Here is a 115,343-nt window from a genome sequence, read left to right as displayed (position 1 = left end):
AACAAGTAGGCAAGCATTTGAGAAAGCTTACCGCCATTGTCAACTCTTGACGTCCGTATCTTGCCTGGACGAACTAACTAATGTTCTATCCAGACCTAAATTCGCTAAATATATTACTCCATTCGAGGCCAGCCTATTTATCAACCGCTATACATTAGCCGCACATAGTATTACAATCACTGAAAGCATTACGGATTGTCGAGACGCAAAAGATAACAAATTTCTTGAAGTTGCTATTTGTGGACATGCTTCATACATAATAAGTGGCGATACCGACTTACTTGATTTAAATCCTTACAAAAGCATCCCAATTATTACTTCGAGAGAATTTCTGGACTTACCTTTATCATGAGATTATTCATGATCTCTTGACCAAAATTCCATGTCCATCATCCGCAAATCCAGTAATCCCGACGAAATCCACGTTTACGACAAGGCCTACTGGTAGGCAAAAACACCGCAGGAGCGGCTGGCCGCGGCCCTGAAACTTATCCGGCGGGCAAAAGCGATTTATTATGCCAACCCCAACAATCCACCGTTAGGCGATGGAAAACAAGTATTTAAATCCAATAAGCCTATAGAGCGTCCTAAATGGCATCAAATTCGGCCATAGGACTCGTTCGATGTGGAAACTTACCTCCAATAGAACAAACTACGCTCCTATCTTCCGCAGGCCGCACTGCCGGTGCAGCCTAAGCTGACAAACAGCTCGGAGCGGATTTTCCAGCCCGATTCAGTTTTTTTCCACATCGCCAGGTAAACCCCCGTAAACGTCTGAATGCCGTCGGAGCGCTGAAACCGGCTTGTCCAGTGGCCATGTTCAGCTGCGAGTGCGCCCGATGTGTTGACCTGCACATTGTCTGGATCGCGGACGTAACCCAGAAAAGCGGCATCCTGAAAGTTGGACGCAACCGACGCCAGCACCGACCCCCGCCCCGACAGGTGGGTACCGCTCCCCCGAGTCACCTCCACGTCGGGCAGCATCGACTGGCCATAGGCAACCAGATCGCGGGCCTGAACCGCCCGGTTCGACTGCGCCCGTAAATTTCGTATCTGAGCAGCATCGGATCCCTCGCCAGATTTAAAGTGAGTTGCCGAGCCAGGCGGAAGCAGCCAACAGCTCATGGCCCATAACGAAGCAAGTAACGATTTCATAGACAAAAGCAGTTACGGTCGTACAGCTTTACACGTTCTCTTGTACTGGTGGCCAGCCGCCTGCGATGCATGTTCTGCACAAAAGCATCAGGCGCTGGTTTATAAAAGGCCAGGAGAGAGAATAAATTGAAACGGTGAAAAGAAAAGAGTGGTAGTTGTTTTCCATTCATTGATGAGTAAGGTAAGTTATCAATAAAATCCGGCGGAGCCGTTCAAGTGTTAACCCTATACTTCCATCGAAGACAGATCAGGCGGTCGATTTCCGGACAGTTTATGGCTATAAAAGTAGGCGCCCCCGCCAAATTACCGCTAATCATGTCTAAAAAACACAAACTTCCCCTCTTTCGGTACGTTTTGCCGGTTTACCCGCCCGGAACAGGGCTCTAATTTCCTGTTGCGCAACAATAGTAAGTTGATCGAACATCGCTCTTTTAGGTATATGACCCTGCTTAGGTTAGTCCGAAGATACCGATCCGCTCTTAATCGTATTTAAATCCATGAATCTGAATCGCCGAGAATTTCTCCAACAACTGGGCTTTGGTGCCGCCGGTCTGACGGTCGCCACTACCCTACCCACGCTGGGCTGGACACTGCCCACCAAAACGATAAAATTGCCCCGAAGCCTGCCCGAAGCCCAGGGGGTGGCCCCCGTTGGCCTGCTGAACTTCATCAAAACTGTGGAAGACAGTAAGCTTAATGTACACAGCATGATGGTCGTTCGGCACGGGCAGGTGGTAGCCGAGGGCTGGTGGGCCCCTTATGCCCCTCAACTCAAACACACGCTGTATTCACTCAGCAAGAGTTTCACCTCGACGGCGGTCGGTCTGGCCGTTGCCGAAAAGCGGTTGACCGTCGATGATAAGGTCGTTTCGTTTTTTCCGAACGACGCGCCGGCTACGGTCAGTAAGAACCTGGCCGCCATGCGCGTGAAGGATTTACTGACCATGTCGACCGGTCACGATAAAGACACCACGCCGGCGCTCCGGAACGGCACCGATAGCAGTTGGGTCAAGGCGTTTCTGGCCCAACCCGTCGAGCATGAGCCCGGCACGTTCTTTGTCTACAATAGCGGGGCGACGTACATGCTCTCGGCCATTGTTCAGAAACTTACCGGCCAGACCGTGCTGGAGTACCTGAAGCCCCGGCTTTTTGGGCCGCTGGGCATTGAAGGCGAAGACTGGGAAGTATCTCCGCAGGGCATCAATACCGGCGGCTGGGGCCTACGGCTGAAGACGGAGGATATTGCCAAATTTGGGCAACTCCTTCTTCAGAAAGGGGTCTGGAATGGCAAACGACTGGTCAGCGAAGCCTGGATTGCCGACGCGACCCGCGCCGAAGTTCAGTCGAAGGGCGGCAAAGGCGATGCCAGCGTGAACGACTGGATACAGGGTTACGGCTACCAGTTCTGGCGCTGTCGCAACGACGCGTACCGGGGCGATGGAGCGTATGGTCAGTACTGCATCGTTCTCCCTAAAGAAGACGCCGTTATCGCTATTACCTCCGAAACGGGGGATATGCAGGCCGTTCTGAACGCCGTCTGGGACAACATACTCCCAGCGCTTCGGCGTGTAGGGCTACCCGCCGATCGGGCCGAGCAAGGTATTCTGACCAAAAAAATGGCCAGTTTGACCCTTCCGCCCACGACCTCCAAAGCAGAAACGTCTGTAGCGAGCCAGATCAGCGGAAAAACGTATGCGGTAGCCGACAACCCGATGCACGTAAAAGAGGTTTCGCTCACCTTCGGCAAGGATGGCAGTATTTTCAAACTACAGGACGACAAAGGTAGCCATCAGGTGCTGTGTGGTGGTAGCCGCTGGGTCGACAGCACAACGACGTTTGCCGTAGCCCCGCTAATGCTGACACCAACGCCCGTTCCCGGCGATCAAACCCGAAAAGTAGCGGCCAGTGGCAGCTGGCAGGACCCGAATACTTTTGTGATGCTGTGGCGGTTTATCGAAACGGCGCACTACGATATGGTTACCTGTCGCTTCGGATCGGATGGCGTTCAGGTCGAGTTTCAGAGCAGTCTGAGCATTTTGGGCAAAACCAAAGACAAACGCCCGGTGCTGGAAGGTAAAGTGATGGCGTAGATTTTAATCAGAAGTGGTCAGTAAGTAGTCATTGGTCGCAAAACAAGTTATGCGATCAATGACTACTTACTGACCACTTCTGACTTTCTGCTATAACAACTTATCTAAGGTGATCGGCAGATCACGAACCCGTTTGCCGGTAGCGTGGTAAATGGCGTTGGCAATCGCAGCGGGCATCCCCACAATACCGATTTCGCCCACCCCTTTTATACCCAGCGGATTCACGATAGTATCGTGTTCTTCCACAAAAATAACGTCGAGGTCATGAATGTCGGCGTTGACGGATACGTGATATTCAGCCAGGTTATGGTTCATGAACCGACCGAAGGTATGATCCAGGACGCTTTCTTCGTGAAGCGCTTTGCTGATGCCCCACACCATACCGCCCAAAATCTGACTGCGAGCGGTCTTAGGATTTAAAATACGGCCAGCGGCAATGGCGCTCACGGCCCGGGTCACTTTCACCGTTCCCAGCTCTTCATCGACCATTACCTCGACAAATACGGCCGAATGGGTGCTGCGGGTATAATCTTTCTGTTTCAATACATTCGGTAACGCTCCCGACGTTTCGCGAACCGCTTTTCCGCCGTTCTGATCGACAAGCGTCAACAACGATACAGCAACCGACGGGTCTTGTTTCAGGCGCAGGTGCTTATCCGCAAATTCGATATCCTCCCATTTGGCGCTTTTAAATGGCGAACCGGGCATTTTTTTCGCCAGTTTCAGCAACGATTTTCCTACTTCCTGACAGGCAGCCTGCACTGCCGACCCGACTGTGGCCGCTGTCCAGGAACCGCCCGAAATGGGAGCGATCGGAAAATCAGTGTCACCCAGTTTAAAAATCACGTCCTCCATGGGCATGCCGAGCGTATCGGCGGCAATCTGCGTCATGATGGTGTAGGTACCCGTTCCGATATCGGCCGTAGCACTACTCACCCACAACTTGCCGTTTACCAGCAGGGCTGCTTCCGCGCGGGCCGCCATCTGGTTGGCATCCCAGATGCCAACAGCCATCCCCCAGCCGATCAGGTTATGGTCTTGGCGCATCGACCGGGGCGCAAAACTGCGCTTCGACCAGCCAAATCGCTCGGCCCCCTGCCGGAAGCACTCGCGAAGCTCCTTACTGGAATACGGCCGTTTTTCATTGTGATCCAGTTCCGTATAATTCTTCAGCCGTAGTTCGAGCGGGTCCATCCCCAGTTCATAGGCCAGCTCATCTACAGCAACTTCGAGGGCCGACATACCCGTTACCCCGCCGGGTGCGCGCATGTCCAGGGGTGTAAACACATCCAGCGGCACCAGTTTGTACTCCATTTTGGTATTCTCGGGTGGATACAGCATGCCCCCCCAGTTAACGACCACCTCGGTATAGTCCTCGAACTGAGACGTTTCGCCGTAGGCATCGTGGTAAAGCGCATCCATAGCCCCATCGGGAGAGGCCCCCAGCGCCACGTTCTGCACCGTAACCGGGCGATGCCCGAAGGTGAACATCTGCTGGCGCGTCAGGGTTACGCGCACCGACCGTTTTAGCTCCAGAGCGGCCATAGTAGCCATAAATAGCTGATACTGTGGTCGCAAGCCAGACCCGAAGCCCCCTCCCATATAAGGTGAAACTACCCGCAGGTTTTTGAAAGGGATATCGAATACCTGCGATACGTACAGAATGCTGTTGGTTACCCCCTGGGTCTTGTCGTAAATGGTCAGTTTAGGCGCTTTCCTGCCCGGCTCATAGACCACCGTACTGGCAAACAACTCCATGGGATTATGGTGCTCAGCCGCGTGTACGTATCGACTGTTCACTTGAGCGGAAGCATTTTTGTAAGCCTCCTCAAAGTCGCCACGAGGTTTGGGTGGCGGTGGTTTCAACAGGCTGGCGAGGCCACTTTTGGGATCCCGTGCTTTGTGCAGGTTCTCTTCCAGATTGGTTTCGAATGTATCTTCCTGATAGTCGATTCGAACCAGCGAGGCTGCATAGCGGGCTACTTCAAAGGTTTCTGCGACAACCAGAGCAACCGGCTGACCACTGTATTTGACCGTTTCATCCTGCAGAGGCCGAAACGGCGAACCTGGCGGTGCGTCCTGATCTTTGTATTTGATATCGAACCAGGGGAGTTTTGGCCGATTTTGATGCGTAAATACCTGCAGAACGCCATCCAGACGCAAAGCGTCGCTGGCGTCGATATGAGTGATTTTCCCCTTTGCAATAGCACTCGATACGACATACCCGTAGGTCAGACCGGGCACATTGAATTCGGCAGCATATTTGGCTTTTCCCGTTACTTTTTCCCGGCCGTCGACGCGGCTGATGGGTTTTCCGATGGCGTTGCTCATGCGGTTGGTTCGAGTTTAGCGGCCTGGCCCAATGCCCGTACGATAGCACGTCTGGCCAGTTCGATTTTAAATGTATTATGTCCGTAGCCCTGCGCCCCAGCCAACAGGATTTCGGCAGCAGCCTGAAAGGCCTCTTTCGTAGCAGGCTTTCCAACCAGCACGGCTTCGGCTTCCGGCTTGCGCCAGGGTTTATGTGCCACACCCCCCAGCACGATCCGAGCGTCGGTGATGGTGTTGCCTTCCAGCTCCAGCGCAGCCGCCACCGATACCAGCGCGAAGGCGTAGGAGGCCCGGTCGCGCAATTTTAGGTAGGCGTGGTTTTTCGAAAAGCCTTTCGAGGGCAGATCGATCGCCGTGATCAGTTCGTCGGCTTCGAGCGTGTTGTCCAGGTGGGGCGTGTCGCCGGGCAACTTATGGAAGTCGGCAAAGGGAATGGCGCGCTCACCATTTTTTCCCGTTACGCGCACAACCGCTTCGAGGGCCGCCAGCGCCACGCACATGTCCGATGGATGGGTAGCGATGCACTGCGGTTCGGTCAGCTCTCCTTCGTTATTCGGATAGCGTGTCCCCAGAATAGCGTGAATTCGGTTGAACCCGTTAATGGCCGAACAGCCCGATCCTGGTTCGCGCTTGTTGCAGGGCGTTGCTAGATCATAAAAATAATAACAGCGGGTGCGTTGCATCAGGTTTCCGCCATCGGTGGCCATATTGCGCAATTGGGGCGAGGCTCCCGCCAGGATAGCCTGCGATAGTAGCGGATAACGCTCCACCACCCGTTCGTCGTAGGCGGTATCGGCATTAGTCATCAGGGCGCCCAACCGCAAGCCCCCTTCCAGGGTTTCGGAGATGGTAGCCATGGGCAAGCGGGTAATATCGATCAGTCGCGTGGGGCGCTCCACGTTTTCCTTCATCAGATCAAGGATATTCGTGCCCCCCGCAATGAATCTGGCCGACGCATCAGTGGCCCGCTCGTCGACAGCCATATCGACCGCATCGGCCCGGGTGTAAGTGAAACTGTTCATACGGATTGCTGGTTCATGACCTCTTCAATGGCATCATCGATGTTGGTGTAGGCTCCACAGCGGCAGATATTCCCGCTCATCAGTTCGCGGATGTCGGCTCTGTTTTTAGCGTGACCTTCGGTCAGCAAGCCAACTGCCGAGCAAATCTGGCCGGGTGTGCAGTACCCGCACTGAAACGCATCGTAGTCGATAAACGCCTGTTGCAGCGGGTGCAGGCCGTCGGCAGCATCGGTGTGCGTCTGCGCCAGCCCTTCGATGGTCGTAATGGATTTTCCTTCCTGCATGATGGCCAGCGTCAGGCAGGAGTTGATACGCTTGCCATCGACCAATACCGTGCAGGCTCCACACTGACCGTGGTCGCAGCCTTTTTTGGTACCGGTCAGGTCCATGTATTCGCGCAGGGCATCGAGCAGACTGGTCCAGGGAGCCAGTTGAAGTTGTTTTTCAACGCCGTTGATGGTCAGGTTAACCGGGTGGACAGGCGGCAGAGAAGGTGGCCGCTGTTCCAGCGGTGGTGCTTTACTAGTCAGAGTCATAACGTTCCGGAATAGGTATATGTATTACGGAACTGTCAGCCAGTAAGGTTGTTTGAAAATAGCTCAGCAGCAGCGAGCTCAGCATGTCGATGCAGAAAGCCGACGAGGCTGAGCGCTACGCTTTCAATAGATTATACTTCTTTTTTTCGCGGTAAGAAGCGTACCATTCCTGCCCATCGTCGCCGTTACTGGTTCGTTTATCCCACAGGATATACCCACCTTTCGGACCAACCCGGTAGCCCAGATGCGCGGGAAGCCTGGGATGGATTTCTTTCTGATAAGCAGACGGCTGATCAAATGGATCACTGCTGTTCAGTTGTCTGCGTTGAATCATGGCCATTCAAATCGGAGTCGTTTCTCAACGGCTACGGCCACTATAAGCCGAACGCTGATACGTCCATAACGTCATGATTTTCTGAAAGTTTGCCTCTAGTGCAAAAGCAGGCTAATTTAGAAATGGACTAGCTGTAGGTTAGTTTCCGGCGCCGGGTTTAAGCTCCGATTCTTTGGCAGACATGCCTAAAGCCAGGCTGTAGCACAAGCTGCGGCCCAGCTTCAGGCATATCTGCCCTACCCCTAAGCCATATGAAACACACGTTGCAGCGGCACAGCCACCGGTGAGCTGTCGGGGTTTGTTTCCATCAGATCAGCCATATACGCCCACCAGCGTTTCATGACGGGCTGGCCCGGTAACGCACTGGCCGTATGACCGGTAATCCGTTTCTGAACCGCAAACAGGGTGCCGGTTGCACGATCCAGATAAATCGAGTAGTCGCGGATACCGGCTTCGGTCAGAGCCGCCGATAATTCCGGCCAGATCTCATCGTGGCGACGTTGGTATTCGGCCTCGAAGCCGGGCTTCAATTTCATTGTAAAGGCAATTTCTTCCATTGGTCAGGGGTAAGGGATTCCAGGAAAATTTCAGCAACGGCAAACGTACTATTTATTTCATTTTCCACAACTCCACTCCAGCCAGCAGGAAGCACCCCAGGCCGTAGTCTTCGAAGTCGGGCTTGCTGTCGTAAGTGACAGGCTGTCCGTCTTTGGGTTCTTTACCGGTTCCCTGCACGTAGCCTAAAAACCCGTTCGCGTGCACCGACTCGGTAGCCATGGCGTTCCAGGCTTTCGCAACGACGGGCCGGTAGATTTTTCCGTCGAGCAGCCCGTGATTGATACCCCAGGCCATTCCGTAAACAAACAGCGCGGTGCCCGACAGCTCTTTCCCACCAAAATGGGCCGAGTCGTGTAAACTGACGTTCCAGTACCCATCCGGGCGCTGCAGCGTAACGAGCGCCTGCATCATTTCGCGGTATGTTTTTTCATATTCATTCCGGTGCGGAGCGTCTTTCGGCAGAATGTCCAGCACCCGTACCAGCGCAGCCACGACCCAACCGTTCCCCCGCGACCAGTAGCAGTCCTGTCCATTCGGCTCGGCGTAGGGTGGCACAAAATCTTTATCCCGCCACCACAGATGATCTTCAGAATTATACAGTCCATTGCCCCCGTGTTTGTTTTTCGAGTAAGCGTAGAGCTGGTACATCTTCTCGAAGTAGGCCGGGTCTTTGTACAGTACCCCTAACTGCGCGAAAACGGGCATGGCCATTTGCAGCGCGTCGATCCAGTTCCAGTCGTCAGCTTTATCACTCAGCAGCATCGCATCGACGGATGCCTTGATTGCCTGAATGCGCTCGGGCTTCGGGTCGATGCGATACAGATCGAGGTAGGTCTGACCACAGCACTGATCGTCGGCGTTGCGCGTAGCCGGTCCGCTTCGGAGGCTCCAGTGGTGCTTTTCGCCCCACGCTACCGCATAGTCGTAGTAGGCCTTCCTGTTATCGATTTTGTAGAGAGCCATCAAGCCTTCGTAATACACGGCTCGGGTCCAGATGTTGCTGGGCCGGGTTTTATTGGTCACGATTTCCTGGCCGGGATCGGGCCAGGTCGTCATGAAATATGCGTTGGCTAGCGTCATTTTGGCCAGAATAGCTTTCTTATCAGGTAGTTTTTGCGCGTGCGCGGTCACTCCAACGACGCTGAACAGAAGCAAAAGATGCTTAACGAGTGGGTGAGTACGCATCGTTCAGAAGGTATATTGACTGTCAGGCAAGTAGAATTGCCTCGATTTAACCTTGTTTTAACCAAAGTTCACCGGCTTCCTTTTCTCCTGTTTCGTTGGTTGGTCTGGCTTACCCAAACGGCCCAAGCGATTTCATTCAGGCAGGGGGTTCCAGAAGGAAGGACTGGGAAGGTGACTTAACCATAACAAGATAAATTTGTAAAAAAGAACGAAACGTGGCCGTAATCTGGGGTGTTGTCTTGCATGCGCTGGGAGGGTTTGCCTCCGGCAGTTTTTATTTGCCGTATAAGCGGGTTCGGGGTTGGGCCTGGGAAAGCTACTGGCTCGTCGGTGGGCTGTTCTCCTGGATAGCCGCCCCCCTGATCTTAGGAACGCTGACGGTGAAAGACCTCTTCGGCGTATTGGACCAGACACCTAGCGAAACCTTGTGGTGGACGTATTTCTGGGGCGTTTTGTGGGGCTTTGGCGGGCTTACTTTCGGGCTGGCCATGCGTTACCTGGGGCTGTCGCTGGGCATGGCCGTCACACTGGGGTTGTGCGCCGTTTTCGGAACGCTGGTGCCGCCCATCTGGCAGGGTGAATTTGTCAAACTGATCAGCACCACATCAGGTCGGGTTATCATTCTGGGGCTAGGCGTGTGCGTGGTGGGTATCGCGGTCTGCGGGCTGGCCGGTATCATGAAAGAACGGTCGCTGTCGGATGCACAGAAAAAAGCGACAATTGAAGAATTCGATCTTCGGAAAGGGCTGCTGGTGGCCGTTTTTTCGGGGGTAATGAGCGCCTGTATGTCGTTTGGGCTGACAGCTGGTCAGTCGATTGCCGAACGAGCCGTGGCCCACGGAACGGACCCCCTCTACATGAACAATGCCCCCCTGGTCATTATTCTGCTCGGCGGTTTGACGACCAACGCCATCTGGACCATTTTCCTCAACATCCGCAATCGGACCTATACCGACTATACCAACATTTCTACTCCGGTTGTTGCCAACATCATTTTCTGCGCGCTAGCAGGGTTTACGTGGTATTTCCAGTTCTTTTTCTACGGCATGGGCGACAGCAAAATGGGCGACTACCGGTTTTCTGGCTGGACTCTGCACATGGCCTTTATCATTGCCTTCAGCAGCTTCTGGGGGCTTTATCTGCACGAATGGAAAGGGGCTAATGAAGCAACCATGCGTACTATTTCAGCGGGTATTTTGCTGGTCATCCTGTCGACGGTTGTCGTCGGCGTCGGCAATTACCTGGCTGCCTGAAGAACCTATTTACGGAATCGAAAAGTAAAATAAAAAGTCTGGCCACGAACGTTCATGGCCAGACTTTTTATTTTTTATCCATCACCTGCAGCGAGCTATCGTTGATTTCAAACGATTTTTTCTTCAGTAAATTGAGCACTTCGGCGCCCGCCAGCAGCACCGGACCGTAGCCATGCGCTGCGTAAACGTTGATGGGGCGGTGGTAATAAAACGCCGGATCGAAACCCATGCCGGTGCCGACGCAGGTCCCCTCGACCTGCCCCTTAGGCGTAACTTTGGTCGAAACGGCATTCCAGGCCAGCAGCGCCATCGGAGCATAGGCTTTGGCATCGAGCCAGCCCCGGTCGACGGCCCGGGCAATCGCATACGTGTAAATTGCCGTAGCGGAAGTTTCCAGATACGAGTCGCTCCGGTCCAGCAGTTGATGCCAGAACCCACTTCCCGACTGGCAGGCAGCCAGCCCCTGCGCATGCGCCCGTAACAGTTCCAGAATGGCGCCACGTCCGGGATGGTTTTCGGGCAACACATCCAGCAGTTCGACATTGGTCATAATGGCCCAGCCGTTGGCCCGCGCCCAGTGAAACTGCGGATGGACACTCATGCCTTCGACCCACCCATGCATATAGAGACCCTTGTCTTTGTTGAACATCCGCTTCGAGAACAATTGCACCTGTTTGACCGCTTCGTCGAAATATTTCGGGTCGTTGGTCAGCTTACCCATCTGCGCCAGTGCCGGTACGCTCATAAACAGATCATCGAGCCAGAGCGTATTGGGTTGCGGTCGATTGCGCGCCAGGGTCCCGTCGGCCAGGCGGTATTCTTTCGTCAGGATGTAGTTCATATAAGCATCGATCTGTGGGCGAAGATCGGCTTTTACGCCACCGGCGCGCACGGCTTTGATCATGGCCGCACACATGGCTCCGGCGTCATCCAGTGCGTGCGGAGCCAGCATCGGTCGCAGCGACGTATTGGCGTGCGGATCGGCGCTGACCTGCTCCCGAAAATACGGCCGGAGCGAATTCAGGAAAGCCAGTCGTTTGTTGGTGTAGTCGGCAAATCGGGCGTCGCCGGTGGCTTCGCTGGCTAGTAACATGCCCGCGTACGTAACGCCCCATTCGTAACTGGTCAGGCGAAAATCGCCGGGTTTGATGACGGCATTTGGATTGAATTTACCTAGATCTGTAATTGGTTGCCCGCTCTGTTTATCGATTACCTGTGCCGGAGTCGACTCGTTTAGATAGGTATATACCCGGTCCAGCACATTCGTCACGTCGGCGGCTTTCGGTGGCCCGTACGGCACCGGATAATCGGGCTGCAATAGATGTAGTGGCGTGGTGGAGTCGTTGGCTTTGGGAGCGGGCGTTTGTGCCAGAGCTACCGAACACGCAAAAACAACACCTGCGAAAGTCAGGGGGGTAGATGTAGCGAATTTTATCATAGCGGGTCAGAGCATTAAAGCCGGTAACGGCAGGCTTGCTTTCAGCAACAAAAGTAGAAGAAAGCAGGAGATTCCCGGCGCCCCCAACGCCTAACTCAGACAGAACGATTCTGGCGTCGGCTAAGAAGCCCATCGATCGACTTGACGGCCGCTAAAACAGCTCGCGCGCAATTTTCATGATATTATCTGCCTTTCCCATGGTGTAGAAATGCAACACGGGTGCTCCAGCCGCCACCAGCTCGCGACACTGCTGAATGCACCACTCCACTCCTACCTGCCGGGCCTGCTGGTCATTTTCGCAGGCTTCCACCGCTTTCACCAGATCCTCAGGCATGTCCAGATGAAAAAGGCGAGGCAGCACTTCAAGCTGCTTACGAGTACTCAATGGTTTCAGACCCGGAATAATCGGGACCGTAATGCCCACCTGCCGACACCGATCGACAAAATCGAGGTATTTTCGGTTATCGAAAAACATCTGAGTGACAAGGTAATCTGCTCCTTTATCGACCTTCTGTTTCAGGTAATGAAGATCCGAATCGTGGTCGATGGCTTCAAAATGTTTTTCGGGGTAAGCGGCCACGCCGATGCAAAAATTACTAGGGGCCAGGGGTGTATCTTCCTCGTGCAAATACATTCCGCGGTTCATGTTAGCCACCTGCTCGACGAGTTCACTGGCGTAGGAGTAGCCATTCTCCTTCGGTTTGAAGGTTGTGAAGGGTTTGGCTGGATCACCCCGGAGCACCAGTGCGTTGTCGATACCCAGGTAATGCAGATCGATCAGGAAATCTTCCGTTTCTTCGCGGGTGAAACCTCCACAGAGTACGTGTGGTACCGGATCGACGCCGAACCGGTGCATGATGGCCGCGCAGATGCCGACGGTACCGGGTCGTTTACGGGTCACTATTTTCTGAATCGTCCCGTTGGGCAGCGGTCGTTCGATGTATTCTTCGCGATGGTAGGTTACGTCGATGAACGGTGGTTTGAACTCCAGCAATGGCTCAATATTGTCGAGCAGATTCTTCAAATTGTCGCCCTTGATCGGCGGAATTACTTCAATCGAAAAAATGGGTTTGCCGGTGGCAGCTTTAATGTGATCGGTAATTTTTGTCATCAGTCGGATAAGCACTTGCCAATACAATACGTCGGGTAGGGACGACCCATCAGCGGGAAAACATTGCGAGTCGCAGGTAAATTCCATTCGCCGAACCGCTGCTCCACGGCTGCACGTCGAGTCGGTGGCCTAGTTTACTTCGGTTCTTCACTTCGTGTAATTTCGGAATTCCCCACCCGACCAGCGACCCAAACGCAGCTCCGGCAATCAGATCCGTCGGGTAATGTTTACCCCCCTCATACCGCAGCACGGCCGTAGCTGACGCCAGCCCCAACGATCCGATCCAGATAACCGGTTTCAAGCGCGAATGCGGAAAATAATGCCGGAACACCTCGCCCGTAAAAACGGCGGTGGCAAAAGCACTGGTCGCATGGCCCGAAAAAAAAGACTGGCGGGCGTCGCGTTCGAGCTTATCTTCCAGAGGAGCCACCGGGTTATAGACAAAAGGCCGGGTTCGCTGGGTAACAGCCTTGACGGTCCGCTCGATACCGTTGGCCAGCAGGATGGTTTCGAGGTACATGATCCCGGCGGTTTTAAAATCCTGCCGGATGGTCTGGGTGCCCAGGGCGAGCGCACCAGCCAGAGCTACGTTGCCCACCAGCGTCACGTCACTCAGCTGCCCCGCTTTTATGGACCAGTGTTTCGTAGCCGACCGATCGAACGAATTGATGTCAGCCGAATTTAACCCCGCAATCTCGCTAACCGTAAGCGGATCGATGGTTTGCTGCAGCAGCACCGACGCCCCGTAACTTACAGCACCGACGCCAAACGTCGTGAGTTCACGCCCGGTCTTTAGCTCATAAGGCGACTGCGCAAATGCGGGGTGAATGTATAATGTACAATGGATAATGAATAATGTAATTAATTTCATCGGCTGACTACGCACCTTGAGAAGATTTGAGACTGGTTCAGTCATTCTACAATCTACAATCTACATTGTTCATTATTCACCTAGCTAACCCGCACGACCTCGGGTGTATCGGCCAGATACACCAGCCGTCCTTCGACTTCAGGATAACCCATTTCCCGGTACAGGTTCGTAAAATACCGCAGCGCATCGACCGGCGAATAATTCGTTGTCGTCTCCGGGTCTGCTACCGACTCATACTGCACCAGGATAATCGTACCATCGGAGCGGTGTACGACCCGGTGTGGTGCTCCGTGCATGCGCTTTCGGCTCAGAATGCTCCGATCGGTGTCGATCCGTAAGGCGGGATCGAACAGCATAGCCAGGGCCGGATGTTCGACAATGGCCAGCAAATTTTGTTTTAGTGCCTCGTACTCGGCATTGCGGACCAATCCTTCACCAATGAGCTGCCGGAGTGCTTTATCGATGCTTTCGGGGCCCCTGATCAGGCTCAGGGCGGCACAGAGCTTTCGGTCGCGCTCGCGGGTGCGCTCAAACGTAGCTACGTCGAACACCCGGTCGGCCTGCCGACGCAGTTGCAAATCCTGATTGCGGTGGCCGCTGACGATCTCGTCTAGCCGGATTTCATCCTGGCTTTCATCCGGCCGCCGATGCACAAACGAATCGGCGCACAGGCTGATCAGGTACGTCGACTGGCCCTCCTGCCATGCACAGCCGCAGGCACGCGCGACCTCGCTATCGCGCAGAAACGCATGCAGCCAGTGGCTGACGGTATTGGGTTGCCCTTTCTCGAATTCCTTGGCCTCACTGATGACGTACAGCCGGTCGGTTGGGCGCGTGAAGGCAACGTAGAGCAGGTTCATGTTTTCCAGAAACGTCCGCGTCAGTTCCTCCTCATACTGAGCGGCAATGGGTCCGGGCGTAGTGCGCAGTTTATGCGTCGTATTCGCCGGAGCGGACGACAGTCGGACCAGTTGACCAGGGCCCGATTCATGCGTTAGCTTATCGGTCCGAACCGGGCTTAGATCCAGCCAGATCGTGCTGTCGCTGATCGGCTCGACTTTCCAGTTGGCAAAGGGAATGATAACGACCGGATACTCGAGCCCTTTCGATTTGTGAATGGTCTGAATGCTTATTGCGTTCGTAGAAGCTCCTTCGACAGAAATTTTCTGCCGCACGCCTTCCCAATACAGCAGGAAGTCGCTTAGGTGCCCGCTTCGTTTCTGATTGAACGCCAGCACTTCGTCCAGGAAGCGGAAGAGAAACGGGTTGTGCTCGGCTAGGCGAAACAACCCAAACTGGGCGGTAAGTCGCTCGGCCAATTCATATGGATTGAGCTGTCCCAGCGCATACGGATCGAGCGGATATCCTTCTGCGGCCAGGTATTCGTATACCGACGTACTGTCTTGCTCGGCCACTGTATGCAGCTTTTCCGTCAATCGATCGTCTGGAAAAATACCCTGTACGACCCGATGGAATAAATACAGCAGTTCATAGCGCAGCATCCGGTGGTCGGGCCGCTGGAGCACCTGCATGACCGTGACGATCCATTTGACCGGATCGGAGAATTCCAGCGACAGCGAATCGGCCGACACCAGCGGAATCTGCCGGGCATTCAGCTCGTTGGCCAGAACGCGGGCATGGGCTTTTTTGCGGCACAGAATGGCAATATCACCGTACTGATACCCATCGGTCAGGGCTTTCTCCAGGTGTTTCAGGGTGGTGTCGAGCATCACGGCCGTCAGGTCTTTTCCTTCCAGCTCCGATTTCTGAACGAAATCGATCTGCACGTGCCCTTCCGCATGGGCATCAGGCTGCGCTTTCTGGTGAAACTGCCGCTCGGCGTCGAACACATCGGTTACTTTCGGATGCTGATACTCAAACTTGCGGGCCGTGAATTCAAAAAAATCGTTGTTGAACCGAACGATGGGCTCTGCACTGCGCCAGTTGGTATCCAGGCGCTCGTCCACCAGTTGCCCATCGAGCCGGTCAATCCGGTCGGCAGTCCAGGACGTAGGATCATGCGCTACTTTCAGACTGTCCAGATCTTTCCGGTGCAGAGCAACGATCTGGTCCATATCGCCCCCCCGGAAGCGGTAAATGGCCTGTTTGCCATCGCCTACGGCCAGGTTGAAATGACCGGCTCCGAGGGCATTTTCAATCAGTGGCAGGAGGTTGGCAAATTGCAGCCGGGAGGTGTCCTGAAATTCGTCGATCAGAATATGATTGTATTTGGTACCCAGCCGTTCGTACAGAAACGGTACGGGTTCGGAAGCGACGATGCTCAGGATTTTTTTGTTAAATTCGGAGATGTGCACCCGGCCATCTTTCCGTAGCAGCTCATCGAACTCGACCCGCATTTGTTTCAGCAGGGCCAGTTTCTGCAGGTGTGGCAGCAGGCAATCGAACAGCGCCACCTGCCGACCGTGTTCTTCACGGATTGTACCGATCTGGCTAATGCAATCGCTCAGTTCGTCGGTCATGCCGTCGATAAGCGACTGCACCGGTAAGGGTGTCTTTTTCCCGTACCATTCACCTTTGTTGAGCGCGTTACTGACGCGCGTTCCGGCTTCTTTACCAGCATTGCCTTCGGCAACGGTTCGCAGATAGCCCCCCACCCCGGCGGCCCCGTAGCTAAAATCGGCTTCGTCCAAACCCACTTCCGTGATTCGTTTCCAAGCCCGCTGACCCTGGCCAACGATATCGGCTTCGACCTGTTGGTTATAGGCTATCAATTGCGCCCGAATGGCCCGAATGGCACCCGGCGACAGTTCCTGAGCAGCATTGACCGAGTTATAGAACTGGTCGGACGTCAGATTCCGGCCGAATTCCTTCAGTAATTCGGGGAGTTGATTCCAGCTTTTGCCTTCGTTGGCCGTATGGGCGTAGTACTCGCTGAGGATAGTCGTAATCTCCTCCATTTCCTCCGTGCCGGCCTTTTCGATAAGGTTATCGATTGCCAGTTCGAGCACTTCGTCGGTTTCCAGCTCGACTTCGAACGAATACGGCAGGCCCAGCTCGTCGGTGAACGCCATCACGACGCGCTGGGTGAACGAGTCGATGGTAGTTACGCTAAAATCGGCGTAGCGGTGCAGAATAGTCCGGAATACGGAAGCCGCTTTCTGGCGTAGCTCGTCTTTGGCAATGGCAAACGCTTCGGTACCGGGTAGTACTCCATATAACTCACCGACCAGTTCATTGAGCAGCGACAGTTCTTCGGTCCCCGCTATGTCGGCCAGCCGATGCAGAATCCGGTTCTTCATTTCGTTGGCGGCCGCGTTCGTAAACGTTACCGCCAGAATATGCCGGAAATAGTCATCTTTCGCATCGGGGCGCAACGCCAGCTTGAGGTACTCTTTCGTGAGCGTGTACGTCTTTCCCGAGCCGGCCGAAGAACTATAAATTTTAAACATGGTAGTCGTCCATCGTCGTTACGTCAATAATTCTCAGTCGTCTCCTTCCCCACGAACGATGATTGGTAATGACTAGTGCCTAAAAATTATACCGCAATCCAAGACCTGTGTTGAGACTCAGGAAAAACGGCGCCTGAAGCAGCTCGACATAGGCTCCCGTTTCCAGAAAAAAGGAATACGGTTTGCTGGGCGGAAAAAACTCCAGTCCACCAACGCCCGATCCACCCAGCGACAGCGCATTTTCGTACTCGCCGTTCAAGCGGGGCGGGTAATATTTGCGGTTGTTGATCTGTCCTCCAAACCCGTAATAAGCCCGAATGCTTTCGCTTTTCGTGAGGGCCGTATGCCACAGAAAATGCCCCTGTACGGTTAAGCCAACCGTTTTGTATTCGCCCGAACGATAGCTCCGCTTTGTTCCATAGAGCGCACCGTACGTGCCGATGTTCAGGTCGAAAGCGTGGTTATTTCCGAAATATTTGCGAACATTTACCCCCGATGGCTCACCAAGCCGGAAACCTACCGACCAGTTATTGTACTGGGCCGAAGCCGTTTGAGGGATTACGACCCAGCTCACCAGAGCTACGATGACGACAAGAAGCGATTTTCTCATAAATACGATATCAATTTCAGGCATTCGACAGCAACTCCGGACGGGTCGCCGATTCACCCGTTCCGAGCGGCAATTCCTCCGGTACCGGACCGCTGCTCAGGTGCCGGAGTACGTCCAGCAGTCGATTGTTCTCGTCCGCCGTACCGACCGAAATCCGCAGACAGCCGTCACAAAGTTTAACCTTCGAGCGGTCCCGAACGATTACCTGCTGTTCGATCAACTGCTCGAATACCCGTTTCGCATCGGCAAACTTCACCAGCAGAAAGTTGGCATCAGACGGATAAACGAGTTGGACCGACGGCAAAGAACGGAGATTTTGCGCCAATTTCTGACGCTCCAGTAGCATTTCCGTCACCATTCGATCTTTTTCGGCCTCGTGGTTGAGGGCTTCCAGCGCCAGTGCCTGCGTCGGTGCCGAGATGTTATACGGCGGTTTGATCTTGTTCAGGATCTGAATCAACTCTACCGATGCGAAGCACATACCGAGTCTCAGGGCCGCCAGCCCCCAGGCTTTCGAGAATGTCTGCAGGACAACCAGGTTGGGGTACTTAGGTAACTCGCGGGTCCAGGAAGGCGCATCAGCAAAGTCGATGTAGGCTTCATCGACAATGACCAGCGACTGGTCAGCCGCTTCCAAGATAGCGCGAACACCCTCGGCCTGCAGCAGGTTTCCCGACGGATTATTGGGCGAACAAATCCAGATCAGCTTCGTGTGGGCGTTGATGGCGGCCAGCACCGCTGGTATATCGATCTGAAAATCGGGGGTCAGTGGCACTTTGACGATCTCGACATCGTTGACAGCCGCCGACACTTCGTACATGCCGTAGGTTGGCGGCATAATCAGGATGTTGTCTTTGCCGGGTACGCAGGTGGCCCGCACCAGCAAATCGATCGGCTCGTCGGAGCCATTGCCCAGAAAAATCTGCTCCGGACGAACGCCTTTTATAGGTGCCAGCCGCTGCTTGATGGCGAACTGATGCGGATCGGGATACCGGTTATAAGCGCCCTCGTCGGTTGTTGAGCCAATGGGGTTTTCATTCGCGTCCAGGAAAACGCCGATCTTTCCGGTATACTCATCGCGGGCGGAGGAGTAAGGCGTTAGCGAGAGAATATGCGGACGGAGAAGGTTGTTGAGATTGAACATACTAGTTAACTAAAAAGTCGCCCATCGAATGAGAAGGGTTCAATATCTACTAGAGTTAGTCGGGAAAATAACTCATGCTTGGGGTTGACAATGTAATTATATTCGGCCTTGACAATGACAGATGGAACGCGCAATAAGAGTGAAGTCCTGCTTTTCAGCCAGCTATCTCCCAGTTGGCGTGTGTATTGCTGATCATCACGCCAGTTGCTCTTCGTATGCTGTATGTCCACTGTTTGTACAAACGTATCATCGGGCAGGTATAAAACCGCTACTTTGTACTCATCTTCGGGTGGCAGATCGGACAGATACACCAGTGATTCGACCATGGCTAGTGATCGGCTCTGAGCCGTGTATAGCGCAAATTGACCGGCTGAATTCCAGCGCCCACCCCGTTCATAGGCCCCTTTTCCACTTAAGTCAGAAATATATTTACTTCGGGTAATTCGGAATAATTCCATCAGGAGAATACACCGTGTTCGATCCGCCCGAGAATATCATCTACTGTATTGATCCCTACCTCATTATGCAGAATATCAATAGGTTTCTTATTGTGAAGCCCTAAATTTGGCCGATATAACCACGATCGGAAATAATCTGGCCCCAGTGCATCAACTCCGTGGGCAAATAAGTCGGCGAGCATAAATAGACGACCCGTTACAACCTCACTCAGTCGATCCTCTTCGGCATAGCGATGCAAATTTCGAGCTGTGACTGGCAGTAATCGAATGAGTTCACGAACGTCTATTCCATACATATCCGCCAGGTGTTTGATGGTCGCTTTCGGAATACCTTCGGCCACAACATCGACTAGCTCTATCTCATTCTTAAACGGACGACCAATTATGGCCGGTCCACCCAGGTTCTTATAAGCTAAGGCAGCATTCATATAACCAGGAAATTTTTCAACAAATATATAGACATTTTTCCAAAAGTTACGATAAAAGCTAACTGGTCATTAAGCTCTATTTCGGCTCAGGCGTAGGTCGCCACCGAAACGACTGATCATCGATAGCGCGCATGGTGCAGAGAACCCCGTTCAGATGATCGTATTCGTGCTGGATTAATTCGGCCAGCTTCCAGTCTGTTACGTTCCAGGTATGCGGTTGCCAGTGTTCGTCGCGATAGAGAAGGGTTAGGCTACGGTGGCGTTGGACGCGCACCAGCAGGTTTGGGAAGCTCATACAATCATCCCATAGTTCGCCCACCGTATCGCTCAGATCCATCAGTTCCGGATTGATGATCACCCGTGGCCGATCGACGTTCAGATAAATCAGCCGTTTCATAATCCCCAGTTGGGGCGCAGCGATCCCCCGCCCGAACTGGTAGTTAGCCCGAATTTCTTCCATCACCTGATGCAGGTCGGCTACCCAGCCTGCAACCAGAGGCAGTTCTGACTCTAATACGGGTTCGCAGGTTTCATACAGACGGGGGTCGCCCAGTAGCAGCAGGTCAGCGAGGTGTTTCATGGAGTTAGAATATCGGCCAGCGCAATAACCCGCAAGCCATCGACATCGGAAAAGTCAGCGACATTATTCGTCAGAACAGGTTGATTGTACGGCAGGCCGGTAGCCGCAATGATCGAATCACCGATGGACCGTTTGCGCTGCTGGCGCAGGCGAATGGCTTCTGTGATGACAGAGTCAGACAAGGGAAGTAGTTTTACGCTGGTGAAATACGTCTCAAACAGACGCTTGTCTTTCAGCGACAACCTGCTAAATCCCAGTACCTCCAGGGTGGAGATCAGTGAGACATGAACTATCGACTGATTGACCTGTAAATACCGGGCCAGAGCGATATATGCTGGCTGAACGGAATAAATAATAATGTTACTGTCTACTATCATTCTTCCCGACCGTCAAGTACACGATCCCAGCTACGAACTTCGCGTTGCCATTCAGATGGATCACCAAATGATTCTCCTGCTCCACCCGACCGAATAGTATTTTCTAGTACTTCAGACAGGGATAGCCTGGCGGGAATTGTTTTTTTTTCAATTAGCCGACCGTTCAGCTTGGGAAGTAACGAAAGCAATATGGCTTCGTCTTCCTCAGAATCCATCTCAATAACCAACTGACTCATAGCTATTTTACTTGGTTTAGTAGCAAGATAACAAAATCAGGCCGGATTTGTCTCCGCCAGACTGGCCAGCCGTAAACTCACCGCCCGCTTGTGCGCGTCGAGCGATTCGGCTTCGGCCATGGCCTCTACCACGGGACCAAGGTTATGCAAGCCTTCGGGCGTGATGTGCTGCACGGTAATTTTCTTCACGAAACTATCCAGCGACACCCCGCTGTACGCCCGTGCGAAGCCGTTGGTTGGTAAGGTGTGGTTGGTTCCCGACGCATAATCGCCCGCCGATTCGGGGGTATAGTTTCCGAGGAAAATAGAACCCGCATTGATGATCTGCTCCGCTACGGCTTCGGCGTTTTCTATGCTCAGAATCAGGTGTTCGGCGGCATAGGCATTCAACAGATCGATGGCGTCAGCCTGGGTTTCGACCAGAATCATCTTACTATTTTCCAGCGCTTTGGCGGCCAGTGCCTGCCGGGGTAGTCTGCCCAGTTGCGTTGTGAGTGTAATGTTTACGCTGCTGATCAGCTTTTTACTGGTCGATACCAGCAGCACCTGGCTATCGGCGCCGTGTTCGGCCTGCGAGAGCAGATCGGCCGCAACAAAAGCGGGAACAGCCGAGTCATCGGCATAAACAGCCACTTCGCTCGGTCCAGCGGGCATGTCGATCGCGATCCCTTCTTTGGCTACCAGCATTTTGGCCGCGGTCACGTACTGATTCCCCGGCCCAAAAATTTTGTAGACCTGCGGCACGGACTCGGTTCCGTAAGCCATGGCCGCAATGGCCTGTGCTCCACCTAGCCGGAAAACCCTGGTTACGCCAACCAGTTTGGCCGCAAAATAGATCGCGGGGTTATTACTCGGCGTACAGAGCACGATATCGCGGCAACCGGCCAGTTGCGCCGGAATGCCCAGCATCAGTACGGTACTGAAAAGCGGAGCCGTACCGCCCGGAATATACAGACCTACCTTCTCGATCCCAACGCTTTTGCGCCAGCACGTTACCCCCGGCATGGTTTCAATTTTTTCAACGGGTTGCCGCTGCCGTTCATGAAACAACCGAATGTTCTGATACGCCTGCCGGATGGCAGCCTTCAATTCATCCGATAGCTGAGATTCGGCGGCATCCAGTTCGGTCAGGCTAACGCTCAACTGGTCAGCGCTCAGCTCGACGTTATCGAATTTTTTAGCCAGTTCGATCAGAGCCGCATCGCCGTTGGTTCTGACCTGCGCCAATATCGGAGCCACAGCCGCTTCAATCTGCTGCGTCGATTGCACCGGCCGCGCCAGCAGAGCAGGCCACTCAGCGCGTTGGGGGAAAGGGATAATGTTCATTATTTGTCGGTGGACGATTTGTGGCGGGGGAAGGAACCCGCGATCTGATTAAAATCGCGGGTTGCCACCTGCGCTACTCGTTAATTAATAGATCATTTTTTCAATCGGAATAACCAGGATTCCTTCGGCACCGGCGGCCCGGATGGCTTCGATGTTTTCCCAGAATTCGTTTTCGTTCAGCACCGAATGCACCGAACTCCAGCCTTCCGTTGCCAGGGGCGTAACAGTCGGGCTTTTCATACCCGGCAGCAAGGCCGTAATCTGATCGAGCGCATGATTTGGGGCGTTCAGCACAATGTATTTGTTGTTTTTAGCGGCCTGTACCGCCTTGATCCGAAACAACAGTTTATCGACCAACGCCTGTTTGTCCTCGTCCAGTTCGGGGCGAGCAATCAGAATGGCTTCGGAGCGAAAAATGGTTTCCACTTCTTTTAATCCGTTGCTCAGGAGCGTACTGCCGGAGCTAACGATATCGCAGACCGCTTCGGCCAGCCCAATGCTCGGTGCAATCTCGACCGATCCGCTGATTTCGTGAATATTCGCCCGAACGCCCTGGTCGGCCAGGTAGTTTCCCAGCAGATTTGGGTACGAGGTCGCGATGTTTTTTCCATCCAGGTGCTGAATGCCCGTCCAGTCGGTACCGCGGGGCACAGCAATGGACAACCGACATTTGGAAAAACCCAGCTTATGAATGGTTTGCACCGGGCGACCCGTTTCGACCGCGACGTTTTCACCGACGATACCCAGATCGGCAACACCATCTTCGACATAACCGGGAATGTCGTCGTCGCGCAGGAAGAGGAATTCAGCGGGAAAGTTCGACGAAACCGACTTGAGTTTACCGGTGCCGTAGTCGAAGCGAATGCCACATTCTTTAAACAGTTGGTAGGAGTCTTCGCTCAGTCGCCCGGATTTTTGTAAAGCAATGCGTAATACGGAGGCCATTAAGAGATGTATGATATAAGATGTATGATGTACGGTACTGGATATACATCACGTACTGTATTGATTTTCAGACAGGCACTTATCCGTCTAAAGCAGACGGCCAGTAGCTCTGTAAAATAGAGGGCAAAATTACAGGAAAACGGGAATACAACGACGTATCGGCGCAGATGCTCAGCAGCCGGAAGGATGGTGCCGATGTCGAAAAGGAGAATGCGTAGCCCGTTGGGAAATCATGACGCAAAGCTAAGGATAAAATTCGACAGGATTGCCCAGGCCGATCGATCCCTGACAAAAAAGCGGATTTCACTAAACCGCATTTTATATCACCCACCTGGCGCCACGTTGGATGAAGCACCTGCGCTGATAAGAAGCGGCCACCGCCAGCGCCGACCATGGGTCGGTTCAGAGAGGTTTCAGGCCGTGAAGCCTGTTGGCAAAAATAGCCATTCCATCGAACCTTCCGTATCTTTGCGTATGCTTTTAGAACAGAAACAACCTACTATGACAAGGCCGGAACCAGGCCGCACCACATTGCCCGTCATGGAAGCGTTCTATACGCTTCAGGGCGAGGGTGCCCATACGGGTCGGGCGGCTTATTTTATCCGACTGGGCGGCTGCGATGTCGGCTGTCACTGGTGCGACGTCAAGGAATCCTGGGATGCGGATGCCCATCCCAAACTACCGATTGAAGCCATCGTGGAGGGCGCACTGCAGTACCCCGGTCGTATGGCGGTCATTACCGGCGGAGAGCCCCTCATGCACGACCTTACAGAACTGACAGCGGCTTTGCAGCAGGCGGGTTTCCAAACGAATATCGAAACATCGGGGGTATGTCAGGCCGTTACGGGCGCTTGGGACTGGATTTGTTTTTCGCCAAAAAAATTTAAAAAGCCCAATCCGGCTATCTTCGACAAAGCCGACGAGCTAAAAGTCATTATCTACAATTCGTCTGATTTCGCCTTTGCGGAATCGTTTGTGCCTCATCTGCGCCCTGACTGTAAACTCTTTTTGCAAACAGAATGGGGTCGGTCCAATGAAATGCTACCCCGCATCGTTGATTACGTAAAGGCTAATCCGCAATGGCAAATCTCGTTGCAGACACACAAATACATGGATATTCCGTAAGCATCGGGCAGAGGGTCTGGGGCAGAGGGTTGGCCCGATTCGGTCTGGCTCTGTCTTTTTTCATTCTCGCCCTATGCCCTACGCCCTATGCTCAAACCAAAAAAGCGCAGGAACTCTACGCCCAGTCGATCAGGCTGTTTGGCGAACGAAAAGCCGGAGAGGCCATTCCGTTTATGGAACAGGCCATCAAACAGGACCCTGCGTTTACGGATGCGTACCTGAAGCTGGGGCAGTTATATGAATTTACGAAACGGTATGATCCGGCCATAGCCGCCTACCGAAACGCCATCCAGCTGCAGCCCGACAGCCCGACCTCAGGTAGTGCCTACCAGGCGCTGAGTACCATTCTGCTGCGGTTAGGGCGCTACGGTGAAGCCCTCCCCTACCTCGAAAAGTTTCAATCGCTCTTTGCGCCCCAGTCGGCCCAGGCCAAACGCATCGCCCGACAGTTGGCAACTGCCCGCTTCGGTCAGGAAGCGCTCCAGCATCCGCAGACCGTCGATCCAAAACCGTTATCATCGGTATTGCAAACGACTCCATCGCAGTATTTTCCGGTGCTGACCGCCGATGAGCAGACGCTGGTATTTACGGCACTGAAACCCGAAGGCGACGAAGACCTGATGACCGCTACCTTCAACGGCGAAACCTGGTCGCCCCCGGTTTCGCTGGCCCCGACCATCAACACCCCGGAAAATGAAGGAACTGCCAGCCTCTCAGCCGACGGGCGGACGATCGTTTTCACGGCCTGCCAGGGTCGTAAAGGTTTCGGTAGCTGCGATTTATACATGAGCCGCAAAACCGGCAGCGACTGGTCATCACCCGAAAACCTGGGTCCGACGATCAATTCCCGCTATTACGAATCACAACCGGCGCTGTCGGCCGACGGGCGGCAACTGTATTTTGTCTCCGACCGGCCCGGCGGCAAAGGCCTACGCGACATCTGGCGCAGTGAATTCGGCCCCGACGGGAACTGGACCGACCCCGTCAACCTGGGTGAGCCAATCAATACGGCGTTTAATGAAGCATCGCCGTTTATTCACCCGAACGGCCTGAGTCTGTTTTTCGCGTCGGAAGGACACGTGGGCATGGGTGGCTACGATCTGTTCGTGACGGACAGCAAAGATTCTGGCTGGTCAATGCCGACGAATCTGGGCTATCCGATCAATACTTCCGAAGACCAGGCGTCGTTGTTTGTGTCGGCCAACGGAAAGCATGCGTACTACTCGTACGAGGAACAGAAAGAAGGCGTTTCGCAGAAGTCGCGGCTGTATACCTTCGATTTGCCCGAATCGCTCCGGGAGCGGGTCAAACCCGTCAGCTATCTGAAGGGAATCGTGGCCGATGCCAAAACAAAAAAACCACTGGCCGCTACCGTCGAACTGATCGATCTGAAAACTAACCAGACCATTTCGAAAGTACAGGCCGATACGCAGACGGGTATGTATACCGCCGTGCTGCCCAGCGGTGGCGAATATGCCCTATACGTCAGCGTACCGGGTTATTTGTTTAAAAGTTTATCGTTCGATTTCACCCAAAAAACCAAGGGCGAAGGCATTTCTCTGAGCGTGCCGCTTGAACCCGTTGCTGCCGGTTCGTCGGCCAACGAAACCCTGAACAATCTGTTCTTCGAAACCGGGCGCTATGATCTGGCCGAGAAATCACGCACCGAGCTGGACCGACTGGCGGCTTTTTTACAGGCTAATCCGGCGGTAAAGGTGGAGATTTCGGGTCATACCGACGACAAGGGCGATGCGGCTGTCAACCAGACGCTTTCCCAGAAACGAGCGCAATCGGTGGTGAGTTACCTGACCAAAGCAGGCATCAGTCCGGCCCGGATACGAGCCATTGGTTACGGCAAAACCCGGCCTATCGCCCCTAACACAACCGAAGAGAACCGACAACTCAACCGGCGAATCGAGTGGAAGGTGCTGTAGAGCCAAGGGGTTGGGGCAGAGTGGAAAGGGTTAAGAGGAGAGCGATACCCAGCCCCATGCCCTTTCCCACTTGCCCCAACCCCACGTATTCTTTGCATTCTGCGGGATTTTTTTCAATTTTGTGTATGTTGTCTAACTACTCCGGCTGTTCAGGCGCGGAGTCGTTTTTAGCTTCAAGACAACCCCATTCCATTTGCAATGACTTCTGAACACGTTAAGTGCTTGATTATAGGCTCTGGCCCCGCTGGATATACAGCTGCTATCTACGCATCCCGAGCCAACCTGAATCCCGTTCTCTACCAGGGTTCACAACCCGGCGGTCAGCTTACGATCACGAATGAAGTAGATAATTTTCCGGGATATCCCGACGGCGTTCAGGGTCCGCAGATGATGCAGGATCTGGAAGCACAGGCTCGCCGGTTCGGCACCGATATCCGGTACGGGCTGGTAACTCAGGTAGTTTTTGTCGATCAGCCGGGGCCGGGCAATCCACACCGGGCCATCATCGATGACAAACACCTGGTCACTGCAGACTCGATTATTATTTCGACGGGTGCTACGGCCAAATGGCTCGGCCTGCCTTCCGAAATGCGACTCAACGGCCGGGGTGTGTCGGCCTGTGCGGTTTGCGATGGATTCTTTTTCCGGGGGCAGGACGTTGTGGTGGTAGGTGCGGGCGACACCGCAGCCGAAGAAGCCAGCTATCTGGCCAACCTTTGCCGCAAAGTGTATATGCTGGTTCGGCGCGACGAAATGCGGGCCTCCAAGTTCATGCAGAAACGCGTCAGTACAGCGCATAATATCGAGATCCTGTATAACACCGAAACGGAAGAAGTGCTGGGCGACGAAGACGTGACGGGCGTTCGGGTAAAAAACAGTGTGACGGGCGAAGAGCGTGTGCTGGACGTGACGGGTTTCTTTGTGGCGATTGGCCACAAGCCGAATACCGAAATTTTCCGGGAATTCCTTGATCTGGACGGTCATGGCTACATCCAGACGGAGAAAGGAAGTACGCGAACCAATATTGCTGGTGTGTTTGCCTGCGGAGACGCCCAGGATAACATCTACCGTCAGGCCATCACAGCCGCTGGAACGGGGTGTATGGCGGCTCTCGATGCCGAGCGTTATTTAGTCACGCTGGAAATGCAGGACGAAGAACTTATTCATTAACAAAATCCAGTCGATGGTCGATGATCGATGGCCGCTCAGTTATCTGACGACTATCGATCATCGACCATCGACTCATCTATTTCCGATGAGTAAAACCGCTACACGATGGTTCATGGCCATTGGGTGCCTATGTCTGTCGCTAACGCTTCAGGCGCAGGAGCGCGGGCGATTCAAAAATAATCTGCGGATTACGCCCAAGAATGACCCGGCATCAAACGCCCCGGTCGTCGATCAGCCGCAAAAAGCGGACGACCAGTTTGAACAGGAAAAGACACAACTTCGCTTCAACAGCCAGTTCGAACCGAAGAAAGAACTAAACCCGGTAGTCAGTGAAGACACCAGCCAGCTCGACCAGGGCGAAACCAGTGTCGTGGAAGTTATCGACTCGGTGCTGGTGGGAAACGAGTGGGTAAAAATTGCGGATTACTACGCCGTCTGGGATTCCCGAACTATTGATCCTTACAATATCAATCCGCTGGAGTTCAGCGAGGCCATCGACATCAAGCTGTACGATCCACCCGCCAACCGCTACTGGTCGGCACCGTTGAATGAAGGCAAGATGACGTCTAACTTCGGTTACCGCTGGGGACGCTGGCATACTGGTACTGACCTCGATCTGGAAACCGGCGATCCGGTTTATGCTGCTTTCGATGGTATCGTTCGCGTTGTTGGCTGGGATGGCAATGGCTACGGCCGTTATGTTCTGGTCCGGCACTACAACGGGCTGGAAACCTTATACGGCCACATGTCGAAACAGACGGTCGAGACGGGCCAGTTAGTAAAAGCCGGCGATCAACTCGGCTTAGGCGGCAGTACGGGGCGAAGTTCGGGGCCGCACTTGCATTTCGAAACCCGTTATGAGGGCAATCCATTCAGCCCGCTCAATATCTACTCGTTTCCCGAAAACACCATCAACGCCGATCACTTTCTCCTGACGGCTTCGGTCTGGGATTACCTGCGGGGCGGGAGTAGTCACTCCGGGTCGGATCTTAGCTTCAAGCCCCGCTTTAAACGGACTGTGCTGCATCGGGTTCGGTCGGGTGAAACACTGACCTCTATTGCCGATCGCTATGGGATGTCGGTTTCGACTCTAAAACGCAAAAATCACATTTCCGGCTCGCGGCTTCGCCCTGGTCAGAAACTGCGGGTGCACTAACTGGAGTTTACTATCGAAACTAATCGACGCGGTACAGAGAGCCTTTCAGCACACGTCATAAACCCGCATCACATAAAAAAGAAACCTGGCTGCCATAGCCAGGTTTCTTTTTTATGTGATGCCTCATCTACTTTTCTACTTTTCGCCCTCAGGTAAGAACAGTCTAGCGTTTCCAGGTAGACTGTTCTTACTTTTTCTGCCTCTTCACAAACCGATTATATCTACGTTATAGCTACTTACCCGAGCCGGTTCATTTTCTTCTGTCTAGTGCTTTCTCCGTACAGAAAAAGCCGCTACAAGTTAACAGCGTATCGATCACTCATAAACTTTAGTAAATAGAGCAATCGTACACCGGTTACTTATTGGGCTATTTATATATTTTCCGTAATCGATAAGGCTATACTTTAACAGACTAATACCGCGTATTCATAAAGTAAAAAATGGCCGCAACTTTTTGGGTGATTTCGTCCGGCAAAATGGTGATTTCAGACAAAACCGATTGACTGGCTACTGACCCACTAGTCTTAAAGCGGTTAAGTGGGTTACTAAATACCTGGCAAGGGTTTTCAAATGAGGTCGCAATTCCTGTCAGACATTTTACCGGCAGTTCCAGCAACTGGTTGCTAAGAGCTGACCGTCTTCATCAATCGTTTTAAACGTATAGATTCTTATGAAATTCACCGGAACGCTTGACAGCCAACAGTGAACTTGCCTGACGATACGTCTATTGACTGCGATCGGTGGTGAGGCATTTTGAGCACTTAATAAGGCTGGTTTAAGCTTTACTCAATACTTATCATGAAACGTCCAAAAGACATCTTCGAACTCGTCCTAGCCTTCGCCATCGTAGGTAGTTTGTGGTATTTTAGTAATGACCTGACACGGTTCGTTATCAGAAAGCTGCACGCAGAAGCCTATCCTCTTGCTTACACTGTTATCGACTATTCGATCCTGCTTCTTTCTTTCTTCGGTTTTTTGATTGCTAAAAATGCCAATACCATTCATACGGTCAGGATTATGATCGTTCAGACCGCTATCATCTTTATTCTTGCGGAGCTACTACAGGTGATCATCCGCTGAATGCCCGTAATGCAACAAATCACCCACTCGCATCTAAAAAGTGAAACCCTGACTTCTGGCCAGGGTTTCACTTTTTAGACTAGACTAAGTTATTTCTGCTCATATTTGTCTTTATAAGTCTTGTATAGTCGTTTGTGTCGGTCATCCAGATTCACCTTACGGCCCTGAATAAAGGCGTGTTCGATAATGTTGGTGCGCATGTCCAGCGCATCGCCCGCCGAAACGAACAAAGTAGCCTGCTTTCCCTTTTCGAGGGTACCGACCAGGTTATCAATTCCCAGAATTTTGGCGGTGTTCGCCGTTACCATTTTCAGGGCTTCCTCACGATCACTGACGCCAAAGCCAGCGGCCGTCCCGGCCAGAAATGGCAGGTTTCGTGTCCGCCACCACTCATCGGCATAACTAAGCCCAACCAGTATACCCGCTTTTTGCAGAATGCCCGGCATACGATATGGCAAGTCCACGTCTTCGTCTTCGCGGTTAGGCAACCGGTGCAGCCCACTCAGAATGACCGGAATATTATTTTCCTTCAGAAACGTAACGGCCCGGTTGGCTTCCTCACCCCCAACGATCACAATTTTCGGCACCCCCATCAATTTGGCAAAGGTGACGGCCTCGATAATATCTTTGCCGTAATCGGCCCGAATGTACAGGTTTTGCTTGCCCGAAAATAGCCCCCGCATTGCTTCCAGCTTCAGGTTCATCGGCTTTGGATTCGATAGAGCTGCATAGGCTTTGGCATCCGCAAACGTCGCCCGCAACGCTTCGATGGCCGGCGCCCGTTTCTCGTTTTTGCGGACCACGGTTGTAAAATCTTCAAAATTGAAGTCACGGGCCAGATAAGTAGGCCAGTTGAGCCAGATGCCATCGTCTTTTTTCAGAGCGGCATCTTCCCAGTTCCAGCCATCGGCCATCATCACGCTCGAACTTCCCGAAACCGTTCCGCCCTGCGGCATGGCCTGCGTTAGCAGCACACCGTTATTTCGGATCGTCGGAATGATTTCCGAGTCGGTATTGTAGGCAATCAGAGCCCGGATGTTCGGATTCAGAATACCGATTTCCTGTTTGTCGACCGTAGCCCGTACGGAGCCGATTTCCTGTAAACCAACCGTCGATGCGGGGGAAATGATACCGGGATAGACGTGTTTACCCGACACGTCGATCGTTTCAACGTCGGTCAGGTTCAGCCGGACGATCGTTCCATCGACAACGTTCGTGATCACCCCGTTGCTGAACAGCACCACGCCATTAGGAATGACCTGCCCATTTCCGACATGGACCGTGCCGCCCATGAGCGCAATGGTTTTGGTCTGTGGCCGAGCCGGGGCCGGGTTCTGGCCATACGACGTGAGCACGGCCAGGGTAAGTATGGGTACTAAAAATCGTTTCATGTTTTTTCGTCGATACGGAAAAATGATTGGACCGTGGTTACTGTTATTTCTGCGCGTCGGCATGTTCTTCGCCTTCGGCCAGTATCCCTTCTACGTCTTCGCAGTGCCACATGCGTGACCGCCGGAACGTTGGTTTCACCGTGGAAGCACCACCCGCTTTAGCCGTCAGCATTTTCTGGATCAGGCGGGCTTTTTCGGCCAGCATCGCGTCCCGTTTGGCATCCTCATCCTTTAGGCTGAAATAAACAGCGCCGTCGATCATCGTAATTTCAGGCCGGGCATAAATTGCCAATGGATTGGTATTCCAGAGCACCAGATCGGCATCTTTGCCTGCTTTGATACTGCCCATGTGGCTATCCAGATGCAGCAGTTTTGCGGGGTTCAGCGTTACCATCTTCCAGGCATCTTCTTCACTCATACCGCCGTACTCGACCGTCTTGGCGGCTTCCTGATTCAACCGGCGGGCCATTTCGGCATCATCGGAGTTGATGGATACCGTTACGCCCTGCCGCTGCATAAGCGCTGCGTTGTAGGGAATGGCATCGTGTACTTCCATTTTGTACGCCCACCAGTCGGCAAACGACGAGCCGCCCGCGCCATGCTTTGCCATCTTATCCGCCAGTTTGTACCCTTCGAGAATGTGCGTAAACGTATTCACTTTAAAGCCCAGCGAATCTGCTACTTTCAGCAGCATGTTTATTTCCGACTGCACATAGGAGTGGCACGTAATGAAGCGTTTGTGCGCCAGAATTTCGGCCAGTGCATCGAGTTCGATGTCCCGGCGGGGTGCTATCGTGGTGGCTTTTTCTTTCGCACTCAGCTTGTTGTAGGCCGTCCAGCTTTGTGCGTATTCCTTAGCCCGTGTGAAATGGTCCATGTAGACCTGCTCAACACCCATACGCGACTGCGGAAAGCGCGTCAGCACGTTTGGGTTTGGGTAGTTGGCTTGTTTTACGTTTTCCCCAAGGGCAAACTTGATAAACCCGTCGGCCCCTTTGATCAGCATGCCGTCCGGCGACTCACCCCATTTCAACTTCACAATAGCCGACTGACCGCCAATGGCGTTTGCCGAACCATGCAGCAGTTGCGACGTAGTAACCCCACCCGCCAGCTGACGATAAATGTTGATATCTTCCGGATTGATGACGTCGGCCATCCGCACCTCCGCTGAACTCGACTGCCCCCCTTCGTTGACCGACAAAAGCGCAATGTGCGAGTGTTCATCGATAATGCCGTTGGTCAGGTGTTTACCCGTTCCATCGACTACCTTGATATCCGCCGGAACCGGGAGGCTCTTGCCAACTTTAGAAATCTTACCACCCGTTACCAATACATCTGCGCCAGTTAGAATTCCTTCCTTTTCGTTGGTCCAGACGGTGGCATTGCGGATCAGGATGGTTTCGGGCTTAGGCTTCTGCGCATTCCCCATACCCACGAACGGGTAAGTAACGGCCAGTGCGGTATTGCTCACCGGAGTCGTTGCGGTCGAGCTGGCTGCGGTTGTTGATACCGCTGACGTCGATCCGGGGGCGTCACCCGCCCGAACGGCCGTCCAGGTAATATGCTTCCCATCGGGCGTTTCGCCATCGCCTTTGATGGTCGTACCGGTGCGGTAACCTGTCAGACGCGTCGTACCCGGCTTTTTCTTATCCAGTTGGACCTGAATTGAAACCAGATTGCCCGAAACGGCAACTTTAGGCGTTAGTTTGACCGTATCGGCCACAATCTGGTAATCGGGTTTATCAAGCGTTTTCCCCGTAATGTTCAGTTTCAGGTTCGATTGTGTCCCAACCGTCAGGTTCCAGGTACCGCGCAGGTCGGCGTTGTTTTTATTCGTGACAATGTACTGTTTGCCCTGCATCCAGTTTTCGAAAATCACGTTGTCGGCACTGAACAGGTTACCGGAGGTGATCAGAAAATTGGCCAGCCGTCCTTTTTGCAGCGTACCAATCTGTCCCTCCGCCCGAATCAGGCGGGCGGGTACGGTGGTCAGGGCCTCCAAAGCTTTTTGTTCCGATAGTCCATTTTCGATGGCTTTGCGCAGGTTTGGCCAGAAATCGGCCTTGTTGCGGAGCCCGGCCGACGTGAGGGCGAACGGAATATTCGCAGCCGCCAGCCGTCCGGCGTTCAGCGGGGCCATTTCCCAGTGCTTAAGTTCGGCCAGAGATACGTTGTCGGCATCCCAGGCATCTTCCACATCGTAAGGCTGTGGAAAATTAAGCGGTACGATCAGTGAAGCGCCTGTAGCTTTTATATCGTCGATCCGCTGGTACTCGTCTCCCGAGGTGCGAATAATGTACTGAACACCAAACTCGTCCCCAATTTTATCAGCGCGAAGGATGCCTAGTTTGTCGTTGGCTTCAAAAATAGCAGGCAGTGGCTGAATACGGTTCAATGCTTCCAGCGACATATTCGCCTGTTCTTTACTACCAGCGCGTTTGTACCAGTCGGCATCGTACAGCGCCTGCCGCAGTAGGGCTACCGTACCCATCATCGAGTTCGGATACTGCTGCCCCGAACTCCCTTTGCTGAAGGAATAATGCGCCGTCGCATTAGGCTTGAGAACGACCGTATTTTCACGGTCGTCGGCCAGGGTTACCAGCGCCCCCGTGCCCCGTGCAATGCCGTCGTGCTGATGGGTCAGGACCGTGGCAAAACCGAGCTTGCGCAGTTCATCTGCTTTGGTTGGATTCGCTTTAAAAATCAGACTGGCATCGTTTTCGGGCTGAATAGCCTGGTTCCAGTAGTATGCTCCTTTTTTATTCGATTCGTACTGCGGAACCCCTCCCCGACCACCGCCGGGCCCGCCGGAGCGGATTAGCTCGGGCATGCCGTAATCGGCATCGATATCGATCAGGGCGGGATAGATCCGCTTTCCTTTCAGGTCGGCGACGACCGCTCCGGCAGGCACACTAACGGAGGTGCCGACCGCTTCAACTCGCCCGTCGCGGATCAGCAGGGTAGCGTTCTGCAGGGTGGTCTGCGGGTCAACGACAATAGTTGCATTCGTGAAGGCATACAAGCCCGGTCGTTCATCGTAGACCCCATTCCGCGGGAAGGTAGTCTGAGCCACAGCCGAATAAGCCAGTGCTACCGTGAACAGTCCAGTCAGGAAATGTTTTAGCATATAAGTGATTGGTTGATGAGTTGGGTTAAAGGCCAAAAATACGGAAATCAGCGCGCTCGCTGGTAGTTTATCCAAAGAAGATTCTGATAATTCATTTTATTTTAATAATTTATTTTACTTCAGAAAGTAATCGTCTTAAGAAAGGTAATCCTGCGGGTATCAGCCGCTTTCCGATACCAGCGCTCATTTTTCAGGATACGCCTTCGTCTCCCCCTTTTATTGACCAATATTCGGCAACTGGCACAACGTGAAGGGTCAATTTCTTTTCTTAATTAATCGTTAGTAAACTGTGGGGCTCAGTGCTGCAACAATTCAATGAATTTTAGTGTATTAGTTATCGTATGCATCTGGTAATGTTCGGGTCTGCTCTTCTCGATTTCATGGTTTTTACTCCACTGATTTGCTCCAGTTGTCTCCTATGAAATCTGCGGTCAGGTCGTTGATAGGACTGTTACTGGCAAGTCTACCGGGGTTGGTCAGCCAGGCAGCGCAGATGCCACTAAGCGATACGCTGGGGGGGCTGGTGGCTCCAGCGACGACAAGGCCCGCCGTTCGGCAGCAGGATATCGCAGATGTAATCAAACGCTGGTGCCCACGGCTACCGATTACGCTGCACGATTCGGCAACGCTGCAGGAAGGGAAGCGTTTCCTGCTGATAATTCCGCAGGTTGGCTATACATTACAGACCCGCGGGCTGGCTGCCGTACTGGTCAACGCTGCTTTTCGCAACCCACTGGCCAACATGTCGTCGGTTATGGGGCAGCTTTCGTACACGCAGAATCATCAGGTTATTTTTACCTCGAATTCGGCAATCTGGATGGCCGGAAACCGCTTTCTGTGGACCCACGACTGGCGCATTATGCACTACCCACAGGCAACGTACGGGCTGGGTATGTACACCACGACCGACCGGGTCATCAACATGGATTATGCGTATCTGCGGCTCTACCAGAGCCTGTTACGCCGTATGGCCCCTAACCTGTACGTCGGCCTTGGTTACCATTTAGACCTCCACTGGAACATCGAGAGTTACGCCCGCAACCGCGAGCTGACGCGCATTTCCCGGTATCCATACGGAGTGGAGGGGCGTTCGGTATCGTCGGGACCAACGCTACAACTGCTCTACGATAACCGGCAAAATGCCATAAACCCTATGGGAGGCCTGTATATCAATGCCGTACTGCGGGCGAACCAGAAATTCTTAGGCAGTGACGATACATATCAGTCACTTTTGCTGGAAGCACGCAAGTACATTCATTTCCCTTTCGAATCGGACAATATTCTGGCGCTGTGGTCTTATAATTCGCTGACCCTGAACGGGAACCCACCCTTTCTGGACCTACCCAGTACAGGCTGGGATAGCAACGGAAACGTCGGACGTGGTTTTATTCAGGGGCGCTTTCGGGGAAAAAATCTGCTGTACGCCGAAACGGAATACCGATTTCTTATTACCAATAACCGCCTGTTGGGCGGGGTCGTTTTTGCCAACGCCCAGACGGTAACCGAGCCCGAGCAGAACAGCGGGCAGTTTGAGAAAGTGGTTCCAGCCGTCGGTGCCGGCCTGCGCATCAAAATGAACAAAATCTCCCGCGCCAATCTCTCCATCGACTACGGTTTCGGCTTCGATGGCTCCAAGGGTTTATTCTTCAACCTCGGCGAGGTATTTTAAGTAACCTAATGTACTGCCTGGCTAATCTATCGGCTGGCTAAGGAGCACCCTAACATGTGTCTGGGTACAAGCTGTATTTTTCATACACCCCGAATAGAGAAATCTACAAATTTATCAATACAATTAATTTTATCATATTTCAATCAAAGTACGTTAAATCGCTATCTGGGATACCTAAAAAATACGTTGCATTTTAGTTAACCGCAACTTTTAATAAATATCAATCCTATGAAAACGTACTCAGTTTATTTACTTATTTTCTTGCAATGTGTAGCTACGATCGGAAAAGCACAAATAGTTGTAAAAGCAACTTTATCGCTTGTCATCAATACTGTGCCTTCTATAGATGATCCGCAGGAAACCTATCAGGAAGAGGCTATATTAATTGAGCTAAAAAATATTTCTGAACAACCATTAATCATTTTTCACAATAAGCTTGTACAAGATCATGTCAGCATTTCTATTGATAGCATCGACAAAAATATTTTTATTAGTAAACAAGTAAAGTCAAAAAGGGGCTCAAGACCTAATTTCAATGGACTGTATCAAAAGTTAATCGATACCAATGCCGGAAACCGGCAGTTATTTAAAGAAATTCCTATTTCAGCATTAAAAGATTTAGGAATCATGATTGGAGATACGTTAGAAAACGGAATAGCTTATGGCCTTATATTATATCCGCAACAGACATTTCGCGATTTAAAGTACTTTAGAAAAGAACTCGGTCTACCAGGAAATTATTTATACAAATACTCTCCTCTTCAGGTAGAATCAAAGAGTAAGCCTAAGCCATTAACTTTTATTCTTGACGGGAAAAGCTACAGAGTTGTACTCGCTTCAGAGATAGTGTCTAATGAATTTAAGTTAACTACATTTAAGGATTGAGATTAGATTTCTTGTCTTTTCCCTGGTCTTCGCAATGATATTCCATCTATACTAAATTAACTATCCGGCTCTAAAAAATAACCAGTTCAGGCTAAAGCCAAAACATCCGCACGAGTCAAATTAAATAGAATATCGTGAAACGCTTTTACTCAAAATTAATACAGTACTTCTATGTAGTTCAGTTAGTTTACCCACTAACTATGGATGTATCACAAGATCCACGTTATAGCAAAGGTTCTTACTCCTTCGTTCGAGAAAGAGGCTCACCATTTCAAGCTCGAATTAAAGGAAAACTTATTGACAAGCAGACAAAAGAAAGTCTAAAAATTGCAATAGTAAAAATTAATGACCAGCAGATAAAAGCGGATACTAGCGGATATTATACCGTAGTAGTAAAACCAGGCAGTTACATCGTAACAGGACTCTGTTACCCGTACTGTGTAGTTAGAACCAAACGATTCAACCTTAAAACAGGTGATATGGTAACTATAAACTTTCAGTTGCTTATTGACGAAACTCCACTTATCAACTAAACACCTCTGAGTCAGTTCCGTTTTGGCCACAACCCACACTGTCGACTCCCTGACAAACCACCGGTAGCCAAAGCTGTAGCGAGGTTCGGAAGAAATAAGCAAAGGCATATGTGCTTAGCTGATCAATCACTCGCCCGCCGGCGCTGAAACCGGAGACTGGCCCCGATCGGTTGACCGGTCCTCTCCACGTGGCCCACGCCGACGTTTTTTCCGGCGCTTGGGTTTATCAGTCGATGGTTCGCCTGTCTCATTGGTTTCTACCGCTTTTGCCGACGCGTCAACAGTAGCTTCAGTTGTCGGAGCTGTTCGTTCCGGGCGGGGTTTGTCGGCACGGCGTTCCCGTTTGCCTTCCTGATGTTCGCCAGTGGGAGCGCTCTCATTACCCGACCGGCGCTTTCCTTCATCCCGACGGCCACCGCGTTTGTTACGCCCCACCGATCCCTTGCCGCGCAGACCGCTGAACCGCTTCGGATCGAACACGGGCGATTTGCCCATGCCCAGCTCTTCGGTGATGGATTGTTTTTCGACCTCCCGTTCGATAAGTCGCTCGATATTGACGATACGGTTCTGATCCTGGTCGCTAATGAAGGTAATGGCCGTGCCGGTCGTGGCCGCGCGGGCTGTACGGCCTATCCGGTGCACATAATCTTCGGCATCACGCGGGATATCGTAGTTGACAACGTGCGTGAGGTTGTCGATATCGATGCCCCGCGACAGCACGTCGGTAGCGACCAGAATCGGGAAGGTTTTGTTCTTGAAATCACGAAGTACTATTTCCCGATCATCCTGATCCAGGTCGGAACTAATGCCACGTGCTTCGTAGCCAAGCTTACTCAACGCCCGCACAATACCGTTCACCTCCGATTTCCGCGAGGTAAACAACACCATGCTCTGCACGGGCGTAGGGCTGTTCTTGATCAGATGCGCCAGCAGAGGCAGTTTCTGGTTGTCGTAAGCCAGATAAAATTGCTGATCGATACCAGCTGCCGGTTTGGATACGGCCAGTCGGATTTCTTCCGGTTCGGTTAGAATCCGTTTCGAAAACTCGCGTATTTTAGCCGGCATCGTTGCCGAAAACAGCAGGGTCTGGCGCTTGGTCGGCAGCTTGGTTACAATGTTCAGGATATCGTCGGAAAAGCCCATGTCGAGCATTTTATCGGCTTCGTCGAGCACCAGATAATCAATCTTATCGAAGTTGACGTAACCCAGTTGCATATGAGCGATGAGCCGTCCAGGCGTAGCAATGATGATATCGGCGCCAGTTTCGAGCGCTTTACGTTGTTTGTCCCAATCGTCGCCCTTGCCACCACCGTAAATGGCAATGCTGTTGGCTTCGACGAAATAGCCGAACCCTTCAACCTGCTCGTCGATCTGCTTGGCCAGTTCACGCGTTGGCACCAGAATGAGCGTACTGGTATGATCGTGGTTAGCGTGCGAAATCCGGTCGAGCAGCGGAATGAGATAGGCGGCCGTTTTACCGGTACCCGTCTGCGCGCTGGCAATGAGGTCGCGCCCGTCGAGGATTTTGGGAATGGCCATCTCCTGAATGGGAGTAGCCTTTAGGTAGTTCATGGCGTCCACACCGGCCAGCAGGTCGTCGTGGAGATTAAATTCCTGAAATGTCAAGGTACAGCTGAATGATGGTGAAAAACCGCTGACCTTTTCTTCCCGGTCAGCAAACCGTCAGGATAATTTACTATCCTAACGATGATCCGATTCATTTAAGACAAATATAATGAAAAAGCGGTACATAGTTATTATTATCAGCGCCTAATTGACTGAGCCCATTTTCTCCACAAATTCGCACCCCCGGAGCAGCGACCCGTTCGTCGGTCCCTATTCATCAGAAACCTGCCTGTTCAGAACCAAACGGCGGTCAGCCTAAACAGCTTCTATCGGCCCACACCGCTAAACCTTCCCCACAAATAGCCGTTACACCTGAGAACAGACTAACTCAGCATCGTATGAACATTGCGCTTTTGTCGGGAGCGATCCTGCTCATTGGTTCGGCGGCACGGGCCCAGTCGACTCCTTCGGCCAGGCTGGAAACAGTTGCCGAATTTGGCCGGCATCAACCCATTGGCCTGGGTGTTTCGCAGCAGAATCGCCTATTCGTTACCTTCCCGAAGAATGCCGAAAATTATGATTACGGCCTGGTCGAGCTGGTGAGCCGTTCTGACGGCACTAAAGAACGAATTCCTTACCCCAGCGCCGTCTGGAACCAGTGGGATTCGCTGAAACCACGGGATCGATTCATGAATGTTCAGGCGCTGTTTGTCGATCAGACCAATAGGCTCTGGGTGCTGGACCCGGCTAATCCAGCCGGACAGAAAGCCATTCCGGAAGGCATCAAGCTTCTAAAAATAAATTTGCAGACCAATCAGGTCGAACGGATTTATCGGTTCGAGGATTTACCCCGTGAACGCACTGGCCTCAATGACGTTCAGGTCGATACACAACGGCAGATCGCTTATCTGTCCGATCCTGGCCGGGCGGCTATTGTGGTTCTGGATCTGGCGTCGGGCAAGAGCCGGACCGTACTGGAAAATACGCCCTTCACGAAGGCCGATGCGGCTTTTATCCTTACCATCGATGGCAAAGGGGTGCGTGATAGCCAGGGTAACCCGTTCAGAAGCAACGTAAACGGTATTGCCCTGACCCACGACTTTACTTACCTTTATTTCCGACCTATCACGCAAACCAAACTTTTTCGCATAGCCACCCGATACCTAGCCGATCCGGCGGTATCGGCTACCGAAGTTGCCTCACACGTCGAGGTCATGGGCGAAACGGGTGTCTCACACGGCATGATTGCCGATAAAGCCGGAAACGTGTATCTGACCGATTCACCAGATAAAGCAATCCGCTATTTTAGCCCCGACCGCCAGCTAAAATGGCTCGTACAAGATAACCGGCTACTTTGGCCCGACAGCTTCGGTATTGGCTCAGACGGGTATCTGTATGTAACAGCGGCCCAGATTCAACGCACCAGGCGATACAATGCCGGCGAAGATAAAATAGAATATCCGTTCCGGTTGTATCGGGTGAAGCTGCCGAAGTGAGTTTACTCGATCAGGCGAAACAGGCGGTTCCAGCGAATTTTGTGCCATGCATCAGCCGGAACCGGATCGAGCGACATCCACACGAATACGGCTTTCCCAATAATGTGATCTTCCGGCACAAACCCCCAGTAGCGCGAATCCTCGGAGTTGTGGCGATTATCACCCATCATAAAATAGTAGTCTTGCTTAAACGTATACGAGCTTATGGGCCGACCGTCGATCTGGATGCTGGTGGGGGTCATCACAACGTTTTCGTTGGCTTCATAGCGCTCGATCACCGGCCCGTATAAGGCAATCGTTTGCTTATTGACAGAAATCGTCGCGCCTTTCTTCGGTACGGTGAGCGGCCCAAAATTGTCCTGATTCCAGGCAAAGGCCGCGCTACCGTATATACGCGGATCAGCCTGACCTGGCTGCTCGGTCATGGATTCTATGCCTTTGACCCAGTCGAATTCCTTGAATTTGGTGATTACATCGGCGGTGGTGTTGACCCGATAACCGACCAATACCGGTGTTTTGGTAGCTTCGTCGTACCGTTCCAGGGGTTGCCAGTTGATAAAAGGCCCTTCCGCCGATTTGAAATCATTGACGATGTCGTACTTCCGGAAAAACCGATCATCGAGTACTTCGGTGGTTTTCACGAAATATGTGGTTTCGGAACGCTTCGGTACGGCAAGTGCTTTGCCATTTACATACACCTGCTCCTGCCGAATCTCTACCACGTCGCCCGGTATCCCGATGCAGCGCTTGATAAAATCTGTTTTTAGGTCTGAGGGGTAACTCGATTCGCCCGCCTTGGGCGGGGGATAATTGAACACCACCACATCCCCGTTTTTCACGTGCGTGAATCCCGGTAGCCGATATACGGGCAACTGAATAGCGGTGCTGAAAGAGGGAATCTCAGTACCCCAGATTTTCTGATGGGTCAGCGGCACTTGCAGGGGAGTTTTAGGCGTCCGAATACCGTAATGCAACTTGCTGACAAACAGGTAGTCGCCCACCATCAGGCTGTTTTCCATCGAAGGAGTCGGTATGGCAAAGGCTTCGAAGGTTAAAAAGCGGATAAGGGTAGCCGCAATCACGGCAAATGCCACGGAATCGAGCCATTCACGCAGCGCAGACTTTTTTGGTTTGGGCTGTTGGTCAGCGCTTGTTTTCGTCTTGAACATAAACCGGGGTCGTAAGGATGATCACCAAGACGAAAGGTAAGCGGGCAGGCTACAGCCAGGCATCTATTTTACACAGGCGGTTCGTATTGATTTTAAACACAGACATTGAGTAAACACGGAGGCACAGAGAACACAGAGTTTTACTTATTTCTCTGTGTTCTCTGTGCCTCCGTGTTTACTCAATGTCTACTTTACCAATTCTTTCTGATACAAGCCCACCAGCGTATCGACGGCGTAATCGATCTCATCGGGGGTGTTATACTTACCAAACGAAAATCGGACGTAGCCCCGATCCGGATCGAGGCCGGGCAGAGCCGCCAGCACGTGCGAACCAACGTTCGACCCACTCGAACAGGCCGAACCACCCGACGCCGATATCCGGGCGATATCCAGGCTAAAGAGCAACATATCGCTCATGTCCGACGCGGGTAAGCTGACGTTCAATACGGTATATAAGCTATTCTCGACATCGGCCGAATCACCATTGAATTGCACGCCGGGCATTTTCTCGCGCAACCGTTCGATCATCCGGCGTTTCAGCCCAGTGATATGTTGCTGATGAGCGTCCATGTCGCGGTACGCAATTTCCAGCGCTTTTGCCAGCCCGACGATGCCGTATACATTTTCGGTGCCTCCGCGCATGTTACGTTCCTGAGCCCCCCCGTACATAAACGGATGAATTTTAACGCGATCAGCGTTGACATACAGGAAGCCAACTCCTTTGGGTCCGTGAAACTTATGACCAGCCCCCACAATAAAATCAACCGGCAACTGCTGCAGGTCGTGACGAAAATGGCCCATCGTTTGCACCGTATCGGAATGAAAAATAGCGTCGTAAGCGCGACACATCTCCCCTACCCGATTCATATTCAACAGATTACCAATTTCGTTGTTGCCGTGCATGAGCGACACCAGCGACCGCGACGAACCGGCGGCCCGGTTTTGCTGCAGCAGTTCTTCCAGATGCGCCAGATCGATATGCCCTTCCGTATCCACCCGCACCAGATCGAGCCGGATGGTGCCCTGTTGTTCGAGGTGCTGAAGAGTATGCAAAACGGCGTGGTGCTCCAACGGCGAGGTGATCGCGTGGGTCAGGCCGTAGGTTTCAATACTGCTCCGAATGGCGGTGTTGTCGGCTTCAGTGCCGCCCGAGGTAAAGAAAATTTCAGCTGGCGATGTGTTCAGCAGGGAAGCGACCGTTTTGCGGGCTTTTTCGATGGCCGTACGAACCGCCCGTCCGTGGCTGTGAATCGAGGATGGATTCCCAAACTGCTCTGTCATAAGCGGTAACATCGCATCCAGCACTTCGGGGTCCAGCCGGGTCGTCGCGGCATTATCAAGGTAAACGGCAGTGGTAGGTTTCATCATCAAATGGTTGTAATATTCCGCAAAGGTACGATGTAGGGCCTTACTGATGAAACACATTGCAAACCCGCACCGTTCTCCTTCGTACGATCACTTTTTTACCGAATGAATTTTTCGCAGGCCGCCGGACTTATTTACGCTGAACTGTCGATCTGGTTGCGGGCCGCTGTACGCTACATACCCAAGGTAGCCGTTGCCATCCTGCTGCTGGTCTTTTTTACGTTTCTATCCCGATGGTTCAGTCGGTGGTTGGTGCGTGGGCTGGTGCGGGTTAGTAGTAATGTCTCGCTGATCAACCTGACGGGGGCCGTCATCCGGGTCGTTGTGGTGGCGGTCGGGCTGTTCGTGGCCCTGGGTATACTGGGGCTGGATAAAACCGTGACCTCGCTACTGGCCGGTGCGGGCGTCATTGCCCTGGCAATTGGATTCGCGTTTCAGGATTTGACCGCCAATTTTATTTCGGGAACCATGATTGCCCTCGCCCGGCCTATTCAGTTGGGCGACATTGTAGAAACCAACGGCTATACGGGTAAAGTACTGGATATCAAACTGCGCTCCATCGTGATCGATAACGGCCAGGGCCAGACCGTCGAGATTCCGAGCAAAGACGTCTTCCAGAAACCCATTACGAATTTTTCCCGCCTTGGTCAGCGACGCATCGAAGTAACCGCCGGAGTGTCGTACATCGACGATCTGGCAACCGCTCAACGGGTTGCCATAGCTGCTATTGCCAGGCTTCCTTTCGTATTGCCAGATCGGCCGATCGAGTTTCATTACCGGCATTTTGCGGATACAAACGTTCAGTTCGTGATATGGTTCTGGGTAGAGTACCCAAAAACGAACGCACAGACCGCCCTGAGCGAAGCCATGATGGCCGTGAAAAAGACCTTCGACGATCACCAGATCCTGATGGTCTTTGCCGCACAGACATTCGATCTGAAACAAAAACTTGCGGCCAGTCGAGCTGATCAGTAAATCAGAATACCTCTCCCAAATTCAGGAAAATCCCCTGTGAACCACCCACGCCGAAACCATAGTCTATGGCCAGGTTCAGGTTCGAATGCTTGTTTACTTTCAGGCGCAGGCCAACCCCACCACCCGGCAGTAATCGGCCAAAGTGAGCCGAATCGGGGTAGTCTGTGTACATCTGCATATTGGCAAAGATGACTCCTCCCAGCAAACCGTTCGTGAGCAATATGGTTCGGTATTCGGTTTCCAGATAAATCAAGTCTTTCCCCCGAAAGCGACCCTGGGTGTATCCACGGCCAAGATTCGAATACGTATCCCAGCCCGTACTGGGCAGATCGAGATACGGAGCCTGCTCCCCGAAGCTCAGCCAGTTCATGTTCCAGAACGCCAGGATATGTCGCCCGTCGTGGGTCAGGGGAACGTACTTACGGAAATCGGCCACTACCGATTGCCAGTTCTGATCACTACCCAGCCAGCGCAGATTGGGCCGAACCAGGACGCTACCGAAAAAACCACTTTGCGGATTGTTAGGGTTTCGACGGTTGGTATACTGTACTGTAAACGTTGGCCCGGACGACACAGAACGACTACCGGAATTGTAGCGCTGAAAATCATCGTTGAGTTGCGGGGTATCGTTTTCTTCCCGAATTCGCCAGTGGTAATCCAGCGCGTATCCAATACCCACTGAAAAATTGGGAGCTACCTGCCGCAGTACCGCCTGATGCAACCGCAGATACGAATAAAAAAGACGATCGTCGACGTCGGCCCGAGAACTGCCGCCCAGGCCGAAATTATCGGCCGAATAATTATAGTAACGCCAGTCACTGACGATGTTGTACCGGTTGCCCTTTGTCCATAAGTTCGTAACGATCGGGATGATAACCTGCTGATACTGGGTATACTGGGGCGTCGAATAAATAACCGAAACGTTTTGTTGTGGATCGGCACTGGTGAACGATAGATTCGCATTCAGGCCAACCGCAAAGCCGGTTTGCAGAGCGTAGGCCAGTTCCGGGAAGATCGAAGGATGAAAGCCTGGTTTTGTCCGTTCGGCGGGCCGGTGTCCTTTGCGGTTGATAAACTGATAGTACACATCCCAGATATCGGCCGACGAGTCGGCCGGTACGTGCTGCTGACCGACTGCGGAAACCGTTCGCGCAGAATCATTCTGGGCAGTTGCCCGAAACGGATTCAACATCACCAGCACCCAACTGATTAGTAAAAAACAGCGTACAAGCCCGTAGCCGCTTTTATCGCTGGTCAACTGCATCATTCCTGAAAACGGGTAAATCGTACGAATAATCTGGCTGACTAACCGATTCGACCAGTAATCCGTTCCTTTGTGCTGACCCACCATTATAAAACAGAAAGTCGCTTTCTGACGATGAAAGCGACTTTCTGTTATTGTTTCGATGCTTACCTATTCTTTTTCTTTATACTGCTGAATGATCTTGTACAGCGCTTTTTGTTTTTCCAATTCCGGAAAAAACTCGAACAACTGCACGTGCGCATCGTAATCGAGCGTGAGGGCCGCTTCGAGCTGAACGAGCGCTTCACGGTAGTGACCCGCATGGATCAGATACACCGCTGACCGATAATACAGGTCGGCTTCTTGCGGCATGTCGTTGATACCCGACTGAATGATGTCGTTGGCCCGGAGAAAATCGCCCTGATCAAATGGCACCAGCGACCAGGTTAGGTAGACATCGGGATTTTCGGCATCTACTTCGGCGGCTTTCTCGAAGGCTTCGATACTCGACAGCACGTTACCCACTTTATACTCAGTTTCGGCAACGGCCAGATAATACTCGCCGTTGTTGTCATTGAGTTTGATAGCTTTTTGCAGAAACGGTAGCGCTTCGTACCATTTACCCGACTCGCTGAGACAAACGCCAATGCCGTACCAGGCTTCGTCCCACATGGCATCGAGCTTCAGCGCTTCCCGGTATTCTTTGATCGCGTCTGGCAGACGGTCCTGTTTTTCCAGGCTCGCGCCGAGGTGGCAGTACGTGTCGGCGGTTGCTTCTTCGTATTTGAGTGTCTGGCGATAGCATCCTTCAGCTTTTTCGAACAGCCCCAGGTTCATGTATGTATTGCCCAGATTGAAATGCGCAGACGCAAAATCGTCTTTGATAATTACCGCATAATCGTATGCTTCGGCAGCTTCTTCGTACCGACCCAGCTTGCTGTAGGCGATACCGATGTTATACCAGGCATTATACGAATAAGGGTCGGCATCGATCAGTTGCTGATAGTAAGTCAGGCTGTTTTCGAGCTCCCCCGTAACGTCCAGGCAAAACGCCAGTTCATACAGGGCATTTTCGTTGTTGATATTCAGCGCGATCGACTTCTTGTATTGTGTAATGGCTTCGTCGTACTTACCCCAGTTCTGATAACTTTGCCCCAGTTGAAACAAAATATCGTCTTTATCGTCGGCCCGGTCGAGGAGTTCTTCCAGCACCTGAACCGATTCTTCGTAACGACCAGCCATGTTCAGCACCGAACCCTGCATAAACGGCACGTCGAGGTCGCCGGGGTTAAACAATGAAGCCCGTTCCAGTAACTCCAGCGACTCGTCGAATCGTTGGAAATTAGCCAGAATCTGGGCTTTATCGAGCATTAATTCCAACGCATAGGGGAAGTTTTCCAGCCCGGATTCGGCGGCCTTGAACGCCTTGTCTAAATCACCCTGGTTGAGATAATGCTCCACCATTTGTTCGTAGACATCCAGATCGAAAAACTGGCTTTGCTGTTGGTCCAGCATTTGCTCAAAACGCCGGATGGATTCTTTAATATCGCCTTCTCGTTCTTCGAACTCTTGCTCCATACTATTGCCTGAAAAATGTTTGGCGGATAGGGGCCGCACCAATGGCGCGATTTATCCTTTGGCATTGAAATATAAACTCAAAAAAGCGAAACTCCAACCCTTCGCCCTAAAATTTAAGCACCGGTCTGCGGCTGCTGAAAGGCATCGGCTACCCGCTGAAGCGTATCGCTCAACGGTCGGTACTGAAAGCCAGTCACCTGCTCAATTTTCCGACCGTCGTATCTGTAAAACGAACTCGCCGATCGGGCTGTCTCGCGGGTGATGAGCGGGGCCTTGCCCGTCAGCCAGGCCCGTAGGGCTTCCAGCGGCCAGAGCAAGCGCGTGAGTACGGGCGGTACCCGCATCGTTGGCGGGCGCTTACCCACTACCATCGCTATCTGTTCTAACAAGGATCGGTAGGGAATGGTGCCCGCATTGAGGATGAACCGCTCGGCCGTAACCGACGACTGCATCAGCCGGACCAGCGCATCGGTCACGTCGAGCACATCGACGTAATTGACCAGCCCCGCCGGATAAAATGGTTTTTCGTCGTGTACGTACCTGATCAATTGCAGACTACTCCGGCTCCAGTCGCCCGTTCCGAGCACGATAGACGGATTGACCATGACGGCATTCAGGCCTTCGGCGACCCCGCGCCAGACTTCCAGTTCGGCCCGGTACTTGCTTTTGGCATAAGCAGAATTATTGGGTGAATCCTGCCATTTCTGATCTTCGCGGATAATGATCGGTTCGGTTGGCGTACTGTTTTTCGCTACGGGTCGGCCGAGGGCAGCTACCGAACTCAGGTAACCGAATTTACGAATTCCCACCTTCAGACACACATTCACGACATTCGCCGTTCCTTCTACATTGATCTGATCCATCCGGTCGCGGTCTTTCGGCGAGAAGGAAACGATGGCGGCCGCATGAACTACATCCATACGATGTTGAATGGCCGTCTGAAGCGACGGAATATCCAGCACATCGCCTTCGTGCCAGGTAATCTGGTCGGCCACGTCGGCCAGCATGCCGTATCCTTTTTCGGGTCGATACAAAGCCGAAACCGGGTGCCCATCCGCCAGGTAGCGCCGGGCAATGTGCGAACCGATAAACCCGGTGGCACCGGTAATAAAAACAGGATTAGGTAGTGATGATGTCAATTGAAGATTTTGATTTCGACCCGGTTGAGGAAATTATTCGTATTCGAGGTGGTGTTCTCCATAGCAGCCCGGCTGTACTCTTTGTGTAAACATAACAACGTTCGGGCCTGAATTGCTAATTTTGCGTCCCAAATACTGGATTATGTCCCTCGAAAATCCCCAACGCTATACCGTTACGGCGGCCCTGATCTACGCCAATGGCCCGATCCACATCGGCCACATTGCCGGATGCTACCTACCCGCCGACATTTACGTCCGCTACCTCCGTTCGACGGGTAAGGATGTCGCTTTCATCAGCGGCACCGACGAACACGGCGTACCTATCACTATCAAAGCCAAGAAAGAAGGTATTACGCCCCAGGAGGTCGTCGATAAATACTACGGCCAGATCAAACAGGCGTTTCAGGAATTCGGCATCTCGTTCGACATTTATTCGCGCACGTCGAATCAGATTCATCACGAAACTTCGCAGGAGTTTTTCACGAAGCTCTACGACAAAGGCGATTTTGACGAGGAAGTGACCGAGCAGTATTACGACGAAGTGGCCGGGCAGTTTCTGGCCGACCGCTACATTGTCGGTACCTGCCCGGTTTGCGCCAACCCGAATGCATACGGTGACCAGTGCGAACGCTGTGGTACGGCCCTTAGCCCAACCGAGCTGATCGAACCGCACTCCACGCTGTCGGGCTCCAAACCCATTCTGCGCTCGACTAAAAACTGGTTTTTACCGCTCGACCGGATGCAGCCTGCAATCGAAGCCTACGTCAACGGCCACACCGAATGGAAAACCAACGTGTTCGGGCAATGTCAGTCGTGGCTGAAGGAAGGGCTGCGGCCCCGGGCAATGACCCGTGACCTCGACTGGGGCATTAAAGTTCCGCTGCCGGATGCCGACGGAAAAGTACTCTACGTCTGGTTCGACGCGCCCATCGGCTACATTTCGATGACCAAAGAATGGGCAGAGCAGCAGGGCCGCGACTGGGAGCTCTACTGGCGCGACAAAGACACTAAGCTGGTGCATTTTATCGGTAAAGACAACATCGTTTTCCACTGCATCATTTTCCCGGCGATGCTGATGGCCGAGGGATCGTATATCCTGGCCGATAACGTGCCCGCCAACGAGTTTATGAACCTCGAAGGTGACAAAATCAGCACCTCGCGCAACTGGGCGGTGTGGCTGCACGAATACCTGGAGGAACTGCCCGGCAAGCAGGACGTGCTGCGGTATGTGCTGGCGGCTAATGCACCTGAGACCAAAGACAGTGAGTTTACCTGGAAAGATTTCCAGGCGCGGAACAACTCTGAACTGGTCGGCATTCTGGGAAATTTTGTCAACCGGGCGGTGGTCCTGACGCACAAGATGGCCGACGGTCACGTTCCCGCTCTTGGCGAACTCACGGCCTACGACAACCAGGTTCTGGACGAGCTGGCCTTGTTTCCGGACCGGATCGGGCAGGCCATTTCGAACTATCGGTTCCGGGAAGCGCTGGGACACCTGATGGATCTGGCCCGACTGGGGAATAAATACCTGGCTGAAACCGAACCCTGGAAAGCGATCAAAACCGACCCGCAGCGTGCGCATACAATCTTGAACATTGCCTTGCAGATCACCGCAAACCTGAGCATCGTGTGTGAACCGTTTTTGCCGTTTACAACCCAAAAGCTACGGACGCAACTGGCCATTACTGACGATTTCAACTGGACGAACGCGGGTCGTGCCGACTTACTGGTCATGGGTCATGCATTGGGGCAGGCTCCGGCAGGACCCGCCGATTTGCTCTTTGCCAAAATTGAAGACGACGAAATCAATAAACAGATTCATAAGTTACTGAATGCTAAACGCATGAATGAGTTAGAAACAAAGGCCGTTCCGGAAATCCGGTCGGAGATTACGTACGAGGATTTCGCTAAAATGGATATCCGAATCGGTACCATCACCGAAGCCGAACGGGTTCCGAAAAGCGATAAGCTGCTGAAACTGAAAGTAGACGACGGCCTGGGCGGCCGACAGATTCTGAGCGGTATTGCCAGGCATTTTACGCCCGAAGAAGTCATTGGCAAGCAGGTAACATTTCTGGCCAATCTGGCTCCCCGGAAAATGATGGGACTGGAATCGCAGGGAATGATTTTGATGGCCGAAGACCGCGACGGTAAATTATCGCTGATCACACCGGGCGAGGCCGTCTGGAACGGCGGACTGGTTTCGTAATTCTTATTCTGGAAACTAACTAAAAAGCTGAATGCGTTCTCGCATTCAGCTTTTTAGTTTACCCTTTAATCGCATGGTCGGTTTTTACGTCCTGCCCCGACCAGATCTTTTTGGCGGTCCAGTCGGTAGCGGATTCAGTCCAGAAGGGGTCTGATGCGGGCAAACCCAGCGGCAGAAACGCGACCGAGCACAAATACAGGCTTCCCGTCGAGATGTAGGTTTCACCGATGGCGGGTTGGTGCCCACATAAACCAATCTGCAGCCATCCTTTCGCATCGAACGTGCCGGGCGCGTCCATCGTCCGATGGATCACCGCATTCAGGGCCGAACGGACCTGAGCAGCTGGCAGTTCGGCAGGCAGTTTCTTGTGTAAGGCAACCTGCGCCAGCAACTGAAACGCTCCGCACCGGTACGCCAGCGACCGTCCGAAAGCGGCAAACGAGCCATCGGGTGCAATGAGCCGCTCCTGGATCATGGCGTAGCGCTGCGCACGGCCCAGCAGGGAGTCGTATAAACTTTTATCTGCTTTTCTGGCATCGACCAGTACCTGAACGGTATCCAGCAGCATCGGTTGAATGACGTAGCTATTGTAATAATCCCAGTGAAAATCGGGGCCATCGCCATACGCTCCGTCGCCCTTGTACCAGGCCTGGTGCTGCCGAATGGCATAATCCATCCGCAGTTCATCACCCGAACCGGTGTATTTCAGCAGCGCAGCTTCGACCATCGCACTGAACAACAACCAGTTATTGTAGCCCGGTTTTATATCCCGGCTGGCCTGCAGCGCTTTTATAACATTCGCCTGCTCCTCTGACTTTAAGGCCGCCCACAGTTTCGGCGAGCGCACCAGTCCATGCGCCAGAAAAGCCGCATCGACCAGCGGTTGTCCGCCTTTGGTGAAGTTCAGATAATCGGGCGCGTGCGGATCGACGCCGTTGGCGATGGCCTGTCGGGCCAGACTCAGGTATTTCTGTCGCTGCCGCCCTTCCGACGAATCGTCTGCGCTTATTTCCAGCCACGGAGCCAGCCCCGCCATCGTCCGGCCGAGTGCTTCCAGATGTGATACCGCCAGGCGACTTTCCTGTTGCCCCGGTGCCGACTCGATGGGCATCGTGGCTTTCAGGCGATTCTGCGCCAGGGCGTTCAGCACCGGATCGGCAATTTTCAGCAGGGTTTGTAGCCAGTAAGACCGATCGTCGGTGGCCGTTGCATTCGTTGCGGATACCTTAGCGACAGTTCCTGGGTTTTCAATGGGTAAACCAAAGGGCAGAGCCGCGGCCAGGCGCGTAAAGGAGCGTCGTTTCATAGAACATGGTCATTCGTAGTCATTGTTGTCATGAGTAGTCATCCATAGCTGGAATGGCTTAATTCTCTTCCTAACAACTCATGACTATGCATGACAATAAATGACTTTTTTAAACCACCGGTTTCCAGCCTTTTTCGTACTCGCGGCTCCACAGCTTCGACGCTTCCGGATTGCGCAGAATATGACCGTTGGTCGGGTCGGTGTAAATCATACTACCCGTGCGATGGGCAATATTGGCCAGATGGCAGAGCAATACCGACTTATGGCCTTCGGTAATTTCGGCAGTCGGCTTTGTTTTTCCGCGGATACTTTCGAGAAAATTATCGAGGTGATACGCATCCAGCTTTTCGCCACCCGCGCTGATCGCATTCGTTGCAGCATTGGCGGGTGCATCGCCTTTTACGTCCTTAATGACTTTACCACCCAGATCGAGCAACTGATAACCCGGGCCACTTTCGGGAGCCGACAGCACCCCTTTATCACCGTAAATCGTAAATCCGCGACCGCTTTTTTCGGGACCAAACGCCTGGCAACTCAGCCCCTCCCAGGTGATGGAGGCTTTATCGCCGAACTCAAATGACGCCTGCTGGGTATCGGGGGTTTGCCAATCGTCGCCTTTATACGCATACCGTCCACCCGTCGACGTCACTTTGGTTGGGAAGTCCAGGCCCATCAGCCAGCGGCAGCAGTCGATTTCGTGCGTACCATTGTTGCAGGCTTCGCCGGTTCCCCAGTTCCAGAACCAGTGCCAGTTGTAGGGTACCACGTTGTCCTGATAGCCTTTGCGTGGAGCGGGGCCCTGCCACAAGTCCCAGTCGAGGGATGCCGGAACGGCAATCGGTTTGCCGGTTCCGATCGGCTTGCGGTTGTTGTAATACCAGGCCCGGGCGAAATACGGCTTTCCAATAGCTCCTTCGCGAATTTCCTGCGCTGCCTGCTGCAGCGTGGGCCACGACCGGCGCTGGCTACCCATCTGTACGATCCGATTGTGGGCTCGGGCTGCCTGAACCAGCCACTCGCCTTCCTGCGGATTATGGCCACACGGTTTTTCGACATATACGTGCTTACCGGCCGAACAGGCCAGCATGGCCGCCGGCGCGTGCCAGTGATCGGGGGTTGCAATCGCTACCGCATCCAGATCTTTTTGTTCGAGTAGTTTTCGGAGGTCTTTAAAAACCTTGGGTTTGCGCGTCTGCCCGGCTTTCTCTACCGCTTTCAGGCCGTTGGCAACGGCTCCGTCTTCGACATCGCAGATATAGCCTACTTCGGCACCGGGTAGTTTCGAGTAAATGCCAGCCAGCCAGCTTCCCCGCGACTGCGTACCGATTATGCCCACGATCACTTTCTCGCCAGGCGCATTACGCCCGAAGATCGGAAAGGGTAAAATCTGCGTTGCGAGTCCGGCAACGGCGGTTTTCTGAACAAATTGTCGGCGGTTCATCTGGATGATCGGTCAGGTAATTATTCAGAAAAGGCAGGGCCGACCGATTTTACTGCTTTTTAGCCAGGCTTACCCGAATAGCCGGTATAAAACCTGAAACGTTCGGCTTGCAAACGCTGTTACCTCCCTACACTCGCCATTTTATTTTCTGTGAGCAACGAACAAAAAAGCGCCGAGTCCGGCCGAATTTTCGACTGGGCTATCCTCCGACGCCTATACGCATTTGTCAAACCTTACCAGGGCCGCTTCTATTCTCTGGTTGGGGTCATTTTACTGTCGGCCTGCCTGGCACCCCTGACGCCCTTACTGATTCGCTATACCATCGACAACGTAATTTCGATGGGCGATTATCAACGGCTAACCCTTATGCTGATCGTCATGATCGGTGTGCTGGTCGTCCAGGCTATCGTTCAATTTTCCAATACCTATCTGTCGGGCTGGCTGGGTCAGTACGTCATTCGCGACATCCGGGTGCAGCTCTATCAGAAAATCCTGCACCTGCGACTCAAGTTTTTCGATAACACGCCAATAGGCCGGCTGGTAACGCGCTCCATCTCCGACGTGGAAACTCTGGCAGATGTGTTCAGCGAGGGCATGGCGGCTATTGCAGGTGATATTTTACAGCTGATCCTGATCATCGGGGTGATGTTTTATACCGACTGGCGGCTGGCGGCCATCAGCTTGTCGACCATTCCGCTGATGCTGTTCAGCACCTACGTTTTCAAGGAAAAAATCAAGAAGTCGTTCAACGAAGTCCGGACGGCGGTGGCCAACCTGAACTCGTTCGTGCAGGAGCACATTACGGGGATGAACATCGTTCAGATTTTCGGCAGCGAGAAAATCGAAGCTGAAAAATTCCGTGTCATCAACGCCGAACACCGCGACGCCAACATCCGCTCGATCTGGTATTATTCCGTGTATTACCCCGTTGCCGACATTATTTCGGCCGTTGCGGTTGGACTGGTTGTCTGGTACGGTGCCCAGCAGATCATTCACTCAGATGTTACCTTCGGTACGGTCACGGCTTTTGTGATGTTCATCAATCTGTTTTTTCGACCGATCCGGATGCTGGCCGATCGGTTCAACACGCTTCAGATGGGTATCGTCAGCACCGACCGAATTCTGAAATTACTGGACAGCGATGAGTTTACAGCTAATGACGGCACCTATGCTCCCGAACACATTCGGGGAGAGGTTGAATTCCGAAATGTCTGGTTCGCCTATAACAACGAAGATTGGGTGCTGCGGGATATCTCGTTCTACGTCAAACCAGGCGAAACCGTCGCGTTTGTGGGCGCTACCGGTGCCGGAAAGTCATCGATTATCAACTTGCTGAGCCGGTTCTACGATATCAACAAAGGCGAAATCCTGGTCGATAAGACAGACGTTCATCAGTATGAGCTCGGGCATCTGCGCCGAAACATCGGAGTGGTTCTGCAGGATGTGTTTCTTTTCTCCGATACGATCGAAAACAACATTACCCTCGGCGATAAACGCATCAGCCGCGAAACGATCGTTGAAGCGGCCAAACTGGTAGGTGTTCACGACTTTATCGAGCGGTTGCCGGGTGGTTACGAATACAACGTCATGGAGCGGGGCTCGACGCTGTCGGTGGGGCAGCGCCAGTTGATCTCCTTTGTGCGGGCTATGGTGCAGGACCCCAAAATTATCGTACTCGACGAAGCCACCTCGTCGGTCGATACCGAAACCGAAGAGATGATCCAGAATGCCATCAGCAAGCTCATGAAAGGCCGTACGGCGATCGTTATTGCCCACCGCCTGTCGACTATTCAGAAAGCCAATAACATTATTGTTGTCGATAAAGGCCGAATTATGGAACAGGGTAATCACGAAGAGCTGCTTCAGCACGAGGGCTTCTACGCCAACCTGTACCGGATGCAGTACAAAGAAGTGGTCTAATTTGTCTCCGTTCGAATCAATTTATATATTTGAGAAAAGTCAGTGCGTATGCCGACCCCTATTTCAACCAAAACTACAGCGAAGTCCAGACGGAAAATTCCGGACTATCTGGTCTATGAAGTCATGGACGGTAAGCCCATTTACTACCGGGGCTACCAGTCTGTGCTGAACAAAACAAAAACGCTGGAAGATATTATGGGGTGCAGTTCCTTGCAGGCCGAACTGGTGAGTTATATCTTATCGATTATTTATCAGTTTATAGACCGCAAAAAGTACCGGGTCTACACCAACGAGATCGGTAGCCATATCGACAAGAACAACAACCTGTCGAATGACATTGCCATTTACGACAAAGCGGTCCTGACCGCCGATAAAGTCAACAAGAAATATCCGGAAGTGCCTCCGAAAATCGCGATTGAAATTGATACGGAAGCAGACACCTCTGAATTGACGGGCTTTGGTTACACGTATAAAAAATCAAAGAAACTGCTTGACTTCGGCGTAGAGCGCATCATCTGGATCATGATCAATACGCGAACAGTTACGGTTATCGAGCCGAATCGCGACTGGCAGGTCCGTGAGTGGAACACCGATATTGAGTTAATGAATGGGCACACCTTTAACATCGCCCGCTACTTAGACGAAGAAGGTATTGTCGTCGAAGAATAGAGACACTGACCGTTACGATTCAAATAGGTCCTTTTCCTCTTCGGGCCCGGCGCCAGTCGTGCCTTCAGTAATTACATCGTGACCCGACACATTGGGTTTGGCGTTCGTAGGGCCGGGGCCGCTGCCATCCAAAGCGTAGGCAATGGAATCGGACAGGTTATCGGGCGCCAGTTTAGCTTCCTGTTCGGTTTTTACAGGTTCCGGATGCGACTCGCCGGCCTGCTGATCGATCACTTCTTCATCGGCATCAGGATCGGTTTCCATACCGGTTGGCACGCGACGGGAGTCGTTGCCGGTTTGTTCGCTTGGATCAGGCATGAAATGTCTCATAGTCATAGCTGTCGATGAGGTTAATTCGTAGCTATAACCAGCAAAAAGGGGCATCTGTTTACAGATCAGGGTTATTCTTCGGCCAGTTTCTTCACCAGAATCTTGTCGATTCGGCTTTTGTCCATGTCTACGATCTCGAACTGGTATTTGTGCCAGACAAACGTCTCGCCCGTTTTCGGAATATCTTTCAGAATGTGCAGTGCAAAGCCACCGAGGGTATCGAAGCCCGTTAACTCACGACGGGTCTGCGCGTTGATGGTGATGGAAAAATAAGACAGAAAATCCTCGAACGGAAGCTGAGCATCGATTAGGTAACTCCCGTCTTCGCGCTCGCGGATTTCGTAATCGGAGTGGACATCATCGTTGATATCCCCAACCAGCACGTCCAGAATGTCGTTCAGGGTAATAACGCCCAGTACCCCCCCGTATTCATCCACGATGACGCCCACGTACTGCCGGCGCTCCCGAAAGCGTTCCAGCACCTGGTAAGCCCGGTTGTTTTCGGGTACAAACAAGGCATCCCGTTTGATCTCGCTGAGCCGAAGCAGTTCAGTATCAAGGTCTTTACCGAGGAAGTCTTTTGAATAGATCAGGCCCACTACCTCGTCGACACCCCCGTTGCAAAGCGGATACACCGAGTGTTTGTATTCGAGAACCCTGGCTTTATTTTCGGCCGGATCGTCTTCCAGATCGAGGTAAACGATTTCCTGCCGGTTGGTCATCAACGACGTAATCTTCCGATCGCCAAGCTGGAACACATTCTGGACAATCTCCTGTTCGATCTCTTCGATGGCCCCACCCGAGGTGCCTTCCTGGATCAGACTTTTGATTTCTTCTTCCGTTACGGCGCTTTCATTTGGTTTGATATTCAGCAGCTTAAGCAAAAGATCGCTCGAAAGGGTAAGCAGGGTGATGAAGGGAGACGTTACTTTCGAGAGCAGGATCATGGGAGCCGCCATGGTTTTGGCAATGCCTTCGGGATTGGACAAGCCAATGCGTTTGGGAACCAGTTCACCGAAAACGAGCGAAAGATAGGTCAGTAACAACAACACCAGCACAACGGCAATGGAATGAGCATAGGGCTGTAGAACCGACACCTGCGCTACGTAACCCTGCACGTCGTCGGTCAGTTTATCACCGGAGAAAATACCCAGCAAGATCCCGATGAGCGTGATGCCGATCTGTACCGTCGACAGGAACCGGTTGGGCGAGTTCGATAAATCCAGAGCCACCTGCGCCCGGCGATCGCCGTTTTTGGCTGCCGTTTCCAATTTGGATTTACGCGATGAAACAAGCGCAATTTCTGACATGGAAAACACGCCATTCAGAATGGTCAACAGTAAAATAATGAGAAGTTCCACAAAGGGAGATGGTTGGCTTGTTGCAAAAATATAGAAACTGAATGTGTTTCCAACAGGTTTACCGATACGACAGACCGTCTGTTTTGCTACTTTTGCCGCTCGAACCTCATTTGCTGATGATTGTTTTTATTAACGACCGCCCCATTCGGCTCGTTGGCGCTAAAGCCGCTGCGCAACTGACAGGTGCCACTCCGACCAAATCGTCGGGGCCACAACGCCCTTTTACGGACTACGATCTGATTATCGATGCCCGTCTGGAAGCGCTGAAAGAAGATGCCCTGCATGGGCACTTACTGGTTTTGAACGCCATACCCGCTACCGTTAGCCGATTGCTGACGTTGCTTCAGAAAGCCGACGCCAGCCAGCTACTATCTGTTACGCTGGGGTGCCTCAATAAAGACGACTGCGAGGAAGCAATCAGAAAGCCCTTCAAAGTGATCAAAGCGGCTGGGGGTGTCGTTCTGAAAGGCGACAAAATGCTGCTCATGTTCCGGCGTGGAGTCTGGGATCTGCCCAAGGGCAAACTTGACGATGGCGAATCTTCCAGAGCAGGAGCCGCCCGCGAAGTCGAAGAAGAAACGGGGGTTCGCGTGGCTGTCGGCGAGCGAATCTGCACCACCTGGCACACCTACAAGCTCAACGGCAGCCGCATTCTCAAACGCACCAAATGGTACCGCATGAGTGTTCTCGACGATAGTCGTATGACTCCGCAGATAGACGAGGATATCGAGAAGCTGGCCTGGCTCGACCGGCGCGAAACCCAACTGGCGCTCACCAATTCGTTTAGCTCGGTTCGGTACGTGATCGATTCGGTCAACAAATAGAGAGTGCCGTCGTTAGTGGCTGGTAGATAGTAACCGGATGGCTGCGTCAGCTACTGGCAGCGAAGCCCTGACTCTATTTACTGATTTTTATCGATTTTGTAAGGCAGAAACGTGTCCACTTTCTGGCCGTAGCGGTGCAGATCCCGGATGATGCTGGAACTGATCGGGGCTAGGTGGGGCGAAGTGATCAGAAACACTGTTTCAACCTCTTCGTAGATGTAGCGGTTTACCTGCGAAATACCGTTTTCGTATTCGAAATCGGTAGTGTTGCGTAGCCCCCGCAGCAAAAACCGGGCGCCAAGCGTTCGGGCTACGTCGGCCGTCAGATCATCATAGCTGATTACCCGTACGCTCGGATAGTTTCGGAACGCTTCTTCGATCAGCTGCGTCATCTGATCCAGTGGAAAATAACGGGCCTTCTGCGCATTGCGGCCGATGCCGATAACGACTTCATCGAACAGGCGTAGCCCCCGCAGAACGATATCTTCGTGCCCTTTTGTGAACGGATCAAATGAACCGGGAAACAGCGCAATACGCTTCATAGATTGTGCATTAACGATCACCCGCTTGTTGGTGCGGTGAATTCAGGAACAAACCTATCACTAATTCGTTAATTCACTCATTAAACCTAGCCCGTACAGACTTAAATAGCGATGATCGGGTAATTCGCTGAATTCGCTGGCCAGGGTGAGACCCGGTGGTGTTTGCCCAAAAGTCATCCGGGGCAGAAAGCGACTTAGCTCGGCGTAGGCATCCGCAAATGGAGTAATTTCGCCGTATAGGGAAATAGTGGCCGACTCCGGGCTGAGTCCCTGCTCATCCAGCACATAAAGTATGTAATAAGCCAGGTCCTGCACATTTTTGTACCCGAACCGATTGCAGTACTGCAGTTGGTGATTCTTTCGGTGAATAACCGTCACGAACGCGTCTTCATAATACAGATAAACCGTATCGGGTGTCAGCATGTGGCGATCCTGATCGGCGGTAGCCTGAATCAGGGCACTGATCTGATGCACATACGTGATGGGCTGAAGCGGATACAGCTCCGAAAAATAATCGGCCAGGGGGTGTTCCAGATTGAAAACGGACAGAAACCCTTCGGCCTCGTGCACGTAAGCCTGCGCAAATTCGTAAGCGGGTAGTGTGCTTCCCCGCATCAGGGCCAGATAGCTACTGGCGTATTCTTTCCGATAGAGCGATTGAGGCACCAGCGTAAACGACGGCGAGTTGACCCCGATCCGGATTTCCTGCCACGGTCCTGCCGACAGCACCGGGTGGTTGCGGAAAATATTGGGCAGGAAAGCCGTAATCGACTGATTGGTAAGCAGCGACGGAAAGCCGTAATCTTCCAGGTACAATCCCTGCCCCTGCCGATTCTGCACCAGTAACCGAAAACGGTCCTGACCTACCTCCAGACACAGCACTGATCGATCAGTATGGTTCGGAGTAAAAGCGTCAGCGCGTACGGTTACCGTGGGAACGAGAGGTACAGTGGTTTGCACAACGTCGAATAGCTACTTGTTAAAAAGGCGATATAAACCTACTAAAAATTCCACATTAGTCACCATACTATCCGACCTAAGTCGGCTTAATATGAGTTAACGGAGGTATCCTTGAAGCCGAAACACATCGTCGAGCGACTGGCAGTAGCGGAACAGGTCGTGCACTTCATCGGGCGGATAGCTTTTGATCTCCTCAAAACTCATCAGCCGGACGTCCTCGATAATTTGCCCGGCCAGACTCATTTCCGGATCAATGCCCTGCCGAAGCGATCCACCGGTTACCTGCACCGTAAAAAACAGCTCCATAGCATGAAGCGGTGGTGCCATAAACTCGTTGACGAACAGCATATCGCCAATTTCGATATCCAGTCCAGTCTCCTCCAGAAATTCACGGGTTAGCGCTTGGGGAGCGGTTTCGCTAAACTGCGCTCCGCCACCCGGTGGGCACCAGAACGTATCGGTGGGATTAATGCCCCGATGCCGGACCATCAGCAGGCGATCGCCCTCCCGATACAGGCCACATACCCGAATCCGAAGTCGGTTTCCATATAATCTAAGTACTTCTTCGCGGGGCTTGTCGGCATCCACTACCTGCGTCATAATCTGGTTACGTATAAGGGACGCAAAGGTAGAGAATTTATGTAGGATATATGATGTAGGATATCTTAGTAGACCGCCAACATCCTGCATCATATATCATAAATCATATTTCAGTATGGGCTTCCGGAAATATAGCTTTCCAGTGAATCAATGCGGGTTTTCTGGTCAAGAATGATGGCGCTGACCACGTCGTTGATCGAAATAATGCCGATGAGTTCGCCATCGCTCATGACGGGCAAATGGCGAATATGCCGGTCCGACATCACGACCATACACTCTTCGATACTCTGCTCGGGCTCGATCGTGATGACGTTGGCCGTCATGACATCGGCAATCCGGGTATCGTCGGAGTGGCGATCTTTCAGGATAACCTTACGGGCATAATCGCGCTCGGAGAAAATACCGGTTAGAACTCCTCTGTCGATCACCAGCACCGCGCCAATGTTCTTGTCGGCCATCAGCCGAAGGGCTTCCAGTACCGTCTGATCCGACGATACCGAATAAAGAGCGTTAATTTTTTTACTCTGGAGAATCTGGCGAATGTTCATAAGGAGAGAGTTTAGAGACGTGTCAATATATTAAAAAAGCATGAAAAGGGAAAACAGAAGCGCCCGAAAACGCAAAAAATCTAGTGAAAATTACTCATAAATCCAGGCCTCTCCGGCGAAATCCGGCGCTTTTATCATGTTGCTTTTTTTCGTACCTTTAGGTATATGAACGAGACCCAGACGGCCGCGCATTTGCTGGCCAAACGTTTCCCTTTTAAGCCTACAGCCGGTCAGGTACAGTTTTTTGAACAGATCGGCGCGTTCATCGCCCACGAGGATATCGAGCATTACCGCGACTGTTTTCTGTTGCGTGGATACGCCGGTACGGGCAAGACCACACTCGTGGGTACGCTCATTAAAGTGTTGCCGCGTTTCGGCTACAAATCGGTGCTGCTGGCCCCCACCGGTCGGGCGGCCAAGGTCATGACCAACTACGCCAAAAAACCTGCGCAAACGATTCACCGGAAAATTTACCGCCAGGTGGCCGATCCGGGTTCGGGGACGCTCGCGTTCCAGCGTCAGAAAAACTACCACGAGGATACGCTCTTCATCGTCGACGAGGCTTCGATGATTTCGGATGAAGCCGATTTTGGCGGGAAAGGTCTGCTCACCGATCTGATCGATTTCGTGTTCGAGAACCCCGGCAACAAACTGATGCTGGTGGGCGATACGGCGCAGCTCCCTCCTATTGGTCGTGAGTTAAGTCCAGCACTGGACCGGGGGTTTCTGGCCAGTTCATTCGACATGACGGTTTATGAGCAGGAGCTTACCGAAGTAATGCGTCAGGACGAAGATTCGGGTATCCTTTACAACGCCACTGGTTTGCGCATACTTCTGGGCGAACCGACCCCTACGCCCAAGGCGGTGGGGTTCGATGCGCTGCTGAGCGATAAGCCCCCCGTATCGGCCGCCGAGATGCCCGACATTCAGTTGAACGTTCGGTCGTTCAACGACATTTTTAAGATGCCCCTGACCAAACTCGAAGACGGTATCCGATACGCCTACGATAAGTACGGCCGCGAAAACACGGCCATCATTTGCCGCTCCAACAAAACCGCCGTTCAGTACAACCAGTTTGTCCGGCGGATGATCGACCAGTGCGAAGAAGAACTCGACGCGGGCGATATGCTGATGATTGCCCGGAACAATTATACCGTACTCGACGAAGAATCGCCGGCGGGGTTTCTGGCCAACGGCGAGTTTGCCGAAGTACAGAAGATCCGAAATAAAGAAGAGATGCATGGTTTCCGATTCGCTACGGTTACGCTGCGGCTCATCGACTACGAAGATCAGCCCGACTTCGACGCGAAAATCATGCTCGATACGCTGCACTCGCCCGTACCGTCGCTGGCCTCCGACCAGTATAAAGCGCTCTACGAGAGCGTCATGAAGGATTATTTCTACATAAAAAGCAAGAAAGAGCGGGCCGAAGCCGTCCGGCGGGATCCGTATCTGAATGCCTTACAGGTGAAGTTTGCCTACGCCCTGACCTGCCACAAAGCGCAGGGTGGTCAGTGGAGCGCGGTCTTTATCGATCAGGGATTTCTGCCCGAGGGGCAGGTCAACGACGAATTTGTGCGGTGGTTGTATACCGCCCTGACCCGCGCGACCGACGAAGCGTTTCTGATGAATTTCAACCCGCAGTTTTTCGGCTAGATGCGCCGACTGAACCATCTATTTCGTTTGTAGTTTATAAAGCAGCCGCTCCGGAGCGGCTGCTTTGGCTTAGTAGTATCGGGAACTCCCGGTACGGTACTTGCCCTTACGAACGACAAACCATAGACCACCATGTCCATTGAATGGATCATTAGTGCCTGTATTGGCGTCGGCTTAGCCGCGTGCTGCGGGTTTCGGGTATTTGTTCCCCTGCTCATTGCCAGCATTGCCACAAAACTCGGGTTTGTTGGCCCCGTAGCGGGTTTCGAATGGCTGAGCGACTGGCCCGCACTGATCGGATTGCTGGTCGCTACGATTTTTGAGATTGGCTCGTACTACATTCCCTGGCTCGATAATTTTCTGGATACGCTCGCTACACCCGCTTCGATCATTGCGGGCACGTTGATCAGCACCTCTTTTCTGCACATCGACAATCCAATACTCCACTGGGGCCTCGGCCTGATGCTTGGCGGGAGTTCGGCGGGTATCGTTCAGGCGGGCACCAGCCTACTCCGGCTCGGCTCGACGGCTACTACGGGTGGTATTGCCAACCCGGTGGTGGCCACCGGCGAAAATGTCGCGTCGGTTGGCTTGTCGCTCTTTACGGTTTTTTTGCCCCTGATCGCTATCGTTATCATTGGCCTGGTGATTCTGTTTATCATTGGCCGACTGATTGCCCGGCGCAAAGTCTGGTTTTCGCGAGCCCCCAGGCAGGCGGGCAATCCGCTGACAAAAATTCCACGCAGCAGCAACGGCCGACATTAATCCCGAATGACGGTTAGCCGGCCTGGCGCGCTTCCAGCGAGCAATCGTACTGGTAATCAATTGATTTATAGTCCAACGACCTTCGTCTAGACGAAAAGCTGACTGCCCAGTGGCTACAGATTCACCAGTTGCGTTTTCACGGGGGCCTGGTCGGCCAGATCGTCACTGGCTGTTTTCAGGATAATATCTCCAGGTTTCAGCTCACCGAAAACCTGCGTCTGACCGGCAGTATCGTCGCCTTTTTGCACCGTTACGCGAACGGCTTTGCCGTCCACAACTTTCTGAACAAACGTTCGGTCCATTGTGCTGATAACGGCCGATTTAGGTACGTACAAGCTTCCTTCCGCTGCCGGGCTGACGGGTAACCGCACCGAAGCAAACATACCCGGTTTCAGTTTACCGCCTTTGTTGGGAAAGTCGATCTCGATCATTTCCGAGCGGGTTTCCGGCCGTACGTTATTCGAAATGCGATTGATCCGTCCGGTAAACGTCTGCCCCGGAAAACTACGCACCGAAAACTGAACGGAAGCGCCCCGACGAATATCGCCCAGATAGGCTTCCGGTACGGCAATGCGCAGCCGCAGCCGATCCAGTTGCTTGATTTTCAGCATGGGTACGCCGTTTTGTCCACCGGGCCCAACAAAAGCCCCTGGCGACAGACGACGGTCGGTGATGACGCCGGTAAATGGAGCGGTAATTTTCAGGTAACTGACTAGTTGCTGTACGGAAGCATAGTGGGCATTCGCAGCCACTACGCCCAGACTATCCGAGATGGCTCTGGTTCGGGATGTTTCCAGATCGACAGGTGAGATAGCCCCCGCCGTGCGACTGGTGCGCAAGACCCGCAGGAACGTGCCTTTACTGGCTCCGTATACGGCTTCGGCGGCTTTTACTTTCGAATAGGCTTCGGTCAGATTGGCCGTCAGCTCGGGCGCTTCCAGTTCGGCCAGGACCTGTCCTTTCTGCACCTGATCGCCAATGTCGGCGTGCAGCGCTTTGACGTAGCTGCTCACGCGGGGGTACAAGTCCGTTTCGTAGTAGCTTTCCAGCTCACCCGGCAGATTCAGCTCGGAGCTAGGGCGCGTAGCAGTCACTCGAACGGCGTCGTACCGGATTTCTTCGGTAACGGGCTCTTCAGTCATCTCACTTTTTTCAGCGGATGAGTTACCGCACTGACTGAGCAGGAAACCCATACCTGTCAGCAGGGCTACGTGTACACTGGATCGGAGAACAGAATAAAAACGCATAATCGTTAGTAGCTAAGTGTGGTTTCAGACGGCTCGGCAAGCACCGGGTGATGGCCATCGTAAGACGTACTGGTCGGATCGTCGGGGTCGAGCGAGGGCGAATCGAACGTCGTTTTTCGTTGCACGGCGGCAAAAACGACGGGCAAAATCAACAGCGCAGCAACCGTTGAGAACAACAACCCACCAATCACCGCCCGGCCCAACGGAGCCGTCTGTTCACCCGATTCGCCCAGGCCACTCGCCATGGGAATCATCCCCGCAATCATCGCCAGAGCGGTCATCAAAATCGGGCGCAGCCGAGCCGCACCCGCTACCCGCGCAGCCACCCGGGCGTCGCGGTAACGGAGTCTGAGGCTTTCAGCATTGGTCACCAGCAGCAGTGCGTTCGCTACCGATACCCCCACCGACATGATAATACCCATGTACGATTGCAGATTCAGCGTCTGCCCCGTAACAAGCAGCAACGTAAGCGAGCCCGCCAGCACAGCCGGGATGCTGACCAACACCACACTAGCCACTTTGAAGGATTGGTAGTTGGCCGCCAGCAGTAAAAAGATAACCACGATCGCCAATCCTAACCCAAACTGCAGGCTGCTCAGCGTTTCCTGAAGCAGTTGCGCCAGCCCCCGCAGTTCTACCACCGACCCTTTGGGCGGATCGCCCGCGGCAGTGATAGCCGCCTGTACATCGCGGGTGGCCGTGCCTAAATCCCGGTTATTGATGTTGGCCGATACGGTAATGATGCGCCGGGGACCAATTCGATCGAATTGACCCGGGATGGTAGTGGAACGAACGGTCGCGACGTCGCCCAGGGTGGGCCGAAGTTGACCTTTCACCAACGGAATCGCCTGAATGTCAGCCACCGACTTCATCTGATCCTGTTCCAGCTGGATCTGTACCTGGTAGGCAAACCCTTTCGACTGGTCGAGCCAGAGGTTTTTGGCCGTAAACCGGCTCGATGACGTAGCGGCTACCAGCGACTTGGAAATCTCATCGGTACTCAACCCCAGTTGAGCGGCCCGCTCGCGGTCTACCTGAATGGATACGGTCGGGTAGCTGAGCGGCTGATTGATCCGCAGATCGCGCAGGTATGGGATTTCGCGCAGACGAGTCATCAGCCGGTTGGCGTAATGCTGGCCTTCAGTGAGGTCTTTGCCACCCACCAGAATCTCGATAGGCGTCTGCGCCCCCTGACTCATGATCTTATCCGTCAGATCGATGGGCTCGAACGAAAGTCGGACGTTGGGCATTTTCTGGCGAACCCGCTGGCGGATTTTCTCTTTCAGGGCATCGAGCGACTCGACTTTGTATTCTTCGGACAGATTAACTTGTAGAACCGCTTCGTGGGGTCCGGCATTGAATACGTACAGAGCGCTGGTACCATAACTGGACGGGGTCATCCCCACAAAAGCCGATGAAATCGCTACGTTTCGGGGGCCAACCAAGTCGTCGATCTGCTTGATGACCCGCTTGGTCAACTCTTCGGTCCGTTCGATTCGCAGGCCCTGTGGCCCGACAATCCGTACCTGAAACTGGTGGGCGTGATTCTGACGCGGCATCATATCCTGGCCGATCTGCGTGAAGCCAATACCAATCAGCAGTGCGCAAATCAGCGCATACATGCCAATAACCAGTGCCCGCTGGGCCAGCAGTCGGTCGATTAGCCGCAGATACCCCAGCTTGAAGCGCTCAAAACCGCTTACTTTTTCGGGATGTTTTTCTTCATAATGTTCCTGCTGAGCCTCCGGCTGCTTCGCCAGATCAGGTAAAATGCTTAGCTCATGGGGTTGCGCGTGCGGATGGCTCTTTAGCCACCAGTTGGCCACCACCGGCACAAACGTCTGCGAGAGGACGTACGAGGCTATGATCGAAAAGCCGACCGACAGCGAGAGCGGCAGAAACATGCCGCGCGGCACGCCCGTCATGAGAAAAGCCGGGGCAAACACCGCCAGAATGCAGAGTGTAATGAGCAGCAGCGGAAACGACATTTCCTGGCAGGCATCCAGAATCGCGCGGGCCTTGGGCTTGCCCATTTCCAGGTGCTGGTGAATGTTTTCAATCACGACCGTCGCCTGATCGACCAGAATCCCGATGGCCAGCGCCAGTCCCGACAGGGTCATGATATTCACCGTTTGCCCCGTCAGGTTCAGCAGCAGAATAGCACTCATAATCGAAACCGGAATGGTCAGGATAACAATCAGCGAACTACGCCAGTCGCCCAGAAAAAGCAGCACCATAATCCCCGTCAGGATCGCGCCCAAACCACCTTCCACCGCCAAACTATGCACCGCCTGCGTGACATAAACCGACTGGTCAAACTCGTAGGTCAGTTGCACGTCATCGGGCAGGAGTGCTTTCATCTCCGGCAATTTGGCTTTCAACGCGGTCACGACGCTCATCGTGGAGGCATCGGCACTTTTGGTTACCGGAATATAAACAGACCGTTTCCCGTTGACCAGAGCGTAGCCAACGGTAATGTCGGTGCCATCTTCTACCGTAGCGACATCGCGCAGAAACACCGTGGGGCCTACGCCTTTCCGTAGCGGAATATTCATGAACTCACTCACCTTGTCTAGTACCGTATTGCTGGGTGTCATGACGGTGTAGTCACCCATCTGTACACTACCTGCGGGCGAAATCTGATTGTTCTTCACCACCGCCTGCACGATCTCATCGGGCGTCAGTTCGTAGCTGCGCATGCGTTCGGGATTGACTTTTACCACAACCGTCCGTTCGTTACCACCAAACGGAGGGGGTGCCGAAGCACCCGGAATCTGGGAAAACAGCGGCCGGATGCGAGTCGACGCCAGGTCCTGCATTTCGCCCAGTGACGCCCGGCGGCTGCTGAAGACCAGTTGACCCACGGGTAAGCTCGACGCATCGAAGCGAACCACGGTGGGTGGTACGGTACCCGGCGGTAGGTAGTTCATGACACGGCTGACCTGGTTGGCTACTTCGCCCGAGACCTGGGCCATGTTGACGTCTTCGTAGAAGCTGCACTTGACCAGACACAGCCCCTGGATGTTCTTCACCTCCACACTCTTGATACCCGATACATACAGTAACTGATTCTGGTAACGGGTTGCAATGAAGCCTTCCATCTGAGCGGGGGTCATGCCCCCGTAGGGCTGGGCAATGTAAATCGTAGGCAGGTTCAGTCGGGGGAAAATATCCACCGGTATCTGCAAAAGGGCCAATATGGCAAATAAAACAATCCCGGCTAAGGCGACGATGACCGTAATGGGTTTGGCTAAGGCAGCTTTGATCATGAGAATTAGCGGGGAAGTTGTTGGAAGAATGAATCCAGATCGCCAACGGTAGCGGCCCGGAGCAGCAGCGCACGCCAGACGCTACTGGTAACCAGAGCCTGATCGACTTCCGCCCGATTCAGCAACGCACTGGTCTGGGTAAGCGCCTGAATGTTGTCTAGTCCGGATTCGTAGCGGGCCTGCGCCTGGATATACGCCTGCTGGGCGGCATCCAGTTGAAGCGGAGCCTGCTGGGCACGGGCCTGAGCCAGTTGAAGTTGCAGAACCGCATTCTGACCCGCAGCCTGAAGGCCCAGCGCCTGCTGGTCGTACATCTGCTGATTGGCGTTGATCCGTTCGCGCTGGGCCGATAATGCGTATTTTGTTCGCCACAAATCAGTCGGGCGCCAGATGGCCGTTACCCCAACGATGTAATTGAAAGAACGCAGCGGCAGACCAGCGCCCGGCGATGGATCGATGCGAAAGGTGCCATCGGCCTGTGCTCCTTCGCTGATGCCGGAACCGCGCCCCTGTAGAGAACCAAGCACCGAAACAGACGGCAAGGCAGCCGCTTTTAGCAGCGTTTCGCCTGCTCTTCCTACCTCAATATTTTTTTGATAGACGCGCAATTGCGGATGCAATGCTGGGTTGCTGCCGGGATAAATCGGTAGCTGGGGTAACTGGTTATAAAAAACCATCGAGTCCAGCCGCACAGCCGGGTTGGGCTGACCAATCAATTCAGTCAGTCGAAGCACTTGCTGCTGAGCCAGTTGCTGATTTTCCAGTACCTGCAGTTGAGCGCGGGCCACTTCGGCATTTGCCACGGCACTGTCGATACCCGGTCGGAGTCCTCCTTCGGTGCTGGCGCGGATGATGCGCTGGAGCTCCTGCGCCCGCTGGAGATTTGCCCGTTGCAAGGCTACCGATTTTTGCGCGTTGAGCGCTAACAGATACGCATCGCACACCCGCACCTGATGGGTAAATAATTCGCCTTCGTAGTCGGCCTGGGCCTGCTCTACAGCCAGCCGGGCCTGATCGCGTCGGGCTTGCCGACGACCAAACGTAACGGCTTCCCAGTCGACGACCATGGAAGCGGCACTGGTCCAGGCAGCGTTCATATTGAACCCATCGGTGCGTACGCCCGAAACGGGCAGCAACAAGCCCCCGTTGGAAACATAGGCACCCCGCACCTGATTGGAGGTAGCGTTCAGCGTCTGTGCCTGAATACCCGCCTGCGGTAACAGCGCCATGTTCAGCGCCTGGGCATCGGCTTCGGTAGCCCGAATGGTGGCTAATTTACCCCGAAGGCTTGGGTAATTTACCCGAGCCAACTCCAGCGCTTTGGGCAAGGTGAGTGCATTCGTCGGCATCGACGGCGGGTTGCCCGGTTGCGCCCAACTCGGGCCGATCCAGCAACTGGCCAGAAAATACAGAAGCCAATAGTATCGTTTAGTTCCGCTGCGCATGAGCCTGTTTCAATGAGTAGGCCAAAGCTACGGGGCGGATATTAGAGCCAGATTAGAGCCAAATTAGTTCATATTAGAACGGTTTACGAGTTGCGATGCCAGTCAATTATAAAGGCTCTGCGGCAAAGAATAGGGTATGGTAACTTCCAGAATATGTTTCCCGGCCACGGTTGCCCTATCCTGTAAATAGACATCTATTTTCGCTTATAAATGGGAGCTTTTTTGAGAATGGCCACAAAGCACAGACTACTGTCTGATGATGGCCAGACCGGTTCCAACTTTAAGGTGTTCACTATCTTCTATTGCGCCAGGTGACCTTAGGCTTCCGCTCCCATAATATGCGCTCGGTGCTGGACGCCCCAGTTCTTTAAAGCCTCAATCACACTCCCCAACGTTTCCGCATACGGCAGCGTGGTATAGGTGATCAGAACAGGGTAACCATCGTCAACCGTTCGTTTAATCAATCCATTCTCTTCCAGGTCTTTCAACTCCTTCGCCAGCACTTTCGTGCTTAGATCGGGAATACTGCGCTGTATCTCCCGAAACCGGTGATTTCCGACCCCGATGGACACTAAGATCAGCAGTTTCCATTTTCCGTTCACTACTTCCAAAGCGTCTCTGATCGGTAACAGCGCGGATAAACAATCTGTGTAATTCGGCATAGCGTTCGTGGTTGATTACCAAAAGGTAACTGATTACCTATGGGTAACTGATAACTTTAGGTAATCAAACGTACGTACTTTTGTTAAGGAAAACAATCGGGCGACTGCTACCCATTAACGCAGGACACACCCTCAATTCTGTATCAGCTTAGTAATGAGTTGTTTAACCCTTGGCCAGCCGTCGAGATCGCCCGTTTTTCAACATAAAACCATAAACAAGATGAACGCCAAAATGAGCGTCGATATCTGGAGTGATGTCATGTGCCCCTTTTGTTATATCGGCAAGCGAAATTTCGAAAAAGCACTCGCTGAATTTCCCGCCAGGGACTCCCTGGAGGTTGTATGGCATAGCTTCCAGCTGAATCCCAATTTGATGTATCAACCCAACAAAAGATTTTATGACTATGTCGCCGAATTGAAGGGACAAACTCGCGAGTGGTCCATTCAGGTTCATAAAATATTGGTTCAAACAGCCAAAGATGCGGGCCTGGATTACCGACTGGATCAGGCGAAGATCACCAATTCACTGGATGCCCATCGGCTCATTCAATTGGCCAAAAAATACAACCTGACCAACGAACTGGAAGAGCGCTTTTTCCGGGCCTATTTCACCGAAGGGGCCTTACTGAGCGACCACCAAACGTTACTCGCCTTGAGCACGGAGGTAGGACTTCAACCGGCTGAAGTAAAGCAGGTGCTGCAATCCGACCAGTATAAAGACGATGTTCGCCAGGACGCCCAGCGGGTACGACAACTGGGAGCTACCGGGGTGCCCTTCTTTCTCTTCAATCAAACACAGGCGGTTAGCGGTGCGCAACAACCCAATGTATTCGCTCAGGCACTAGCTGCGGCATACGAGCAATGGTTACAGACTAACCGCGAGAAAATAGACATCGTCGAAGGAGCGGTATGCACACCAGAGGGGGACTGTCATTGATGTTCATTGACAGCAAATCAGACCCATTACAATTTCCAAACATCAATCCATTATGAATACCAAGCACGTAAAACTAATCTACTGGGTATCCACCTTATTCCTGGCCCTCGTTGGCTTAGCGGGCATCTTCAACATCCTTATGATTGACCAGTTGGTCCAGGTCAACAGAGCACTGGGACTACCCGATTATTTCATGCCCTTTTTCGGTGTCGTTAAAGTCGTCGGCGCCATTACCATTCTGGTTCCCGCGCTTCGACGCTTCCAGCAGGCAGCCTATTTCGGCTTCATCTTTTACTTCATCGGGGCAACCTACACCCTGATGGCCACCCATGGCGGCCCTGAAAAATGGGGCGTTACCCTGTTGATTCTTGCCGCTGCGGGGATGTCGTATTGGGCCTGGCATAACCTGTTTCAGCCTAGAGCCAATCCCAAAATTTCGTAGTTCTCACTCCCAAAAATCTTCTTAACATTATGGCACAAACAATCGCCATTATCGGTGCTGGCCCTGGTGTAGGGTTTGCAATCGCTGAAAAATTTGGTCTGCAAGGTTACAACGTAGCCCTCTTATCCAGAAATACAGAGAAGCTTGCTCCGCTCCAAAGCAAACTGCAAGCCAGGGGCATTACGGCAAGCATTTTCAAAGCCGACATTCTCGACAGAGATAGCATTACCCGGGCGCTTTATCAGGTAATCGATGAATTTAGCGCTATCGACGTACTGGAATTTAGCCCTTCACCTGCCTGGGAAACCCTGCGGACTCCCCGAAACATTGATGTTGCCAATGAACAATATCATTTAGATTTTCAGGTACTCTCGGCCATCACGGCCGTACAAACGGTGCTTCCGCAAATGGTCGGTCGCAAATCGGGGAGTATCCTGTTCACTACGGCGTCAGCCGCGCAGCATCCTAACTTCGCCACAGCCAGTTTTGGCGTGGCTGCCGGAGCATTACTCAATTATGCACGCTTGCTTCATGAGGACCTGGGTCAGGACAATATATACGTGGGTATCGTATCGATTGGGGCCATTGTGGTCGGTGAGGGCGTAGGCTCAAAAGGTGATTTCCCCGCTGATATGCCGACCATTCATGTCGACGAAGTAGCTGAAACGCATTGGAATCTTCATACGAAGCGGGAGGTGGCCGAGATTATTATTGGCGCGAAGTAGATGACGCATTCGAGGCAAACGAGTACCTTGAAAATGATTCGTTCGAGGTACTCGTTTGCCTCGAAAAAAGACTTGTGGTTTATAGAAAATGCTTTCATGGGTGCCTGACATTTCTTGAAACGCCCGTTTTTCGAACCAGTAAAAGAAGGAGCAGCATACATCTATTCAATTTATTAAACAGTCTTAAAATGCTGACTCACAAATCAATGTATCATGAATTAGGCCTGTTTGAGTTTATGACACATAGTTGTTAGTTACTACGTGAGCTGTAACGGCAGAATAACTTCGGTGATAGTTCCTCCGTCTGGCCGGGGAAGTAGCCGGAGCCGGCCCTGATGAAGTGTAATAATGCGGTGGGCTAAGGTTAGCCCGATCCCGAACCCCCCGATTGCTTGCACGTTAGAACCTCGAACCAGGGGTAGGAAAACGCGCTCTTCTTCGCCGGGAGAGAGACCAATGCCCCGATCTTCGATACGAATACGGGCCCGCTCGTCGGTATCCATTTCCAGACATAACACAACGGGTTGTCCGCTGGAGTATTTTGCGGCATTGTCCAGCAGATTCAACAGAGCGGTTTTCAGTAAGTACGCATTGCCCATGACCCGAATAGGGGTAGCCTGCTCCAGGACCCCATCACTCAGTTGTACTGACAGCGATTGCCCGACCCGCTGTTGGCCGAGCGTATCGGCAGCATCCAGAACAATCTCGACCAGTTCAAGGGGTTGACGGTCCAGTTGTGCGTCGACGCCCTCGATGCGGGCCAGTTGCAGGAGCCCATTGGCCAGCGCAGTTAGTTTATCCAGTTCGGTCACCGCCTGAGCCATGCCTCGCTTGAGGCCATCCGCGTCGGCGTCATACAGCATAGAGGTTTCCAGCCAGCCCTTGATGGTTGTCAGTGGAGTACGTAGCTCGTGGGAAGCCTGAGCAATAAACGATCGCTGATTGTCGACCAGCCGCTCCTGTCGGGTGAGCAGGTCGTTGAAGGCCCGAGCCAGAACGCCTACCTCATCCTGCGGATTATCTGTGTGCAATCGAAAAGGCAGCGTACTGGCCGCGGGCGTATCGATCTGATCGATCAGCTTATTGAGCGGCTTCAGCGCCTGTCGGGCGAAAAAATAACCCAATAGAATTACCAGACCGATTGCTACGAGGTTACCTACGATAAACAGATCGCGTAACTGCTTTTGCCGTTGATAGCCATCCTGGTCGTAGGCCGTTACGACCGCTACATACTCCTGTCCGTCAGGCGATGGCGACACCCCTGCGTAGCTTAGCGCGACGCCATCTTTCGGATACGCATGGCCAGAACTTTCGTATTGAAACCGAACCAGCCGCTCCCGACGGACCCGCTGCCGGAAGGCGGGTGAGGCCATAAAGTCGTTGGTGCGCTGGCTGCTATAGATCAAACTATCGGTGGGCGAATAAACAAATTCGACCTGTTCGGGTATGGAGGTAATGACGCTGCCCGCTACAGCTCCTTTGAGCGTAAGCAGTTGCTCAGTGACGCGGGCTTTCCGCTCCAGTCGATCTTCGATAGAGCGTTGCCGGAAGCTGGCATAGGTGCTGTACACATAGACTGAAAAAATCAGCAGAATGCTGGCTACCAGCGAAGAAAACCACAGTATGAGCTTATGTTTGATCTGCATCCCTAGCTCCGTAAGACATACCCCATCCCCACTACGGTATGCAATAGTTTCGGACTGAACTCCTTGTCAATCTTTTTACGCAGGTAATTGATATACACCTCGATGACGTTGGTATTGGTATCAAAGTGCAGATCCCACACTTTCTCGGCAATATCGACGCGGCTGACGGTCCGTCCCTGGTTGATCATCAGGTATTCCAGAAGCGCGTATTCGCGGGCGGTCAGTTCGATCCGCTGACCAGCCCGGCTAACCGAGTGCGCTTCGGTATCGAGTTCCAGGTCGGCCACCCGCAGCACGGTTTTCAGGCCCGTAAAGGCGCTGTTCCGCCGGGCCAGGGCTTTGATCCGAAGCATCAGTTCGCGAAACTCAAAGGGCTTGACCAGGTAATCATCCGCCCCTGCCCCGAACCCACTTTCTTTGTCCGGCAAGCTATCCAGCGCGGTCAATAACAGGACGGGTAACCGGGGAGAAGCGTGCTTGATGTGCCGACATAAGTCAAAGCCGTTGATATGTGGCAGATTGACATCCAGTACGATAACGTCATAGATATTATTATCAGCCAGCCGCTGGCCCATCAGGCCGTCGTAAGCCACGTCTATTTCGTAGCCTTCGCTCTCGATGCCCTTGCGGATAAACGAGGCCAGACTCACTTCGTCTTCAACCAGCAGTACTTTCATAATTGACCAAAAGCGCTATCCTTAACCTGTTTACCAGATACCCTACCCTCCTGAATTGATTTTCGACTCAGCCTCAACAACTGAACACAGACCAGCAGAGGTGGTTCCGTACGATCTGGTCATCCAGAACCAGTTCACGGATAGTAGCGGGAAGCTGGTCCCGCTGCCATTGACATTCGCGTTGCGCCATTGCATCCTTTGCCTGTTCGTCGACTGATTCCCGCACTGCTCGTATGGCGTAGGCCGCGGCCCCCAGCTCATGGGCCGCCACGTGAGCCACAGCCACGGCCTGTCCGGCGGCCAGAGCGGCAAACCGAGCGGCATCGGGCATACCTCTGGCGGCTGCATTGGCCGCAAAAGCCGCTTTATGCGCTTGTTTCATGGGTATCTCTCCCTTTGTCCAGGCTCGCGCCAACTCAATAGCCTGTCGGGGTCGTTTATCCTCAGCGTTGGCTTGCTCGAAGAGGTGCAGTACGTGTTCGGCACAGGTAGCCGCCCATAAGGCCAGCAACTGATGCGTGGAATCGGTTAAGGTGCCACCCCGCCTTAGCGTTATAAACCGTGGGTCTCTTTCTTTCGGCAAGATCATGATCTGAGGTAGTCCTGTTTACAGAGAAACGCTCGTATGTATTTCAACAAGATGGCTATCGGACTGCAACCAGTCATTTACCCAGCACATTGCGCTGGGTAATGGCCGCTAAACGAATGAAAATTGGTTTTCCTGCGTTCGAATAGCAAACGACCTACCCTGGGTTCAGGCAAATGCTATCGCTTAGTAGCATTACTATTCTTATGAACTACACAGAATACAAACAATTGTTTGAGACCATTCTCAACAGCCCCACTCCCCAGCCGCCCTATACCAAGGCCGACTACATGTACTACACGAAGCTGAATTATTCGCGGATGAAGCGCTGGGAAAAGACCATGCAACTAGATGAAGCGCTTGTGCAGAAACTGGCCGAGCTAACCGAACCCCAGCACTGGATTATTATCGTGGAACCCTGGTGTGGCGATGCGGCCCACTCGCTCCCGTTTCTGGTGCGGCTGGCCGAACAAAGCCCGCTGATTACCTACGAGTTGCAACTTCGCGACAGCGAACCATTTCTAATCAACTCGTACTTAACGAACGGTGGCAAGAGTATTCCGAAGCTTATCGTACGGGATTTGAACGGCAACGACCTGTTTACCTGGGGACCTCGCCCCAAACCGGCGCAGTTGTTACGGGAAAGCCTGCTAGCCGCCCAGACAGATGCGGCTACCGTTATCCTACAGTTGCAAAATTGGTACAATGCCGATAAAGGCCAGACACTCTTCAGCGAACTGACCGAGTTTTATACCCATCAGCCCAGACAGACGCAGATCGTTTAATTAGTCCCAGTGTATCTATAAGCGGCTGCCCACTCCCCGGAGTGGGCAGCCGCACCTGATTTTACCACTCGGTGGGCGCTTTACCGAATTTCCTTTTGAACGAGTGCGAGAAATGAGACAGGCTTTCAAATCCCAGGTCGAGGTAGATGGCAGATGGCTTTTTGTTTCGGTCTTCGATCAGGTGCCGGGCTTCCGAGAGTCTTCTTTCCTGAAGCCAGTGGCGGGGTGCCATCCCGAATAGCTTTTGGAAATCGCGCTTAAACCCCGCCAGGCTTCTGCCCGTCAGCCGGGCAAATTTTTCAATGGGCACGTTGTAATGAAAATTGCTGAGCATGAACTTTTCCAGATCCATCTTGTAAGGCTCAGAAAAGTCAAATAAGAATTCTTCCAGTTGAGGCATCGTATAGAGGAGAAGATGCACTGCCTCCTTTACCTTCAGCATACCCAGCGCATTGGTTATTTTTTCTTCCGGATGACGAACGTAGGGAATCACGGATTGAAAGAAGGCGTGCAGGAAATCGTTTCCCGGAATAAGAATGTTGGGAGGGCCCGTGTATTTTTGACCTGTCTCGATTTGCTCTTCAAGAGCAATCGTTCTGAGCAGGTCTTCTTTCAGGCTGATAACGATCGTTTGGTAGGCCTCGCCCTCTACGGGCATCTTCGTGATTTCGCCTAATTGATTTTTTTGGATCAGCAACATCTCCCCCCGCCCCATCGAGACTCGCTGGCTGGCGGTTTCCATCGAAAATCGACCTGAAACCTGTAATACCAGGGTATTATGCTCCAGAAAGGCTACCTTCTCCTTCCGCATGGTCGAGAGATAAGAGAAGAAGATAACTCCCGGAATTATTTCAGTTGGATTTGTCACCGCGTAAAAAATAGTAAAAGTAGGTCTTGTGGGGTATCTCCCTATCGTTGAAGATAGGTACTGCCCAGTATCGCACCCGGCGCAAAATGGGTGTTGAGCGTATTCATCTCGTCGGCGGTGAACTCGATCGTCATGGCCTCCATGTTTTCCGGAAGCCGCACTCGTCGGCTCATGCTGACCAATGGCATGATATGATCACCCTGCGCATTCACCCAGGCAATGGCTAGCTGGGTCGGTGTGTAGCCTTTTTCCTGCGCCATTTGCTTTAACACGTCAACCTTTTCGAGGTTCTTTATCAGATTTTCGCCCTGAAAACGCGAGAAATGGTTATGATAATCGTTGGCGGGCAGGGGTGCTTTCATCGCACCGGTAAGCAATCCTTCGGCCGTATTGGCAAAGGCGACCACCCCAATCCCCAGTTCTTTAGCCGCAGGAAGCAAGTCGCTTTCTATCTGGCGATCGGCCAGCGAATACCCTATTTCCAAAGCGGTTACCGGATATATACTGTGGGCCTGGCGCAGTTGTTCGGCGTTGATTTCCGACACGCCGAGGTAGCGCACTTTTCCTTCTTTGATCAGGTCGGCAACCGTGCCAATCACTTCTTCGACCGGAACACTGTTATCAAGTCGGCACGGCTGATAGAGGTCGATGGTGTCGATTCCCAGGCGTACCAGTGAATAGTTGATAAAGTTTTTAATGGCTACGGGCCGCAGATCCAGCCCGATCCATTGACCGTTATAAAAAATCGCCCCGAATTTTACGCTGATGAAGGCGTCGTCCCGTCTGCCCTTAATGGCTTTTCCGACAAGCAGTTCGTTGTGCCCACTTCCATAAAAATCGCCGGTATTCAGGAAATTGATCCCATTGTCCAACGCCATTTGAATGGTAGCCACACTTTCGTTTTCGTCTGCCGCCGGGCTACCCCATACAGACGACATGCGCATGCAGCCCAACCCGAGTTTGGAAACGAGGGGGCCGTTCTGGCCGAGATTTATTTTTGTTATCGTTGTCATCGCTGTTTTTTATGATTTGATGACACAAAGATCAGGGTTGTTCGGCCCGGCCTATTTCCTGCACGGCTCAAATTACTTGTCTGTACGGTTCAGTTATCGCCCCTTGTATGACGATGATGGGATTCTGTTTTAGGGGGTACGTACAGGCTATGGCTATTATAAAACTGACTATCCCGCAACACCCTATTTTGATCAACAAAGCATCGATAGTTTGCTTATAGAATCGGTCAGTCAGCTAAGGCGGCCGCTTTTCCCAGCCATTCCAGGTAACCAAAACAAACTTCCTTAGAATGGCGATCTATTTGTAGGAAGCATAGGAGGCTTTGAGACGGCGCATAACTGATCGTACACCATCTACCGTTTCTTCGTTAAACGAATTGGTAAAGATTACATAACCGATCCCTCGTTTTCGATCGATATGGGTTAGTGAATAGTAGGTACCAGCGGTACCGGCATGGGTCGAAAAGCTGGAGTCGCCTTCGTATATATTATACCAGCCTAAAGAATAGCTGGCTATCCCTTCATGAATAAACTTATAGGTACTGGCTTTCAGGTAATTGTTCTGCCCCATCAACCCACGGATATTTAGCTGAATGAATTTTATATAATCTTTTAGTTTTAAGTTTAGATCCCCCGCCGGTTCAGTATAATCCAATGAATACGCTTTGTCAGAGGCCAAAGGCGTTAGTTTACTGCCTTCCTGGAGATGGCCCCAGGTATCCTGGTTATGTTGATTATCGGGCCACGAAAATTTTACATCCAGTTTCAGATCGCTATTAAAAACTTTACTGATCAACTGTTCCCAGCTTTGGTTGGTGGCTTTCTCCAACATTAAGGCAGCTAATGTATAACCAGCGTTAGAATACACAAATTGATGGCTGGAGTCTGGGAGTACAGGATTCAGGGTGAGAACGAACTTTCCGAACTCCTTCCTTCTGGCTTGCTTACTGCCTTTAAAGTCAGGAATGTCAGGATCGTTTTCTCCCTGAAAGGGTTGTATTTTCGCTCTGTGTGATAGTAAATCTACTAAGGTTATTTGCCAATACGATTTGTTCGATTGCGCCTTCCACGCTGGGAAAAGGTCGAAAAATTTAGTTTTCCATTGTATACGTCCGTTTTCGACACATTTGGCGGCTACAAAAGCAGTCATTGCTTTGGTGTTGGAGCCAATATGAAATCGGTCATCCAACGTCCCCTTTTCGTTCAATGCAACTGAATGGTTTCCACAAACGGCTAGTTCCAGGGTTTTGTCCGCAGTGACTACCGCGTAGCTTATTTCGGGGATTTTCTTTTCCTGTCTGATGGAGTCGACAAAAGCTAGATTTTGCTGGCCTAGTGCATAGTCGGGCAGGAAAACGACAAGTACTAGCACTAAAACCCTCATTCCCAATTGATTCATATACGATAATTTATGATCTGGAACTGTCGTCCTTCTTCACGCTTCCATCAGTAGCCTTCACTGATCTACCAGCCACCGTTGCCTGATTTTCAATAAAATTAATACTTTATCATAGCTGCTATTTCAATCTTTAACGGGAATGGGTGATCTGCCATGGCAGATCACCCATTCCCGTTAAAGATTGAAAACAGTATAAAGCGCTTGATTACAATCCGGCAACAGTTCGTCTGACGAACGCTGTCAGATCGGAACCTGTCAGCATGTTCTGCGACAGGAGCGCCAGGTCGTACAGTTGCTTAGCCAGCGACTTCTGGACATCGGCATCGGTTTCGGCCAGGATTTTCCCGGTCAGCGGATGATTGGCGTTCACAACGACGTTGTAAGTCATGGGCAGGTTTCCGTAGAACGACTGCTCCCCCGACAGGGCCGACATGTCTTTCATCCGGCGCATAAACTCGGGCAGCGTAATAGTAACGGGCAGTTCGTCGGTCGGCTGGGCTTCGACACTCACGTTCAGCATCTTGTTGTTCAGTACCTGTTCGAACACTTCCTTCAGTCTGGTCTGATCGGCTTCCGACAATACGCTTTCATTGCTCAGTCCTTTGTCGATCAGCTTATCGAGCGTATCGGCATCGACGCGCTGAAAATGTACTTTTTCCAGTTTTTGCTCCAGCGCATTGATGAAGTGTGAATCGATCACGTTGTCGAGCAGCAGCACATCGTAACCCCGGCGAATGGCCGACTCTACGTACGCATCCTGCTGTTTGCGGTCGGAGGTGTAAAGCAGCACCAGGGTTCCGTTCTTGTCGGTCTGGTTGGCCTGGATTTTCTCGCGGTACTCGTCGGGTGTCGAATAAACACCTTCGGTGTTTTTGAGGAGCACGAAATTCTTGGCTTTATCCCAGAATTTGTCGTCGCTCAGAATGCCGTATTTGATGAAGAGCCCGATGTCGTCGAACTTCTCTTCGAACGCCTTCCGGTCGGCGTTGAACAGCTCATTGAGTTTATCGGCAACTTTACGGGTAATGTAGCCATTGATTTTCTTCACGTTGGCGTCGGCCTGCAGGAAGCTCCGCGATACGTTCAGCGGAATATCCGGCGAGTCGATCACCCCGTGCAGCATCATCAGGAAGTCGGGCACTACGTCTTTTACTTCGTCGGTGATAAACACCTGACGGCTATAGAGCTGGATCTTTTCCCGCTGGAACCGCAGTTCGTTTTTAACCCGCGGGAAATACAGAATCCCGGTCAGATTGAACGGATAATCCACATTCAGGTGAATCCAGAACAGCGGTTCCTCGCTCATCGGGTACAGCTCCCGATAGAAGGTCTTGTAATCTTCGTCGGTGAGTTCCGAAGGCGCTTTCGTCCAGATCGGATTCGTGTTATTGACCACCTCTCCATCGAATTCAACCGGAACCGGGAGGAAACGAGCGTATTTATCCAGGATACCCCGCAGCCGACCTTTATTCAAAAATTCTTCCGAATCAGGAGCAATGTGCAGAATAATGTCGGTGCCCCGATCAGCGCGTTCGGCCGCTGTCAGCTCAAATTCCGTAGAGCCGTCACAAACCCAGCGGGCCGCTTCGGCGCCATCCCGGTAGGACTTCGTAACGATTTCGACCGATTCAGCCACCATGAAAGCCGAATAAAAACCTAACCCAAAGTGACCAATGATCTGCCCTTTATCGTCGGTTTTATCTTTGTACTTTTCCAGAAAATCGGACGCACCCGAAAAGGCAATCTGGTTGATATACTTCTTGATCTCATCGGCGGTCATCCCGATACCGTTATCGCTGACGGTAATGGTTTTCGCTTCTTCGTTGAGCGAAACCGTCACTTTCAGGTCGCCTAATTCACCGCCAAACTCACCAAATGAGGCCAACTGACGCAGCTTCTGGGTCGCATCGACAGCATTGGAGACCAGCTCGCGCAGAAAAATTTCGTGATCGGAATACAGGAATTTTTTGATAATCGGGAAAATATTCTCGGTATGGATGGAGATCTGCCCCCGCTCGCCTTTTTCGTTCTGTACGGTTTCCATTATACGTGCTAAAATGAGGTTATTGGTATAGCTGACCCGCCTTCAAATCCTGTTCCAGCACGGTACAAGCTGACAGATTGACAGACTAATTTTATCACTCAAACCAATTATCCGGTATACTTGCAACATGAAGCGCCGTTCATATAAGCAAGCTAGTCAGTACGACAAAATATTAAAGGAGAATCTGGAAGCCAGTATTCCCGGACTTATCGAGAAAGTGCTCCACATTCAGGTCGCTTTGGCGGAAGAGTTGCCCGACGATTTGCAGCATACGAAAGAACGTAAACCGGACGCGCTCAAACGCATTACAGATCAGTCGGGTCATACGTTCGTATTGCATCTCGAATTTCAACTGGCCAATGATCTAAAGATGGTTCATCGCATGCACGTCTACTGTGCTATGCTGCTGGAGCAATACGAACTTCCGGTACGCCAGTACGTTTTTTACCTGGGTCCGGCCCCCGTCCGGATGACGACGAGTTTACAGCTAGGCGATTTGTCCTTCCGGTACAACCTGATTAGTTTTCAGGAGCTTGATCATCAACTCTTTCTCAGATCGGAAACACCGGAGGAAATTTTATTGAGCGTGCTGGCCGATTTTCAACCGCAGGAATCGCCGGTTGTGTTGAAGCAACTACTCGACAGACTGGATGAAACTGCTCCGGGGCCGCTGGTGTTTCAAAAGTACATCGCACAATTGCGGGTGTTGGTTCAATTGCGTAATATTCAACCCCTTTTCGAAATAGCCATGGATAATCTTACCAAGTACGTGAACGAACAAAATGACCCTTTCTATGTAAAAGGCCGTAACCTGGGATTTCTGCTAGGTACAGAAAAAGGCATACAGGAGGGGTTACAGAAAGGAGAAAGCAAAGCCCAATTACAGGTAATAAAAAATCTGCTGGCGGAAACTGATTTTTCATCCGAGAAAATTGCCCATCTGACAGGCGCTACGGCAGCTCTTGTCGAACAGGTTCGGCAGGAGTCAGACCATGAATAGCTTATATATGACGGCTCAACATTACACCGATATTACCCTGGCTGAACTGGAAAGCCTACGCCAGCAGCCCGACACAGTTGTTGTTGATGTACGCGACGAGTGGGAGTTCGATGAATTTAACATCGGCGGTCTGAACGTGCCGTTACCCGACATACGTGCCCGGAAAGCCGAACTTCTCCCCTACTATACGCTGCTTGTGGTCTGTACCAACGGCGTTCGGAGTCGCGTGGCAGTAAAAGACTTCCTCCGACAGCCGGAGCTTAAGGACAAGATTATTTATCACCTGAACGGTGGCCTTATCGAAGCCGAAGATTAGCTACGTAACGATAGTAAAGCCCGGTTTGGCGGCCTGCTTTTCGGTATGCGGCAGTTGTATCTGCAGTATATCGTGGACGTTTACCCGGATCAGCCGGCTTAGCTGATTCAGGGGCAAATCGTTTCGTTCGAGTCCGAATGGTTCTTCGATCTCTTCGCCGATCATCTCAAGGCCCACCAGCACATACGATGCCAGCAATACGGCCGGGATCGTTAAATACCCAAAGGCCGTAACGACCGTAAACGGAAGCAACGCTACATAAAGCATAATGAACAGCTTGATAAAAAGCATGTAGGAAAACGGAATCGGTGTGCTTTTGATCCGTTCACAAACCCCGCATACGTCCATCAGAGCTGTCAGATACTGGTTCAGGTTGATGTGCTGCGACTCGGATATGTGCCCCTCGCGGTACAAAATTTCTGTTTTTACCCAGAGTTGATTGGATACCCCCGCCGGCTTGTGATCGAAATTGCTCAGGTCCCGGCGTTCCCCTTCTTCAACGATGTCCAGTTCGGCCGTGCCGGAAGTCTCGCGCAGGTGATTCTTTAAGGCGAACGGAAAATTGGAAATGGCTTTGGCAAAAAACGCCCGGCTTTCGCTATCGCCCTGGGGCAAAACGGCATTGAAATAAATGGCCAGGTTCCGGCAGTTGTTGACCAGGGTTCCCCAGGCCTGCCGTCCTTCATAAAAGCGGTCGTATGCCGTATTGGTCCTAAAAATCAGCAGTAGGCTTAGCAATATACCCATAGCACCCAAAAACGACGATGGGGTATCTTTTAAACGCAGGTCGGTGTAATGCATTTCACCGATCGTAATAACCGTTACATAAATGGCCACAACGATAAGTCGGCGCAGGAGCGATTTTGCCGTGGGGCCTGTGTGAAAATGCCAGATAGAGGGCAGAAGACCTTTATTTTTATAGAGGATCATGTTGAATGGTAGGTAGCTTGTGTCATTGGATGACCCCCTCTCTAACTCGCTTCGAGTCTAAACAGTTATAGATCCGGTAAAAACGCGTTTCGCAGGACCGATTAGCTGGATCGTGTCAAACTGATTATCGGCCTTCGACTGAAAGGACACGCGCAGGTTGCCACCAATTGTTCGAATGCGTACGGGATCGGCCATATGCAGTTGCTGGTGCGCGACGAGGGCTACGGCCGTTACGCCCGTACCGCAGGAATAGGTTTCGTCTTCCACGCCCCGCTCATAGGTTCTGACAAACAGGGTCTGTTCATTTTCAATCTGCATGAAATTAACGTTGGTCCCACCCGGCTGAAACGCCGAACTGTAACGGATAGCCCGCCCTTCCCCAACAACATCCAGCGACTCCAGGTCATCGACGGTCCGAACCACATGGGGTGATCCGGTATTCAGGAAGGTCAGTCCCGCGCGGTCTTCAATTCCTGAAACATCGCTCATTTTCAGGAATATCTCCTCGCCCTGTACTTCCCCCGTATGTTCGCCATCAACGGCAATAAACCGGGTTTTGCTGTCAAACAAACCCAGATCATGCGCAAACCGAACGATGCAGCGACCACCATTGCCGCACATGCTTCCTTCTGCTCCATCGGCGTTGAAATAGACCATACGGAAGTCGTAATCCGGATCGTTCTGCAGCAGAATCAGGCCGTCGGCCCCGATGCCGAACCGGCGGTGGCACAAGCGTTCAATCAGTGCCTGGTCGGAGGCCGGAAAGGTTTTGTTCCGGTCGTCGATCATCACAAAGTCGTTGCCGGTGCCCTGATATTTGAAAAAGTCGATGGTCATTGTAGTGAGTAGTCGATCACTGTCAGTCGATACTTGTCGCTTTGAAAATAAGAGTTAAATAATTAGTAGCGATCGACTGAAACTAAAAAAGCCGCCGTTGCAGGCAGCTTTTTCGTGTTCATACGGATGGAATAAGCAATTAAGCGGCTGCTACGGCTTTGGGTTTCCGTTCCTTTACACGGGCAGCTTTGCCCTGACGACCACGCAGGTAGAACAAGCGGGCCCGGCGCACTTTTCCCAAACGAACTACTTCGATTTTGTCAATGTTCGGCGACAGGACTGGGAAAATCCGTTCGACGCCGACGCCGTTCGATACTTTGCGGACGGTGAAGGTTTCGCCACCGCTGCTTGGGTTCCGGCGTTGAATCACCGTGCCCGTAAATACCTGAATACGTTCCTTATTACCTTCGCGGATTTTAACGTGTACGTTCACCGTATCACCCGCCCGGAATGTGGGCAACTCGGTGCGACGCTGCGCGTTGTCTGCCTCCACTAATTTGATTAACTCGCTCATGACCGTATATAATCGCCAGAATAAGTATTTGCGAAATGAGCCGCAAAGATAGCGTTTTTCTCCGGAGTAGAAAATACTTTTGTAAAATTACGTTTCTTAGCCTCAGTCTCTTCCATGAAAATACTGAACGTCGACCAGATCCGGGCCCTCGATCAATCCACTATCCAGCATGAACCCATTGCGCCTATCAACCTTATGGAACGGGCCGCCCTTGCTTTTGTCGACTGGTTCGTGGATCGCTTTCCGGATACGACCCCGACGAAAATCTTTTGTGGGCTGGGGAACAATGGGGGCGACGGACTGGCCATTGCCCGGCTACTGCTGGAACGCAATTACCCCGTCGAGATCGATGTGGTTCGCTACGCCCCGCGCGAGTCGGACGACTTCATGCATAATCACCGACGGCTCAAACTCGTCACGGAGAATGTCCGCTACGTTGAATTTTCGCGGGATATTCCGGCCATTCGGCACAATGAGGTCATTATCGATGCCATTCTGGGAACGGGTCTGTCGCGACCGACCGAAGGCATCGTGAAAGAAACCATTGTGGCTATCAACCGTGCTCCAGCTACGGTTATTTCCGTCGATATTGCCAGTGGGCTTTACACCGACCAGCCCAATGCTCCGACCGACGTCATTATCGAACCCGATTATACGGTTACGTTTCAGTTACCCAAACTGGCTTTTGTGCTGCCCAAAAACGGCCGCTACGTGGGTGAATGGCACACCGTCGATATTCGTTTATACAAACGCTACATCGATCTGGCACCAACGCCTTATTATTTCACTACGCCCCAGGAAGCACGGCTGCTTCTCCGAAAACGGGAACGGTATGCCAACAAAGGAACGTTCGGCCACGCGCTGTTATTAGCCGGCAGTCACGGCAAAATGGGGGCAGCCGTACTGGCTTCCCGGGCCTGTCTGCGCTCTGGGGTGGGTTTATTGACGGTGCAGGTTCCACGTTGCGGTTATTCTATCATTCAGACAGCGGTGCCCGAAGCGATGTGCCTGCCCGACGGACACCAGAACGTACTGACCGGGCAAAGTGAGATCGAGGGCACCCCACCAGCCGACTATTCAGCCGTAGGGATCGGTCCGGGTATTGGCAAAGCCCCTGAAACGCTGGCAATGCTAAAAGCACTGCTACCGACACTAAAAAAACCGATGGTGGTCGATGCCGATGCGCTGAATCTGTTGTCTGAAAACCGGGATCTGCTGGACAAACTGCCCAAAAACAGCATTCTGACTCCGCACCCGAAAGAGTTTGAGCGGCTGACGAAGAAGTGGGACGATGACTATCAGAAATTGACTCTCCTGCGCGAATTCACGAAAAAATACAATGTCGTTGTCGTTTTAAAAGGGGCTCACACCGCCGTAGCTACGCCCGACGGGGACGTTCATTTCAACTCAACTGGCAACCCTGGGCTGAGTACAGGCGGCACGGGCGATGTGCTGACGGGTGTGCTGACAGCCTTATTGGCACAAGGTTATGATCCCGTTGAAGCGGCCGTACTGGGCGTATTTGCGCACGGGCTGGCAGGCGATCGGGTAGCTGACCAGCGCGGTCAAATCGGCATGATTGCTTCGGATGTTATCGATGCACTGCGCTGGCAGTAGCGAACGCACATTGAAAAAATTCAATTTATGGTGTTACGTGAATGGTGAGTTAATGTCGCCATACGATAATTTACGACGCAATTCAGGCAAATTAAAACTGAACCACGTAGTTATACGTATTAGAAATATTCCGGGTTTCTGCGCTAGTAGCGTTAACCAGCGAATACCAATTTTGCACAACCAATCACTTGTTTACCACACCATGAAACAGATCGTGCAGCGAGACTGGCGGACAAATCGCCAGTCTCCGAAGGGGCGGGGATCTTTCGATTATACAACGGCGCTGGGCAGCCTGACCGTAGCGCTCTTCGCCTACATCGTTTACCACATTTATCCGCTGCTATCGAAAGGATTGCTTTGGTAAAATGAATAATGGATAATGGCCAATGAATAATGGACTGTTAGCGTCATTATTCATTGGCCATTATCCATTTATTTCAAAAACTGATAGGTAGCGAAGGCCGCAACATACGCCAGCGACATCATGTAAACTAGCTGAACCGCGGGCCATTTCCAGCTTTTGGTTTCGCGCTGGGTCGCGGCCAGAGTACTCATGCACATCATGGCAAACACATAAAAAATCAGCAACGACCAGGCCAGCGCAGGCGTATACATGGGTCCGCCGGTCGCCGGATTGCGCTCCTGCCGAAGCCGGTCGCGAATAGTAAGGCCTTCATCGTCGCCGTCGCCGATGCTGTAAATGGTCGACATCGTGCCGACAAACACTTCGCGGGCAGCAAAAGAACTCAGCAGGGCAATTCCAATTTTCCAGTCGTAGCCTAAGGGGCGAATAACGGGTTCGATAAAATGCCCGAACTGACCGGCATACGACGCTTCGAGCCGCTCGGAAGCAATTCGATTTTGTAAGTCGTCGGTGGGTAAGTTTGTTTGTTGCTGCCGGACGCGCGCTTCAGCCTGATCCATAGTGTTGCCGGGTCCGTAGCTGGCCAGCACCCACAGCACGATCGAAATAGCCAGAATCACCCGTCCCGCTTCCCAAACAAACGAGCGGACACTTTCCCAAACGGTCAGCCCGACATGGTTCCAACGGGGTAGTTTAAACGTAGGCAGTTCCATAATAAAGAAACTGCGCTCTCTGGTACGCAGGAATAACTTCAGCACATAAGCCGCCAGTAAAGCGCTGATCAGACCGAGCAGATACAAGCCCATCAGGGCAAGCCCCTGGATGTTGAAGATACCCAGAACGCGCCGGTTCGGCACCACCAGGGCAATCAGAATCGTGTAAATGGGCAGGCGGGCCGAGCAACTCATGAGCGGGGTCACCAGAATTGTAATCAGTCGGTCACGGCGGGTACCAATACTACGGGTAGCCATAATGGCCGGTACGGCGCAGGCTACCCCCGAAATCAGCGGCACCACACTCCGGCCATTCAACCCGAATTTGCGCATGATGCGGTCCATAATGACCATCACCCGCGACATATAGCCCGATTCTTCAAGCAACGAAACTAGCAGGAACAAAAAGGCGATCTGCGGAATAAATACCAGAATACCCCCAACGCCCGCCAGAATGCCATCGGTCAGCAGGTCCGTGAGTGGTCCGGCAGGCAGCCCCTCTTTTAACTGCCCATTGAGCCAGGCCACGCCCGTGTCGATCCCGTCCATAAACGGTTGTGCCCAAGCGAAAATAGCCTGAAAAATCAAAAGTAGAATTACGCCGAAAATTGCGTAGCCCCAAACAGGATGAAGCAATACTTTATCGAGTTTCTGGCTCCAGGTTGGCTGATCGGCCGATCGGCGGTTGGTTACCACAGCATCGACTACGCGGGCAATGTGCTTGTAGCGATCGATGGTTTCGCCTGCCTGAAACGTTGGCTCAACGAACTGGTATTTGTCGATGATGGCGTCCAGACCAATCTGTTGCTTCTGATTCAGGAACGTAAAGCCGTCGTGCTGAATGACGTACTGCAGCGCCAGGTAATTGTTGTTCAGTTGGTACTGGCTCCGGGTATCCGCAATCAGATCGGCGATTTGTAGGGCCGGATCGAAAAATAACTTTTCAACGACGGTAGGCTGCTGAATCTGGGTCAGGACGGCTTTTTTTAGTTGGTCGATCCCCTCGCCCATCCGGGCATTGATACGCACGACCGGCACACCTAGTTGCATGGCCAGGCGCACCGCGTTGACATCTTTTCCTTCCTGCTGAGCTACATCGAGCATGTTCAGTGCCAGCACGACCGGCACGCCCAGATCGGCCACTTGCGTAAACAGCAGGAGGTTACGGTGCAGGTTAGCCGCATCGACCACCACCACCGTAACATCCGGATAATCGGGGTGGGCCGGATTCGCCAGAATGTCAGTAACGATCTGCTCATCCAGCGACTTAGGGTAGATCGAATAAATGCCCGGCAAATCAACTACGGTAGCTACCGTTTTGTCGTCGATTGGCCAGGTACCTGACTTTTTATCGACCGTAACGCCTGGGAAATTCCCGGTTTTCTGCCGTAAACCCGTCAACTGATTGAACAATGACGATTTGCCCGCATTCGGATTACCAACCAGCGCAATAGTAGGAGACGATTTCAAGGCAGAGAATAACTAATGAATAATGGATAATGGATAATGGATAACGAAGAGCAAATGGAGACTTCATTATTCATTATCAATTATCCATTATCCATTCCTAACCATTAATTATCAATTAGAATCGTAGCGGCTTCGGATTTGCGCATGGCCAGGCAATAACCCGCCACGTTCAGGCAGATTGGATCGCCAAAGGGTGCCTTGGCCATCAAACAAACCTGCGCGCCCGGTAAACAACCCATTTCCAGCAATTTCAGAGACATTTGCTGATCGCTGAACGACTGGATCGTGGCTCGTTCGCCAATTTTCAGGTCGGCAATACTACGTTTACTCATGGTTTGAAAACAGACATCCGGCAAGCTTACCGAAAGGTATGTCAACCTTATTTAGATTCAATTTAATTAATGCAAGATTACAACCGAAAGTTCGCGGATGCAAATCTATCTGATCAAATCCCACGCAAACCGCAGCATGGTAGCTGCAATGACTCCTAAAAAGAACACCCGGATAAACCGATTTCCTTTTAAAATTGCTAGTCGCGCGCCGAGGAAAGCGCCTGACAGGTTCGCTACGGCCATTGGCAAAGCAGCGCTGTAGAGAATCATGCCTTTGCTGGCAAAAAACAGTGTACAGGCCAGGTTGGTCGATGCGTTGACTAGTTTGGCATGGGCGCTGGCTTTCAGAAAGTCGAAGCCAATGAGGGTAATGAATCCTAATACCAGAAAACTACCCGTGCCCGGTCCGAAAAAGCCGTCATAAAAACCAATGCCTAGCCCCATCACCCACATTCGAAATCGCTGCTGTTTCTCGGTAACCACCCGCTGGCTTACCTGCCCAAAGTCTTTTTTGGTAACTGTGTAGACAAACACCAGGATCAGAATGACCAGGGCCAGCGGCTTCATAAAACTATTCGGTACGCGCGTCAACGTTAACGACCCAAGCCACGACGCCCCAAATGCGATGGCCATCATGGGGCCAATGAAGCGCCCGGCCACAGCCACCCGTCGGCTGTATTGATAAGCGCCCATCAGACTGCCACACAGGGAAGGGATTTTAGTTGTGCCGAACAGGGTCGGAATCGGATACTGAGGGAGCGTAAACAAAATGGCGGGCGTCTGCACTAACCCACCACCTCCGATTATGGCGTCGATGAACCCGGCCAGAAACGAAAACAAGCACAGAACCGTAATTTCCTGATAAAGCATATAGCCCCAAAAATACGGCAAACACGGTCAATAAGTCGGTCGTTTCTTTTCTCAATTCGCCCTTCGTCCTTTCGGGCTTCTGACGTAAATTTGCAGAATTAATCAGCCATACATGAGCAAGTCCATACAGCAGATGAGCGCCCTGATGCGGAAAGAGTTTCTGCTGGAGTGGCGCCAGCGCTATGCCCTCAACGGCATGCTGCTGTACGTGGCCGGTGCGGTCTTTGTCTGTTACCTGAGTTTCAACGCCCGGCGGGGTCAACTAACACCCATTGTCTGGAATACACTGTTCTGGATTATCCTGCTGTTTACCGCCATCAATGCCATTGCCAAAAGTTTCGTTCAGGAGCGGGCCGGCCGGCAACTGTATTACTACACGCTGGCCAGTCCGCAGCAGATCATCCTCTCAAAAATTCTGTACAATACCGTGCTGATGCTGGTACTGGCGCTGCTGGGTTTCAGCGTTTACGCTTTTGTGCTGGGTAACCCGGTCAACGATGTGCCTTTGTATATTCTGACGCTGGTCCTGGGTGCCATCGGTTTTGCGGCTTCGCTCACCCTCGTGTCAGGCATTGCCAGTAAAGCGGAGAATCCGGCAACGCTGATGGCAGTACTGAGTTTTCCGATTATTCTGCCGCTGCTGCTAATGCTGCTAAAAATCTCAAAAAATGCGCTCGACGGCCTCGACCGGAGCACCAGCTGGAACGAAATGGGAACGGTGCTGGCCATCGACGCCATCGTCATTACCCTGTCGTGGCTGCTGTTTCCGTTTTTATGGCGGAGTTGAGTAAGGCGGGTGGTCCGCCAACGCGGTGAAAACCCGCTACTTTATTTTAATAAAAGCGGGGTCCCACCCGCCTGACCATATGAACAAAAACTGGTGGAAGGCCCTGGCCGTCATTATTTTAACCTATGTAGTGCTAAAAGGACTAGTGGGTGTTGTACCCCGACAACCCATTCTGAATGAGAGCATCCGGAACGTGTATTTCCATGTACCGCTCTGGTTTGCCATGATCACACTGTTGCTGACATCGGCCGTTTATTCGGTTCGGTATCTGCGCAACGGCCGGTTCGACGACGACCTGGTAGCGGTCGAGTTTGCCAATACGGCCATTCTATTTGGGGTGCTGGGCTGTGCAACGGGTTCGTTGTGGGCCAACTTCACCTGGGGCGAACCCTGGCCCAACGATCCTAAACTGAATAGCGTAGCCGTAGCCATGCTGATGTATTTCGCCTACCTGATTCTGCGGGGTTCCTTCGACGATGAGCAGCGACGCGCCCGGATTTCGGCGGTGTACAACATCTTTGCTTTTGCCGTATTTATCCCACTGATTTTCATTGTGCCCCGCCTGACCGATTCGCTGCATCCGGGCAACGGCGGGAATCCGGCCTTCGGTAAATACGACATGGACAACAACATGCGGATGGTGTTTTATCCGGCCATCATCGGCTTTACGCTGCTGGGTGTCTGGATTACCGAACTGCGCGTGCGGATGGGCCGGGTAAAAGCGGCTCTGGATGATTAAACTCATGGGTGCGTACGGAATGAATCGTGCTATTTTTGCGTTAATTTTTAGACTTACTGCTTATCGACATGGCTCTGTCATCGTTTCGTAAATTTTCTCTGGCGGCACTGATCCTGCTTAGTCACAGTCTTATGGCCCAGCAACCGGTTTCGAACGGGGTGGAAATGGCCGACCGGCTCCGGGCTGATGGCAAAATATGGGTAGTGGTAGTCGTTATCGCGGCTGTGTTTGCGGGTATTATCCTCTACCTTGTCCGGCTCGACCGGCAGATCGGGAAACTGGAAAAGGAAGTAAAAGAAAAGAAGAAAGACTATAGTTTATAGTTCGCAGCACGCTGGCTGACGACAACGAATAAGCCTATTAACCAATATGAAACTCTCTCACATTCTGGGCATTATCGTGATTGCGGTGGCAATCGGCATCATTGTAGCGACGGCAGGAGATGCCAGTTCGTACGTTACCTTCAAACAGGCGTCGGAGCTTGCGCAGAACGGCGACGAGAAAATGATTCACGTGGTCGGTAAGGTCAAAAAAAATGCCCAGGGCCAGATTGTCGACATGCTTTATAACCCGGCTATCGACCCCAATCACTTCGAATTTACCCTGGTAGACAACGATAACCGGGCGCAGAAAGTCGTATACAATAGCCCCAAACCCCAGGATTTCGACCGATCGGAGCAGATTGTGGTGATTGGTGCCATCCAGGGCGATCATTTCCAGTGCAACAAAATTCTGCTGAAGTGCCCCTCCAAATACCAGGATGGTAAGCTGGAGACTACCGAACACGAAGCCAAAACCGCGCAGCTATGAGCGAGTCTGAATGGACAGCCTGGGATAAGCAGATTGAAAAGTATCTGCAAGCTGGCCGTCTGGACAAACTGCTAAGTGAATTTAAAGAGCAGTATCAGCAAGGCTTAACGTTTCCTGTCCACGAAGGAAAACGAAAATTCGATCAGACTCGCACAGCAAACAAGGCTACTAAGTAATAAGGTTATTTTTGTCACTTCGACAATTTATGATACATACCACAGTCGGGCAACTTGGCCACTTTTTTGTCATCCTATCGTTCGTTACGGCGCTGGTCGCCACGGTAGGCTATTTCATGTCCGCCCTCGGCCGATCGTCGAGTGCTGTCGAAGCCGAACCGGTTGAGGAACCTCAGCTGGCCTACGCCGGAGAAGCCAGCTTTGGCGGTAAAGTAGCCCGAAAAAAAGCGAAGCCCGCAGCTAAAGCGCCAATGCCCCCGGCCAAAGACGACTGGCGTACACTGGCGCGCTGGGCGTTCTACATCCACGCAGCGGCCGTGGTCGGCGTAGGGGCTACGCTGTATTACATCATTTACAACCATTATTTCGAGTACCATTATGCCTGGAGCCACTCGTCGCTGGCCCTACCGGTTCAGTACATGATTTCCTGCTTCTGGGAAGGTCAGGAAGGGTCGTTTCTGCTCTGGCTTTTCTGGGATGCGATGCTCGGTATCGTGCTGATGCGCACCAGCGGCAGCCGGTGGGAAGCACCCATGATGACGGTTTTTGCCCTGGTGCAGGCGTTTCTGGCGTCGATGATCCTGGGAATTATCTTCGGTGACACCTTCAAGTTAGGCTCTTCGCCATTTCTGCTTCTGCGGGAAGCGATCCCTGATAACCCGATTTTTACAGCCGATCCCAACTTCGTTCCTAAAGATGGTAACGGCCTGAATCCGCTGCTTCAGAACTACTGGATGGTGATTCACCCGCCCACGCTCTTCCTCGGTTTTGCCCTGACGATGGTTCCCTTCGCCTACTGCATTGCGGGTTTATGGCGCAATGAACCCCTCGAATGGATTCGACCCGCTCTCCCCTGGACTCTCATCGGGGCTATGATTCTCGGCGTTGGGATCATAATGGGCGGTTACTGGGCATACGAAACGCTCAACTTCGGTGGTTACTGGAACTGGGACCCGGTCGAGAATGCGGTGTACGTGCCCTGGCTGGTGATGGTCGGCGCGTTGCACACCATGCTCATCGCCAAGCGCAGTTCGACGGGCCTGAAGACCGCCATCATCCTGACCATCAGCACATTCCTACTGATTCTCTATTCCACCTTCCTGACCCGTAGTGGTATTCTGGGCAATGCCTCAGTTCACTCCTTCACAGATCTGGGTTTGTCGGGGCAGCTGCTGGTCTATCTACTGGCCTTCGTTGCCATCGCGGTTGTGCTGGCGGCCGTCAAGTGGAAACATATTCCAAGCGATGAGCAGGAAGCGTCGGTCTATACGAAAGAATTCTGGCTGTTTATGGGAGCTACGATACTCTGTCTGGCGGCTTTCCAGGTCATTGCAACCACGTCCATTCCCGTTTACAACAAGATTCTGGAGTCGTTCGGCAAAATTTCGAACCTGGCGCTGCCTGCCGATCAGATCGCCCATTACAACAAATTCCAGGTGTGGTTTTTCGCGGCCATAGCCCTGCTGACGGGTGTCGGTCAGTTTATGTGGTGGCGAAAGCTGGAAAACAAAAGCTGGGAGGCACTCATCACGCCCGGCATTATCACCCTGCTCATCAGTGCAGGCCTGATCGCTTTCGGTTCGATCAAAAACCCGATCTACATGGTTCTGCTGGTAGCGTCGGTATTTGCTCTGGTTACGAACGGAACAATTCTGCTGGGTATTATTCGTGGAAATTACCGGATGTCGGGCGGTGCCATTGCCCACATCGGTATGGCCCTGATGCTCATCGGCATTCTTTACTCGGCGGGTTTCTCGAAAGTCATTTCGATCAATAACAGCGGCCTGCTGATTTCCAAGCAGGAAGAGTTTACAAAGAACGATAATAAGGAAAATAAGGAAAATACGCTGCTATGGCTCAATCAGCCCGAACGCATGGGGCAATACCAGCTGACATACCGCGGCCAGCGCATAGAAGCTCGCGACGTGCCCGGCTATATCCCACGGAAGGATGTGATGGTCATTGAAGGCGATTTCCACGGGGTAGCCCTGCGCGACATCGAGCAGAACGGTAAGCTGTATCATAAAAAAGGCGATACGCTGGCACTCTATCCTGAAAATACCTATTACGAAGTCGAATACCGGGAGCCCAGCGGCAAAGTGTTCAGTTTGTATCCACGGGCGCAGGTCAACGAGCGGATGGGACTACTGGCTTCGCCCGACACGCGCCATAAACTCGACCGGGATATTTACACCTATGTCAATTCCGTACCCGATCCGAGTGCGGAAAACAAGTGGGAAAAAACCGAGACGTACAGCGTTGCCATCAAAGACACGTTTTTCCTGAACGATTACGTGGCGATTCTGGACGACGTCGTGCGCACGAATGAGGTCGAAGGCATGGACGTCGGGCCTAACGATGCGGCTGTGCGGGCAAAAGTGCGGGTGCTCGATAAAAATGGGGAGCACATTCTTAGTCCGGCGTTTGTCATCAAAAATCGGATGGTGGCGCACCCGGCCGAAATGAGCGACGAACTGGGCGTTCGGATTCAACTGAATGAAATTGACCCACGAACCGGAAAATTTTCCTTCGCCGTCAACCGAACCCAGCGTGATTACGTCGTCATGAAAGCGTTCGAAAAACCGCTCATCAATATTCTCTGGATCGGAACCCTCATCGTTGTGCTCGGCTTCCTGATCGCATCGGTTCGCCGGTATCGGGAGTATAAAAAGATGGAGGCAAAAGTTGCATAGCAGCTAGCGGTTTGCTACTGGTTGCTGGCATATTGACCAATCATGAAACTGAAACTCTCGGAAATATTGCTCCTGTCGGCCGCTGCGGGCTTCCTGATTCTGTGGATTGCCGAGTACCAGCGTACAACCTTTGCCGAAAGTTACTGGTTATTGATGCTGTGTCTGGGGTTTTTATTAGCCTTCCAGTATATTAAAAACCGCCGGCTCGAACGCGAAAAAACCGTTTCGCCTACCATCAAACAGATGGTGGAAGACCGGAAGAAACGAAAAAAATAAGACCTGCTTAAGGACTCAACACACAAATTATGACTCATAAATGATGACCCTGGCAGGGTATTCCCCATAATTCATCAGCTATCAGTCATAATCTACGATGGAAGCTTACGCCCTCATATTTGGTGCCTTACTTGCTCTGGTACTGGCCGGTTTCTTTTCGGCCGTAGAGATGGCGTATGTATCCGTCAACCGACTGTACTTCGAATTACACAGCAAACAGGGGCCGTTGGGAGAAAAGCTGGTGTCGGGCTTTCTGAAAAACCCGATCCTTTTCGTTGGAACGACCCTAACGGGTAATACGCTTTTTCTGGTGCTATACGGTGTTCTGGGCGTTACGGCCCTGAATCCGTTCTTGATGGCGATTCTGCCCGAAACCTGGGTGGTGCATGAATTTATCATCATTGCCCTGGAAACCCTGATTCTGACGGTTATTTTTCTGCCCCTGGCCGACTACCTGCCGAAGAGTCTCGCCCTGATTCATCCGGACCGTTTTCTGGAAGCACTTGCTGTGCCGCTCTGGATTATTTACAAGGCCATTGCCCCTATCGTTCGGGTGCTGGTCGGAACGGCCCGCTTCGTTATCCGCTATATTCTGGGTAAACGCAACCCCGAAATTCGCCCGGTTTTTGGGCTGACGGATTTGAATCAGTACCTCCAGCAGTTGAACAACCAGAAAGTAGACCCTGAAGAAGCCGTCGATGTCGATACCCAGATTTTTAATAATGCCATCGAATTCCGCGACGTGCGGGTGCGCGACTGCCTGGTGCCCCGCACGGAAATTGCCGCCGTGGCCGTCGACGACACCGTGGAAGACCTAAGGCAGGCATTTCAGGAAAGCGGCCATTCCAAGATCGTGGTGTATCGCGATACGATCGACGACGTAATTGGGTACTGCCATGCCCTGGCTTTGTTTAAAAAGCCGGTTACGGTTGAAGAAATCATTACCCCCATTATCATCGTTCCGGAAACCATGCCCGCTCAGGATCTGCTGCTTCGGTTTCTCTCCGAACGCAAAAGTCTGGCGCTGGTCGTGGATGAATTTGGCGGAACGGCCGGGATTGTGAGCGTGGAAGATATGGTCGAGCAGATTTTCGGGGAAATACAGGACGAGTACGATACCAACGAAGACTGGGTCGAGCAGCAGCTGGACGAACGGACCTGGCTGCTGAGCGCACGCCATGAAATCGACGATCTGAACAAAACCCACGGCTGGTCTATTCCCGAAGGTAGCTACGATACCCTCGGTGGACTGATCCTGGCAACGAATGAAGACGTGCCTCAGGTTGGGGAGATTATTGAGTTTTCTCCCTTTACCTTTACAATCGTCTCCATGGATGGCAGCCGGATCGACACGGTGAAAGTTCGACTGAACCGCGAGTAAGGTCAGTTGCCATCCCCTAATCACCGACTGACTAATCCATGAACCGTACGCTGTTGTTCCTCCCCTTGCTATTTCTGAGCAGTATGATGGCCAAACCCGAATCCGATCTGCCCCTCCCTCCTGCTAAAGCGGGCATTGAAAAAACCCTGTTCGGTACCTTTCCCGACGGCCGCGAAGCGGATTTGTTCACCCTCCGCAACGATAAGGGAATGATAGCTAAAATTACGAACTACGGGGGGTATATCGTTGCGCTGACAGCTCCAGACAAAGCGGGCAAACAGGAAGACGTTACCCTGGGCATGCCCACCTTTGCCGATTATGCCAAAGGAACGCCCAGCCTCGGGCCCATCATCGGGCGGTATGGCAACCGCATTGGAAAAGCTAAATTCACGCTCGACGGACACGAGTATACGCTGGCTCCCAACAACAACGGCAATCACATCCACGGCGGCCCTACGGGTTTCGACAAACGTATCTGGAAAGCCACGCCCATCGATGGAGCCGAGCCGGCGGTGGTGCTGAGCTATCTGTCGAAAGATGGCGAAGAAGGCTATCCCGGTAATCTATCGGTGGAGGTTCGTTATACGTTGCAGAAAGACAATGCGCTCCGCATCGACTACAAGGCCACAACCGACAAAGCAACCGTTCTCAACCTGACGAATCACGCCTATTTCAACCTGAGTGGCCTGAAACATGATGTGCTGAATAACGAACTGATGGTGAAAGCCGACCAGTACCTGCCCACTGACGAGAAACAAATTCCTACGGGCGAACTGCTCCCCGTAGCCGGCACGCCCTTCGATTTTACCAAACCGACCACCGTCGGCAAGCGCATCAACGACACGACCGATGCGCAGATCCGCTATGGCAAAGGCTATGACCACTGTTGGGTATTGAGCGATAAAACTAAATCTCTGAAGTTAGGGGCTACCGTCTATGACCCCACCAGCGGTCGATTCATGGAGATGTTCACGACCGAACCCGCCGTTCAGGTATATACCGCCAACAACCTGAATGGAAAGCTGGTCGGCAATGGCGGAGTTCCGCTGACGCGTCGCTTCGGCATCTGCCTGGAGACGCAGCATTTCCCCGATTCGCCGAATCATCCGAACTTTCCGAGTACGGTTCTCCGGCCCGGCGAGACCTATCAGAGTACAACTGTGTATAAATTTTCGGTGAAGTAGCGCCAGAGTCCTTATTTTTGGGGCTCATTACGTTCATTCTCCGTGGATTCTTTATCTGTTCAACAAACCGTAGCGCGGCATCTGCTGACCGTGCAGGCGGTCCGACTTCGTCCCGCTGAGCCCTTTACGTGGAGCTCGGGCTGGAAATCGCCCATTTACTGCGACAACCGGGTTACCCTGGCGTATCCGGAAGTGCGTAGTTTCATCAAGAACGCGCTGGCCGATGCCATCCGGCAGGCTTTTCCGGCAGCGGAGGTCATTGCCGGGGTTGCTACAGCGGGGATTCCGCAGGGTGCGCTGGTGGCCGATGCGCTGAACCTCCCCTACTGCTACGTTCGGCCCGAACCTAAAGCCCACGGCATGGGCAAGCAGATCGAAGGCCACCTGGCGGCCGGTCAGAAAGTGGTCGTCATCGAAGACCTGATTTCAACCGGTGGCAGTTCGCTGAAGGTTGTCGACGTCGTACGCGCGGCTGGTGCTGAGGTACTCGGCATGGCGGCTATTTTTACCTACGGCTTTCCGCTGGCCGACCAGAATTTTGCGGCTAAAAACGTAAAACTGGTTTGCCTAAGCCACTACGATGCACTATTGACCGAAGCGCAATCCCTCGACTACATCCCGGCCGAAGCGATGGCCTCGCTGGCGAGCTGGCGGCAGAATCCGTCGGAATGGGGAAAGTGAGAAAGAGACGAGTGGTCATTAATGGTCAGCGGTTGTCATTAGTGGTTCCAGAAAGGTCGAATCGTCAGCCAATGAATGACCGCCAAATGACAATCAATGACTACGAATGACAACTAAATAACAAGGCGATGAACGAACCTGGCTCAACTCCCGACATTACGAAAACTTACACGAACGGTGAGATTACGGTTGTCTGGAAACCGAGTGTTTGCATCCATTCCAAAATCTGCTGGACGCAGCTTATCGAGGTCTTCAACCCAAAAAAGCGCCCGTGGGTCGACATAGCGGGTGCGTCTACGCACCGAATCACCGAACAGATCGACCGATGCCCGTCGAAAGCATTGAGCTATTTCCGGAACGAAGAGCCCCTGAACCCGGCTGATATTCAGGCCGAAAGTATTGTCGAGCCTTTACCCAACGGGCCATTGCTGGTTTATGGAAACCTCCGGGTAAAGGATGCGCAGGGCCACGAAACCCAGAAAAATAAAGTGACGGCATTTTGTCGATGCGGGGCCAGCAGCAACAAACCGTACTGCGACGGTTCACACGTAAAAGCCGGGTTCGTGGGCTAGCCCCCCTGCCGAATACATTTACCCCAATCATCAAGTTTAGGGTTTCCAACTTAATACGTACTCATTTTTATTCTAACGCTGATTTGTCCTTCCGACGCAGGAGAAATTTCAGGATAAATCAATCTCAGGATTCCTCCTGCGTCGGAAGGACAAATTCACGTATCTTTCAAAATCCTAAACAGCCGGCTTGTAAACGACTAACTTTTAACTGGCTCGACCGTCGATGTTTACAAAGTAAGTTTCTCTGTCGGCTTTTCGATTAGTTTTGGCACCGTGGGTTCTTTTTTAATCGGTAAAAAAGAATCCATCAACTAAATTTTCCCTGATGAACCGGTTCTTTCTGTTCGGGCTATTGATGCTGGTGGGCTTCCGGGGCTTCCCGCAAACTATTGCCTCGACGGTATATTCGTGGAGTCAGGCATCGGCTGTTTCGTACCCGGACCATACCGAGCGAACGCTGCTGAACGGGGTAACGCGGGATTTTGCCAACCTCAACGTTCGTGGTATTACGTTGTTGGCCAATCAGCCTTCGCAGCCCTCCCAGACACTCGATGAAGAAACCCTGTTGATTATCAGAGAAGGTGAATTGACCGTGACCCTGGGCGGAAAAACCAGAACACTGGGACCCAACAGTATCGTACTGGTCATGCCCGGCGACCTGCACCGGTTCGAGAACAAAAGTACCCGGCCAGTTTTGTATTATGAGATTCGTTATACGTCGAACGAAATGCCCGATCTGGATCTGGATCGAATGGCGGGCGAATCGTTCTGGATCGACTGGAACGATGTACCGTTTCAACCCCACGATAAGGGGGGCATCCGACGGATGTTCGACCGGGCGACGGTAATGACCAAGCGCTTCGAGATGCACGTCACCACGCTCAGGCCGGGCTTGCTGAGCCATCCGCCCCATACCCACCGAGCCGCTGAAATGCTGATTCTGGTAGACAGTTCCGCTCAGATCATCATTGGCGGAGCGCTCCATCCGGCGGGCGCAGGCGACCTGGTTTTTCTGGAATCCGACGTGGCACATGGCCTCCACAATACCGGTTCGGCTCCGTGTACCTATTTTGCTTTTCAATTCGAGTAGCCGAAAACCAACGACCGGATTGTTATTTTTGTATCACCGATGAATGCTCCCAACCCTCATCGCCAACCGATATCATCAAACTAATTATGCAGAATGTGTTCCGAACAGGCCTGCTGGTTGCTTGCCTGGGCTCCGCTTATGCCCAGCAGCGCCCGGCGTTGACCGCCAACGACTATGCGCAGGCCCAGCGATTTTTGGCTACCAACGCCGAACAACTGGTCGATCATGGCAGTGTACGCCCGAACTGGCTACCAAACGATCGCTTCTGGTATCGCGATTTAACCGCCAAAGGCAGCGAATTCATCCTGGTTGATCCAGCGAAAGGAACGCGTTCGGTTGCTTTCGATCACCAGAAACTGGCCGATGTCTTAGCCAAAGCCACAGGCAAAACCTATGAAGCTAGCATGCTGCCGTTTCAGACGATCAGCTTCGCACCCGACAATGCGTCGATCGTGGTTCAGGTGGCCGGCAAATCCTGGAAATATAGCCCACAGACCCAACAACTTTCCCCCGACTCGACCGGCGTCCGCGTCAGCAATGGTGGGCGTGGTGGTACCGGAGCACAGGGTATCGAAGTACTTTCGCCGGATAAAAAACGAGCGGCCTACATCAAAGACTACAATTTGTGGGTTCGGGATTTGCAGACCGGCGCTCAAACCCAGCTCACAACCGACGGCGTTAAGGATTTCGGCTACGCAACCGACAACGCAGGCTGGAAATCGAGTGATCGGGCTATTCTGGCCTGGTCGCCGGATTCGAGAAAGATCGCCACGTTTCGGCAGGATCAGCGGCAGGTGAGCGATATGTATCTGGTGACCACCAACGTCGGCAAACCGACTCTGAAGCAGTGGAAATACCCCCTCCCCGGCGACAAGGAAATCCCAACCATCCAACGGGTGATCATAGACGTCGATAGCCCGAAAGTGATCGTGCTGCAAATACCCGCCGATCCACACCGGGCTACCCTAAGCGACGACATCGCCAGCAGCGGCACTTTCGACGACGTAAACTGGACCGACGACGCTACCAGGCTAGCGTTCGTTTCGACCTCACGCGATCATAAGCAGGAAAAAGTTCGCCTGGCCGATGCCACAACGGGAGCCGTGCGGGACGTGTTCGAAGAAGTGGTGCCGACGCAATATGAATCGGGCTGGGGCGCCATCAACTGGCGCTATCTGAACAAATCGAACGAATTTATCTGGTTCTCGGAACGCGATAACTGGGGGCATCTGTACCTCTACGACGCCCAGACCGGAAAACTTAAAAACCAAATCACCAAAGGCGAGTGGTTGGTGACCAAACTGCTCAAGGTCGATGAAAAGAAACGTCTGCTGTATTTCATGGCCAATGGTCGCCAGCCGGCGAACCCGTATTTTGGCCAGCTTTGCCGGATTGGCTTCGATGGTAAAAACTTCGCCGTACTGACCCCCGAAGAAGGAAATCATCAGGTGACAATTTCGCCCTCCGGCGCTTACTTCGTCGATACCTACTCCAAACCGGACGTACCGCCCGTTACGGTGTTGCGCAATGCCGATGGTAAGCTGATGGCTACGCTGGAGAAAGCGGATATCTCGCGACTGACGGCAACGGGCTGGCAGCCTCCGGTCCCGATTACGGTAAAAGCGCACGACGGGAAAACCGATCTCTATGGCCTGCTGTATAAGCCAACCAAACTCAATCCGAGCCAAAAGTACCCGGTCATCGATTACATTTATCCTGGTCCCCAGGGCGGTAGCGTCGGCAACTGGTCCTTCTCAGCCGTTCGGCGCGACAACCAAGCGCTGGCAGAGTTGGGCTTTATCGTCGTGGAAATCGAAGGCACCAGCAACCCGCTCCGCTCGAAGAGTTTTCATGACATGAGCTACGGTAACATGGCCGAAAATACCCTGCCCGATCAGATCACCGGTATCCAGCAACTCGCTCAGAAATACCCGTACATCGATCTGGACCGGGTCGGTATCTGGGGACATTCGGGCGGTGGTTTCGCTACGGCCACGGCCATGTTCCGCTATCCGGATTTCTTCAAGGTAGGTATTTCCGAATCGGGTAACCACGATAACCGCAATTACGAGGACGACTGGGGCGAACGCTACAACGGCTTGGTCGCGAATGCCGATTATGAAAAGCAGGCCAACCAGAACTACGCCAAAAACCTGAAGGGTAAACTGATGCTGGCGCATGGCATGATGGACAATAACGTGCCGCCCTACAATACCCTGCTGGTGGTAGAAGCGCTGGAAAAGGCCAATAAAGATTATGACCTGGTCATTTTCCCGAACAGCGCCCACGGGTTTGGCACCTATACGGCATACATGACGCGTCGGCGATGGGATTATTTTGTAAGACACTTGCTAAACACCGATCCCCCAAAAGAATTCTCCCTGGAGGTCAAACCGGACCCGCGCAGTCGGATGCAGTAAAAGTTTCTGCTGACAGGTAGCGAAAACGCAGATTTTTATGTCCAATATGATTTTATAGGATCATAGCAGTCATAAAAATCTGCGTTTTCACTATTAAGCCGTTACCAGCTCTTTCCGTTCGCCGATCTGCTGCCGCCACATGGCGTAATAGAGGCCTTTTTGCGCCAGTAGCTCGTCATGACGCCCCTGTTCGGCTACATGTCCCTGCTCCAGCACAAATATCCGGTCGGCATGGAGAATCGTGCTCAACCGATGGGCAATCAGAATCGTAATATGCCGACGCGAACCCGACAGGTCACGAACCGTCCGGCCAATTTCTTCTTCGGTAAGTGAGTCCAGCGCCGAAGTAGCCTCATCGAAAACCAGCAGCGTGGGTTTACGGAGCAACGCCCGGGCAATGCTCAGTCGTTGCTTTTCGCCCCCGGACACTTTGACCCCACCCTCGCCAATGACCGTGTCGAGCCCCAGTGGGGCACGGGCCAGCAACGAATCGGCGGCTGCCTGATGCAGGGCGGTCAGGCATTCGGCGTCCGTCGCGTCAGGAGCTACGAAGCGTAGGTTTTCGCGGATAGTTCCGGCAAAAAGCTGCGTATCCTGCGTGACAAAGCCGATCTGCTCCCGCAACTCGTCCAGATTGACGTCGGAACCCGGAATATCGTTGTATAAGATTTGCCCGCTGAGGGGCTTATATAAACCGACCAGTAACTTCACCAGTGTAGTTTTGCCTGATCCGCTCGGCCCCACAAAGGCAATGGTTTCGCCCAACTGCGCATCGAATGAAATTCCATCGAGTGCCGGTTTTTCAGCGGTCAGATGTTTGAAATGAACATCGTCAAATGCCAGGGTACGGAGCGTTTTGACGGGTTGCGGAAGCGCGGGCTGTACGTCGCGGGGGGTATCGAGAATCTGCTGAAAGTTGGCCAGCGATGCTTCCGTTTCCCGATATACGTTCATGATGTTACCCAGTTCCTGCAAGGGTCCGAAAATAGCGAAAGAGTAAATGAACAGCGAGAAAAACTCCCCAACGGTGATCTGCTGACGTACTACCAGATACAACATAAACAGCATGATGGCGTTGCGGAGCAGGTTGACGAACGTACCCTGCACAAACGACAGCGACCGGATGTAGCGCACTTTTTTGAGTTCCAGCTTCAGGATTTTGTCGGTCGTCGCGTTCAGCCGTTCGGTTTCCTGCTGGGCCAGCCCGAGGCTTTTGACCAGTTCGATGTTGCGCAGGCTTTCCGTTGTCGAACCGGCCAGCGCCGTCGTTTCAGCCACGATGGTTTTCTGAACGGTCTTGATTTTTTTGCTCAGCAGCGAGCTCACGAACCCCAGCAGAGGGATGGTCAGGAAATAAGCGGGGGCAATGGGCCAGTAGATCGTAATGGCATACCACATCACAAACACAATTCCAACCAGCGATGTAAACAACACATTCACAAACGACTGAATGAGCTTTTCCACATCGGACCGCACTTTCTGTAACTTGCCCAGCGTCTCACCCGACCGCTGGTCTTCGAACACCTGATAGGGCAATTCCAGCGAATGCCGCAGTCCGTCGGTATAAAGCCGGGCACCCAGCCGCTGAGTGATGACATTGACGTAGTAATCCTGAAAATTTTTGGCAATGCGGCTCACCATCGCCACCCCGAGAGCCTGAAGGATCAGCAGCCCCGCGCCGTTTTCCAGAAAGCCCCAGAAATCAACTTTTCCGAAGGTGCCACCGGGCTTGACGACGTACTGGTCGATGATTTTGCGAAAGATATAAGGATCGAGCAGCGAGAAGACCTGGTTGATAGCCGCCAGAAGCAGCGCCAGCGCCAGAAGCCCCCAATAGCGCCGTAAATAGCTGTAAAGTAGTTGCATAGATGTGTTGGTGGAAATATAACCAGACGGAACGCATACGAATCTGGTTTCTTCAACAACACGAAACGGCGCATTTTAGGTCGATTAGACCCAGGCTAAATGGGTTTATTTTCCGAACAACTGAGCCGTGGTTATCTGCAGTTCGGGTAAAGCCGGGGCTGCGCTGAGGATGTCGTTGTCGGTACAGATCGTGACGGTTTTGGGGGAGGTATAGACATACACTTCCTGATATACGGGATAAACCCACCAGACAACCTGTACTCCTGCGTCAAAATACTCGTGTAGTTTGTTCAGGCTTTTGATCTCGCTATCTGTCCCCGAGGCTAGCTCAATTACAAAACCAGGTATGACTAATTCGCCCTTCGTTACAAGAGCGAATTGATCAGCCGTATAATAGGCAATGTCGGGTCGACGCATTTGCTTTTGGGTGAGCCAAATGTCTACCTCGGCCAGCAATTCGCTTCCCTTTTGATAAGCTTTAGTCTGTGAAAAATAGCGGGATATGCGTTTGTAGAGCAAAATTTCGTCCTGTCTCATGCCGGTAGTGGGTTCGAGCATGCCATCGCTGAACTCGTACACATAGTTGTCGTCAGACTCCCAGCGGAGAAAATCAGCTTTGGTCATGCGTTGTCCGGCATATTTCGGTGTCCCGTAGGCATAAGCGTCCGTCTGAACAAGGGGCGTTTCCATCGTAGGTGAAGCTGTGTTTTACCAAATATAACCAAAAATGCCGGACCCTTGAGACCGGCATTTTCAGAAAAAGTCATCGAAAGGATCAAATCGCTCCCGCCTTGATCTCGTCTACGACGGCCGGATCGAGCAAGGTCGTGGTATCGCCCAGATTGCCGGTGTCGCCTTCGGCAATCTTGCGCAGAATCCGGCGCATGATTTTGCCGGAACGGGTTTTAGGAAGGCCCGTAACGAACTGAATTTTATCGGGTTTGGCAATGGGGCCGATGACCCGGCTGACGGTCGCCAGGATGTCGCGTTTGGTCAGATCGTCGTCGTGTCCACCGGTCAGGTTTTCCGTGATGACGTAGGCATAAATACCCTGCCCTTTGATGTCGTGCGGATATCCTACCACGGCGCTTTCAACCACACCCGTATGCATGTTGATCGCGTTTTCGACTTCAGCCGTACCGATGCGGTGTCCCGACACGTTCAGCACGTCGTCGACGCGGCCTGTGATGCGGTAGTATCCGTTTTCGTCGCGCAGGCAACCATCGCCTGTAAAGTACAGGCCGGGATAGGTCGCAAAGTAGGTTTGGCGGCAGCGTTCGTGGTCGCCGTAGGTCGTGCGCAGAATACCGGGCCACGGGAATTTCATGCAGAGGTTACCGCTAACCCCGTTTCCTTCGATCTCTTTGCCGTTCTCGTCTACCAGAATCGGCTGAACGCCGGGCAAGGGCAGGGTCGCAAACGTCGGTTTGGTTTTCGTAATACCGGCCAGTGGTGAAATCAGGATCCCACCGGTTTCGGTTTGCCACCAGGTATCGACAATCGGGCAACGGTTTTTGCCGATGTGATCGTCGTACCAGTGCCAGGCTTCTTCGTTGATGGGCTCGCCCACCGAGCCCAGGACCTGCAGACTACTCAGGTCGTGGTTTTCGACTTTTTCGAGACCAAAGCCCATCAGCGACCGGATGGCTGTGGGAGCGGTGTAAAGAATATTGACCTGGTGTTTATCAACGATATCCCAGAATCGGCCAGCGTCAGGGTACGTAGGAACGCCTTCAAAAATAATGGACGTAGCCCCACAGGCCAGCGGACCGTATACGATGTAGCTGTGACCGGTAATCCAGCCGATGTCGGCCGTACAGAAATGAATCTGGTTTGGCTCGTACTGAAAGACATTCTCGAAGGTATAGGCGGCATAGACCATGTAACCTCCGCAGGTATGAACCACGCCTTTGGGCTTACCCGTGCTACCCGACGTATAAAGAATGAACAGCATGTCTTCGGCGTCCATTTCTTCGGCGGGGCAGTCGGCCGTTACCTGCTTAATCTCCTGTTCCCACCACACATCCCGCCCTTTCAGCATCGAAACCGGGGTGCGGGTACGCGTCATCACAATCACTCGCTGGACGCTCGGGCAGCCGATCAGGGCATCATCGACCGTATTCTTCAGCGGCACTTCTTTATTACCCCGGTACGACCCGTCGGCCGTAACGACCACTTTACATTGCGCGTCGTTGATGCGGTCGGCGATGCTCTGCGCCGAAAAGCCGCCGAAGACAACCGAATGCACGGCCCCAATGCGCGCGCAGGCAAGCACCGCGATAGCCAGTTCGGGCACCATCGGCATATAGATACAGACACGATCGCCTTTTACAACGCCATTGCGTTTGAGAACATTGGCGAACCGGCACACCTGGTCGTGCAACATGCGGTAGGTCAGTGTCACCTCCGCTTCATGCGGATCATTGGGTTCCCAGATGATCGCGGGCTGATCGCCCCGCTCGGCCAGGTGCCGATCGAGGCAGTTTTCGGTAATGTTGAGCTTGCCGCCGATGAACCATTTTATGTTCGGTTCAGTGAAATTCCATTGCAGGGTTTTGGTCCAGGGTTTGCGCCACTGAAAGTTCTGCGCGACTTCGGCCCAGAATGCTTCCGGGTCGTCGACGCTTTTCTGGTAAGCGGTCTGGTACTCCTCAAAGGTTCGGATACGCATAATCAGTAAAAAGCAAAAGAGTGAATGAGCAACGGGTCGCTCAGGCAAAAGGGCGCTACAAATCTATTCACTCTTTCGATTTATATTCTCCGTCGAGCGCATATTTACCGAACAGAATCAGACCGCCGACGATAATAGGCACCAGTACGCACAAAACCACCCAGCCGAATACCCGATCTTCGAGCGTATCACTCCCAATTTTAGTCAGGCTGTCGATAATCCGATCATAGCCAACGTATAGACCCAGCAAGATCCAGACGACACCGAGGTATTTTTTGAGAAGGTCCATAGTATTAAGGAATAATGGATAATGTAAAATGAATAATGACGGACATGATTCAGATACTGATAATGAACGATTTATCGGAGGACATTATGCATTGTTCATTATCTATTATTCATTATCCGCAGTTTTCTGTTCGTTCAGATACAACAGGCCGATGACGAAACAGACACTGGCTATCAGAATCGGGTACCAGAGCCCTTCGAGATACGGTTTGGCAACCGCACCGGGTGTAGCTTCGTTGGCTTTGGTGGCTGTAGCAACCAAAGCTGTAGCAATGAAGGGGGTTAGGCCCCCGAAAATGCCATTTCCAATGTGGTATGGTAACGACATCGATGTGTAGCGAATCCGGGTTGGAAACAGCTCGACCAGGAAAGCCGCAATGGGACCGTAGACCATCGTTACGTAGAGCACCTGTAAAAACACGAGCAGAATCATCATCCAAAAACCAGACGTGGGTAAGGTCACCGCTTTCGTGTGTTCAGGCCTGGCCCCCGAATCGCCAGTTTTCGAGGCACTTACGCTCTTTTCAATAGCTTTGGCGACCAGCCCGTTAGCAAAAAAATGAGTGGTGGTCGTAGTCGTTACCAGGTCACCGTTGGCTTGTTTGGCTAACTTCCGGTCAATGGTTCGGGCGTCGGTGAACTCCTGCTGCTGACGGGTGTCGGACAGGCTATACATTTTGTCGTAAATCGGCCGGTACGTTAGCACGCCCAGCGCCATACCGGCCAGCATGATCGGTTTGCGCCCAATCCGGTCCGATAGCCCTCCGAAAATGACGAAGAAGGGCGTGGCTGCCAATAAGGCAATAGCCACGATGCTATTCGACTGCACGAACTCGATGTTACAGGCTTTCTGAATGAACGACAGGGCGTAGAACTGCCCCGTGTACCAGATAACCCCCTGCCCGGCGGTGGCGCCAAACAAAGCTAGCAGCACCATTTTCAGGTTTTGTTTCTGGCCAAAACTTTCCGCCAGCGGATTTTTCGACACCTTTCCTTCCGACTTCAACTTCGAAAACAGGGGCGACTCCGCCATGCGCAACCGGATGACAATCGAAACGGCAACCAGCAGAATCGACAGAATAAACGGCACCCGCCAGCCCCAGTCCGAAAACTTATCGACACCCAGCGATTCTCGCGTGATCAGGATTACGCCCAGCGACACGAACAAACCCAGCGTAGCCGTCGTCTGAATGAAACTTGTGTAATATCCGCGTCGCCCTTCGGGCGCGTATTCGGCCACGTAGGTAGCCGCCCCACCGTATTCCCCGCCGAGCGCCAGCCCCTGAATCAGACGCAGCAGCAAGACCAGCAACGGTGCCCAGAAACCAATGGTCGCATAGCCCGGAATCAGGCCAATGGCGAAGGTCGAGCCGCCCATGAGCACCAGTGTAACCAGAAACGTATATTTCCGACCGACCAGATCGCCCAGCCGGCCGAAGACAAGCGCCCCGAACGGACGGACAACAAAGCCCGCAGCAAAGGTCGCCAGGGTAGACAGGAGTGCCGCCGTGGGGTTATCTTTTGGGAAAAACTGCGAAGAGAGAATCGCGGCCAGACTTCCAAATATGTAAAAGTCGTACCATTCGATGAGCGTTCCGACCGACGAAGCCGAAATCACACTGAAGAGCGTTCGTGAAGAAACGGCCTGCGGTTTTTTGGCTTTGCTGCCAATCATGATTACAATGGAGAAAAGGTTTCCTCCAAAAGCAACCCCGCTTCGGTTTTTACCGTACGTGTGATTAAACACAGAGCGGTCCGCCGTTGCGGCTCGGAGAGCATGGAGTTTTTCTATTCCTCTGTGTTCTCCGTGCCGCAACGGCGGACTGCTCTGTGTTTAAATACTATTATGGAGAAAGCCGCTCGATCAGCCAGTTGTCGCCTTCCTTGCGGTAGCGGATTCGATCGTGCAACCGGCTGGGACGGCCCTGCCAGAATTCCACCGCGTCGGGCACAACCCGGTAGCCACCCCAGTACGGTGGGCGCGGAATGGCCTGATCCGCAAAGTTGGCTTCGAGCTCGCGCTGGCGGTTATCCAGTTCCGCCCGGTCCTGGATAACCGTGCTCTGGTGCGAAACCCAGGCGCCAATCTGACTGCCACGCGGTCGGCTATTGAAATACGCGTCGGATTCGGCAGCACTTATTTTTTCGACCCGCCCTTCGATTCGGATCTGCCTTTCGAGTTCGGGATAAAAAAACGTTAGCGCGGCAAACGGGTGTGCAGCCAGTTCCTGGCCTTTACGACTTTCGTAATTGGTAAAGAACGTGAAGCCCGTATCGGAAACATCTTTCAGCAGCACGATACGTCCATCTGGCCGACCTTCTGCCGTAATGGTGCTGATGTGCATGGCGTTAGGCTCGGGGATGTGTGCGTTTACGGCAGCGTCGAACCACTGCCGGAACTGAGCGATTGGGTGCGGCAAAACGTCTGTTTTATCCAGCCCGCTCAAAGTATATTCATTGCGTAAATCGCTGATTGCAGCCGACATTGGTCAAGATTGGCTTAATGGCTTTTCGATAGAGTGTATGACAAGATAATTCGCATATTATCGTACTTTTGCAAAAGTAATCGGTACGTTCCCAACATGGCAAACCAAGAACAGGAAATTAACCAGCAACCGGAAACCACTGTTCCGGCAACCGGGCCGCTGGCAGTAACTACTCCCGAACCCTCGACAACAACCCCTGAGGACGCTCCTGCCGGGGTGACTTCTGATGTGGTAACCAATGCTGAATCGCAACCGGAAGAGGCAGCCGCTGAGCCAATGGCCACAGCGACAACTGCGCCACAAACGGACGATCAGCCGGGAACACCTTTATCCGACGAGACAGAAAGTACGCCTTCTGCAATAACCGCCGACAGTGCTCCATCGGCCGAAACGACCGATGAGCCCGCGTCGACCGAAACGAGTGATGTCGTTGAAGCTGCTGCCCCAGCTCAGCCAACCGCTGAATTGCCGGCTGATGCAGACGTTCCGGACCTCCCGGTATCGGCAACTCCTGCACCCGGCGAGGAAACCGCCGACAGCGACGAGTTAGGAGCGCAGTATGCTGATGTGCCCGAAGCGGAGGATGACACGGCCGCCCACCCGGCCATCGACTATAGCCAGTTTGCAAAGGCCGACTTTGTCAACCTGCTCGAAACCCAGCTGGCGGCTATTAACCTTGCGTCGGTCACGCCCGGCGATTTCAAGAAGGCCGATCAGGTGCTGAAAGAAGTGAAGCCGCTGTTCGATCAGATGAAGCGGGCCGAACGCGAAGCGGCTCTTCAGGCTTACATCGCCGATACGGGTGCGGAAGAAGGGTTCGACTATAAATATGACGATTCCGTTCAGCGCTTCGACGAGCTGTATAAGCAGATCAAGAGCCAGAAAAACACGTATTTCCAGAACCTGGATAAAGCCAAAGATACCAATTTTGCCTCGAAAACCGAACTGCTGACCCGGCTGCGGGAACTGGTCGAAACCGACGAGAACAACGCGGGTGATCCGAAGGTAAGCTGGAACGAGTTCAAAAAAATTCAGGACGAATGGAAGGCGGCCGGGAATATGAATTCTCCGCACAACGCCACCCTTTGGGCTACGTATCATGCGCTGGTCGACCGCTATTACAGCAACCGGAATATTTATTTCGAGTTGAAAGAGCTCGATCGGAAACGAAATGCCAGCCTTAAAGCCGAAGTGATCGAGCGAGTCGAGGCCATGGCCAAAGCATCGGATGAAACACCCGTTACGCGCCAGACGATCGACGAAGCCAATGCATTATTCGAAGAATATAAGCACATTGGTCCCGCTCCTAAAGCCGAACAGGAAGTGCTATGGGGTCGCATGAAAGCGGCACTGGATGTGCTTTACGACAAACGTCGGGGCCAAACCAACGAACAGCGAAAAGAATCGGCTCAACTCTACGAAGAGAAGTCGGCCATTTATGAAGAGCTGGTGCCTATTACTTCGTTCTCCTCGAACAGCATCAACGACTGGAACGACAAGACGAAAGTCGTGATGGGCCTACAGGACCGCTGGAACGCCATCAAAGGGCCAATGCCCCGCGAGGAAGGTAAAGAACTGAGCAAGAAGTTCTGGGCCGCTCTGAAAACCTTCTTCCATAACAAAGGAGAATTTTTCAAGCAGTTGGAAAGCAAGCGGGAAGAAAATCTGCGGGCTAAAACCGAACTCTGTGAGCAGGTCGAAGGCATTCTGGCGGCTGGCGAGGAATCGCCCGAAATCACCCAGACCGTGATCGAACTGCAACGCCAGTGGAAAAACATCGGTCAGGTTCCGGAAAAACAGAAAAACACCATTTTCGACCGTTTCAAAGCGGCCTGTGATGCGTTTTTCAACAAAAAACGATCGAAAAATCAGGAAACCGAGCGTGAATTCGAAGAGAACCTGGCCCAGAAAACGGCGCTCATCGAACGCATCGAAGCGGCAGCTACCGCCAACGCCGACCTTTCGCAGCTCAACGAGTTTAAGAAAGAATGGGGTTCGATTGGGTTTGTTCCTAAAAAGGACATGCAGTCGATCCAGAAGCGCTACATCAACGCAGTGAACGCACTGGTGGGAGCAACCGGCAAAATTCCGGCAAAAGATAAAGAGCGGATCATGCTGCAAAGCGAAGCCGAAGCCACTCGGGGCGGTGGTCGTGACCGCGATTTCAACCGGGGTGACCGCGATGGCGGCAACAAACGCGAGAGCGATATCCGTCGGCGAATTACAGCCATTGAGAACGACATTGCGACTTACCGGAATAACATCGAGTTTTTTGCCCGTTCGAAAAACGCCGATAAACTCCGGGCGGACATCGATCGAAAAATTGCGGACGCTGAAAAGCAACTAGCCGAACTCCGGCATCAGCTACGGGTGGCGCAAGCTTAAGAACAGTTAGAAAGCAAAAAAGGCAGACGGGCGAAACCCGCACTGCCTTTTTTGCTTTTTTTAGTCACTGCCTTGCACCTTCCGTCTAAACGCACTATTTTTGCATCACAATTCGGAAACGGATTGACTAGTTGTTGCCAGTGTCGGATAGCGGTCGATTCCGCCTGATTTGTAATCAGGATGCGCAAGCGCGTCGGGGGTTCGAATCCCTCCACTGGCTCTCTGAAAATCAACCAGTTACAACGAAAAACCGCCTTCAGTAATGTTGGCGGTTTTTCGTTTGCATACTTCTGATTTTATATTGTTTCATACATTATACTGATAAGACAGGTTGAAAACTCGATTTGCTCCCTCAGGCCTTAAATAATACTGCTTGAGGTCGTTCAACTGTTAAAAGAAAAGGGAGCTGATGTGTCCCTTGATGAGGTATACAGACTTGGGAGACGGCTTGACGATGCTGGGTTTGCATAATTTGCTGCAACCCGTGATAGTGCGTTGATTGATATGAAAAGCGAAGGAATTGAATTTGTCGAAGGTGACTCATTTACCCATAAGAGTCATTCCATAATTACAAATAACTACGCCCTTCCTGAAAGCCCTGTGGATAAAAGGGACAAAAAGGAGCTTCTGGCTTAATAAGTGGCAAAGCGATGCTGAGACAGTACCAGCACCGCTTTGCCCGTTTCAGGTTGTAGTCTTTCAGGGGCTAACCTATCAATAAGCACCCGTATCTAGCAGCATTACTGCTGAAAGTAATCTATTTTATCGGCGTCGCTGTTATTGTCCATCTGTTGCTCATTGTCCATTAGTAAGGTAGCGCTCACCACCAGCTTACCGGAGGTAGCCCCGGGCTGAAATAAACCCTCCAAGCCTACACTCAACAGCTTATCTGCTTCAACCGTCTGGCTGGTGGTCAGCGTGTAATAACCACCTTGCGGGCCGCTCAACTGCCAGACACTATTATTGACCGGACGCCCTCCTACCGACGTAGCGCTGCTGGGTAAACTCAACGATAGCTTACTGTCCTGACTGATTTTTAGCCTAATGGGGCCCGTGCTGGGAACACCACCCACTTCAAATACATCGACAACCACCGTCATCAAGGCATTGCCGTTTAACACCGTTGGCCGGGCATACAGAACAGGCGTTAAATCCGATGCAATCACCGTTAAACCAAACGCGGTAGAGCTTACGCTGTTACAGGCGTTGGTAGCCACCAGCGAATACGAACCCGCCTGACTCAGTTGCACATCGGTCAGACTGAGCGTCGCTGAGGTCTGGCCGCTAACGACAAGCCCATCTTTGTACCACTGGTAGATTGCCGGGCCTGAGACCGCTCCGCTGGTCTCAACCGTAGCGCCAACCGGAACGCTGGTTGCGGATGCTGGCTGACTGATGAACGTAAGTGGTAAATCACCACTAGTTGTCACAGTAGAGCTGGCTGTAGCCCAGCAGCCAGCAGCCGACGTGGCTGTAACTGAATATACGCCCGCACTCGTTACTGTGGCCGTAGTCCCCGTGTTATCTCCCTGCTGGTTAGCGCCGTCACTAAACCGGTACGTATTGCCCCCACTGGCGGTCAGCAACACACTAATCTTCATGCAGCTTAGGGGACCGTCATTGGTCAGATCTGGGATAGGTTGAGTGTTGACAACAACATTCTGTGATGAGCTAGCCGTGCACCCATTGACCGTCACGGCATAACTAACCTGCCCCCCCGTGCCCGCATTAGCTGGATTGAACGTACTGCCCGAAACCCCAGGACCGGTAAAAGTGCCCCCCGTTGTGATGGCCGTCAGGGCTACGGGCGCATCGCTGGAGCAGTAAGCGCTGGCTAACCGGGTGAACCGGGAATCGGGATAAGGCGCGATGCTGACGCTGACCGAACCTGTCATTGTCTGCTGGCAACCAGTGTTGAGGTTCCTGGCCACGATGGTATAGATGCCTGCGACGGTCTGATTATCGAAACTGATGGCGTTTCCCGTACCCGTTTTCACCTGACCACCGATTACCGAACCGTTGCGTAGCAACTGGTAATTAACCCCCGTCTGCGAAGAGGGCAAGCTTACCGCTACCCCGGCACCGCCACTGCAATAGGTCCCTCCGCCTGTCACCGTAAATTGGGATGGCTGGGGGTTAACAACCAAACTGAACAACGTAGAGGTGACACTCCGACAACCCGTGACGACCGCTACATAGTCCCCTGCATCGGCGTTCTGCACGTTGGTCAGCGTGAGCGTAGCGGATGTCTGACTTGTTACCAAGCTCCCGTCTTTGTACCACTGATAACGTAGGCCAAGCCCCTCTGCGCTCACGGATGTAGATACGTTACTGCCCGGACAGACAGTCGAGCCAAAGCCGGGCTGTCTGGTGATCGCTACCGGGGTACTGTTGAGCAGCAGTGTCAGGTTATTGGTATTGTTGGCCGTTACGACATCGAGCCGTCCATCCCCATTGACATCGGCCACAGCTACACTGTTAGGTGCACCAGCCACGGCATAATCGGAACGCGAGTAGCCGCCTGGCCCAGTCGACGCCAGTAACACCGTCACGTTGGTAGCGCCGAGGTTGGCCGTTACGATGTCGAGCCGGCCGTCGCTGTTAACATCCCGTACGGCGACCGACACGGGGGTTGATCCCACCCCATAGTCCGTGCGCGTAAAACCACCTCCGGCCAGCGCCCGGAACACCGAGATGCTTAAACCGGTGTAGTTGGCCGTTACGATGTCCGTTCTGGAGTCACCGTTCACATCCGCCAGGGCAATCGAGATGGGAAAATCAATAGCGGGATAATCGACGACGATGTAGCCGCCATTGGCCTGGGCCAGCATCACGTTTAGCAAATAGCCCTGGTTTGGATCGCTGTTGTTCGTTACAATGTCCATCCGACCATCGGCATTGACATCGCCAATGGCTACATCCTGAGGACTGTTCCCCACAATATAGTCGGTCCGCGAGTAGCCTCCCCCGGCCAGGGCGAGCAAGATCGTTACGCTGTCG

101 protein-coding genes and 1 tRNA gene (2 of these 102 cut by a window edge) are annotated in these 115,343 nt (G+C 52.6%); 42 read left to right on the top strand and 60 right to left on the bottom strand.

Translation table 11 applies throughout. The annotated features are described in order from the left end of the window. A protein-coding gene (locus tag ACYVC2_RS08940) for a putative toxin-antitoxin system toxin component, PIN family (protein WP_461101961.1) crosses the window boundary here: on the top strand, window positions 1-352 show its 3' portion. The gene continues 62 nt to the left of window position 1, outside the view; 352 of the gene's 414 nt are visible here — the last part of the coding sequence; the start codon falls outside the window, past its left edge; the stop codon is at window positions 350-352. A gap of 308 nt (window positions 353-660) precedes the next feature. On the opposite strand, the gene ACYVC2_RS08935 is transcribed toward ACYVC2_RS08940, so the two are convergent. Further along, entirely contained in the window at window positions 661-1,155 is a 495-nt protein-coding gene (locus ACYVC2_RS08935; protein ID WP_461101960.1) for a YybH family protein, read from the bottom strand. A gap of 497 nt (window positions 1,156-1,652) precedes the next feature. Between ACYVC2_RS08935 and ACYVC2_RS08930 the strand changes: the two genes are divergently transcribed. After that, entirely contained in the window at window positions 1,653-3,245 is a 1,593-nt protein-coding gene (locus ACYVC2_RS08930) for a serine hydrolase domain-containing protein (RefSeq protein ID WP_461101959.1), read from the top strand. A gap of 90 nt (window positions 3,246-3,335) precedes the next feature. Here the strand turns inward: ACYVC2_RS08930 and ACYVC2_RS08925 are convergent, their stop codons facing one another. From ACYVC2_RS08925 to ACYVC2_RS08900, 6 genes are all read right to left on the bottom strand, one after another. Continuing rightward, window positions 3,336-5,576 (bottom strand): xanthine dehydrogenase family protein molybdopterin-binding subunit, encoded by a 2,241-nt coding sequence (locus tag ACYVC2_RS08925; protein ID WP_461101958.1) that lies wholly within the window; start codon window positions 5,574-5,576, stop codon window positions 3,336-3,338. Continuing rightward, complete coding sequence (locus ACYVC2_RS08920) at window positions 5,573-6,598, bottom strand: FAD binding domain-containing protein (RefSeq protein ID WP_461101957.1); 1,026 nt, start codon at window positions 6,596-6,598, stop codon at window positions 5,573-5,575. The genes ACYVC2_RS08925 and ACYVC2_RS08920 overlap by 4 nt, the downstream gene beginning before the upstream one ends. Then, window positions 6,595-7,134 (bottom strand): (2Fe-2S)-binding protein, encoded by a 540-nt coding sequence (locus tag ACYVC2_RS08915; RefSeq protein ID WP_461101956.1) that lies wholly within the window; start codon window positions 7,132-7,134, stop codon window positions 6,595-6,597. The genes ACYVC2_RS08920 and ACYVC2_RS08915 overlap by 4 nt, the downstream gene beginning before the upstream one ends. 115 nt (window positions 7,135-7,249) lie before the next feature. Further along, the gene (locus ACYVC2_RS08910; protein WP_461101955.1) at window positions 7,250-7,468 is read right to left on the bottom strand and encodes a hypothetical protein; all 219 of its coding nucleotides are present in this window, start codon (window positions 7,466-7,468) and stop codon (window positions 7,250-7,252) included. 242 nt (window positions 7,469-7,710) lie between these two features. Beyond that, complete coding sequence (gene rhaM, locus ACYVC2_RS08905; RefSeq protein ID WP_461101954.1) at window positions 7,711-8,025, bottom strand: L-rhamnose mutarotase; 315 nt, start codon at window positions 8,023-8,025, stop codon at window positions 7,711-7,713. Between the two features lie 52 nt (window positions 8,026-8,077). Beyond that, window positions 8,078-9,211, bottom strand: coding sequence for a glycoside hydrolase family 88/105 protein (locus ACYVC2_RS08900; protein WP_461101953.1), 1,134 nt, complete (start codon window positions 9,209-9,211; stop codon window positions 8,078-8,080). A 215-nt stretch (window positions 9,212-9,426) separates the two neighbouring features. On the opposite strand from ACYVC2_RS08900, the gene rhaT reads away from it, so the two are divergent. Continuing rightward, on the top strand, window positions 9,427-10,464 hold the full coding sequence (gene rhaT / locus ACYVC2_RS08895) for an L-rhamnose/proton symporter RhaT (protein WP_461101952.1): 1,038 nt from the start codon (window positions 9,427-9,429) through the stop codon (window positions 10,462-10,464). Between the two features lie 67 nt (window positions 10,465-10,531). Here the strand turns inward: rhaT and ACYVC2_RS08890 are convergent, their stop codons facing one another. From ACYVC2_RS08890 to hisG, 13 genes are all read right to left on the bottom strand, one after another. Next, window positions 10,532-11,902 (bottom strand): glycoside hydrolase family 88/105 protein, encoded by a 1,371-nt coding sequence (locus tag ACYVC2_RS08890; protein WP_461101951.1) that lies wholly within the window; start codon window positions 11,900-11,902, stop codon window positions 10,532-10,534. Window positions 11,903-12,053: 151 nt separating this feature from the next. Continuing rightward, window positions 12,054-13,013, bottom strand: a complete 960-nt coding sequence (metF, locus tag ACYVC2_RS08885; RefSeq protein WP_461101950.1) for a methylenetetrahydrofolate reductase [NAD(P)H] — start codon at window positions 13,011-13,013, stop codon at window positions 12,054-12,056. A 49-nt stretch (window positions 13,014-13,062) separates the two neighbouring features. Beyond that, complete coding sequence (locus ACYVC2_RS08880; RefSeq protein WP_461101949.1) at window positions 13,063-13,884, bottom strand: phosphatase PAP2 family protein; 822 nt, start codon at window positions 13,882-13,884, stop codon at window positions 13,063-13,065. Window positions 13,885-13,964: 80 nt separating this feature from the next. After that, a complete protein-coding gene (locus ACYVC2_RS08875) occupies window positions 13,965-17,294 on the bottom strand; it encodes a UvrD-helicase domain-containing protein (RefSeq protein WP_461101948.1) in 3,330 nt (1,109 codons plus the stop codon). Window positions 17,295-17,373: 79 nt separating this feature from the next. Then, complete coding sequence (locus ACYVC2_RS08870; protein ID WP_461101947.1) at window positions 17,374-17,904, bottom strand: hypothetical protein; 531 nt, start codon at window positions 17,902-17,904, stop codon at window positions 17,374-17,376. Window positions 17,905-17,920: 16 nt separating this feature from the next. After that, the gene (hisC, locus tag ACYVC2_RS08865; protein ID WP_461101946.1) at window positions 17,921-19,048 is read right to left on the bottom strand and encodes a histidinol-phosphate transaminase; all 1,128 of its coding nucleotides are present in this window, start codon (window positions 19,046-19,048) and stop codon (window positions 17,921-17,923) included. 5 nt (window positions 19,049-19,053) lie between these two features. Next, complete coding sequence (locus ACYVC2_RS08860) at window positions 19,054-19,506, bottom strand: RES family NAD+ phosphorylase (RefSeq protein WP_461101945.1); 453 nt, start codon at window positions 19,504-19,506, stop codon at window positions 19,054-19,056. After that, window positions 19,506-19,934 (bottom strand): antitoxin Xre/MbcA/ParS toxin-binding domain-containing protein, encoded by a 429-nt coding sequence (locus ACYVC2_RS08855; protein ID WP_461101944.1) that lies wholly within the window; start codon window positions 19,932-19,934, stop codon window positions 19,506-19,508. Before ACYVC2_RS08855 ends, ACYVC2_RS08860 begins: the two co-directional genes overlap by 1 nt. 76 nt (window positions 19,935-20,010) lie before the next feature. Then, entirely contained in the window at window positions 20,011-20,514 is a 504-nt protein-coding gene (locus ACYVC2_RS08850; protein ID WP_461101943.1) for a peptide deformylase, read from the bottom strand. Further along, window positions 20,511-20,891, bottom strand: coding sequence for a type II toxin-antitoxin system VapC family toxin (locus ACYVC2_RS08845; protein ID WP_461101942.1), 381 nt, complete (start codon window positions 20,889-20,891; stop codon window positions 20,511-20,513). Before ACYVC2_RS08845 ends, ACYVC2_RS08850 begins: the two co-directional genes overlap by 4 nt. Further along, a complete protein-coding gene (locus tag ACYVC2_RS08840; RefSeq protein WP_461101941.1) occupies window positions 20,888-21,127 on the bottom strand; it encodes a hypothetical protein in 240 nt (79 codons plus the stop codon). The genes ACYVC2_RS08845 and ACYVC2_RS08840 overlap by 4 nt, the downstream gene beginning before the upstream one ends. A 36-nt stretch (window positions 21,128-21,163) precedes the next feature. Next, the gene (hisD, locus tag ACYVC2_RS08835; protein WP_461101940.1) at window positions 21,164-22,453 is read right to left on the bottom strand and encodes a histidinol dehydrogenase; all 1,290 of its coding nucleotides are present in this window, start codon (window positions 22,451-22,453) and stop codon (window positions 21,164-21,166) included. 84 nt (window positions 22,454-22,537) lie between these two features. After that, on the bottom strand, window positions 22,538-23,398 hold the full coding sequence (hisG, locus tag ACYVC2_RS08830; RefSeq protein ID WP_461101939.1) for an ATP phosphoribosyltransferase: 861 nt from the start codon (window positions 23,396-23,398) through the stop codon (window positions 22,538-22,540). Window positions 23,399-23,872: 474 nt separating this feature from the next. Here hisG and ACYVC2_RS08825 point away from each other — a divergent pair, with 474 nt between their 5' ends. From ACYVC2_RS08825 to ACYVC2_RS08805, 5 genes are all read left to right on the top strand, one after another. Beyond that, entirely contained in the window at window positions 23,873-24,523 is a 651-nt protein-coding gene (locus tag ACYVC2_RS08825; RefSeq protein WP_461101938.1) for a 7-carboxy-7-deazaguanine synthase QueE, read from the top strand. Then, the gene (locus ACYVC2_RS08820) at window positions 24,478-26,457 is read left to right on the top strand and encodes an OmpA family protein (RefSeq protein WP_461101937.1); all 1,980 of its coding nucleotides are present in this window, start codon (window positions 24,478-24,480) and stop codon (window positions 26,455-26,457) included. Before ACYVC2_RS08825 ends, ACYVC2_RS08820 begins: the two co-directional genes overlap by 46 nt. 198 nt (window positions 26,458-26,655) lie before the next feature. Next, window positions 26,656-27,627, top strand: a complete 972-nt coding sequence (gene trxB / locus ACYVC2_RS08815) for a thioredoxin-disulfide reductase (protein ID WP_461101936.1) — start codon at window positions 26,656-26,658, stop codon at window positions 27,625-27,627. Window positions 27,628-27,712: 85 nt separating this feature from the next. Then, window positions 27,713-28,783, top strand: a complete 1,071-nt coding sequence (locus ACYVC2_RS08810; RefSeq protein ID WP_461102331.1) for a peptidoglycan DD-metalloendopeptidase family protein — start codon at window positions 27,713-27,715, stop codon at window positions 28,781-28,783. 798 nt (window positions 28,784-29,581) lie between these two features. Continuing rightward, the gene (locus ACYVC2_RS08805) at window positions 29,582-29,863 is read left to right on the top strand and encodes a hypothetical protein (RefSeq protein WP_461101935.1); all 282 of its coding nucleotides are present in this window, start codon (window positions 29,582-29,584) and stop codon (window positions 29,861-29,863) included. A gap of 89 nt (window positions 29,864-29,952) precedes the next feature. Here ACYVC2_RS08805 and ACYVC2_RS08800 read toward each other — a convergent pair whose 3' ends face one another. Together ACYVC2_RS08800 and ACYVC2_RS08795 are read right to left on the bottom strand one after the other, a co-directional pair. After that, window positions 29,953-31,254 carry an amidohydrolase family protein gene (locus ACYVC2_RS08800; RefSeq protein WP_461101934.1) on the bottom strand — a complete coding sequence of 434 codons (1,302 nt, stop codon included), beginning with the start codon at window positions 31,252-31,254 and terminating at the stop codon, window positions 29,953-29,955. A 43-nt stretch (window positions 31,255-31,297) separates the two neighbouring features. Beyond that, a complete protein-coding gene (locus ACYVC2_RS08795) occupies window positions 31,298-34,381 on the bottom strand; it encodes an amidohydrolase family protein (RefSeq protein ID WP_461101933.1) in 3,084 nt (1,027 codons plus the stop codon). 493 nt (window positions 34,382-34,874) lie between these two features. Here ACYVC2_RS08795 and ACYVC2_RS08790 point away from each other — a divergent pair, with 493 nt between their 5' ends. From ACYVC2_RS08790 to ACYVC2_RS08780, 3 genes are all read left to right on the top strand, one after another. After that, window positions 34,875-36,050, top strand: a complete 1,176-nt coding sequence (locus ACYVC2_RS08790; RefSeq protein ID WP_461101932.1) for a BamA/TamA family outer membrane protein — start codon at window positions 34,875-34,877, stop codon at window positions 36,048-36,050. Window positions 36,051-36,278: 228 nt separating this feature from the next. Beyond that, entirely contained in the window at window positions 36,279-36,935 is a 657-nt protein-coding gene (locus tag ACYVC2_RS08785) for a hypothetical protein (protein WP_461101931.1), read from the top strand. 200 nt (window positions 36,936-37,135) lie between these two features. Beyond that, window positions 37,136-37,468, top strand: a complete 333-nt coding sequence (locus tag ACYVC2_RS08780) for a hypothetical protein (protein WP_461101930.1) — start codon at window positions 37,136-37,138, stop codon at window positions 37,466-37,468. Between the two features lie 126 nt (window positions 37,469-37,594). On the opposite strand, the gene ACYVC2_RS08775 is transcribed toward ACYVC2_RS08780, so the two are convergent. Further along, a complete protein-coding gene (locus tag ACYVC2_RS08775; protein ID WP_461102329.1) occupies window positions 37,595-39,040 on the bottom strand; it encodes a DEAD/DEAH box helicase in 1,446 nt (481 codons plus the stop codon). Window positions 39,041-39,432: 392 nt separating this feature from the next. Between ACYVC2_RS08775 and ACYVC2_RS08770 the strand changes: the two genes are divergently transcribed. Beyond that, the gene (locus tag ACYVC2_RS08770; RefSeq protein WP_461101929.1) at window positions 39,433-40,530 is read left to right on the top strand and encodes an L-dopachrome tautomerase-related protein; all 1,098 of its coding nucleotides are present in this window, start codon (window positions 39,433-39,435) and stop codon (window positions 40,528-40,530) included. 2 nt (window positions 40,531-40,532) lie between these two features. Here the strand turns inward: ACYVC2_RS08770 and lepB are convergent, their stop codons facing one another. Both lepB and ACYVC2_RS08760 read right to left on the bottom strand, forming a co-directional pair. After that, window positions 40,533-41,699 carry a signal peptidase I gene (gene lepB / locus ACYVC2_RS08765; protein ID WP_461101928.1) on the bottom strand — a complete coding sequence of 389 codons (1,167 nt, stop codon included), beginning with the start codon at window positions 41,697-41,699 and terminating at the stop codon, window positions 40,533-40,535. Window positions 41,700-41,885: 186 nt separating this feature from the next. Further along, complete coding sequence (locus ACYVC2_RS08760; protein ID WP_461102327.1) at window positions 41,886-43,064, bottom strand: cysteine desulfurase family protein; 1,179 nt, start codon at window positions 43,062-43,064, stop codon at window positions 41,886-41,888. A gap of 105 nt (window positions 43,065-43,169) precedes the next feature. On the opposite strand from ACYVC2_RS08760, the gene ACYVC2_RS08755 reads away from it, so the two are divergent. Then, window positions 43,170-44,039: a mechanosensitive ion channel family protein gene (locus ACYVC2_RS08755; protein ID WP_461101927.1), complete on the top strand. Its 870-nt coding sequence runs from the start codon at window positions 43,170-43,172 to the stop codon at window positions 44,037-44,039. Between the two features lies 1 nt (window position 44,040). Here the strand turns inward: ACYVC2_RS08755 and ACYVC2_RS08750 are convergent, their stop codons facing one another. The 3 genes from ACYVC2_RS08750 to ACYVC2_RS08740 all read right to left on the bottom strand — a co-directional run bounded on the left by ACYVC2_RS08750 (window position 44,041) and on the right by ACYVC2_RS08740 (window position 47,999). Then, window positions 44,041-45,306, bottom strand: coding sequence for a BamA/TamA family outer membrane protein (locus ACYVC2_RS08750; protein WP_461101926.1), 1,266 nt, complete (start codon window positions 45,304-45,306; stop codon window positions 44,041-44,043). 147 nt (window positions 45,307-45,453) lie between these two features. Next, entirely contained in the window at window positions 45,454-46,860 is a 1,407-nt protein-coding gene (locus ACYVC2_RS08745) for a tetratricopeptide repeat protein (protein ID WP_461101925.1), read from the bottom strand. 113 nt (window positions 46,861-46,973) lie between these two features. After that, window positions 46,974-47,999 carry an NAD-dependent epimerase/dehydratase family protein gene (locus tag ACYVC2_RS08740; protein ID WP_461101924.1) on the bottom strand — a complete coding sequence of 342 codons (1,026 nt, stop codon included), beginning with the start codon at window positions 47,997-47,999 and terminating at the stop codon, window positions 46,974-46,976. A gap of 142 nt (window positions 48,000-48,141) precedes the next feature. Here ACYVC2_RS08740 and metG point away from each other — a divergent pair, with 142 nt between their 5' ends. Continuing rightward, entirely contained in the window at window positions 48,142-50,208 is a 2,067-nt protein-coding gene (metG, locus tag ACYVC2_RS08735; protein ID WP_461101923.1) for a methionine--tRNA ligase, read from the top strand. A 58-nt stretch (window positions 50,209-50,266) separates the two neighbouring features. On the opposite strand, the gene ACYVC2_RS08730 is transcribed toward metG, so the two are convergent. Continuing rightward, complete coding sequence (locus tag ACYVC2_RS08730; protein ID WP_461101922.1) at window positions 50,267-51,514, bottom strand: DUF2264 domain-containing protein; 1,248 nt, start codon at window positions 51,512-51,514, stop codon at window positions 50,267-50,269. A gap of 109 nt (window positions 51,515-51,623) precedes the next feature. Then, the gene (locus ACYVC2_RS08725; protein ID WP_461101921.1) at window positions 51,624-52,955 is read right to left on the bottom strand and encodes a Gfo/Idh/MocA family protein; all 1,332 of its coding nucleotides are present in this window, start codon (window positions 52,953-52,955) and stop codon (window positions 51,624-51,626) included. Window positions 52,956-53,105: 150 nt separating this feature from the next. Here ACYVC2_RS08725 and ACYVC2_RS08720 point away from each other — a divergent pair, with 150 nt between their 5' ends. Next, window positions 53,106-54,875 carry an ABC transporter ATP-binding protein gene (locus ACYVC2_RS08720; protein WP_461101920.1) on the top strand — a complete coding sequence of 590 codons (1,770 nt, stop codon included), beginning with the start codon at window positions 53,106-53,108 and terminating at the stop codon, window positions 54,873-54,875. Between the two features lie 48 nt (window positions 54,876-54,923). Beyond that, window positions 54,924-55,544 (top strand): Uma2 family endonuclease, encoded by a 621-nt coding sequence (locus ACYVC2_RS08715; RefSeq protein ID WP_461101919.1) that lies wholly within the window; start codon window positions 54,924-54,926, stop codon window positions 55,542-55,544. A 12-nt stretch (window positions 55,545-55,556) separates the two neighbouring features. On the opposite strand, the gene ACYVC2_RS08710 is transcribed toward ACYVC2_RS08715, so the two are convergent. Beyond that, entirely contained in the window at window positions 55,557-55,874 is a 318-nt protein-coding gene (locus tag ACYVC2_RS08710) for a hypothetical protein (RefSeq protein ID WP_461101918.1), read from the bottom strand. Window positions 55,875-55,945: 71 nt separating this feature from the next. Further along, entirely contained in the window at window positions 55,946-57,235 is a 1,290-nt protein-coding gene (locus ACYVC2_RS08705) for a hemolysin family protein (RefSeq protein WP_461101917.1), read from the bottom strand. Window positions 57,236-57,351: 116 nt separating this feature from the next. Here ACYVC2_RS08705 and ACYVC2_RS08700 point away from each other — a divergent pair, with 116 nt between their 5' ends. Next, entirely contained in the window at window positions 57,352-58,059 is a 708-nt protein-coding gene (locus ACYVC2_RS08700; protein ID WP_461101916.1) for an NUDIX hydrolase, read from the top strand. Window positions 58,060-58,136: 77 nt separating this feature from the next. On the opposite strand, the gene coaD is transcribed toward ACYVC2_RS08700, so the two are convergent. The 4 genes from coaD to ACYVC2_RS08680 form a co-directional block, all read right to left on the bottom strand. After that, on the bottom strand, window positions 58,137-58,601 hold the full coding sequence (gene coaD / locus ACYVC2_RS08695) for a pantetheine-phosphate adenylyltransferase (RefSeq protein ID WP_461101915.1): 465 nt from the start codon (window positions 58,599-58,601) through the stop codon (window positions 58,137-58,139). A 60-nt stretch (window positions 58,602-58,661) separates the two neighbouring features. Beyond that, a complete protein-coding gene (locus tag ACYVC2_RS08690; RefSeq protein ID WP_461101914.1) occupies window positions 58,662-59,561 on the bottom strand; it encodes a DUF3822 family protein in 900 nt (299 codons plus the stop codon). A gap of 96 nt (window positions 59,562-59,657) precedes the next feature. Continuing rightward, window positions 59,658-60,161, bottom strand: coding sequence for an NUDIX domain-containing protein (locus ACYVC2_RS08685; protein ID WP_461101913.1), 504 nt, complete (start codon window positions 60,159-60,161; stop codon window positions 59,658-59,660). A 110-nt stretch (window positions 60,162-60,271) separates the two neighbouring features. Next, entirely contained in the window at window positions 60,272-60,709 is a 438-nt protein-coding gene (locus tag ACYVC2_RS08680) for a CBS domain-containing protein (protein WP_461101912.1), read from the bottom strand. A 165-nt stretch (window positions 60,710-60,874) separates the two neighbouring features. Here ACYVC2_RS08680 and ACYVC2_RS08675 point away from each other — a divergent pair, with 165 nt between their 5' ends. Continuing rightward, window positions 60,875-62,365 (top strand): ATP-dependent DNA helicase, encoded by a 1,491-nt coding sequence (locus ACYVC2_RS08675; protein ID WP_461101911.1) that lies wholly within the window; start codon window positions 60,875-60,877, stop codon window positions 62,363-62,365. Window positions 62,366-62,497: 132 nt separating this feature from the next. Continuing rightward, window positions 62,498-63,130, top strand: coding sequence for a DUF4126 domain-containing protein (locus tag ACYVC2_RS08670; RefSeq protein ID WP_461101910.1), 633 nt, complete (start codon window positions 62,498-62,500; stop codon window positions 63,128-63,130). A gap of 113 nt (window positions 63,131-63,243) precedes the next feature. Here ACYVC2_RS08670 and ACYVC2_RS08665 read toward each other — a convergent pair whose 3' ends face one another. The 4 genes from ACYVC2_RS08665 to ACYVC2_RS08650 all read right to left on the bottom strand — a co-directional run bounded on the left by ACYVC2_RS08665 (window position 63,244) and on the right by ACYVC2_RS08650 (window position 69,753). Beyond that, window positions 63,244-64,377, bottom strand: a complete 1,134-nt coding sequence (locus tag ACYVC2_RS08665) for an efflux RND transporter periplasmic adaptor subunit (RefSeq protein WP_461101909.1) — start codon at window positions 64,375-64,377, stop codon at window positions 63,244-63,246. A gap of 5 nt (window positions 64,378-64,382) precedes the next feature. Continuing rightward, window positions 64,383-67,646 (bottom strand): efflux RND transporter permease subunit, encoded by a 3,264-nt coding sequence (locus tag ACYVC2_RS08660; RefSeq protein ID WP_461101908.1) that lies wholly within the window; start codon window positions 67,644-67,646, stop codon window positions 64,383-64,385. A gap of 5 nt (window positions 67,647-67,651) precedes the next feature. After that, window positions 67,652-69,091 (bottom strand): TolC family protein, encoded by a 1,440-nt coding sequence (locus ACYVC2_RS08655; RefSeq protein WP_461101907.1) that lies wholly within the window; start codon window positions 69,089-69,091, stop codon window positions 67,652-67,654. A 317-nt stretch (window positions 69,092-69,408) separates the two neighbouring features. Next, window positions 69,409-69,753 (bottom strand): winged helix-turn-helix transcriptional regulator, encoded by a 345-nt coding sequence (locus tag ACYVC2_RS08650; RefSeq protein WP_461101906.1) that lies wholly within the window; start codon window positions 69,751-69,753, stop codon window positions 69,409-69,411. 220 nt (window positions 69,754-69,973) lie between these two features. Between ACYVC2_RS08650 and ACYVC2_RS08645 the strand changes: the two genes are divergently transcribed. From ACYVC2_RS08645 to ACYVC2_RS08635, 3 genes are read left to right on the top strand one after another with little or no spacing between them, the layout of a single operon-like run. Further along, entirely contained in the window at window positions 69,974-70,690 is a 717-nt protein-coding gene (locus tag ACYVC2_RS08645) for a DsbA family oxidoreductase (protein WP_461101905.1), read from the top strand. Between the two features lie 52 nt (window positions 70,691-70,742). Further along, window positions 70,743-71,132, top strand: a complete 390-nt coding sequence (locus tag ACYVC2_RS08640; RefSeq protein WP_461101904.1) for a DoxX family protein — start codon at window positions 70,743-70,745, stop codon at window positions 71,130-71,132. A 29-nt stretch (window positions 71,133-71,161) separates the two neighbouring features. Further along, window positions 71,162-71,857, top strand: coding sequence for an SDR family NAD(P)-dependent oxidoreductase (locus ACYVC2_RS08635; RefSeq protein WP_461101903.1), 696 nt, complete (start codon window positions 71,162-71,164; stop codon window positions 71,855-71,857). Between the two features lie 257 nt (window positions 71,858-72,114). Here ACYVC2_RS08635 and ACYVC2_RS08630 read toward each other — a convergent pair whose 3' ends face one another. The 3 genes from ACYVC2_RS08630 to ACYVC2_RS08620 form a co-directional block, all read right to left on the bottom strand. Beyond that, complete coding sequence (locus ACYVC2_RS08630) at window positions 72,115-73,503, bottom strand: sensor histidine kinase (protein WP_461101902.1); 1,389 nt, start codon at window positions 73,501-73,503, stop codon at window positions 72,115-72,117. Between the two features lie 2 nt (window positions 73,504-73,505). Beyond that, window positions 73,506-74,180: a response regulator transcription factor gene (locus ACYVC2_RS08625; RefSeq protein ID WP_461101901.1), complete on the bottom strand. Its 675-nt coding sequence runs from the start codon at window positions 74,178-74,180 to the stop codon at window positions 73,506-73,508. A gap of 73 nt (window positions 74,181-74,253) precedes the next feature. Beyond that, the gene (locus ACYVC2_RS08620) at window positions 74,254-74,769 is read right to left on the bottom strand and encodes a putative immunity protein (protein WP_461101900.1); all 516 of its coding nucleotides are present in this window, start codon (window positions 74,767-74,769) and stop codon (window positions 74,254-74,256) included. Window positions 74,770-74,972: 203 nt separating this feature from the next. Between ACYVC2_RS08620 and ACYVC2_RS08615 the strand changes: the two genes are divergently transcribed. Next, window positions 74,973-75,551 carry a thioredoxin family protein gene (locus ACYVC2_RS08615; RefSeq protein ID WP_461101899.1) on the top strand — a complete coding sequence of 193 codons (579 nt, stop codon included), beginning with the start codon at window positions 74,973-74,975 and terminating at the stop codon, window positions 75,549-75,551. Between the two features lie 61 nt (window positions 75,552-75,612). On the opposite strand, the gene ACYVC2_RS08610 is transcribed toward ACYVC2_RS08615, so the two are convergent. The 4 genes from ACYVC2_RS08610 to htpG form a co-directional block, all read right to left on the bottom strand. Beyond that, complete coding sequence (locus ACYVC2_RS08610; protein WP_461101898.1) at window positions 75,613-76,419, bottom strand: helix-turn-helix domain-containing protein; 807 nt, start codon at window positions 76,417-76,419, stop codon at window positions 75,613-75,615. Between the two features lie 41 nt (window positions 76,420-76,460). Next, on the bottom strand, window positions 76,461-77,432 hold the full coding sequence (locus ACYVC2_RS08605; protein ID WP_461101897.1) for an aldo/keto reductase: 972 nt from the start codon (window positions 77,430-77,432) through the stop codon (window positions 76,461-76,463). Between the two features lie 298 nt (window positions 77,433-77,730). Beyond that, window positions 77,731-78,831: a serine hydrolase domain-containing protein gene (locus ACYVC2_RS08600; RefSeq protein ID WP_461101896.1), complete on the bottom strand. Its 1,101-nt coding sequence runs from the start codon at window positions 78,829-78,831 to the stop codon at window positions 77,731-77,733. Window positions 78,832-79,036: 205 nt separating this feature from the next. Continuing rightward, window positions 79,037-80,875, bottom strand: coding sequence for a molecular chaperone HtpG (gene htpG, locus ACYVC2_RS08595; RefSeq protein ID WP_461101895.1), 1,839 nt, complete (start codon window positions 80,873-80,875; stop codon window positions 79,037-79,039). 127 nt (window positions 80,876-81,002) lie between these two features. Here htpG and ACYVC2_RS08590 point away from each other — a divergent pair, with 127 nt between their 5' ends. Together ACYVC2_RS08590 and ACYVC2_RS08585 are read left to right on the top strand one after the other, a co-directional pair. Beyond that, the gene (locus ACYVC2_RS08590; RefSeq protein ID WP_461101894.1) at window positions 81,003-81,875 is read left to right on the top strand and encodes an RpnC/YadD family protein; all 873 of its coding nucleotides are present in this window, start codon (window positions 81,003-81,005) and stop codon (window positions 81,873-81,875) included. Window positions 81,876-81,882: 7 nt separating this feature from the next. Then, window positions 81,883-82,191, top strand: coding sequence for a rhodanese-like domain-containing protein (locus ACYVC2_RS08585; protein WP_461102325.1), 309 nt, complete (start codon window positions 81,883-81,885; stop codon window positions 82,189-82,191). On the opposite strand, the gene ACYVC2_RS08580 is transcribed toward ACYVC2_RS08585, so the two are convergent. The 3 genes from ACYVC2_RS08580 to rplS all read right to left on the bottom strand — a co-directional run bounded on the left by ACYVC2_RS08580 (window position 82,192) and on the right by rplS (window position 84,472). Further along, window positions 82,192-83,121 (bottom strand): bestrophin family protein, encoded by a 930-nt coding sequence (locus tag ACYVC2_RS08580; protein WP_461101893.1) that lies wholly within the window; start codon window positions 83,119-83,121, stop codon window positions 82,192-82,194. It lies immediately after the preceding gene. A 57-nt stretch (window positions 83,122-83,178) separates the two neighbouring features. Further along, window positions 83,179-83,958: a diaminopimelate epimerase gene (dapF, locus tag ACYVC2_RS08575; RefSeq protein ID WP_461101892.1), complete on the bottom strand. Its 780-nt coding sequence runs from the start codon at window positions 83,956-83,958 to the stop codon at window positions 83,179-83,181. 139 nt (window positions 83,959-84,097) lie between these two features. Further along, window positions 84,098-84,472 (bottom strand): 50S ribosomal protein L19, encoded by a 375-nt coding sequence (gene rplS / locus ACYVC2_RS08570; RefSeq protein WP_461101891.1) that lies wholly within the window; start codon window positions 84,470-84,472, stop codon window positions 84,098-84,100. Window positions 84,473-84,586: 114 nt separating this feature from the next. Here rplS and ACYVC2_RS08565 point away from each other — a divergent pair, with 114 nt between their 5' ends. Both ACYVC2_RS08565 and ACYVC2_RS08560 read left to right on the top strand, forming a co-directional pair. Beyond that, complete coding sequence (locus ACYVC2_RS08565; protein ID WP_461101890.1) at window positions 84,587-86,089, top strand: NAD(P)H-hydrate dehydratase; 1,503 nt, start codon at window positions 84,587-84,589, stop codon at window positions 86,087-86,089. 202 nt (window positions 86,090-86,291) lie between these two features. Beyond that, window positions 86,292-86,453, top strand: coding sequence for a hypothetical protein (locus ACYVC2_RS08560; RefSeq protein WP_461101889.1), 162 nt, complete (start codon window positions 86,292-86,294; stop codon window positions 86,451-86,453). Between the two features lie 68 nt (window positions 86,454-86,521). Here the strand turns inward: ACYVC2_RS08560 and feoB are convergent, their stop codons facing one another. The 3 genes from feoB to ACYVC2_RS08545 all read right to left on the bottom strand — a co-directional run bounded on the left by feoB (window position 86,522) and on the right by ACYVC2_RS08545 (window position 89,838). After that, on the bottom strand, window positions 86,522-88,636 hold the full coding sequence (feoB, locus tag ACYVC2_RS08555) for a ferrous iron transport protein B (protein ID WP_461101888.1): 2,115 nt from the start codon (window positions 88,634-88,636) through the stop codon (window positions 86,522-86,524). Window positions 88,637-88,740: 104 nt separating this feature from the next. Next, on the bottom strand, window positions 88,741-88,968 hold the full coding sequence (locus ACYVC2_RS08550; protein WP_461101887.1) for a FeoA family protein: 228 nt from the start codon (window positions 88,966-88,968) through the stop codon (window positions 88,741-88,743). 105 nt (window positions 88,969-89,073) lie between these two features. Further along, a complete protein-coding gene (locus ACYVC2_RS08545; protein WP_461101886.1) occupies window positions 89,074-89,838 on the bottom strand; it encodes a sulfite exporter TauE/SafE family protein in 765 nt (254 codons plus the stop codon). 112 nt (window positions 89,839-89,950) lie between these two features. Between ACYVC2_RS08545 and ACYVC2_RS08540 the strand changes: the two genes are divergently transcribed. The 13 genes from ACYVC2_RS08540 to ACYVC2_RS08480 all read left to right on the top strand — a co-directional run bounded on the left by ACYVC2_RS08540 (window position 89,951) and on the right by ACYVC2_RS08480 (window position 102,647). Beyond that, window positions 89,951-90,625: a heme exporter protein CcmB gene (locus ACYVC2_RS08540; RefSeq protein WP_461101885.1), complete on the top strand. Its 675-nt coding sequence runs from the start codon at window positions 89,951-89,953 to the stop codon at window positions 90,623-90,625. A gap of 79 nt (window positions 90,626-90,704) precedes the next feature. After that, window positions 90,705-91,364 (top strand): cytochrome c biogenesis protein CcsA, encoded by a 660-nt coding sequence (gene ccsA / locus ACYVC2_RS08535; protein WP_461101884.1) that lies wholly within the window; start codon window positions 90,705-90,707, stop codon window positions 91,362-91,364. Window positions 91,365-91,432: 68 nt separating this feature from the next. Next, window positions 91,433-91,687, top strand: coding sequence for a CcmD family protein (locus tag ACYVC2_RS08530; RefSeq protein ID WP_461101883.1), 255 nt, complete (start codon window positions 91,433-91,435; stop codon window positions 91,685-91,687). 46 nt (window positions 91,688-91,733) lie between these two features. Next, window positions 91,734-92,174 (top strand): cytochrome c maturation protein CcmE domain-containing protein, encoded by a 441-nt coding sequence (locus ACYVC2_RS08525; RefSeq protein ID WP_461101882.1) that lies wholly within the window; start codon window positions 91,734-91,736, stop codon window positions 92,172-92,174. Beyond that, a complete protein-coding gene (locus ACYVC2_RS08520) occupies window positions 92,171-92,350 on the top strand; it encodes a hypothetical protein (RefSeq protein ID WP_461101881.1) in 180 nt (59 codons plus the stop codon). The genes ACYVC2_RS08525 and ACYVC2_RS08520 overlap by 4 nt, the downstream gene beginning before the upstream one ends. Before the next feature lie 29 nt (window positions 92,351-92,379). Beyond that, window positions 92,380-95,043: a cytochrome c biogenesis protein CcsA gene (ccsA, locus tag ACYVC2_RS08515; RefSeq protein WP_461101880.1), complete on the top strand. Its 2,664-nt coding sequence runs from the start codon at window positions 92,380-92,382 to the stop codon at window positions 95,041-95,043. 48 nt (window positions 95,044-95,091) lie between these two features. After that, window positions 95,092-95,319: a hypothetical protein gene (locus ACYVC2_RS08510; protein WP_461102323.1), complete on the top strand. Its 228-nt coding sequence runs from the start codon at window positions 95,092-95,094 to the stop codon at window positions 95,317-95,319. Between the two features lie 97 nt (window positions 95,320-95,416). Further along, window positions 95,417-96,700 (top strand): hemolysin family protein, encoded by a 1,284-nt coding sequence (locus tag ACYVC2_RS08505; protein WP_461101879.1) that lies wholly within the window; start codon window positions 95,417-95,419, stop codon window positions 96,698-96,700. Between the two features lie 38 nt (window positions 96,701-96,738). Continuing rightward, complete coding sequence (locus ACYVC2_RS08500) at window positions 96,739-97,884, top strand: aldose epimerase family protein (RefSeq protein WP_461101878.1); 1,146 nt, start codon at window positions 96,739-96,741, stop codon at window positions 97,882-97,884. A gap of 42 nt (window positions 97,885-97,926) precedes the next feature. After that, a complete protein-coding gene (pyrE, locus tag ACYVC2_RS08495; RefSeq protein ID WP_461101877.1) occupies window positions 97,927-98,565 on the top strand; it encodes an orotate phosphoribosyltransferase in 639 nt (212 codons plus the stop codon). 128 nt (window positions 98,566-98,693) lie between these two features. Continuing rightward, entirely contained in the window at window positions 98,694-99,137 is a 444-nt protein-coding gene (locus ACYVC2_RS08490) for a (4Fe-4S)-binding protein (protein ID WP_461101876.1), read from the top strand. A gap of 325 nt (window positions 99,138-99,462) precedes the next feature. Beyond that, the gene (locus tag ACYVC2_RS08485) at window positions 99,463-100,227 is read left to right on the top strand and encodes a cupin domain-containing protein (RefSeq protein WP_461101875.1); all 765 of its coding nucleotides are present in this window, start codon (window positions 99,463-99,465) and stop codon (window positions 100,225-100,227) included. 86 nt (window positions 100,228-100,313) lie between these two features. Beyond that, window positions 100,314-102,647, top strand: coding sequence for a S9 family peptidase (locus tag ACYVC2_RS08480; protein ID WP_461101874.1), 2,334 nt, complete (start codon window positions 100,314-100,316; stop codon window positions 102,645-102,647). Window positions 102,648-102,740: 93 nt separating this feature from the next. Here ACYVC2_RS08480 and ACYVC2_RS08475 read toward each other — a convergent pair whose 3' ends face one another. From ACYVC2_RS08475 to pdxH, 6 genes are all read right to left on the bottom strand, one after another. Next, window positions 102,741-104,513 carry an ABC transporter ATP-binding protein gene (locus tag ACYVC2_RS08475; RefSeq protein WP_461101873.1) on the bottom strand — a complete coding sequence of 591 codons (1,773 nt, stop codon included), beginning with the start codon at window positions 104,511-104,513 and terminating at the stop codon, window positions 102,741-102,743. A 105-nt stretch (window positions 104,514-104,618) separates the two neighbouring features. Further along, complete coding sequence (locus ACYVC2_RS08470; RefSeq protein WP_461101872.1) at window positions 104,619-105,203, bottom strand: Uma2 family endonuclease; 585 nt, start codon at window positions 105,201-105,203, stop codon at window positions 104,619-104,621. Window positions 105,204-105,288: 85 nt separating this feature from the next. Further along, window positions 105,289-107,184 (bottom strand): acetate--CoA ligase, encoded by a 1,896-nt coding sequence (gene acs, locus ACYVC2_RS08465; RefSeq protein WP_461101871.1) that lies wholly within the window; start codon window positions 107,182-107,184, stop codon window positions 105,289-105,291. A gap of 67 nt (window positions 107,185-107,251) precedes the next feature. Beyond that, on the bottom strand, window positions 107,252-107,473 hold the full coding sequence (locus ACYVC2_RS08460; protein ID WP_461101870.1) for a DUF6814 family protein: 222 nt from the start codon (window positions 107,471-107,473) through the stop codon (window positions 107,252-107,254). A gap of 105 nt (window positions 107,474-107,578) precedes the next feature. Then, entirely contained in the window at window positions 107,579-109,147 is a 1,569-nt protein-coding gene (locus tag ACYVC2_RS08455; protein WP_461101869.1) for an MFS transporter, read from the bottom strand. 169 nt (window positions 109,148-109,316) lie between these two features. Beyond that, window positions 109,317-109,958 carry a pyridoxamine 5'-phosphate oxidase gene (gene pdxH / locus ACYVC2_RS08450; RefSeq protein WP_461101868.1) on the bottom strand — a complete coding sequence of 214 codons (642 nt, stop codon included), beginning with the start codon at window positions 109,956-109,958 and terminating at the stop codon, window positions 109,317-109,319. Window positions 109,959-110,054: 96 nt separating this feature from the next. On the opposite strand from pdxH, the gene ACYVC2_RS08445 reads away from it, so the two are divergent. Together ACYVC2_RS08445 and ACYVC2_RS08440 are read left to right on the top strand one after the other, a co-directional pair. Beyond that, on the top strand, window positions 110,055-112,343 hold the full coding sequence (locus tag ACYVC2_RS08445) for a DUF349 domain-containing protein (RefSeq protein ID WP_461101867.1): 2,289 nt from the start codon (window positions 110,055-110,057) through the stop codon (window positions 112,341-112,343). A 136-nt stretch (window positions 112,344-112,479) separates the two neighbouring features. Beyond that, window positions 112,480-112,563: transfer RNA gene (locus ACYVC2_RS08440), tRNA-Thr, on the top strand. 520 nt (window positions 112,564-113,083) lie between these two features. Here the strand turns inward: ACYVC2_RS08440 and ACYVC2_RS08435 are convergent. Next, window positions 113,084-115,343, bottom strand: partial view of an FG-GAP-like repeat-containing protein gene (locus tag ACYVC2_RS08435; protein ID WP_461101866.1) — the 3' portion only. The gene runs 428 nt beyond the window's last position; 2,260 of the gene's 2,688 nt are visible here — the last part of the coding sequence; its start codon lies off the right edge, out of view; its stop codon occupies window positions 113,084-113,086.

The organism is Spirosoma koreense, assembly GCF_054777875.1.
This window is presented reverse-complemented; position numbering and strand designations above follow the sequence as displayed.

Coding starts and splice junctions, on each gene's coding strand:
- ACYVC2_RS08935 (WP_461101960.1), bottom strand. CDS start 1,155: ATGAAATCGTTACTTGCTTCGTTATGGGCCATGAGCTGTTGGCTGCTT.
- ACYVC2_RS08930 (WP_461101959.1), top strand. CDS start 1,653: ATGAATCTGAATCGCCGAGAATTTCTCCAACAACTGGGCTTTGGTGCC.
- ACYVC2_RS08925 (WP_461101958.1), bottom strand. CDS start 5,576: ATGAGCAACGCCATCGGAAAACCCATCAGCCGCGTCGACGGCCGGGAA.
- ACYVC2_RS08920 (WP_461101957.1), bottom strand. CDS start 6,598: ATGAACAGTTTCACTTACACCCGGGCCGATGCGGTCGATATGGCTGTC.
- ACYVC2_RS08915 (WP_461101956.1), bottom strand. CDS start 7,134: ATGACTCTGACTAGTAAAGCACCACCGCTGGAACAGCGGCCACCTTCT.
- ACYVC2_RS08910 (WP_461101955.1), bottom strand. CDS start 7,468: ATGATTCAACGCAGACAACTGAACAGCAGTGATCCATTTGATCAGCCG.
- rhaM (WP_461101954.1), bottom strand. CDS start 8,025: ATGGAAGAAATTGCCTTTACAATGAAATTGAAGCCCGGCTTCGAGGCC.
- ACYVC2_RS08900 (WP_461101953.1), bottom strand. CDS start 9,211: ATGCGTACTCACCCACTCGTTAAGCATCTTTTGCTTCTGTTCAGCGTC.
- ACYVC2_RS08890 (WP_461101951.1), bottom strand. CDS start 11,902: ATGATAAAATTCGCTACATCTACCCCCCTGACTTTCGCAGGTGTTGTT.
- metF (WP_461101950.1), bottom strand. CDS start 13,013: ATGACAAAAATTACCGATCACATTAAAGCTGCCACCGGCAAACCCATT.
- ACYVC2_RS08880 (WP_461101949.1), bottom strand. CDS start 13,884: ATGAAATTAATTACATTATTCATTATCCATTGTACATTATACATTCAC.
- ACYVC2_RS08875 (WP_461101948.1), bottom strand. CDS start 17,294: ATGTTTAAAATTTATAGTTCTTCGGCCGGCTCGGGAAAGACGTACACG.
- ACYVC2_RS08870 (WP_461101947.1), bottom strand. CDS start 17,904: ATGAGAAAATCGCTTCTTGTCGTCATCGTAGCTCTGGTGAGCTGGGTC.
- hisC (WP_461101946.1), bottom strand. CDS start 19,048: ATGTTCAATCTCAACAACCTTCTCCGTCCGCATATTCTCTCGCTAACG.
- ACYVC2_RS08860 (WP_461101945.1), bottom strand. CDS start 19,506: ATGGAATTATTCCGAATTACCCGAAGTAAATATATTTCTGACTTAAGT.
- ACYVC2_RS08855 (WP_461101944.1), bottom strand. CDS start 19,934: ATGAATGCTGCCTTAGCTTATAAGAACCTGGGTGGACCGGCCATAATT.
- ACYVC2_RS08850 (WP_461101943.1), bottom strand. CDS start 20,514: ATGAAACACCTCGCTGACCTGCTGCTACTGGGCGACCCCCGTCTGTAT.
- ACYVC2_RS08845 (WP_461101942.1), bottom strand. CDS start 20,891: ATGATAGTAGACAGTAACATTATTATTTATTCCGTTCAGCCAGCATAT.
- ACYVC2_RS08840 (WP_461101941.1), bottom strand. CDS start 21,127: ATGAGTCAGTTGGTTATTGAGATGGATTCTGAGGAAGACGAAGCCATA.
- hisD (WP_461101940.1), bottom strand. CDS start 22,453: ATGAACATTATCCCTTTCCCCCAACGCGCTGAGTGGCCTGCTCTGCTG.
- hisG (WP_461101939.1), bottom strand. CDS start 23,398: ATGGCCTCCGTATTACGCATTGCTTTACAAAAATCCGGGCGACTGAGC.
- ACYVC2_RS08825 (WP_461101938.1), top strand. CDS start 23,873: ATGCTTTTAGAACAGAAACAACCTACTATGACAAGGCCGGAACCAGGC.
- ACYVC2_RS08820 (WP_461101937.1), top strand. CDS start 24,478: ATGGCAAATCTCGTTGCAGACACACAAATACATGGATATTCCGTAAGC.
- trxB (WP_461101936.1), top strand. CDS start 26,656: ATGACTTCTGAACACGTTAAGTGCTTGATTATAGGCTCTGGCCCCGCT.
- ACYVC2_RS08810 (WP_461102331.1), top strand. CDS start 27,713: ATGAGTAAAACCGCTACACGATGGTTCATGGCCATTGGGTGCCTATGT.
- ACYVC2_RS08805 (WP_461101935.1), top strand. CDS start 29,582: ATGAAACGTCCAAAAGACATCTTCGAACTCGTCCTAGCCTTCGCCATC.
- ACYVC2_RS08800 (WP_461101934.1), bottom strand. CDS start 31,254: ATGAAACGATTTTTAGTACCCATACTTACCCTGGCCGTGCTCACGTCG.
- ACYVC2_RS08795 (WP_461101933.1), bottom strand. CDS start 34,381: ATGCTAAAACATTTCCTGACTGGACTGTTCACGGTAGCACTGGCTTAT.
- ACYVC2_RS08790 (WP_461101932.1), top strand. CDS start 34,875: ATGCCACTAAGCGATACGCTGGGGGGGCTGGTGGCTCCAGCGACGACA.
- ACYVC2_RS08785 (WP_461101931.1), top strand. CDS start 36,279: ATGAAAACGTACTCAGTTTATTTACTTATTTTCTTGCAATGTGTAGCT.
- ACYVC2_RS08780 (WP_461101930.1), top strand. CDS start 37,136: ATGGATGTATCACAAGATCCACGTTATAGCAAAGGTTCTTACTCCTTC.
- ACYVC2_RS08775 (WP_461102329.1), bottom strand. CDS start 39,040: ATGAACTACCTAAAGGCTACTCCCATTCAGGAGATGGCCATTCCCAAA.
- ACYVC2_RS08770 (WP_461101929.1), top strand. CDS start 39,433: ATGAACATTGCGCTTTTGTCGGGAGCGATCCTGCTCATTGGTTCGGCG.
- lepB (WP_461101928.1), bottom strand. CDS start 41,699: ATGTTCAAGACGAAAACAAGCGCTGACCAACAGCCCAAACCAAAAAAG.
- ACYVC2_RS08760 (WP_461102327.1), bottom strand. CDS start 43,064: ATGAAACCTACCACTGCCGTTTACCTTGATAATGCCGCGACGACCCGG.
- ACYVC2_RS08755 (WP_461101927.1), top strand. CDS start 43,170: ATGAATTTTTCGCAGGCCGCCGGACTTATTTACGCTGAACTGTCGATC.
- ACYVC2_RS08750 (WP_461101926.1), bottom strand. CDS start 45,306: ATGATGCAGTTGACCAGCGATAAAAGCGGCTACGGGCTTGTACGCTGT.
- ACYVC2_RS08745 (WP_461101925.1), bottom strand. CDS start 46,860: ATGGAGCAAGAGTTCGAAGAACGAGAAGGCGATATTAAAGAATCCATC.
- metG (WP_461101923.1), top strand. CDS start 48,142: ATGTCCCTCGAAAATCCCCAACGCTATACCGTTACGGCGGCCCTGATC.
- ACYVC2_RS08730 (WP_461101922.1), bottom strand. CDS start 51,514: ATGAAACGACGCTCCTTTACGCGCCTGGCCGCGGCTCTGCCCTTTGGT.
- ACYVC2_RS08725 (WP_461101921.1), bottom strand. CDS start 52,955: ATGAACCGCCGACAATTTGTTCAGAAAACCGCCGTTGCCGGACTCGCA.
- ACYVC2_RS08715 (WP_461101919.1), top strand. CDS start 54,924: ATGCCGACCCCTATTTCAACCAAAACTACAGCGAAGTCCAGACGGAAA.
- ACYVC2_RS08710 (WP_461101918.1), bottom strand. CDS start 55,874: ATGAGACATTTCATGCCTGATCCAAGCGAACAAACCGGCAACGACTCC.
- ACYVC2_RS08700 (WP_461101916.1), top strand. CDS start 57,352: ATGATTGTTTTTATTAACGACCGCCCCATTCGGCTCGTTGGCGCTAAA.
- coaD (WP_461101915.1), bottom strand. CDS start 58,601: ATGAAGCGTATTGCGCTGTTTCCCGGTTCATTTGATCCGTTCACAAAA.
- ACYVC2_RS08685 (WP_461101913.1), bottom strand. CDS start 60,161: ATGACGCAGGTAGTGGATGCCGACAAGCCCCGCGAAGAAGTACTTAGA.
- ACYVC2_RS08680 (WP_461101912.1), bottom strand. CDS start 60,709: ATGAACATTCGCCAGATTCTCCAGAGTAAAAAAATTAACGCTCTTTAT.
- ACYVC2_RS08675 (WP_461101911.1), top strand. CDS start 60,875: ATGAACGAGACCCAGACGGCCGCGCATTTGCTGGCCAAACGTTTCCCT.
- ACYVC2_RS08670 (WP_461101910.1), top strand. CDS start 62,498: ATGTCCATTGAATGGATCATTAGTGCCTGTATTGGCGTCGGCTTAGCC.
- ACYVC2_RS08665 (WP_461101909.1), bottom strand. CDS start 64,377: ATGCGTTTTTATTCTGTTCTCCGATCCAGTGTACACGTAGCCCTGCTG.
- ACYVC2_RS08660 (WP_461101908.1), bottom strand. CDS start 67,646: ATGATCAAAGCTGCCTTAGCCAAACCCATTACGGTCATCGTCGCCTTA.
- ACYVC2_RS08655 (WP_461101907.1), bottom strand. CDS start 69,091: ATGCGCAGCGGAACTAAACGATACTATTGGCTTCTGTATTTTCTGGCC.
- ACYVC2_RS08650 (WP_461101906.1), bottom strand. CDS start 69,753: ATGCCGAATTACACAGATTGTTTATCCGCGCTGTTACCGATCAGAGAC.
- ACYVC2_RS08645 (WP_461101905.1), top strand. CDS start 69,974: ATGAACGCCAAAATGAGCGTCGATATCTGGAGTGATGTCATGTGCCCC.
- ACYVC2_RS08640 (WP_461101904.1), top strand. CDS start 70,743: ATGAATACCAAGCACGTAAAACTAATCTACTGGGTATCCACCTTATTC.
- ACYVC2_RS08635 (WP_461101903.1), top strand. CDS start 71,162: ATGGCACAAACAATCGCCATTATCGGTGCTGGCCCTGGTGTAGGGTTT.
- ACYVC2_RS08630 (WP_461101902.1), bottom strand. CDS start 73,503: ATGCAGATCAAACATAAGCTCATACTGTGGTTTTCTTCGCTGGTAGCC.
- ACYVC2_RS08625 (WP_461101901.1), bottom strand. CDS start 74,180: ATGAAAGTACTGCTGGTTGAAGACGAAGTGAGTCTGGCCTCGTTTATC.
- ACYVC2_RS08620 (WP_461101900.1), bottom strand. CDS start 74,769: ATGATCTTGCCGAAAGAAAGAGACCCACGGTTTATAACGCTAAGGCGG.
- ACYVC2_RS08615 (WP_461101899.1), top strand. CDS start 74,973: ATGAACTACACAGAATACAAACAATTGTTTGAGACCATTCTCAACAGC.
- ACYVC2_RS08605 (WP_461101897.1), bottom strand. CDS start 77,432: ATGACAACGATAACAAAAATAAATCTCGGCCAGAACGGCCCCCTCGTT.
- ACYVC2_RS08600 (WP_461101896.1), bottom strand. CDS start 78,831: ATGAATCAATTGGGAATGAGGGTTTTAGTGCTAGTACTTGTCGTTTTC.
- htpG (WP_461101895.1), bottom strand. CDS start 80,875: ATGGAAACCGTACAGAACGAAAAAGGCGAGCGGGGGCAGATCTCCATC.
- ACYVC2_RS08590 (WP_461101894.1), top strand. CDS start 81,003: ATGAAGCGCCGTTCATATAAGCAAGCTAGTCAGTACGACAAAATATTA.
- ACYVC2_RS08585 (WP_461102325.1), top strand. CDS start 81,883: ATGACGGCTCAACATTACACCGATATTACCCTGGCTGAACTGGAAAGC.
- ACYVC2_RS08580 (WP_461101893.1), bottom strand. CDS start 83,121: ATGATCCTCTATAAAAATAAAGGTCTTCTGCCCTCTATCTGGCATTTT.
- dapF (WP_461101892.1), bottom strand. CDS start 83,958: ATGACCATCGACTTTTTCAAATATCAGGGCACCGGCAACGACTTTGTG.
- rplS (WP_461101891.1), bottom strand. CDS start 84,472: ATGAGCGAGTTAATCAAATTAGTGGAGGCAGACAACGCGCAGCGTCGC.
- ACYVC2_RS08565 (WP_461101890.1), top strand. CDS start 84,587: ATGAAAATACTGAACGTCGACCAGATCCGGGCCCTCGATCAATCCACT.
- ACYVC2_RS08560 (WP_461101889.1), top strand. CDS start 86,292: ATGAAACAGATCGTGCAGCGAGACTGGCGGACAAATCGCCAGTCTCCG.
- ACYVC2_RS08550 (WP_461101887.1), bottom strand. CDS start 88,968: ATGAGTAAACGTAGTATTGCCGACCTGAAAATTGGCGAACGAGCCACG.
- ACYVC2_RS08545 (WP_461101886.1), bottom strand. CDS start 89,838: ATGCTTTATCAGGAAATTACGGTTCTGTGCTTGTTTTCGTTTCTGGCC.
- ACYVC2_RS08540 (WP_461101885.1), top strand. CDS start 89,951: ATGAGCAAGTCCATACAGCAGATGAGCGCCCTGATGCGGAAAGAGTTT.
- ccsA (WP_461101884.1), top strand. CDS start 90,705: ATGAACAAAAACTGGTGGAAGGCCCTGGCCGTCATTATTTTAACCTAT.
- ACYVC2_RS08530 (WP_461101883.1), top strand. CDS start 91,433: ATGGCTCTGTCATCGTTTCGTAAATTTTCTCTGGCGGCACTGATCCTG.
- ACYVC2_RS08525 (WP_461101882.1), top strand. CDS start 91,734: ATGAAACTCTCTCACATTCTGGGCATTATCGTGATTGCGGTGGCAATC.
- ACYVC2_RS08520 (WP_461101881.1), top strand. CDS start 92,171: ATGAGCGAGTCTGAATGGACAGCCTGGGATAAGCAGATTGAAAAGTAT.
- ccsA (WP_461101880.1), top strand. CDS start 92,380: ATGATACATACCACAGTCGGGCAACTTGGCCACTTTTTTGTCATCCTA.
- ACYVC2_RS08505 (WP_461101879.1), top strand. CDS start 95,417: ATGGAAGCTTACGCCCTCATATTTGGTGCCTTACTTGCTCTGGTACTG.
- ACYVC2_RS08500 (WP_461101878.1), top strand. CDS start 96,739: ATGAACCGTACGCTGTTGTTCCTCCCCTTGCTATTTCTGAGCAGTATG.
- ACYVC2_RS08490 (WP_461101876.1), top strand. CDS start 98,694: ATGAACGAACCTGGCTCAACTCCCGACATTACGAAAACTTACACGAAC.
- ACYVC2_RS08485 (WP_461101875.1), top strand. CDS start 99,463: ATGAACCGGTTCTTTCTGTTCGGGCTATTGATGCTGGTGGGCTTCCGG.
- ACYVC2_RS08480 (WP_461101874.1), top strand. CDS start 100,314: ATGCAGAATGTGTTCCGAACAGGCCTGCTGGTTGCTTGCCTGGGCTCC.
- ACYVC2_RS08475 (WP_461101873.1), bottom strand. CDS start 104,513: ATGCAACTACTTTACAGCTATTTACGGCGCTATTGGGGGCTTCTGGCG.
- ACYVC2_RS08470 (WP_461101872.1), bottom strand. CDS start 105,203: ATGGAAACGCCCCTTGTTCAGACGGACGCTTATGCCTACGGGACACCG.
- acs (WP_461101871.1), bottom strand. CDS start 107,184: ATGCGTATCCGAACCTTTGAGGAGTACCAGACCGCTTACCAGAAAAGC.
- ACYVC2_RS08460 (WP_461101870.1), bottom strand. CDS start 107,473: ATGGACCTTCTCAAAAAATACCTCGGTGTCGTCTGGATCTTGCTGGGT.
- ACYVC2_RS08455 (WP_461101869.1), bottom strand. CDS start 109,147: ATGATTGGCAGCAAAGCCAAAAAACCGCAGGCCGTTTCTTCACGAACG.
- pdxH (WP_461101868.1), bottom strand. CDS start 109,958: ATGTCGGCTGCAATCAGCGATTTACGCAATGAATATACTTTGAGCGGG.
- ACYVC2_RS08445 (WP_461101867.1), top strand. CDS start 110,055: ATGGCAAACCAAGAACAGGAAATTAACCAGCAACCGGAAACCACTGTT.